At 67.1% G+C, this 113,458-nt stretch carries 107 protein-coding genes (1 of these 107 running past the window's edge); 67 read left to right on the forward strand and 40 right to left on the reverse strand.

Annotated elements, in window-relative coordinates; translation table 11 throughout:
• The first annotated feature begins 14 nt into the window (after nt 1-14).
• On the forward strand, nt 15-1,094 hold the full coding sequence (locus BWR19_05000) for an alcohol dehydrogenase (GenBank protein ID APX92345.1): 1,080 nt from the start codon (nt 15-17) through the stop codon (nt 1,092-1,094).
• A 150-nt stretch (nt 1,095-1,244) separates the two neighbouring features.
• On the opposite strand, the gene BWR19_05005 is transcribed toward BWR19_05000, so the two are convergent.
• Nucleotides 1,245-2,735 carry a methylmalonate-semialdehyde dehydrogenase (CoA acylating) gene (locus BWR19_05005; protein APX92346.1) on the reverse strand — a complete coding sequence of 497 codons (1,491 nt, stop codon included), beginning with the start codon at nt 2,733-2,735 and terminating at the stop codon, nt 1,245-1,247.
• 36 nt (nt 2,736-2,771) lie between these two features.
• The gene (locus tag BWR19_05010) at nt 2,772-4,115 is read right to left on the reverse strand and encodes an aspartate aminotransferase family protein (protein APX92347.1); all 1,344 of its coding nucleotides are present in this window, start codon (nt 4,113-4,115) and stop codon (nt 2,772-2,774) included.
• 156 nt (nt 4,116-4,271) lie between these two features.
• Here BWR19_05010 and BWR19_05015 point away from each other — a divergent pair, with 156 nt between their 5' ends.
• The 4 genes from BWR19_05015 (at nt 4,272) to BWR19_05030 (ending at nt 7,547) form a co-directional block, all read left to right on the forward strand.
• Nucleotides 4,272-5,192, forward strand: a complete 921-nt coding sequence (locus BWR19_05015) for a LysR family transcriptional regulator (protein APX92348.1) — start codon at nt 4,272-4,274, stop codon at nt 5,190-5,192.
• A gap of 100 nt (nt 5,193-5,292) precedes the next feature.
• Nucleotides 5,293-6,048: a structural protein MipA gene (locus BWR19_05020; protein ID APX92349.1), complete on the forward strand. Its 756-nt coding sequence runs from the start codon at nt 5,293-5,295 to the stop codon at nt 6,046-6,048.
• 23 nt (nt 6,049-6,071) lie between these two features.
• Complete coding sequence (locus BWR19_05025) at nt 6,072-7,049, forward strand: hypothetical protein (protein ID APX92350.1); 978 nt, start codon at nt 6,072-6,074, stop codon at nt 7,047-7,049.
• 57 nt (nt 7,050-7,106) lie between these two features.
• On the forward strand, nt 7,107-7,547 hold the full coding sequence (locus BWR19_05030) for a hypothetical protein (GenBank protein ID APX92351.1): 441 nt from the start codon (nt 7,107-7,109) through the stop codon (nt 7,545-7,547).
• 9 nt (nt 7,548-7,556) lie between these two features.
• Here the strand turns inward: BWR19_05030 and BWR19_05035 are convergent, their stop codons facing one another.
• The 3 genes from BWR19_05035 to BWR19_05045 are packed head-to-tail and all read right to left on the reverse strand — an operon-like array spanning nt 7,557 to nt 9,212.
• Nucleotides 7,557-8,210 carry a 2OG-Fe(II) oxygenase gene (locus BWR19_05035; GenBank protein APX92352.1) on the reverse strand — a complete coding sequence of 218 codons (654 nt, stop codon included), beginning with the start codon at nt 8,208-8,210 and terminating at the stop codon, nt 7,557-7,559.
• A gap of 7 nt (nt 8,211-8,217) precedes the next feature.
• Nucleotides 8,218-8,550: a hypothetical protein gene (locus tag BWR19_05040; protein APX92353.1), complete on the reverse strand. Its 333-nt coding sequence runs from the start codon at nt 8,548-8,550 to the stop codon at nt 8,218-8,220.
• Nucleotides 8,551-8,558: 8 nt separating this feature from the next.
• Nucleotides 8,559-9,212, reverse strand: a complete 654-nt coding sequence (locus tag BWR19_05045) for a CoA pyrophosphatase (protein ID APX92354.1) — start codon at nt 9,210-9,212, stop codon at nt 8,559-8,561.
• 86 nt (nt 9,213-9,298) lie between these two features.
• Here BWR19_05045 and BWR19_05050 point away from each other — a divergent pair, with 86 nt between their 5' ends.
• Nucleotides 9,299-9,856, forward strand: a complete 558-nt coding sequence (locus BWR19_05050) for an NUDIX hydrolase (protein ID APX92355.1) — start codon at nt 9,299-9,301, stop codon at nt 9,854-9,856.
• Between the two features lie 13 nt (nt 9,857-9,869).
• Here the strand turns inward: BWR19_05050 and BWR19_05055 are convergent, their stop codons facing one another.
• From BWR19_05055 to BWR19_05080, 6 genes are all read right to left on the reverse strand, one after another.
• Nucleotides 9,870-10,766, reverse strand: a complete 897-nt coding sequence (locus BWR19_05055) for an agmatinase (protein ID APX94905.1) — start codon at nt 10,764-10,766, stop codon at nt 9,870-9,872.
• 149 nt (nt 10,767-10,915) lie between these two features.
• Nucleotides 10,916-11,635, reverse strand: coding sequence for an aminomethyltransferase (locus BWR19_05060; GenBank protein APX92356.1), 720 nt, complete (start codon nt 11,633-11,635; stop codon nt 10,916-10,918).
• Nucleotides 11,636-11,677: 42 nt separating this feature from the next.
• Nucleotides 11,678-12,508, reverse strand: coding sequence for an ATP-binding protein (locus BWR19_05065; protein ID APX92357.1), 831 nt, complete (start codon nt 12,506-12,508; stop codon nt 11,678-11,680).
• Nucleotides 12,495-13,193 (reverse strand): hypothetical protein, encoded by a 699-nt coding sequence (locus BWR19_05070; GenBank protein ID APX92358.1) that lies wholly within the window; start codon nt 13,191-13,193, stop codon nt 12,495-12,497. Before BWR19_05070 ends, BWR19_05065 begins: the two co-directional genes overlap by 14 nt.
• A 23-nt stretch (nt 13,194-13,216) precedes the next feature.
• Nucleotides 13,217-13,873 carry an amino acid ABC transporter permease gene (locus BWR19_05075; protein ID APX92359.1) on the reverse strand — a complete coding sequence of 219 codons (657 nt, stop codon included), beginning with the start codon at nt 13,871-13,873 and terminating at the stop codon, nt 13,217-13,219.
• Nucleotides 13,874-13,940: 67 nt separating this feature from the next.
• On the reverse strand, nt 13,941-14,771 hold the full coding sequence (locus BWR19_05080) for an ABC transporter substrate-binding protein (protein ID APX92360.1): 831 nt from the start codon (nt 14,769-14,771) through the stop codon (nt 13,941-13,943).
• 160 nt (nt 14,772-14,931) lie between these two features.
• Between BWR19_05080 and BWR19_05085 the strand changes: the two genes are divergently transcribed.
• Nucleotides 14,932-15,864 carry a LysR family transcriptional regulator gene (locus BWR19_05085; protein ID APX92361.1) on the forward strand — a complete coding sequence of 311 codons (933 nt, stop codon included), beginning with the start codon at nt 14,932-14,934 and terminating at the stop codon, nt 15,862-15,864.
• Between the two features lies 1 nt (nt 15,865).
• On the opposite strand, the gene BWR19_05090 is transcribed toward BWR19_05085, so the two are convergent.
• Entirely contained in the window at nt 15,866-16,621 is a 756-nt protein-coding gene (locus BWR19_05090) for an NAD(P)-dependent oxidoreductase (GenBank protein APX92362.1), read from the reverse strand.
• A 120-nt stretch (nt 16,622-16,741) separates the two neighbouring features.
• Here BWR19_05090 and BWR19_05095 point away from each other — a divergent pair, with 120 nt between their 5' ends.
• The 14 genes from BWR19_05095 to BWR19_05160 all read left to right on the forward strand — a co-directional run bounded on the left by BWR19_05095 (nt 16,742) and on the right by BWR19_05160 (nt 32,097).
• Nucleotides 16,742-17,692 carry a DNA-binding transcriptional regulator gene (locus BWR19_05095; protein ID APX94906.1) on the forward strand — a complete coding sequence of 317 codons (951 nt, stop codon included), beginning with the start codon at nt 16,742-16,744 and terminating at the stop codon, nt 17,690-17,692.
• A 162-nt stretch (nt 17,693-17,854) separates the two neighbouring features.
• A complete protein-coding gene (locus BWR19_05100) occupies nt 17,855-19,165 on the forward strand; it encodes a sugar ABC transporter substrate-binding protein (protein APX92363.1) in 1,311 nt (436 codons plus the stop codon).
• A gap of 67 nt (nt 19,166-19,232) precedes the next feature.
• The gene (locus BWR19_05105; GenBank protein APX92364.1) at nt 19,233-20,120 is read left to right on the forward strand and encodes a sugar ABC transporter permease; all 888 of its coding nucleotides are present in this window, start codon (nt 19,233-19,235) and stop codon (nt 20,118-20,120) included.
• Nucleotides 20,121-20,134: 14 nt separating this feature from the next.
• Nucleotides 20,135-20,953: a sugar ABC transporter permease gene (locus BWR19_05110; GenBank protein ID APX92365.1), complete on the forward strand. Its 819-nt coding sequence runs from the start codon at nt 20,135-20,137 to the stop codon at nt 20,951-20,953.
• 13 nt (nt 20,954-20,966) lie between these two features.
• Nucleotides 20,967-22,130 (forward strand): ABC transporter, encoded by a 1,164-nt coding sequence (locus tag BWR19_05115; protein ID APX92366.1) that lies wholly within the window; start codon nt 20,967-20,969, stop codon nt 22,128-22,130.
• Nucleotides 22,127-22,831 carry a haloacid dehalogenase gene (locus BWR19_05120; protein APX92367.1) on the forward strand — a complete coding sequence of 235 codons (705 nt, stop codon included), beginning with the start codon at nt 22,127-22,129 and terminating at the stop codon, nt 22,829-22,831. The genes BWR19_05115 and BWR19_05120 overlap by 4 nt, the downstream gene beginning before the upstream one ends.
• A complete protein-coding gene (locus BWR19_05125; protein APX92368.1) occupies nt 22,831-23,619 on the forward strand; it encodes a sorbitol dehydrogenase in 789 nt (262 codons plus the stop codon). Before BWR19_05120 ends, BWR19_05125 begins: the two co-directional genes overlap by 1 nt.
• A gap of 3 nt (nt 23,620-23,622) precedes the next feature.
• On the forward strand, nt 23,623-24,576 hold the full coding sequence (locus tag BWR19_05130) for a carbohydrate kinase (protein ID APX92369.1): 954 nt from the start codon (nt 23,623-23,625) through the stop codon (nt 24,574-24,576).
• On the forward strand, nt 24,519-25,883 hold the full coding sequence (locus BWR19_05135; GenBank protein ID APX92370.1) for a D-tagatose-bisphosphate aldolase, class II, non-catalytic subunit: 1,365 nt from the start codon (nt 24,519-24,521) through the stop codon (nt 25,881-25,883). The genes BWR19_05130 and BWR19_05135 overlap by 58 nt, the downstream gene beginning before the upstream one ends.
• A 45-nt stretch (nt 25,884-25,928) precedes the next feature.
• Nucleotides 25,929-26,549: a nucleoside/nucleotide kinase family protein gene (locus tag BWR19_05140; GenBank protein ID APX92371.1), complete on the forward strand. Its 621-nt coding sequence runs from the start codon at nt 25,929-25,931 to the stop codon at nt 26,547-26,549.
• A gap of 45 nt (nt 26,550-26,594) precedes the next feature.
• Complete coding sequence (locus tag BWR19_05145) at nt 26,595-28,082, forward strand: mannitol dehydrogenase (GenBank protein APX92372.1); 1,488 nt, start codon at nt 26,595-26,597, stop codon at nt 28,080-28,082.
• Nucleotides 28,082-29,572 carry a xylulokinase gene (locus BWR19_05150; protein APX92373.1) on the forward strand — a complete coding sequence of 497 codons (1,491 nt, stop codon included), beginning with the start codon at nt 28,082-28,084 and terminating at the stop codon, nt 29,570-29,572. Before BWR19_05145 ends, BWR19_05150 begins: the two co-directional genes overlap by 1 nt.
• 43 nt (nt 29,573-29,615) lie before the next feature.
• Entirely contained in the window at nt 29,616-30,581 is a 966-nt protein-coding gene (locus BWR19_05155) for a transaldolase (GenBank protein APX92374.1), read from the forward strand.
• Between the two features lie 13 nt (nt 30,582-30,594).
• A complete protein-coding gene (locus BWR19_05160; GenBank protein APX92375.1) occupies nt 30,595-32,097 on the forward strand; it encodes a mannitol dehydrogenase in 1,503 nt (500 codons plus the stop codon).
• Here the strand turns inward: BWR19_05160 and BWR19_05165 are convergent.
• On the reverse strand, nt 32,067-32,378 hold the full coding sequence (locus tag BWR19_05165; GenBank protein ID APX92376.1) for an NGG1p interacting factor NIF3: 312 nt from the start codon (nt 32,376-32,378) through the stop codon (nt 32,067-32,069). The two genes, BWR19_05160 and BWR19_05165, sit on opposite strands and share 31 nt — an antisense overlap.
• A 116-nt stretch (nt 32,379-32,494) precedes the next feature.
• On the opposite strand from BWR19_05165, the gene BWR19_05170 reads away from it, so the two are divergent.
• Nucleotides 32,495-33,340 (forward strand): aminoglycoside phosphotransferase, encoded by an 846-nt coding sequence (locus BWR19_05170; GenBank protein ID APX92377.1) that lies wholly within the window; start codon nt 32,495-32,497, stop codon nt 33,338-33,340.
• 4 nt (nt 33,341-33,344) lie between these two features.
• Here the strand turns inward: BWR19_05170 and BWR19_05175 are convergent, their stop codons facing one another.
• Genes BWR19_05175 through BWR19_05190 form a run of 4 tightly spaced genes read right to left on the reverse strand, consistent with a single transcriptional unit; the run spans nt 33,345 to nt 37,034 of the window.
• Nucleotides 33,345-33,785 (reverse strand): cyanase, encoded by a 441-nt coding sequence (locus BWR19_05175; GenBank protein ID APX92378.1) that lies wholly within the window; start codon nt 33,783-33,785, stop codon nt 33,345-33,347.
• Nucleotides 33,778-34,740, reverse strand: a complete 963-nt coding sequence (locus BWR19_05180; protein APX92379.1) for a nitrate/sulfonate/bicarbonate ABC transporter ATP-binding protein — start codon at nt 34,738-34,740, stop codon at nt 33,778-33,780. Before BWR19_05180 ends, BWR19_05175 begins: the two co-directional genes overlap by 8 nt.
• Before the next feature lie 16 nt (nt 34,741-34,756).
• Entirely contained in the window at nt 34,757-35,614 is an 858-nt protein-coding gene (locus BWR19_05185) for a nitrate ABC transporter, permease protein (protein ID APX92380.1), read from the reverse strand.
• 4 nt (nt 35,615-35,618) lie between these two features.
• Entirely contained in the window at nt 35,619-37,034 is a 1,416-nt protein-coding gene (locus BWR19_05190; protein APX92381.1) for a nitrate ABC transporter substrate-binding protein, read from the reverse strand.
• Between the two features lie 291 nt (nt 37,035-37,325).
• On the opposite strand from BWR19_05190, the gene BWR19_05195 reads away from it, so the two are divergent.
• Complete coding sequence (locus BWR19_05195; protein APX92382.1) at nt 37,326-39,224, forward strand: Fis family transcriptional regulator; 1,899 nt, start codon at nt 37,326-37,328, stop codon at nt 39,222-39,224.
• Here BWR19_05195 and BWR19_05200 read toward each other — a convergent pair.
• The gene (locus BWR19_05200; GenBank protein ID APX92383.1) at nt 39,221-40,147 is read right to left on the reverse strand and encodes an alpha/beta hydrolase; all 927 of its coding nucleotides are present in this window, start codon (nt 40,145-40,147) and stop codon (nt 39,221-39,223) included. The genes BWR19_05195 and BWR19_05200 overlap by 4 nt on opposite strands.
• 352 nt (nt 40,148-40,499) lie before the next feature.
• On the opposite strand from BWR19_05200, the gene BWR19_05205 reads away from it, so the two are divergent.
• From BWR19_05205 to BWR19_05215, 3 genes are read left to right on the forward strand one after another with little or no spacing between them, the layout of a single operon-like run.
• Nucleotides 40,500-41,741, forward strand: coding sequence for an efflux transporter periplasmic adaptor subunit (locus tag BWR19_05205; GenBank protein APX92384.1), 1,242 nt, complete (start codon nt 40,500-40,502; stop codon nt 41,739-41,741).
• Nucleotides 41,741-44,887 carry an RND transporter gene (locus tag BWR19_05210; GenBank protein APX92385.1) on the forward strand — a complete coding sequence of 1,049 codons (3,147 nt, stop codon included), beginning with the start codon at nt 41,741-41,743 and terminating at the stop codon, nt 44,885-44,887. Before BWR19_05205 ends, BWR19_05210 begins: the two co-directional genes overlap by 1 nt.
• Nucleotides 44,880-46,337: an RND transporter gene (locus tag BWR19_05215; GenBank protein APX92386.1), complete on the forward strand. Its 1,458-nt coding sequence runs from the start codon at nt 44,880-44,882 to the stop codon at nt 46,335-46,337. The genes BWR19_05210 and BWR19_05215 overlap by 8 nt, the downstream gene beginning before the upstream one ends.
• Before the next feature lie 78 nt (nt 46,338-46,415).
• On the opposite strand, the gene BWR19_05220 is transcribed toward BWR19_05215, so the two are convergent.
• Nucleotides 46,416-47,027 carry a TetR family transcriptional regulator gene (locus tag BWR19_05220; protein APX92387.1) on the reverse strand — a complete coding sequence of 204 codons (612 nt, stop codon included), beginning with the start codon at nt 47,025-47,027 and terminating at the stop codon, nt 46,416-46,418.
• A gap of 166 nt (nt 47,028-47,193) precedes the next feature.
• On the opposite strand from BWR19_05220, the gene BWR19_05225 reads away from it, so the two are divergent.
• A complete protein-coding gene (locus BWR19_05225; protein APX92388.1) occupies nt 47,194-48,225 on the forward strand; it encodes a succinylglutamate desuccinylase in 1,032 nt (343 codons plus the stop codon).
• A gap of 12 nt (nt 48,226-48,237) precedes the next feature.
• Here the strand turns inward: BWR19_05225 and BWR19_05230 are convergent, their stop codons facing one another.
• Nucleotides 48,238-49,230, reverse strand: a complete 993-nt coding sequence (locus tag BWR19_05230) for a tRNA dihydrouridine(20/20a) synthase DusA (protein ID APX92389.1) — start codon at nt 49,228-49,230, stop codon at nt 48,238-48,240.
• A 437-nt stretch (nt 49,231-49,667) separates the two neighbouring features.
• On the opposite strand from BWR19_05230, the gene BWR19_05235 reads away from it, so the two are divergent.
• On the forward strand, nt 49,668-50,255 hold the full coding sequence (locus BWR19_05235; GenBank protein APX92390.1) for a hypothetical protein: 588 nt from the start codon (nt 49,668-49,670) through the stop codon (nt 50,253-50,255).
• 24 nt (nt 50,256-50,279) lie between these two features.
• Here the strand turns inward: BWR19_05235 and BWR19_05240 are convergent, their stop codons facing one another.
• The 9 genes from BWR19_05240 to BWR19_05280 form a co-directional block, all read right to left on the reverse strand.
• On the reverse strand, nt 50,280-50,876 hold the full coding sequence (locus BWR19_05240; protein APX92391.1) for a hypothetical protein: 597 nt from the start codon (nt 50,874-50,876) through the stop codon (nt 50,280-50,282).
• A 67-nt stretch (nt 50,877-50,943) separates the two neighbouring features.
• On the reverse strand, nt 50,944-52,698 hold the full coding sequence (locus BWR19_05245; GenBank protein APX92392.1) for a GGDEF domain-containing response regulator: 1,755 nt from the start codon (nt 52,696-52,698) through the stop codon (nt 50,944-50,946).
• A 7-nt stretch (nt 52,699-52,705) separates the two neighbouring features.
• Complete coding sequence (locus BWR19_05250) at nt 52,706-55,309, reverse strand: hypothetical protein (GenBank protein APX92393.1); 2,604 nt, start codon at nt 55,307-55,309, stop codon at nt 52,706-52,708.
• 178 nt (nt 55,310-55,487) lie between these two features.
• The gene (locus BWR19_05255) at nt 55,488-56,447 is read right to left on the reverse strand and encodes a carbohydrate kinase (protein APX92394.1); all 960 of its coding nucleotides are present in this window, start codon (nt 56,445-56,447) and stop codon (nt 55,488-55,490) included.
• The gene (locus BWR19_05260; protein APX92395.1) at nt 56,444-58,111 is read right to left on the reverse strand and encodes a glucose-6-phosphate isomerase; all 1,668 of its coding nucleotides are present in this window, start codon (nt 58,109-58,111) and stop codon (nt 56,444-56,446) included. Before BWR19_05260 ends, BWR19_05255 begins: the two co-directional genes overlap by 4 nt.
• A 115-nt stretch (nt 58,112-58,226) precedes the next feature.
• Nucleotides 58,227-59,108, reverse strand: a complete 882-nt coding sequence (locus BWR19_05265; GenBank protein ID APX92396.1) for an aldo/keto reductase — start codon at nt 59,106-59,108, stop codon at nt 58,227-58,229.
• A complete protein-coding gene (locus tag BWR19_05270; GenBank protein APX92397.1) occupies nt 59,105-60,019 on the reverse strand; it encodes a D-hexose-6-phosphate mutarotase in 915 nt (304 codons plus the stop codon). Before BWR19_05270 ends, BWR19_05265 begins: the two co-directional genes overlap by 4 nt.
• 18 nt (nt 60,020-60,037) lie before the next feature.
• Nucleotides 60,038-61,003, reverse strand: coding sequence for a glucokinase (locus BWR19_05275; GenBank protein APX94907.1), 966 nt, complete (start codon nt 61,001-61,003; stop codon nt 60,038-60,040).
• A gap of 21 nt (nt 61,004-61,024) precedes the next feature.
• Nucleotides 61,025-62,917: a phosphogluconate dehydratase gene (locus BWR19_05280; GenBank protein ID APX92398.1), complete on the reverse strand. Its 1,893-nt coding sequence runs from the start codon at nt 62,915-62,917 to the stop codon at nt 61,025-61,027.
• A 178-nt stretch (nt 62,918-63,095) separates the two neighbouring features.
• Between BWR19_05280 and BWR19_05285 the strand changes: the two genes are divergently transcribed.
• From BWR19_05285 to BWR19_05355, 15 genes are all read left to right on the forward strand, one after another.
• Complete coding sequence (locus BWR19_05285) at nt 63,096-64,097, forward strand: type I glyceraldehyde-3-phosphate dehydrogenase (protein ID APX92399.1); 1,002 nt, start codon at nt 63,096-63,098, stop codon at nt 64,095-64,097.
• A 182-nt stretch (nt 64,098-64,279) separates the two neighbouring features.
• Complete coding sequence (locus BWR19_05290) at nt 64,280-65,446, forward strand: GNAT family N-acetyltransferase (GenBank protein ID APX92400.1); 1,167 nt, start codon at nt 64,280-64,282, stop codon at nt 65,444-65,446.
• Nucleotides 65,447-65,521: 75 nt separating this feature from the next.
• Nucleotides 65,522-65,869: a cell division protein FtsB gene (locus BWR19_05295; GenBank protein ID APX92401.1), complete on the forward strand. Its 348-nt coding sequence runs from the start codon at nt 65,522-65,524 to the stop codon at nt 65,867-65,869.
• Nucleotides 65,866-66,576 carry a 2-C-methyl-D-erythritol 4-phosphate cytidylyltransferase gene (locus BWR19_05300; GenBank protein APX92402.1) on the forward strand — a complete coding sequence of 237 codons (711 nt, stop codon included), beginning with the start codon at nt 65,866-65,868 and terminating at the stop codon, nt 66,574-66,576. The genes BWR19_05295 and BWR19_05300 overlap by 4 nt, the downstream gene beginning before the upstream one ends.
• A gap of 2 nt (nt 66,577-66,578) precedes the next feature.
• Complete coding sequence (locus tag BWR19_05305) at nt 66,579-67,064, forward strand: 2-C-methyl-D-erythritol 2,4-cyclodiphosphate synthase (protein APX94908.1); 486 nt, start codon at nt 66,579-66,581, stop codon at nt 67,062-67,064.
• On the forward strand, nt 67,057-68,103 hold the full coding sequence (locus BWR19_05310; protein APX92403.1) for a tRNA pseudouridine(13) synthase TruD: 1,047 nt from the start codon (nt 67,057-67,059) through the stop codon (nt 68,101-68,103). The genes BWR19_05305 and BWR19_05310 overlap by 8 nt, the downstream gene beginning before the upstream one ends.
• Nucleotides 68,104-68,135: 32 nt before the next feature.
• The gene (locus BWR19_05315) at nt 68,136-68,882 is read left to right on the forward strand and encodes a 5'/3'-nucleotidase SurE (GenBank protein ID APX92404.1); all 747 of its coding nucleotides are present in this window, start codon (nt 68,136-68,138) and stop codon (nt 68,880-68,882) included.
• Nucleotides 68,869-69,549 carry a protein-L-isoaspartate O-methyltransferase gene (locus tag BWR19_05320; protein ID APX92405.1) on the forward strand — a complete coding sequence of 227 codons (681 nt, stop codon included), beginning with the start codon at nt 68,869-68,871 and terminating at the stop codon, nt 69,547-69,549. Before BWR19_05315 ends, BWR19_05320 begins: the two co-directional genes overlap by 14 nt.
• Nucleotides 69,546-70,502, forward strand: a complete 957-nt coding sequence (locus tag BWR19_05325) for a DUF368 domain-containing protein (protein ID APX92406.1) — start codon at nt 69,546-69,548, stop codon at nt 70,500-70,502. Before BWR19_05320 ends, BWR19_05325 begins: the two co-directional genes overlap by 4 nt.
• Entirely contained in the window at nt 70,495-71,682 is a 1,188-nt protein-coding gene (locus tag BWR19_05330) for a peptidase M23 (GenBank protein APX92407.1), read from the forward strand. The genes BWR19_05325 and BWR19_05330 overlap by 8 nt, the downstream gene beginning before the upstream one ends.
• A gap of 103 nt (nt 71,683-71,785) precedes the next feature.
• Nucleotides 71,786-72,766 carry an RNA polymerase sigma factor RpoS gene (locus tag BWR19_05335; GenBank protein APX92408.1) on the forward strand — a complete coding sequence of 327 codons (981 nt, stop codon included), beginning with the start codon at nt 71,786-71,788 and terminating at the stop codon, nt 72,764-72,766.
• Nucleotides 72,767-72,919: 153 nt separating this feature from the next.
• Nucleotides 72,920-74,395 (forward strand): type I secretion protein TolC, encoded by a 1,476-nt coding sequence (locus tag BWR19_05340; protein APX92409.1) that lies wholly within the window; start codon nt 72,920-72,922, stop codon nt 74,393-74,395.
• Between the two features lie 137 nt (nt 74,396-74,532).
• Nucleotides 74,533-75,633 (forward strand): alanine racemase, encoded by a 1,101-nt coding sequence (locus tag BWR19_05345; protein APX92410.1) that lies wholly within the window; start codon nt 74,533-74,535, stop codon nt 75,631-75,633.
• A 19-nt stretch (nt 75,634-75,652) separates the two neighbouring features.
• Nucleotides 75,653-76,567, forward strand: coding sequence for a lipid A biosynthesis acyltransferase (locus BWR19_05350; protein ID APX94909.1), 915 nt, complete (start codon nt 75,653-75,655; stop codon nt 76,565-76,567).
• A 155-nt stretch (nt 76,568-76,722) separates the two neighbouring features.
• Nucleotides 76,723-76,878, forward strand: coding sequence for a DUF1328 domain-containing protein (locus BWR19_05355; protein APX92411.1), 156 nt, complete (start codon nt 76,723-76,725; stop codon nt 76,876-76,878).
• An 88-nt stretch (nt 76,879-76,966) separates the two neighbouring features.
• Here the strand turns inward: BWR19_05355 and BWR19_05360 are convergent, their stop codons facing one another.
• From BWR19_05360 to BWR19_05375, 4 genes are all read right to left on the reverse strand, one after another.
• Entirely contained in the window at nt 76,967-78,628 is a 1,662-nt protein-coding gene (locus tag BWR19_05360; GenBank protein ID APX92412.1) for an energy-dependent translational throttle protein EttA, read from the reverse strand.
• 108 nt (nt 78,629-78,736) lie between these two features.
• Nucleotides 78,737-78,955, reverse strand: a complete 219-nt coding sequence (locus tag BWR19_05365) for a hypothetical protein (GenBank protein APX92413.1) — start codon at nt 78,953-78,955, stop codon at nt 78,737-78,739.
• A gap of 188 nt (nt 78,956-79,143) precedes the next feature.
• Complete coding sequence (locus BWR19_05370) at nt 79,144-79,575, reverse strand: hypothetical protein (GenBank protein ID APX92414.1); 432 nt, start codon at nt 79,573-79,575, stop codon at nt 79,144-79,146.
• A gap of 105 nt (nt 79,576-79,680) precedes the next feature.
• Complete coding sequence (locus BWR19_05375) at nt 79,681-80,997, reverse strand: MFS transporter (GenBank protein ID APX92415.1); 1,317 nt, start codon at nt 80,995-80,997, stop codon at nt 79,681-79,683.
• 56 nt (nt 80,998-81,053) lie between these two features.
• Here BWR19_05375 and BWR19_05380 point away from each other — a divergent pair, with 56 nt between their 5' ends.
• A complete protein-coding gene (locus tag BWR19_05380) occupies nt 81,054-81,323 on the forward strand; it encodes a selenoprotein W-like protein (protein APX92416.1) in 270 nt (89 codons plus the stop codon).
• Between the two features lie 23 nt (nt 81,324-81,346).
• Nucleotides 81,347-82,246 carry an EamA family transporter gene (locus BWR19_05385; GenBank protein ID APX92417.1) on the forward strand — a complete coding sequence of 300 codons (900 nt, stop codon included), beginning with the start codon at nt 81,347-81,349 and terminating at the stop codon, nt 82,244-82,246.
• Nucleotides 82,247-82,250: 4 nt separating this feature from the next.
• Here BWR19_05385 and BWR19_05390 read toward each other — a convergent pair whose 3' ends face one another.
• Nucleotides 82,251-82,937, reverse strand: coding sequence for an arylesterase (locus BWR19_05390; protein ID APX92418.1), 687 nt, complete (start codon nt 82,935-82,937; stop codon nt 82,251-82,253).
• On the opposite strand from BWR19_05390, the gene BWR19_05395 reads away from it, so the two are divergent.
• From BWR19_05395 to BWR19_05410, 4 genes are all read left to right on the forward strand, one after another.
• Complete coding sequence (locus tag BWR19_05395; GenBank protein ID APX92419.1) at nt 82,936-83,652, forward strand: ABC transporter ATP-binding protein; 717 nt, start codon at nt 82,936-82,938, stop codon at nt 83,650-83,652. The two genes, BWR19_05390 and BWR19_05395, sit on opposite strands and share 2 nt — an antisense overlap.
• Before the next feature lie 47 nt (nt 83,653-83,699).
• Nucleotides 83,700-86,219, forward strand: a complete 2,520-nt coding sequence (locus BWR19_05400) for an ABC transporter permease (protein APX94910.1) — start codon at nt 83,700-83,702, stop codon at nt 86,217-86,219.
• 150 nt (nt 86,220-86,369) lie between these two features.
• Nucleotides 86,370-87,638, forward strand: coding sequence for a serine hydroxymethyltransferase (gene glyA, locus BWR19_05405; GenBank protein APX92420.1), 1,269 nt, complete (start codon nt 86,370-86,372; stop codon nt 87,636-87,638).
• A 159-nt stretch (nt 87,639-87,797) separates the two neighbouring features.
• Nucleotides 87,798-89,807, forward strand: coding sequence for an adenylate/guanylate cyclase domain-containing protein (locus BWR19_05410; protein ID APX92421.1), 2,010 nt, complete (start codon nt 87,798-87,800; stop codon nt 89,805-89,807).
• Here the strand turns inward: BWR19_05410 and BWR19_05415 are convergent.
• From BWR19_05415 to BWR19_05430, 4 genes are all read right to left on the reverse strand, one after another.
• Nucleotides 89,773-91,233 (reverse strand): hypothetical protein, encoded by a 1,461-nt coding sequence (locus BWR19_05415; GenBank protein ID APX92422.1) that lies wholly within the window; start codon nt 91,231-91,233, stop codon nt 89,773-89,775. The genes BWR19_05410 and BWR19_05415 overlap by 35 nt on opposite strands.
• A 37-nt stretch (nt 91,234-91,270) precedes the next feature.
• Entirely contained in the window at nt 91,271-92,647 is a 1,377-nt protein-coding gene (locus BWR19_05420) for a hypothetical protein (GenBank protein APX92423.1), read from the reverse strand.
• 63 nt (nt 92,648-92,710) lie between these two features.
• Nucleotides 92,711-93,472, reverse strand: a complete 762-nt coding sequence (locus tag BWR19_05425) for a hypothetical protein (protein ID APX92424.1) — start codon at nt 93,470-93,472, stop codon at nt 92,711-92,713.
• Nucleotides 93,473-93,530: 58 nt separating this feature from the next.
• Complete coding sequence (locus BWR19_05430) at nt 93,531-94,163, reverse strand: hypothetical protein (protein APX92425.1); 633 nt, start codon at nt 94,161-94,163, stop codon at nt 93,531-93,533.
• 326 nt (nt 94,164-94,489) lie between these two features.
• Between BWR19_05430 and BWR19_05435 the strand changes: the two genes are divergently transcribed.
• The 8 genes from BWR19_05435 to BWR19_05470 all read left to right on the forward strand — a co-directional run bounded on the left by BWR19_05435 (nt 94,490) and on the right by BWR19_05470 (nt 101,214).
• A complete protein-coding gene (locus tag BWR19_05435) occupies nt 94,490-95,377 on the forward strand; it encodes a mannosyl-3-phosphoglycerate phosphatase (GenBank protein ID APX92426.1) in 888 nt (295 codons plus the stop codon).
• Nucleotides 95,370-96,590 (forward strand): glycosyl transferase, encoded by a 1,221-nt coding sequence (locus BWR19_05440; protein APX92427.1) that lies wholly within the window; start codon nt 95,370-95,372, stop codon nt 96,588-96,590. Before BWR19_05435 ends, BWR19_05440 begins: the two co-directional genes overlap by 8 nt.
• 211 nt (nt 96,591-96,801) lie before the next feature.
• Nucleotides 96,802-97,245, forward strand: coding sequence for a hypothetical protein (locus tag BWR19_05445; protein APX92428.1), 444 nt, complete (start codon nt 96,802-96,804; stop codon nt 97,243-97,245).
• 33 nt (nt 97,246-97,278) lie between these two features.
• Nucleotides 97,279-97,470: a hypothetical protein gene (locus tag BWR19_05450; protein ID APX94911.1), complete on the forward strand. Its 192-nt coding sequence runs from the start codon at nt 97,279-97,281 to the stop codon at nt 97,468-97,470.
• 181 nt (nt 97,471-97,651) lie between these two features.
• On the forward strand, nt 97,652-98,533 hold the full coding sequence (locus BWR19_05455; protein ID APX92429.1) for an MBL fold metallo-hydrolase: 882 nt from the start codon (nt 97,652-97,654) through the stop codon (nt 98,531-98,533).
• Nucleotides 98,534-98,543: 10 nt separating this feature from the next.
• A complete protein-coding gene (locus BWR19_05460) occupies nt 98,544-100,295 on the forward strand; it encodes a sodium-independent anion transporter (GenBank protein APX92430.1) in 1,752 nt (583 codons plus the stop codon).
• A gap of 41 nt (nt 100,296-100,336) precedes the next feature.
• Complete coding sequence (locus BWR19_05465) at nt 100,337-100,798, forward strand: hypothetical protein (protein APX92431.1); 462 nt, start codon at nt 100,337-100,339, stop codon at nt 100,796-100,798.
• Nucleotides 100,795-101,214, forward strand: a complete 420-nt coding sequence (locus BWR19_05470; protein APX92432.1) for a hypothetical protein — start codon at nt 100,795-100,797, stop codon at nt 101,212-101,214. The genes BWR19_05465 and BWR19_05470 overlap by 4 nt, the downstream gene beginning before the upstream one ends.
• Nucleotides 101,215-101,227: 13 nt before the next feature.
• Here BWR19_05470 and BWR19_05475 read toward each other — a convergent pair whose 3' ends face one another.
• Nucleotides 101,228-101,983 carry a thiol:disulfide interchange protein DsbG gene (locus tag BWR19_05475; protein APX92433.1) on the reverse strand — a complete coding sequence of 252 codons (756 nt, stop codon included), beginning with the start codon at nt 101,981-101,983 and terminating at the stop codon, nt 101,228-101,230.
• Between the two features lie 112 nt (nt 101,984-102,095).
• Between BWR19_05475 and BWR19_05480 the strand changes: the two genes are divergently transcribed.
• Entirely contained in the window at nt 102,096-104,285 is a 2,190-nt protein-coding gene (locus BWR19_05480) for an ATPase P (GenBank protein ID APX92434.1), read from the forward strand.
• Here the strand turns inward: BWR19_05480 and BWR19_05485 are convergent.
• Nucleotides 104,275-106,038: an alpha-amylase gene (locus BWR19_05485; GenBank protein ID APX94912.1), complete on the reverse strand. Its 1,764-nt coding sequence runs from the start codon at nt 106,036-106,038 to the stop codon at nt 104,275-104,277. The genes BWR19_05480 and BWR19_05485 overlap by 11 nt on opposite strands.
• A 135-nt stretch (nt 106,039-106,173) precedes the next feature.
• On the opposite strand from BWR19_05485, the gene BWR19_05490 reads away from it, so the two are divergent.
• The 9 genes from BWR19_05490 to BWR19_05530 all read left to right on the forward strand — a co-directional run.
• Nucleotides 106,174-106,653, forward strand: coding sequence for a transcriptional regulator NrdR (locus tag BWR19_05490; GenBank protein APX92435.1), 480 nt, complete (start codon nt 106,174-106,176; stop codon nt 106,651-106,653).
• A gap of 18 nt (nt 106,654-106,671) precedes the next feature.
• The gene (locus tag BWR19_05495; GenBank protein APX92436.1) at nt 106,672-107,805 is read left to right on the forward strand and encodes a riboflavin biosynthesis protein RibD; all 1,134 of its coding nucleotides are present in this window, start codon (nt 106,672-106,674) and stop codon (nt 107,803-107,805) included.
• A 443-nt stretch (nt 107,806-108,248) separates the two neighbouring features.
• Nucleotides 108,249-109,400: a 3,4-dihydroxy-2-butanone-4-phosphate synthase gene (locus BWR19_05500; GenBank protein ID APX92437.1), complete on the forward strand. Its 1,152-nt coding sequence runs from the start codon at nt 108,249-108,251 to the stop codon at nt 109,398-109,400.
• Nucleotides 109,401-109,451: 51 nt separating this feature from the next.
• The gene (locus BWR19_05505; protein ID APX92438.1) at nt 109,452-109,934 is read left to right on the forward strand and encodes a 6,7-dimethyl-8-ribityllumazine synthase; all 483 of its coding nucleotides are present in this window, start codon (nt 109,452-109,454) and stop codon (nt 109,932-109,934) included.
• Nucleotides 109,931-110,428, forward strand: a complete 498-nt coding sequence (locus tag BWR19_05510; GenBank protein ID APX92439.1) for a N utilization substance protein B — start codon at nt 109,931-109,933, stop codon at nt 110,426-110,428. The genes BWR19_05505 and BWR19_05510 overlap by 4 nt, the downstream gene beginning before the upstream one ends.
• Before the next feature lie 13 nt (nt 110,429-110,441).
• Nucleotides 110,442-111,389, forward strand: coding sequence for a thiamine-phosphate kinase (locus tag BWR19_05515; protein APX92440.1), 948 nt, complete (start codon nt 110,442-110,444; stop codon nt 111,387-111,389).
• Nucleotides 111,386-111,859, forward strand: coding sequence for a phosphatidylglycerophosphatase A (locus BWR19_05520; GenBank protein APX92441.1), 474 nt, complete (start codon nt 111,386-111,388; stop codon nt 111,857-111,859). Before BWR19_05515 ends, BWR19_05520 begins: the two co-directional genes overlap by 4 nt.
• A 45-nt stretch (nt 111,860-111,904) precedes the next feature.
• Nucleotides 111,905-113,149, forward strand: a complete 1,245-nt coding sequence (locus BWR19_05525; GenBank protein ID APX92442.1) for a hypothetical protein — start codon at nt 111,905-111,907, stop codon at nt 113,147-113,149.
• 108 nt (nt 113,150-113,257) lie between these two features.
• Nucleotides 113,258-113,458, forward strand: partial view of an endopeptidase La gene (locus BWR19_05530; protein ID APX92443.1) — the 5' end (the start) only. Its footprint extends 2,226 nt past the window's final position; 201 of the gene's 2,427 nt are visible here — the first part of the coding sequence; the start codon lies at nt 113,258-113,260; its stop codon lies beyond the right edge, outside the window.

Here is a 113,458-nt window from a genome sequence, read left to right on the forward strand (position 1 = left end):
AGAGGAGTTGCCCCATGCCCGCCATGATGAAAGCCGCCATTTTCGTCGAGCCCGGCCGCATCGAGATCGGCGACAAGCCAGTCCCCGAGATTGGCCCCAACGACGCCCTGATGCGCGTGACGACCACCACCATCTGCGGCACCGATGTGCATATCCTCAAGGGTGAGTATCCGGTGGAGCGAGGCCTGACCATCGGCCACGAGCCGGTGGGGGTGATCGAGAAGCTTGGCACCAACGTCAAGGGCTACCGCGAAGGCCAGCGGGTGATCGCCGGCGCGATCTGCCCGAGTTTTACCTCCTACGCCTGCCAGGACGACTGCTGCGCCCAGGATGGCGGCCACCACGGCCACGGCTACAAGCCGATGGGCGGTTGGCGCTTCGGCAATACCATCGACGGCGCCCAGGCCGAGTACCTTCTGGTACCCGACGCCCAGGCCAACCTCTCGCCGGTGCCCGACGGCCTGAGCGACGAGCAGGTGCTGATGTGCCCGGACATCATGTCCACCGGCTTAGCTGGCGCCGAGGCGGCGGGTATCAAGATTGGCGACACGGTGGCGGTGTTCGCCCAGGGCCCGATCGGCCTGTGTGCCACCGCCGGCGCGCGGCTGCGCGGCGCGGGCTTGATCATCGCCGTGGACGGGGTCGACGAGCGCCTGGCGATGGCCAAGCAGATGGGGGCCGACGTGACCCTGGATTTCCGTAAGGTCGACGTGGTCGAGGAGATACTCAAACTGACCGGCGGGCGCGGCGTGGATGCCGCCATCGAGGCGCTCGGCCTGCAGCAGACCTTCGAGTCCTCGCTGCGCGTGCTCAAGCCCGGCGGGACCCTGTCGAGCCTCGGCGTCTACTCCGAGGACCTGACCATCCCGCTGGGGGCCTTCTGCGCCGGCCTCGGCGACCACAAGATCGTCACCTCGCTGTGCCCCGGCGGCAAGGAGCGCATGCGCCGGCTGATGGGTATCATCGCCGCCGGCCGTCTCGACCTCGGCCCCATGGTCACCCACCGCTACGCCCTGGAGGATATCGTCGAGGCCTACGAGCTGTTCTCCCATCAGCGCGACGGGGTGCTCAAGGTGGCGATCCAGGCGGGCTGATACATGCCAGTGTAGCGCGGTCGGCCGAGGGCGGCCGCGGGAGCTTGGAGGGCTTGCTGTAACACTGCTTTTAGCGGCGCCAAAACGCCAACCGCCGAACCGTGCATGCGGTTCGGCGGCTGTCAGCTGGTCTTGGTGAGCGTTTCTTGCTCAGGACGGGAAGGAGAACTGCGCGCCTTCGCGCACCCCCGCCGACGGCCAGCGCTGGGTGACGGTCTTGCGCTTGGTATAGAAGCGCACGGCGTCAGGCCCATAGGCGGCTAGATCGCCGAACAGCGAGCGCTTCCAGCCGCCGAAGCTGTGGTAGGAAACCGGTACCGGCAGCGGCACATTGATGCCGACCATGCCGACCTGGATATTGTCGCTGAAGTAGCGCGCCGCTTCGCCGTCGCGGGTGTAGATGCAGGTGCCGTTGCCGTACTCGTGATCGTCGATCAGCTGCATGGCCTCCTGCATGGTGTCGACGCGTACCACCAGCAGCACCGGCCCGAAGATCTCCTCCAGGTAGCAGGTCATCTCGGGGGTCACCCGGTCGATCAGGGTGCCGCCGACGTAGAAGCCGTTCTCGTGTCCGGGGACCTCGACGCCGCGGCCGTCCACCACGATCTCGGCACCCTGCTCCTGGGCGCCGGCAATGTAGCCGCACACCTTTTCCATGTGCGCCTTGGTGATCACCGGGCCGAAGTCGTTGTCGCCGTCATGGAAGGGGCCGACCTTGAGCGTCTGCAACTGGGCCTGCATCTTGCTGATCAGCGCGTCGGCTGCCGCATCGCCCACCGCTACGGCCACCGACAGCGCCATGCAGCGTTCGCCGGAGGAGCCGAAGGCGGCCCCGGTCAGCGAGCTGACCACGTTGTCCATGTCGGCATCCGGCATCACGATGGCGTGGTTCTTGGCCCCGCCGAGGGCCTGGCAGCGCTTGCCGTTGGCGCTGGCGCGGCGGTAGATGTACTCGGCGATGGGCGTCGAGCCGACGAAGCTGACGGCCTTGACCCGGGCATCGTCGAGCAGCGTGTCGACGGCTTCCTTGTCGCCGTTGACGACGTTGAGCACGCCGGCGGGCAGGCCCGCCTCGAGTGCCAGCTCGGCGATGTAGAGGGTCGAGGTGGGATCGCGCTCGGAGGGCTTGAGCACGAAGGTGTTGCCGGTGGCGATGGCCATCGGGTACATCCACAGCGGCACCATGGCCGGGAAGTTGAACGGGGTGATGCCGGCGACCACGCCCAGCGGCTGGAACTCGCTCCAGGAGTCGATGCCGGGGCCGACATTCTTGCTGTACTCGCCCTTGAGCAGCTCAGGCACCCCACAGGCGTACTCGACGTTCTCGATGCCGCGCTGCAGCTCGCCCTTGGCATCGTGGACGATCTTGCCGTGTTCCTGGCCGATCAGTCGGCAGATCTCGTCGGCGTGCTCTTCGAGCAGCTGCTTGAAGCGGTACATGACCCGTGCACGCTTGGCGGGCGGGGTGTCGCGCCAGGCGGGGTAGGCGGCCTCGGCGGCGGCGATGGCCTCCTCGACGGTGGCCTTGCTCGCCAGGCTGACCTGGCTACCCACTTCGCCGGTGGAAGGGTTGAAGACATCCTGGGTACGGTGGCCGTCGGCGACGCGTACTCCGTTGATCAAGTGGCCAAGCGTGGTCATGACAATACCTCTAGCAAAACGTGTAATTTGGTGTGTTCAATCGAGTTCGCCGATGGCGTCACCCAGCACATTCATGAGGCGGTCGATCTCCTCACGCTCGACGATGAACGGCAGGCCGAGCTGGATGGTGTCGCCGCCGTAGCGCACGTAAACCCCTTTCTCCCAGCACTTCATGGCGATTTCGAAGGGGCGCCGCGTCGGCTCGCCGGGATAGGGCTCGATCTGCAGGGCGCCGGCCAGGCCGTAGTTGCGTATGTCGCTGATATACCGCGTGCCCTTGAGCTCGTGCAGGGCCGACTCGAAAATCGGGCTCATCTCGCGCACACGATCGATCAGGCGGTCGTTCTCGAGCACGTCCAGTGCCGCTAGCGCCGCGGCACAGGCCACCGGGTGGCCGGAGTAGGTGTAGCCGTGGGGCAGTTCGAGCATGTAGTCGGGCCCGCCCTGATCCATGAAGGTCTGGTAGATCTCGCCCTGGACAATCACCGCGCCCATGGGCACTGCGCCGTTGGTCATCTGCTTGGCGGTATTCATGATATCCGGTACCACGCCAAACGCATCGGCGCCGGTCATGGCGCCCATGCGGCCAAAGCCGGTGATGACCTCATCGAAGATTAGCAGGATGTCGTGGGCATCGCAGATCTCGCGCAGGCGCTGCAGGTAGCCAACCGGCGGCGGAATCACCCCGGCCGAACCGGCCATCGGTTCGACGATCACCGCTGCTATGTTGGAGGCATCGTGCAGCGCGATCAACTCCAGCAGCTCTTCGGCGCGTTCGGCGCCGCGCTCCGGCATGCCGCGCGTGAAGGCATTTTCCGCGAGCAGAGTGTGGGGCAGGTGGTCGGCGTCGACCCCCTGACCGAACAGGGCACGGTTGGCACCGATGCCGCCCAGGCTGATGCCGCCGAAGTTGACGCCGTGGTAGCCCTTCATGCGGCCGATCAGCTTGGTCTTGGTGGGCTTGCCCTTCTTGCGCCAGTAGGCGCGGGCGATCTTCAGCGCGGTGTCGGCGCTCTCGGAGCCGGAGCCGGTGAAGAATACGTGGTCGAGGCCTTGCGGGGTCATCTCACGCAGGCGGTGGGCCAGTTCGAAGGCCTTGGGGTGGCCGAACTGGAAGGCCGGCGAGTAGTCGAGCTCGCCCAGTTGGCGGCTCACCGCCTCGGTGATTTCCGGGCGGCAGTGGCCGGCGCCGCAGGTCCACAGGCCGGAGAGGCCGTCGAAAATCTGGCGACCTTCGGCGTCGGTGAAGTAGCTGCCTTTAGCGCCGACGATGATGCGCGGGTCACGCTTGAACTGGCGGTTGCCGGTGTAGGGCATCCAGTAGGCATCCAGCTGCGCTGCGCTTAGCCCGGCGTTGGGCGATAACTCTCGCTCTGACATGACGCTACCCTCTATTTTGGCCGATATTGTTGGCATCTTGCCTGGTAGCCTAGTCCCGACCGGTGATAACTTAAATCTATAAATTTTTAAGCTCATGCAAGCATATGGTTAACTTTTACCGCGTCGGCCGTGGCCGTCGACCAGGAGGCTGAATCGATGTCGCGACGCAAAGCGGCCCTGAGTGGTCAAGTGAGCGATGCCGATCTGCGCCTGCTGCGGATCTACCGCAAGGTGGTGGAGTGCGGCGGATTCTCTGCCGCTGAAGTAGAGCTGAATATCAGCCGCGCGGCGATCAGCATGGCCATGAACGACCTCGAGACCCGGCTCGGGCTGCGGCTCTGCCAGCGCGGGCGCAGCGGCTTCTCGCTGACCGACGAGGGGGCGGAAGTCTATGAGGCCGCCCAGCGGCTGCTGGCCGCGGTGGAGGGCTTTCGTACCCGGGTCAACGGCCTGCATGCCTGGCTCAAGGGCGAGCTCAATATCGGCATCACCGATAACCTGGTGACCATGCCCGAGATGCATATCACCCATGCCCTGAGTGCCCTCAAGGAGCGCGGACCTGAGGTGCATATCCATATTCGCATGATGCCGCCCAGCGAGATCGAGCTGGCGGTGCTGGATGGCCGTCTACACACCGGGGTGATTCCGGCGCTCAAGACCCTGGCAGGGCTCAACTATCTCTCCCTCTATGAAGAGCACTCTCAGCTCTACTGTGCGGCCGACCATCCGCTGTTCACGGCTGATGCGCTATCCGCAGGGCGGCTGGCCGAGCATGACGCTGTGGTACCCGCCTATGCCCAGACGCCGGAGGTCAAGGCGCTGCATGAGCCCCTCAAGGCCGCCGCCTCGGCGACCGATCGCGAGGGCATCGCCTTTCTGATCCTCTCCGGGCGCTATATCGGCTACCTGCCTACCCACTATGCCGAGCGTTGGGTACGCGACGGCCGCATGCGCGCCCTGGACCCCGACCGTTGGCACTACCTGACCCGCTACTGCGCCATCACCCGCAAGGGCGCGCCGCCCAACCTGGTGATGGAGGGCTATCTCGAGGAGCTGCAGCGGCTGATCATGGGGTAGCCTCCAGAAGGAATCCTCTCTCTTGGCTTGCACCGCTGCTGTACAGCTACATACAATCAAAAATGTTTGTGTGCCTGTAAGAATAACCTTAGGAAACGACATGGCGATGCGTGGATGGTGGCTGGGACTGGTGGCGGGGCTGGTGGCGACGTCAGCGATGGCAGAGAACCCTTGGCAGGGCAGCGTCGGGGCGGGGGTGTTGGTCACGCCGGAGTATCTGGGCAGCGATGATTTCCGCACGCGGGGTTGGCCATCGCTGGAACTGCGCTACGCCGATGCGTTCTATTTCAATCCCCGCGAGGGACTCGGCTGGAACGCGATTCGCGAGGGCAACTGGGTCGTATCGCCCTACCTCGGCTATACCTTCGGCCGCGACAATCGCGGCGCCTTGGCGGCATTCGAGGAGGTCGACGGTGGCGCTACCCTGGGTCTGCGCGTCAGCTACGACCAGGGGCCATGGCGCTATAGCCTGTCCGGGGAGTCGCCGGTCAGTGGTGATGTCAACGGCAGTGAGTGGCAGGCCCGAGCCAGTTGGCGAGCGCCCCTCAGCGAGCGCACCTTCGTCACCTTGGGCCCAAGCGTGAGCTACTCCAGCGCCAGCTGGACGCGGGCGATGTTCGGTGTCTCCGCCGAGGACAGTGCACGTTCGGGGGTGGCAGCTTATGAACCGGATAGTGGCTACCTGCGCTATGGGCTTAGCGGTACCCTCAGCCACGCGCTGACCCCGGCCTGGTCGCTCACCGCGCTGGCCGGCGTTACCTATCTGACCGGCGATGCCGCCGACAGCCCCATCGTCGACGACGTAGGCGATGCGCTGCAGCCGGTAGCCGGGGTTTTCCTCAGCTACCGTTTCTAACTCGCATGCTCAAGGATCGAGACATGACCTATCGCAGCGTCTGCTGCTGGCTGGCAGTGGCGGCCCTGGCGGCGCTGCCCGGGATGGCCGCCGCCGACGGCACCTTTACCCTCAAAGTAGAAAACGACTTCCTGGCGAGCAGCGATGATGGCCACTTCACCAGCGGCGTCGAACTCAACTGGACCTTCGTCCCCGAGCCCGAGCACTGGAGCCAGCGGGTGGCCGCGCGCCTGCCCGATACGCTGATCGGCCAGGCCGACAGGGTGGCCTACCGGCTGATCCACCAGATCTATACGCCCGACGACATCGAGCAGCGCGGTCTGATCGAGGACGACCGACCCTATGCCGGGCTGGTGTTCGGCGGGGTATCGTTCTACGAGGACGTAGCGCGCGGAGGCTGGCGACAGGCCACCGACCTGCATCTCGACGGGGGCATGGTGGGGCGCTCGTCTCAGGCCGAGCGCATTCAGCGAGAGGCGCACCGCTTCTCACGCAGCGATCGTCCGCGGGGCTGGAACAACCAGCTTGCCGACGAGCCGATCGTCAACGCCACGCTGCGCCGCCAGTGGTGGCACGAGTCGCCGCTGGCAGGCAAGACCCTGGCCCACGGCCCCAGCGCGGGGCTGGCAATGGGCAACCTCTATACCTACGCCAGTGGCGGCTACGCGGTACGCTTCGGCGATGATGCCGTGGGCATCCCCACGGTCACGCCCAATCCGGGCGGTCGCCAGGCCTTCACCCAGCGCTCGGGCTTGCGCTGGTACCTTTTTGCCAGCGTCGAGGGCTACTACATGGCCCAAAACCTGACTCTCGACGGCAACACCATCAAGAGCAGTCACTCGGTGGAGCGCCGAGAATGGGTCGGCGATCTGGTGGGCGGCGCGGCGCTGGCCTGGGACGCCTGGCAGTTGAGCTACACCGCGGTGCGGCGTAGCCATGAGTTCGAAGGCCAGACCAGCCACGACGTGTTCGGCGCCGTGACCCTGTCACGGGATTTTTGATCGCCTGCCTCGCTGGGCTATGATGGCCGACCTTTTTGTTTTGCCATGGAGCCTTTGATGAGCTTTTACGTCTACCTGTCCGGCGAGATCCACACCGACTGGCGCGATGAGATCCAGCGCGGTGCCGAAGCGTTGGGCCTCGACGTGGTATTCACCTCGGCGGTGACCGACCACGCCGCCAGCGATGCCGCCGGCGACCACCTCGGCGAAGAGAGCCGCCAGTTCTGGCGCGACCACAAGTCCTCCAAGGTCAACCTGATTCGTACCAAGACCCTGATCGAACAGAGCGACCTGGTGGTGGTGCGTTTCGGTGACCAGTACAAGCAATGGAACGCGGCCTTCGATGCCGGCTACTGCGCGGCGCTGGGCAAGCCCTACGTGACTCTGCACGGCGAGGACATCGTGCATCCGCTCAAGGAGGTCGACGCCCAGGCGATGGCATGGGCCACCAGCACCGACCAGGTGGTCGAGATCCTGCGCTACGTGCTCAAGGCCTGAGGCCAATACCTACCTTGCCGGGTCGATCCGCCCGCCCAGTGAGGCGTTGCGTCGGAACCAGCCGGCGATGCTGGCCCGCGGCAAGCGGGTCGGCAGCACCTCGTGGGGCACCGTCTCGGAGAGAAAGCAGGCGAAGGTGCCGGCTTCAGGGCGCACTCGAGCGACCTCTCGCTGCGAGTCCTGACTGGCGTAGATCGCCATCTCGCCGCCACCGTCGGTGGGCCACTCGGGGTTGAGGTAGAGCACCGTGGAGACCACGCGGTTGGCGCGGCCCTGGAAGCTGTCGACATGGGTCTTGTAGAAACTGCCCGGCGGGTAGTGGGCGAAGTGCGCCTCGAACTCGAACAGCCCCAGATAGAGTGCCTGATTGAGGCTCTGCTGCAGCTCGGCCATGGCCGCGAGGTAGCGGCGCTGGGCCAGGCTCTGGCGGTCGAGCCAGTGGATGGCGTCGCCGCGCACGTCGCGGCGCAGGTGGTGCTCGCTGCCGCGGCCGATACCGGCGGCAGCCAGGGCGTCGAGTTCGGCAAGCTGACTGACCTCGGCGAACAGCGCCTGGCACAGCTCGGCGTCGATGAACTCCTCGCCCACGAACCAGCCCTGGGCGACCAGGGCATCGACCAGCGCTGCCAGCCGCTGCGGGTCGAAGGCGGGCGAGGCGCTCATGGCGTCTTCACTCCGGGAAACCGTGGGCGCGGGCGCGGGCCAGCATCACGCCCTTCTTGTTGCCATAGGCCTTGAGCTGGGCCTGAGTGACATGCACGCAGTAGGCCTGTCCCTGGCGGGTAGCCATGCCGGCAAACTCCTCGCGGGCGGCCTGGTAGGCCTGCTCGGCCTGCTCCCGAGTGACGACCAGGTCGTCGTCGCCGGGATTGCCGTCAATCACTTCCTGAAGGTTCTGCAGATAGAGGGCGCAGCGCATCAGTTGAAAGCCCTTGGCCTTGGTACGCATGAAGAACCACACCAGCAGGGCGGCAATGGCGAGACTAATGAGAACGACTTGCATGATACGGCTCAATCTTGTCGGGAGTGGGTGTTGGGTACGGTTTGTCGTGGTCCGCGGCGCGGCGGGCGATGGCGAAGCGGGCCGCCCTCGGGGGCGCGATCGAGGCTCACCGGGCAGCCGAACCCCTCGCTGAGCAGCTCCACCAGCATCATTGCCGAGAGCCCCCAGATCACCTGGCCCTGGGCCTGATAGCTGGGCACGTAGTAGGGACGGCCATCGACGGTGATCACGTCGGTGTGGCTGCGGCAGTCGTCGAGAAACAGCGCCAGCGGCACCTCGAAGATCGCGTCGAGCTCGCTGGGGTCCGGGGTCAGCGGCAGATCCGGCGGGATCAGCCCCACGTAGGGGGTGACCTTGAGGCCGTGCAGCGAGACCACCTCGCTGAGCTGGCCAAGCAGCTCGACTCGCGAAGGAGGCAGGGCGATCTCCTCCTCGGACTCGCGCAGCGCGGTCTCCAGCAGGTCGCGGTCGTGGGCCTCGCGCTTGCCGCCGGGAAACGCCACCTGGCCGCGATGGGTGTTGAGGTGGTCGGCGCGGCGGGTGAACAGCAGCGTCGGCTCTTGCCGGGTCACGATCGGGATCAGCACCGCGGCCTCGGGCATGGCGAGTGTCAGGCGTTGAGGGCGGTGTGCTTGCAGGCGCTCGCGCAGTTTCTCTAACATGGGGTATCCGCTGGGTTTCATGTGTTGTACCCAGCTCCCGCACAGGCGTCAAGACGCGCTCCGCCCCTGCGCCATGAAGGAGAGCCATGAACTTCTGCAGCCACTGCGGCGAGACCGTCCGCTTCGCGATTCCCGACGGCGACGACCGACCGCGCTACCTGTGCGACGCCTGCGGCACCATCCATTACCAGAATCCGCGCATCGTCGCCGGTACCCTGCCGGTGATCGGCAGCAAGGTGCTGCTATGCCGCCGCGCGATTTCGCCGCGCAAGGGCTTCTGGACGCTGCCGGCGGGTTACATGGAGAACGCCGAGACCACCGTCGAGGCGGCCGCCCGCGAGACCCGCGAGGAGGCCTGCGCCGAGGTGGCCATCCATGGCCTCTATACGCTGATCAACCTGCCGCATATCAACCAGGTCTACATGATGTTCCGCGCTGACCTCGAGGGCGGCTTCGACGCCGGCCCGGAGAGCCTCGAGGTGGCGCTGTTCGAGGAGCACGAGATCCCCTGGGACGAGCTGGCCTTCCCGACCATCGAGCGCACCCTGCGCCACTTCTATAGTGACCGCCGCGACGGCGTCTATCCGCTGCATATCAGCGACGTCACTGCCGAGGATCGCGAGCGCTACTTCGGTTCGGCCTGACAGGCCGACACGCTCAGGCCGTTGCCCGCTGTTCGGCGAGCAGGCACAGCAGCTCATACATCAGGGTGGCGCCGAGCAGAGCAGTATTGCCGGTGGGATCGAACGGCGGCGCTACCTCCACCACGTCGGCACCGATCAGTGGCAGGCCGCGAAAGCCGCGCACCAGCTGCAGCGCCTGCAGGCTGGTCAGCCCGCCGACCTCCGGCGTGCCGGTGCCCGGGGCGAAGTCCGGGTCGACGCTGTCGATATCGAACGACAGATACACCGGGCCATCACCCACCACCCGCCGGGCCTCGGCGACCACCGCCTCGATGCCCAGCGCGTCGACCTCCTCCATGAACATCACCCGCATCCCCGTGGCATCCGAGTAGTCCCAGCCCTGGGCGGTGTTCTGGGCGCCGCGGATGCCGATCTGCACGGTGCGGGTGGGATCGATCAGGCCTGCCTCGCAGGCCAGCCGGAAGGGGCCGCCGTGGTGGAATTTCGAGCCCTGGAACTCGTCCCAGGTGTCGGTGTGGGCATCGATATGGATCAGCCCCACCGGCGCGTCGCCGGCCAGGCCGCGCAGGATCGGGTAGGTCACCGAGTGGTCGCCGCCGGCGCTGAGCGGGAGCACCCCGGCCTGGTGGATGGCGCGGTAGTGGGCGGCGATATCATCGGAGACCCGCTCGAGGTCGTAGATCGATGAGAAGCGCACGTCACCGATGTCGGCGATGCGCGCCTGGTCGAAAGGGTCCTGGCGGGTCACGTGGTGGATGCTGCGCATCAGGCTCGACTGGTTGCGCATCTCGCGCGGACCCAGGCGGGCGCCGGGACGGTTGCTGACGCCACCGTCGAAAGGAATGCCGACCAGGGCGATATCCAGATCATCGAGGCGCTCGGCCAGCGGCGCGCGCAGAAAGGTGGCGATCTCGCGGTAGCGCGGCTCGAGGTGCGGGGCGTAGCTCTCACCGGTGGCGGCGTTGCGGCGGGTGGCGTCGGTCGGGCTTGTCATGCGGGCTCCTTGCTGGAGAGGGTCAGGCGCAGAGGCGCGCCAGGCTGGCGCCCAGCGGCGTCTCCTCACGCGTGGACGTCGAAGTGCACCTCGACGGGGACACAGTCCTCGCCGTTGATCGGAATGATGTCCTGGGGGCAGGACGACATGACGACGATGCAGTCCATCTCGGCGCGCAGCTCGACGTAGTCGCCGGGCTTGGAGACCGGTGGACACCAGTCGACCTTCATCTGCGCGTTGACCGGGATGTTCATCCACAGGTTGAGCGGCTGCGGCACCTCCGGGGCATCGATGCCGATCGCCTTGAGCGCCAGGCGCAGGTTGTCGGCGCAGTTGTCATGATAGCCCTCGACGCCGAGTGTCATGTAGCGAAACAGGTCGCAGGCCGCCATCAGGGTGTCGTGGATGCCCGGTGAGGTGTCGGCGGTGAGGGTCATGATCGGACGGCGGCGGTTGCTCATCAGCGGGTCGCCGACCTGGGGGATCAGCCCGCTGAGCCAGGCGCGGCCGTGCTCCCAGGACATGAATTCGTTGAGATTGTCGCTGCTGAAGGCCCAGGTATCGCAGACCTGAGTGCCGTGGGTATTGATGATGCGGATGGTCTGGCCCTTCTTTAGGCGTACCGCGCGGCCGCCGCGCGCGGCGACCTCGTAGCGTTCGCCGAGCACCGGGGTGCCGTCGGCGGAGATCGGCGTCTCGAGGGTATGATTGTGGCCGCAGGGTTCGCTGTTGCGGCGCGGCAGCTGCTCGATGCGGGCGTGGTCGAAGGTTGGCTTGCTGCTCATGGTGTTCTCCTTGTGGTGATGGGTCAGCTCTGAGCTGGGATGTCAGTCGATATGGCGCTCGCGCCAGGTGTTGAGGAACTGCTTGAGGCGCTCGCTTTGGGGGGTGCGGAACAGCGTCTCCGGGGGGCCACTCTCGACGATCCGGCCCTGGTCCATGAACACCACGCGGTCGGCGACCTTGGCGGCGAAGCCCATCTCGTGGGTGACGATGGCCATGGTCATGCCGTCGTGGGCGAGCTGCTTCATGACGTCGAGGACCTCGCCGACCAGTTCGGGGTCGAGGGCCGAGGTGGGCTCGTCGAAGAACATCACCCGCGGCTGCATGGCCAGCGCCCGGGCGATGGCCACGCGCTGCTTCTGGCCGCCGGAGAGGCTTTCGGGGAAGTGGCCGGCGCGCTCGGCCAGGCCGACCCGCTCGAGCATCGCCATGCCCTCGGTCTCGGCCTCGCGGCGCGACAGGCCGTTGACCAGACGCAGCGCCTCGGTGACGTTCTCCAGCGCCGTGCGGTGCGGCCATAGATGGAAGTGCTGGAAGACCATGCCCACCGGCGCGCGCACCGCGTCGACGCGCGACTCCCGGGCGCGCACGCGCATGCCGCCACGCTCCTCGTAGCCGAGCAGCTGACCGTCGATATGCACGCTGCCGTGGTCGTAGGGCTCGAGGAACGCCAGACAGCGTAGCAGGGTCGACTTGCCGGAGCCGGAGGGGCCAATCACGCAGACCACCTCCGACGGCGCGAGGCGGAAGTCGATATCGCTCAGCACTTCGAGCTCGCCGAAGGACTTGCCGATACCGCGCGCCTCGACGATCGCCTCGCCGCGGGTCCGGCGCGGGGCGGCGGTAGGCATGGTGGTGGTGTCAGCCGTGGGCATGGGCGGTGTCTCCTGGTTGGGCGATGTGGCGCGGCTGGCGGTCGGCCAGACGCTTCTCCAGGGCATAGCCGCCGCGGGCGATCAATTCGATGATCATCCAGTAGAGCAGGGCGACGGCCAGGTAGGGCTCGATCACGTTGAAGGTCTGGTTGACGATGGTGGTGGCATTTTTGGTCAGGTCGTCCACCGAGATGATCGAGATCAGCGCCGACTCCTTGACCAGGATGATCAACTGGTTGGTGCCCGGCGGCACGATCAGGCGCAGCATCTGCGGGATCTGGATGCGGGTCAGTGCGTGCCAGGGCGAGATGCCGAGCATGCGTGCTGCCTCGAGCTGGCCCTTGGGGATCGACTTGAAGCCGCCGCGGTAGATTTCGGCGAAGTAGCCGGCGCCGTAGAGGCCGATACCGGTGACGCCGGCGATCTCGGCATCGAGGCGTAGGCCGATGCTGGGGCCGCCGTAGTAGAGCAGAAACAGCAGCACCAGCAGCGGCGTGCCGCGGCATATCTCCACGTAGCAGGCTACCGGGTAGCCGAACAGGCGCGGGCTCGAGAGTCTCAGCGCGGCCAGCACCAGGCCCAGCGAGAGCGCCATCAGGCAGCCCAGGAAACAGATCCAGACGGTGTTCCACAGGCCTTGCAGGATCAGTTCGCGGGTCTCCCACAGCAGGGCAAGATCGAACATGACGATAGCTCCTCGGGGTGTGCCTATTCGGTGGCCAGGCCGCCGGCCATGCGGCGTTCCAGATGGGCGCTGATTTGCGCTAGCAGCAGATTGACCGCCAGGTAGAGGAAGGCCGCGGCGAGATAGGTCTCGAGGGGTTGAAAGGTGCGCGAGGCGATCTGCTCACTGACGCGCATCAGCTCTGTGACGGCGATCACCGAGATCAGCGACGAGTTCTTGAGAATGGTGATGATCTCGTTGGTCAGCGGCGGCAGGGTGAGGCGGAACACCTGCGGCATGACGATGCGCCGCCGCGTCTGCCAGGCCGAGATGCCGGCCATGCGCGCGGCCTCGACCTGTCCGGCGTGGATATGCGCGATACCGCTGCGAAATATCTCTGCCTGGAAGGCGGTGGTGTTCAGCGTCAGGGTCAGGATGGCGGCGGTGATCGGCGCCACTTCGATACCCACTTCCGGCAGCAGGTAGTAGACCAGCAGCAGCTGCAGCAGGATCGGCGTGCCGCGCCAGAAGCTACGGTACAGGCCGCAGGGCCAGCGTAACCAGCGGTGGCGGCTGGTCAGGCCGAAGGCCAGCAGCACGCCGCATACCAACCCCAGGGCGATGGCCGAGAGCGACACCACCAGGGTGGTGGTCAGGCCCTTGATCAGTACCGGGTAGTGAGTGAGCAGGATCTCGAACATGGAGCACCTTATCGGTCAAACCCGACAGACTCCCGGGAGCGGCCCACGGCCGCTCCTCGGGTCGCGATTACTCAGCGGCGGGCAGTTCCAGAGGGACGTCCATGGGCGCACCAAACCATTTTTCCTGCAGCTCGTTCAGGGTGCCGTCTTCATTGAGACGCCGGATCTGCTCATCCATGAAGGCGTTGAGCGAGGCGCTCTCATCGTCGCGACGCCCTGCCCAAGTGAAGTAGACCGGCTCACCGAAGGTGCCGACTACCTCGAACACGTCGGGGCGGGTGCGCTCGGCCTCGAGCAGGTTGGGCAGGCTGTTGATCACCACGTCGACGCGACCGGTGCCTAGGTCGGCGTAGGCCTCGTCGACGCCGGTGTAGGTGCGAATGTCGGCGAGCGGCGTGCCGGCCTCCTCGAGCTCGGCGGCCAGCGCCTCCAGCGCTTCGAGCTGAGCCGAACCGGCCTGGGCGGCGGCAACCTTGCCGCCGATATCCTCCGGTGAGCCGATCTCGTCTTCGCCGGCGCGCTTGAGGATCGCCATGGTAGCGTCGGCGATGGGCGCGCTGAGGTGGTAGCGCTGCATGCGCTCGGGGGTGGCGGTGACCGAGGTGATCACGTAGTCGAAGCGCTCACGCTCGAGCCCAGGCAGGATCCCCTGCCACGGCAGGTCCATGCGAATCAGTTCCACGCCCTCAAGCTCAGGCATGATGTATTCCATGAGGTCTGCTGAGTAGCCGACGATCTCGCCATCTTCAATGAACTCATGGGGGGCGTAACGTGCTTCGGTGCCTACCGTGAAGACGCCGTCAGATTTGATGCTTTCCAGCAGGTCAGCGTTAGCGCTGCCCGCCATCAAGCCGGTGCTCAACAGTAGGCCTGCGGTGATGGATGCTGTGCGATTCATGAAGTGACCCTCTTGTTGTTGATGGTCGTCGGCGCTGCCGGGGCAGCGAGTCGGGGAGTACGACTTGAGTTAAGCAGAGGATTCACAGCAGGAAAATTGCTATCTTTCGATGTATGAACCCATATTTTTGATGTATTGCGCACTAAGGTAGGGCATGCCGATGAAGGTATCCGCGTCGGATCTCAAGAGCCTCTCGGTGTTTCTGGCGGTGGCCGAGCATCGCGGTTTTGCCGGTGCCCAAACCGCGCTGCACATGAGCCAGTCGGCGGTGAGCTTTCATATCCGCGCGCTGGAGGAGCGGGTCGGCTTCACGGTCTGCCGCCGCGGTCGGCAGGGCTTCGAGCTGACCGAGCGAGGCGCGGTCGTGCATGAGCGAGCCAAGGCGCTGCTCGCCTCGGTGGACGACTTCGACAGCGAGATGAGCGAGCTGCGCAGCTCGGTCTACGGCACGCTGCGCCTGGGAGTGGTGGACAACACGATCATGGACGAGGATCTCGATCTGCAGGGGGTGATCGGCGAGTTCCTGCGCAAGAATCCCCGTGCCAGATTGAACATCACCGTGGGCAGCCCCGACCGCTTGATCGGCGAGATCGCCAACGGCGAAGTGCAGCTGGGTATCCTGCCGGAGACCGCGCAGATGGAAGGGCTCCAGCATCGCCAGGTCTACACCGAGCGGCACGGCGTCTACTGCGCGCGCAGCCATCCTCTATTCAAACGTCAGGCCGAGCAGCTGACGGTAGCGGAGATCGTCAAGCACCCCTTCGTGGTGCGCCCCTACGCCAACCTCCAGGAGCTGCACAGCTTTCCCGAGGCGACGGTAGGCGCCCACGCCTCCAATATGGAGGCCCAGGCGTTGCTGATCCTCAGCGGTCACTTCATCGGTAATCTGCCCCACTACTACGCCGAGCACTGGGTGGCCCGCGGCGAGCTCATGGCGCTGCTACCCGGCGAGATCGAGATCGCCTCGCCGTTCTGCGTGGTGACCCGCGCCGGGAGGCGGCCGTCGCTGATCGTGCGCAACTTCATCCAGGAGCTGGTCTCGCGGCTGTGGCAGCAGTCCCACCTGGCCGACGAGGCCCCTGGCGAGACCTGAGTCACTGCCGCTCGATGCTGAACGGCGACCAGCTCTGGCTGGTGGGCATGATCTCGAGGCGGTTGATATTGATGTGCTCGGGCAGAGTGGCGACGTAGAACACCTGGGCGGCGATATCCTCGGCCTGCAGCGGGTTGGCGCCGTCGTAGAGCGCCTTGGAGGCCTCTTGATCCCCCTTGGAGCGGACCAGCATGAACTCGGTCTCGGCCAGGCCCGGGGCGACGTCGGTGACGCGCACGCCGCTGCCCTTGAGGTCGCAGCGCAGGTTGTAGCTGAACTGCTGCACGAAGGCCTTGGTGGCGCCGTAGACATGGCTGCCCGGGTAGGGGTAGCTGCCGGCCACCGAGCCGATGTTGACGATGCTGGCGCCCTTGCCGGTGGCGATCAGCAGCGGCAGCGCGGCGTGGGTGACGTTGACCAGGCCGGTGATGTTGGTGTCGATCATGGTGTGCCAGTCGTTGAGATCGACGCGCTGGGCCGGTTCCAGGGCCAGCGCCAGGCCGGCATTGTTGACCAGGCAGGTGATCTCGCGCCACCGGGCATCGAGGCCGTCGATGGCGGCTTTTACCGCCTCGGCGTCGCGCACGTCGAGGGTCAGGGTAAGGATATCGACCTTGGCGCCAAGCTCGCTTTCGAGCTCTTCGAGCCGCTCGCTGCGCCGGCCGGTGAGGATCAGCGACCAGCCGGCCTCGGCGAAGCGATAGGCGGTGGCGCGGCCGAAACCGGAGGTGGCGCCGGTGATCAGGGCGATAGGCATGCAGGGCTCCTCATGAGGTGGTGCGCCACAGGGTGTCTGGCACTTTTGGCGCGTTGTGGATATCGATCAGCTTTGTATGATGACAACAACTCCCCCAATGGCCTAGAGGGTAATCGTTCCGTGGACAAGTTCGAGGTAAAGCTGGATCAGGCGGCGCGCGCCGCCTGGATGTCCTACGTCGGCGGCATCACCCAGGACGAGATCGCCAGCCAGCTGGGCGTGTCACGCCCGGGAGTGCAGCGGCTGCTGGCGCTGGCGCGCCAGGAGGGGCTGATCAAGGTGCACATCGACCACCCCATCGCCGCCTGCATGACCCTGGCCAGTGCCATCCGCGAGCGCTTCGGGCTCGACTACTGCGACGTGGTGCCGGCCGAGGCCAGCGCCCCGGAGGGGGCGGCCTACTACCTGGCGGTGGCCGGCGCCGAGCGGGTGGCACGGCTGGTCGAGCGCGGCGAGCCGCTGACCCTGTCGCTGGGCACCGGCCGCTCGGTGCGCGCCACCGTGGAAGCGCTGAGCCGCATCGAGCGCCCCCAGCACCGCTTCGTGTCGCTGGTTGGTAACGTCGCCCGCGACGGCTCCTCCAACCGCTACGACGGGGTGATGGTGCTGGCCGACAAGACCGGTGGCCAGCGTTTCCTGCTGCCCTCGCCGGTGGTGGCAAGCACGGTGGAGGAGAAGGCCTCGCTGCAGCAGCAGCCGCTGTTCCAGGCCATCACCCAGGTCGCCCTGGAGGCCGAGGCGGCGTTCATCGGGGTAGGGCGCATCGACCGTCAGGCCACGCTGTTCCAGGATCACTTCATCTCCGAGGCCGAACTCGACGAACTGCTCGGCATGCAGGCGGTGGGTGAGCTGCTGGGCTGGCCGATGACCGCCGACGGCGAGGTGGTGGAGTGTTCGATCACCCGCCGCGTCACCAGCCTGCCGCTGGAGATGTTTCGCGACCAGCCGATCGTCGCGCTGGCCGGTGGTCGCGAGAAGGCGCCGGCGATTCTCGCCGCGCTGCGCGGCGGCTGGATCAGGGGGCTGGTCACCGATCAACTGGCGGCACGGCATATCGTCGAACAGCTGTGATGCGCCACAGCATGACCAGACCCGCATAAATGCACCCAAAGTATAAGCCTGACGGCTTTGCTTTTTTTGGAAGCGTGAACGATCATTTGATCGATCAATGATCAATTTGATCAAAATGATTTGAGCAGAACAACAATGCCAAGCGTTACCAAGGAGCACTCCATGAAACTCTCCCACGCCTTGCCATTGGCGACCCTGGCGGTAGCGGTTTCCGCCGCGGCCCACGCCCAGGAAATCACCGTCGCCACGGTCAACAACAATGACATGGTGATCATGCAGAGCCTGACCGACGAGTTCGAGCAGGCCCATCCCGGCATCACCCTCAACTGGGTGGTGCTCGAGGAGAACGTGCTGCGTCAGCGTCTGACCACCGACATCGCTACCGGCGGCGGCCAGTTCGACGTGATGACGATTGGCACCTACGAGGCACCGATCTGGGCCGAACGTGGCTGGCTGGTGCCGCTCGATGACCTGCCCGATGAGTATCAGGTCGACGATCTGCTGCGCCCGGTGCGCGACGGCTTGAGCCACGACGGCACCCTGCATGCGCTGCCGTTCTACGGCGAGAGCTCGATGCTCTACTACCGCACCGACCTGTTCGAAGAGCATGGCATCGAGATGCCCGAACAGCCGAGCTGGGACGAGGTCTACGAGTGGGCAGGGCAGATCCACGATCCCGACAATCGCCTCTACGGTATCTGCCTGCGCGGCAAGCCAGGCTGGGGCGAGAACATGGCCTTCGTGTCGACGCTGGTGAATACCTTTGGCGGGCGCTGGTTCGACGAGGACTGGAACCCCGAGCTCAACTCCCCCGAGTGGCAGGCAGCGATCAGCTTTTACGTCGACCTGATGAACAACTACGGCCCGCCGGGGGCCAGCTCCAACGGCTTCAACGAAAACCAGGCGCTGTTCTCCAGCGGCCGCTGCGGCATGTGGATCGACGCCACCTCGGCGGCGGGACGTATCTATGATCCGCGCGAGTCTGACGTCGCCGAGGTGCTGGGCTTCTCCCAGGCGCCGGTGGCCGAAACGCCCAAGGGTTCGCACTGGCTGTGGTCCTGGGCGCTGGCGATTCCGGCTTCTTCGGAAGAACAGGATGCCGCCAAGCAGTTCGTGACCTGGGCCACCTCTCAGGAGTACATCGAGCTGGTTGGCGAGACCGAAGGCTGGACCAGTGTGCCGCCAGGCACCCGTGCCTCGACCTATGAGGACGAGCGCTATATCGAGGCGGCGCCGTTTGCCAGCTTCGTGCTCGAGGCGATGCAGAACGCCGACCCCACCGATTCGACCCTCAAGCCGTCACCCTACACCGGGGTGCAGTTCGTCGGCATTCCCGAGTTCCAGGCCATCGGTACCCAGGTCGGCCAGTCGATCGCCGCGGCACTCACCGGTCAGATGCCGGTCGAGCAGGCCCTGGAGTCGGCACAGCGCAGCGCCGAGCGTGCCATGCGTCAGGCAGGCTACTACGACTGATCGTCTGTCCTGAGTCGGCCGGGGCTCCCCGGCCGACCTTCGTCTCTCAATCCCGAGTGGTAACACCATGCGTACTCGAGCTTCCGGGCGAACCGTAGGCGGCCTGCGTAGCCTGTCGCTGCAGGCGCCCGCCGTCACCCTGCTGCTGATCTGGATGCTGATACCACTGGGCATGACCCTATGGTTCTCCTTCCAGCGCTACAACCTGATGATGCCGGGCATGGAGCAGTTCGCCGGCCTGGAAAACTATGAATATCTGCTCAGCGACCCGGCCCTGTGGCGGGCGATGGGCAACACCCTGGTGCTGGTCGGCTCGGTGCTGGCGATCTCGGTGATCGGCGGCACCCTGCTGGCGGTGCTCTACCAACAGGAGTTCTTCGGCCGCGGCGTGGCTCGCGTGCTGGCGATCTCGCCCTTCTTCATCATGCCCACGGTCAGCGCGCTGATCTGGCAGAACATGATGATGCACCCGGTCAATGGCGTGCTGGCCTGGTTCCTGGGGCTGTTCGGGCTGCCGGCGATCGACTGGTTCTCCTCCTTCCCGCTGTTGTCGATCATCATCATCGTCGCCTGGCAGTGGCTGCCGTTCGCGCTGCTGATCCTGCTCACCGCGATGCAGTCGCTGGACGACGACCAGGTCGAGGCGGCACGCATGGACGGCGCCGGCCCGCTGGCAGTGTTCTTCTTCATCACGCTGCCGCACCTCAAACGCGCCATCAGCGTGGTGATCATGATCCAGATGATCTTCCTGCTGACCATCTTCGCCGAGATCTACGTCACCACCTCGGGTGGACCGGGGCTTGCCACCACCAACCTGGCGTACCTGATCTATATCCGCGCGCTGCTGGAATTCGACGTGGGGGGTGCCTCCGCCGGCGGGGTCATCGCCATCATCCTGGCCAATATCGTGGCGATCTTCCTGATCCGCATGGTCGCGAAGAACCTCGAAGACTAGCCGAAGGAGCCCTCATGAATACCTCACGTCTACAGCGTTTTGTCCTGGCCGTGCTGGCCTGGAGCATCACCTTCGTGATCTTCTTCCCGATCCTGTGGATGATCCTCACCGGCTTCAAGACCGAGGCCCAGGCGATCGCCGACCCGACGCTGTTCTTCACGCCGACGCTGGACAGCTACGCCGCCGTGCAGGGCCGCGCCGATTATTTCCACTTCGCCTATAACAGCGTCTACGTCGCCTTCGGCTCGACCCTGCTGGCGCTGATCATCGGCATCCCGGCGGCCTACTCAATGGCCTTCCTGCCCACCAAGCGCACCAAGGGCACCATGCTATGGATGCTCTCCACCAAGATGCTGCCGCCGGTGGGCGTGCTGGTGCCGATCTACCTGATCTTCCGCGACCTGGGCATGCTCGACACGCGTATCGGCCTGACCGTCATCTATACCCTGATGAACCTGCCGATCGTGATCTGGATGCTCTACACCTTCTTCAAGGACCTGCCCAAGGACATCCTCGAGGCGGGGCGCATGGACGGTGCCAGTACCACTCAGGAAATGCTCTACCTGCTGATCCCGCTGACCCTGCCGGGGATTGCCTCCACCGGCCTGCTGTCGGTGATCCTGAGCTGGAACGAGGCCTTCTGGAGCCTCAACCTCACCAGTTCGCGAGCGGCTCCCCTGACCGCCTATATCGCTTCCTTCTCCAGTCCCGAAGGCCTGTTTTGGGCCAAGCTGTCGGCGGCCTCGACCATGGCGGTCGCGCCGATCCTGATCTTCGGCTGGCTCACCCAGAAACAGATGGTACGCGGCCTGACCTTCGGCGCCGTCAAGTAACAGGACCCTGACTATGGCTACCTTACAGATCAAGCAAGTCGTCAAGCGCTTCGACGACACCGAGGTGCTCAAGGGCATCGACCTGGAGGTCAACGACCGTGAATTCGTGGTCTTCGTTGGCCCCTCGGGCTGCGGCAAGTCGACCCTGCTGCGGATCATCGCCGGACTCGAGAGTGCCACCTCCGGCGATCTGCTCATCGACGGCGAGCGCATCAACGAGGTCGGGCCCGCCGACCGCGGCCTGGCGATGGTGTTCCAGAGCTATGCGCTCTACCCGCACATGACCGTCGAGGACAACATGGGCTTCAGCCTGCGTCTGGCCGGGGTAGGCAAGCAGGCGCGGCGCGACAAGGTGCTCGAAGCGGCGCGCATCCTGCAGCTCGAGCCGCTGCTCGACCGCAAGCCGAAGGCGCTCTCCGGCGGCCAGCGCCAGCGGGTGGCGATCGGCCGCGCCATCGTACGCAACCCAAGCATCTTCCTGTTCGACGAGCCGCTCTCCAACCTCGACGCGGCGCTGCGGGTACAGATGCGTATCGAGCTGGCACGGCTGCATGAAGAGCTCGACGCCACCATGATCTACGTCACCCACGACCAGATCGAAGCCATGACCATGGCCGACAAGATCGTGGTGCTGCAGGGCGGCGTGGTGGAGCAGGTCGGTTCGCCGATGGAGCTCTATCACCATCCCTGCAACCGCTTCGTGGCGGGGTTCATCGGCTCGCCGAAGATGAATTTCCTGCCGGTCACGGCTCAGGCGGTGTCTGCCAGCGGGGTGCGCGTGGCGCTGCCCGGGGGCGGCACCAGCGAGGTGGCGGTGAACGGCGAGGGGGCCCAGGCAGGCGATGCACTGGAGCTGGGCATTCGCCCCGAGCATCTGCTGCTCGACGACCAGGGGCCGCTGTCAGGGCAGATCAAGGTCATCGAGCGGCTGGGCGGCCAGACCTCGCTCTACGTCGAGATGGACGACGGCATCATCACCATCACCGCCGACGGCGACGTCACCTATCGTGTCAACCAGCGGGTGAACTTCGGTTTCGAACCCTCGCGGGCACACCTGTTCGACGCCCAGGGCCTGGCCCTGGCGAGCCTGGCGCGTCACCCGCTCTCGGGGCTGGTGCGCCAGGACAGCCGCGAACGGTCTGAGAATAATCGCGAGCGCCCCGAGGGTAGCCCATGAGGCCGACGCCGACCCTGATCTTCGACTGTGACGGCGTGCTGGTCGACAGCGAGGCGATCGCCGAGGCGACACTGATTGAGCTGCTCGGCGAGTGGCTGCCCGACCTGCACGCCGAGAGCGAGCTGCGCCAGGCGCTGGGCATGACCACCGCCAATATCCTGCGCCATCTTGAGGCACACAGCCGCCATCGGTTGCCTGCCGATGCCACCCAGCGGGTCGATAGCACCATCGAGGCGCGCCTGGCCGAGGAGCTGCAGGCCATGCCCGGCGTCGCGGCGGCCATCGGCGCCATCCCGCTGCCCAAGGCGGTGGTCTCCAACAGCCGCCGCCAGCGGGTAGTGGCGTCGCTTGCCTGTACTGGGCTGGATGCCTTGCTCGCCGAGGCGCCGATCTTCACGGCCGATGAGGTCGAGCATCCCAAGCCCGATCCCGCTCTCTACCGGCTGGCCGCTATGCGGCTGGGCGTGGCGGCCGATGAGTGCCTGGTAATCGAGGACAGCGTCGCCGGTGTTACTGCGGCCCATGCCGCCGGCATGACCGTGGTGGGCTTCACCGGCGCCAGTCATATCGAAGCGGGGCAGGCGGCGCGGCTGGAGGCCGCCGGCGCCTGGCGGGTGATCGACCATATGCAGCATCTAGCCGAGCTGGTGAGCGACTGGCGGAGTGCCGGGCTGAGCCTGCCTTCAAGGAGAAGCAAGTGATGAAACTCAATGACAAGGTGGCCGTGATCACCGGCGGTGCCCGCGGCATCGGCCTGGCCATCGCCCAGGGCTACCTGGCCCAGGGCGCCAAGCTGGTCATCGCCGATATCGACCAGCGCGCCATCGATGCGGCACTGACGACCCTCGATGCCGATGGCCAGAGCGCGGGACGTCTGATGGGCGTGCGCCTCGACGTCTGCGATATACAGGCCATCGAGGCCATGGTGGCACAGGTCAGCGAGCGCTTCGGCGGCATCGATATCCTGGTCAACAATGCCGCGCTGTTCGACATGCAGCCGGTACTCGAGGTGACCGAAGCCAGCTACGACAAGCAGTTCAACGTCAACGTCAAGGGCCTGTTCTTCACCCTTCAGGCAGTGGCCAGGGCGATGGTCGCCCGCGGCCAGGGTGGGGCGATCATCAATATGTCGTCCCAGGCCGGGCGCCGCGGCGAGGCATTGGTGAGCACGTATTGTGCCACCAAGGCGGCGGTGATCAGCCTCACCCAGTCCTGTGCGCTGGATCTGATCAAGCACGGCATTCGCGTCAACGGCATCGCCCCCGGGGTGGTCGACACGCCAATGTGGGCGGAGGTCGATGCGCTGTTCGCCCGCTATGAAGGGCGCCCGCTGGGCGAGAAGAAGCGCCTGGTCGGCGAGGCGGTGCCCTATGGCCGCATGGGGCGCCCCGAGGACTACGTCGGTCCGGCGCTGTTCCTGGCCTGCGACGACAGCGAGTACGTGGTAGCGCAGACCTTGAACGTCGACGGCGGCAACTGGATGAGCTGAGCCATGTTCGATATCACCACCAGCGGCGAGCTGCTCGCCGAGTTCATGGCCGAGGCCCGCGACCAGCGTTTCGACGCCACCGGCCGCTTCCATGGCCCCTTTGCCAGCGGCGCCCCGGCGATCTTCGCCTCCCAGGCGGCACGCATGGGCGCGAGGGTCGCCTATGCCGGACGCGTGGGTGACGACGGCTTCGGCGACCTGATCGTCGCCCGCCTGCGCGAGGACGGCATCGATGTTGGCGCCGTGCAGCGCGATCTCGAGCGTCCCACCGGCAGCGCCTTCGTCAGCTACCAGGCCGACGGCAGCCGCCGCTTCATCTTCAACCTGGCGCACAGCGCCGCCGGCCAGCAGACCCTCGACGACGATCAGCTGGAGCGACTGGCGGCATGCCGCTACTGCCACGTGATGGGCTCGTCGCTGTCGTCGCCGGCGGCCATCGCCATCGTGCGACGGCTGGTGGCGCGGGTCAGGGCCAACGGCGGGCAGATCAGCTTTGACCCCAATGTGCGCGATGAGCTGATCGAGCGTCCCGGCGTACGCGAGGCGCTGCTCGAGCTCGTCGCCGGCTGCGATATCTTCCTGCCCAGCGATGCCGACCTCGAATGGCTGGCCGCTGCCGGCGAGGACGCCGAACGAACCGCACAGCGGCTGCTGAGCGAGCAGCGCATGTCGCTGCTGGTGCTCAAGCGTGCTGCCGAGGGCTGTGTCGCCTACCGCGACGGCGAGCGCCTCGAAGTGCCCGGCCTTAGCGTCGAGGAGGTCGACCCCACCGGCGCCGGTGACTGCTTCGGCGGGGCGCTGATCGCCGCCCTGGCCGCCGGCTGCGAGCTTCACCAGGCACTGCGGCTGGCTAATGCCGCCGGCGCCCATGCAGTGACCGTGCTGGGGCCGATGGAGGGCTGCAGCGATCTTGCCACCCTGGAGCAGCGGCTCGCCGCTGCAGGAGAGACGCAGTGAGTCATCCTCTCGACGAGATCGTGGCCGCCAACCGGCGCGGCGAGATGTGCGGCATTCCCTCGGTGTGCTCGGCCCACCCGCTGGTGCTCGAGGCCGCCATCGAGCGAGCCCAGGCCGATGCCACGCCGCTGCTGGTCGAGGCGACCTGCAACCAGGTCAATCAGCAGGGCGGCTACACCGGCATGACGCCGGCCGACTTGCGCGACCGGGTGCTGGCCCTGGCGGCACGGCGAGGCTTGCCCGAGGCGCAGCTGATCCTCGGCGGCGACCATCTGGGGCCGTCGCCGTGGCAGGCCGAGTCCGCCGAGGCGGCCATGGCCAAGGCCGAAGCGATGGTGGCCGCCTACGCCGCGGCCGGTTTCACCAAGCTGCATCTCGACGCCAGCATGCCCTGCGCCGATGACCCGCCGGCGCTCGACGATGCCACGGTGGCGGCCCGGGCCGCGCGCCTGGCGCGTGCCGCCGAACAGGCAGCCGGAGAGCGGCGTGACCGGCTGCGCTATGTGATCGGTACCGAAGTGCCGGTGCCCGGCGGTGCCCAGGAACACCTCGACAGCCTTGCCGTGACCGGCACCGACGAGCTGCAGCGGACCCTCGAGACCCATCGCCAGGTGTTTGCCGCCCATGGGCTGAGCGAGGCCTGGCAGCGCGTGCGAGGGGTAGTGGTGCAGCCCGGGGTGGAGTTCGGCCATACCGAGGTGATCGACTTCGTGCCGGCCGCCGCCGCTGAGCTGAGCGCCGCCATCCACGCCTGGCCCAACCTGGTGTTCGAGGCCCACTCCACCGATTACCAGACGCCGCGCGCCTACCGCGAGCTGGTGAAGGGCCACTTCGCGATTCTAAAGGTGGGGCCGGCGCTGACCTTCGCCCTGCGCGAGGCGCTGTTCGCCCTCGACCATATTGCCCTGGAAGCGCCGGCGGTGGCGTGGAAGACGCCGCTGCGCGAAACCCTGGAGGTGGCCATGCGCGTCGAGCCGCGCTACTGGCAGGCCTACTACGAGGGGAGTGCCGACGAGCAGCGCTTCGCCCGTCGCTACAGCCTCAGCGACCGCAGCCGCTACTACTGGGCGCAGCCCGAGGTGGCCGCTGCGGTCGAGGCGCTGTTCGACGCGCTCGACGCGGCAGCGATACCGCCGACGCTGATCAGCCAGTACCTGCCGCAGCAGTATCAGGCGATCCGCCGCGCTGAGCTGACCGCCGATGCCCGCGCGCTGGTGCGCCACCATATCGACCGCACCTTGGGGGCCTACGCCGAGGCCTGCGTGCCCCCCGATCTGCGCATCGATGGCGGTTACACGGCGAACTAGGCGCGCCATCATGGGCCTTCGTTGATTTGCAAAGGAGAGCTCCACGTGAGCCAAGAACTGCATGCCATTGCCCAGCGCATCATCGCCGCCGCGGCGGATGCCGAGCGCTTCGTGGTCGCCCTTGCCGGCCCGCCGGGGGCCGGTAAGTCGACGCTGTCGGAGCAGCTGTGGCAGGCCATCGATGCCGAGCTGTCCGGCCAGGTGGTGGTGGTGCCGATGGATGGCTACCACTTCGACAACGCGGTGCTGGGCGCCGAGCAGGTCCCGTTCAAGGGCGCGCCACACACCTTCGACATCGCTGGCCTGCATGCCGACCTGCTGCGCATTCGCCGCGCCGACGCAGCGGTCGCGGTGCCGGTCTTCGACCGCCCACTGGACCTGGCCCGGGCCGGTGGGCGCATCGTCGCGCTGGAACACCGCATCATCCTGGTCGAGGGCAACTACCTTCTCCTCGACCAGGCGCCGTGGTGCGATCTGGCGCCGCTGTTCGACCTCAGCGTGATGCTAGAGGTCGACGACGACGAGCTCGAGCGACGTCTGGTGGAGCGCTGGCGGGGCATGGGCCAGGGCCCGCAGGCCGCACTCGACAAGGCGCGCAACAAGGACATGCTGAATGCCCGGCTGGTCAAGCGGCACTCGCGAACCCCCGACCTGGTCTGGCGCTGACGCCGGGCCCTGGCGGGCCGAATACTCTTGCACTGGAGACACGCCATGACACCCCTCGACTCCACCACGCTGCCCAGCCTGCCCGCCGAGGTGGCCCGCCCGTGCTACGCTCGCGGTGCCGTCACGGCGGGGATCGTGCATATCGGCGTGGGGGGCTTTCACCGCGCCCACCAGGCGATGTACCTGGATAGCTTGATGAACCAGGGCGAGGCCCTTGACTGGGGCATCGTCGGAGTCGGTGTAATGCCCGGCGATAAGCGCATGCAGCAGGCGCTGGCGGCCCAGGATCATCTCTATACCCTGGTGGTCAAGCATCCTGATGGCCGCTACGAGCCGCGGGTCATCGGCAGCATGATCGACTACTTGTTTGCGCCGGACGACCCCGAGGCGGTGATTGAGCGCATGGCCGACCCGGCGATCCGCATCGTCTCGTTGACCGTCACCGAGGGCGGCTACAACTTCCACCCGGTGAGCGGTGAGTTCGACCTCGACAACCCCCAGGTGCGTGCCGACCTCGCCGCGCCGAGCCGGCCGAGCACGACCTTCGGCCTGGTGGTGGAAGCGCTGGTGCGGCGTCGTGCCCGGGGCATCGCCCCGTTCACGGTGATGTCCTGCGACAATATCCAGGCCAACGGCGATGTCGCCAAGCGCATGTTCAGCGCCTATGCCGGGACTCGGGACGCTGAACTGGGCGAGTGGCTGGCCGCCGAGGTGGCGTTTCCCAACTCGATGGTCGACCGCATCACCCCGGTGACCGCTCAGGCCGACATCGACGAACTGGCCGCGCGCTTCGCCGTCAGCGACGCCTGGCCGGTGGTCTGCGAGCCTTTCACCCAGTGGGTACTGGAGGATCACTTCGGCGCCGGGCGGCCGGCCTTCGAGCGGGCCGGGGTGCAGGTGGTCGAGGACGTCGAGCCCTACGAGCTGATGAAGCTGCGGCTGCTCAACGCCAGTCACCAGGCGCTGTGCTATTTCGGCTGCCTGGCCGGCTACCGCTACGCCCACGAGGTGTGCCAGGACCCGCTGTTCGTCGAGTTCTTGCTCACCTATATGCGTGAGGAGGGCAGTCCCACCCTGGCCCCGGTGCCCGGGGTCGACCTCGAGCAGTATCGCCTGACGCTGATCGAGCGCTTCGCCAATCCGCAGATCAAGGACACCCTGGCGCGGCTGTGCGCAGAGAGCTCCGACCGCATCCCCAAGTGGCTGGTGCCGGTGATCCGCGAGCAGCTGGCCCGCGGCGGCGAAATCCGCCTCAGCGCGGCGGTGGTGGCGAGCTGGGCACGCTACGCCGAGGGCATAGACGAACAGGGCCGGCCCATCGAGGTGGTGGATCGTCTCAAGCAGCCACTGATGGCCTTGGCACAGCGTAACCGCGAGCAGCCGACCGCCTTTATCGAGAATCCCGAGCTGTTCGGTGACCTCGCTGAGCAGCCACGCTTCCGGGAAGCCTATCTTGCCAGTCTGGCATCGCTGCATGAACGCGGTGCACGCGCTACCCTCGAGGCACTGGTTCAGTGGATAGGGACGGCATGATGTATATCGGGGTGGATTGCGGCACTCAGAGCACCAAGGTGGTGGTGGTCGACGTCGAGCGAGGCACGATCCTCGCCGAGGCCAGCCGGCCGCATTCGCTGATCGAGGGCGACCACGGCCGCCGCGAGCAGGATCCCGGTGAGTGGGTGTCGGCGCTGCGCGGCGCCCTGGGCGAGGCGCTGTGCCAGGCGGCCATCGACCCGCTGGCGGTGCGTGCCATCGGCGTCTCCGGCCAGCAGCACGGGCTGGTGGCGCTGGACGACCAGGGCGAGCCGGTCTATCCGGCCAAGCTGTGGTGCGATACCGAGACCGCCGCACACAATGCCGCCCTGGTCGAACAACTGGGCGGCGAGGCTGGCTGCCTCGACAAGCTCGGCCTGGTGCTGCAGACCGGCTATACCGCATCCAAGCTGGCCTGGCTGCGCGAGCGTGAGCCGGCGGCGTACCGACGCATCGAGAGCCTGCTGCTGCCCCACGACTATCTCAACTTCTGGCTCACCGGCGAGCGGGTCACCGAGGCCGGCGACGCCTCGGGTACCGGCTACTTCGACACCCGGGCGCGCGGTTGGCGCGAGGATGTGTTCGCCGCCATTGCCCCCGAACTCGACCACGCGCGGGTGCTGCCGCGCATCATCGAGGCCAGCGAGCCGGCCGGCACGCTGCGCCCGGCGCTGGCGCGCGAGCTCGGCCTGTCGCCGGAGGTGCTGGTATCGAGCGGCGGCGGCGACAACATGCTCGGTGCCATCGGCACCGGCAATATCACCCCGGGGCTGGTGACCATGAGCCTGGGCACCTCGGGTACGCTGTGTGCCTACTCACCGGCGCCGGTGATCGCCGACAGTGCCATGGTCGCCAACTTCTGCTCGAGCACCGGTGGCTGGCTGCCATTGATCTGCACCATGAACGTGACCTCGGCCACCACCCGGGTGCGCGAGCTGTTCGGCCTCGATCTTGCCACCTTCGGCGAGCGCATAGCCAGCGCCCCGGTGGGTGCCGAGGGCGTGACCGTGCTGCCGTTCTTCAACGGCGAACGGGTGCCGATGCTGCCGGAAGCCACGGCGAGCTTCCTCGGCTTGAGCGGTGCCAACGTCACCCAGGCCAACCTGTGCCGTGCGGTGATGGAGGGGGCGACCTTCGGCCTGCGCTATGGCCTCGACCTGTTCGGCTCGCTGGCCGAGGGGGCCAGCCAGATCCGCCTGATCGGCGGCGGCGCCAAGAGCCCGGTATGGCGGCAGATGGTCGCCGACGTTACCGCCACACCGGTGATCTGCCCCGAGGTCACCGATGCCGCGGCGCTGGGTGCCGCTCTGCAGGCGGCATGGTGCCACCAGCATGCCCACGGGGTGACGCTGGAGGCGCTGTGCGCGCGGCTGGTGCATCTCGACGCCGGTTCGCTGGCCGAGCCCGAACCGGGCGCGGTGGCGGCCTATCGCGAGGTTTATGCGCGCTACCACCGGGCGCTGGCAGAGCGCCACGCCCTGGCGCCTTGAGCCGCCGTCACTTTCGTTACTTTTTTACTAGGAGCGCTATCACATGACGTCCACGAGCCAACTCGACCAGCTCAAACGCCACTCGTTAGTGGTCGCCGACACCGGCGATCTCGAGGCGATCCGCCGCTACCAGCCCCACGATGCCACTACCAATCCCTCGCTGCTGCTCAAGGCCTGCGCGCTGCCCGGCTACCAGGAACTGATCGATGCCGAACTGGCGGCGGTCAAGGCAGAGGCGGTCGCCCACGATATACGCCTGGCGCATGCCGTGGATCGCCTGGCGGTGGCGATCGGCAGCGAGATCAGCGGGCTGGTGCCGGGCCGCGTCTCCACCGAGGTGGCGGCGCGGCTGTCGTTCGACGAAGAGGCCAGCGTGCGCAAGGCCCACGAGCTGATCGAGCTGTATGAGCGCCGCGGCGTGGGTCGCGACCGCATCTTGATCAAGCTGGCCTCGACCTGGGAGGGCATTCGCGCCGCCGAGCGGCTGGAGCGTGAGGGCATACAGTGCAACCTGACCCTGCTGTTCAGCGATGCTCAAGCCCAGGCCTGCTTCGACGCCGGGGTATTCCTGGTCTCGCCCTTCGTGGGGCGGGTCACCGATTGGTACAAGAAGGAAACCGGCCGCGACTATGCACCCGAGGAGGATCCCGGGGTGCAGTTCGTACGCGGCGTTTGTGAGCGGGCCAATCGCGGCGGCTATGAGACGGTGGTAATGGGCGCGAGCTTCCGCACTACCGGCCAGGTGCTGGCGCTGGCCGGCTGCCCGCGGCTTACCATCTCGCCGGCGCTGCTCGAGGACCTGGCGGCAAGCGACGGCGAGGTGGCGCCCAAGGTGTCGATGCAGCCCGCCGCCAATGCGGCGCCCAGTCGCAAACTGGATGAGGTTGCGTTCCGTTGGGGCCATAACCAGGACGCCATGGCCAACGACAAGCTGGCCGAAGGGATTCGCCGCTTCGACGAGGATCAGCGTACGCTGGAGGAGAAGCTCGCCCAGCGGCTGGGAGGGTGACCGGGAGACGCCGATGGGGGTATCGCTTTGCCAGAATGCGCTCGCTTGTCTTCATCACCGGGTGACGGTGCCGGCCTATGATCGCCGTAGGCTGGCACCGGGCATACTCCATATTGGGCTCGGCAATTTTCACCGCTCGCACATGGCGATGTACTTGGAGCGGCTGTTCGAGCGTGGGGAGGCCCTGGACTGGGGAATCGTCGGATCCGGGGTCATGCCGGCGGATGTCACGATGCGGCGGCGTCTGCAGCAGCAGGATTGGCTGTCTACCATCGTCGACCTCGAGCCGGGAGCGATCTCGGCTCGGGTCGTCGGCGCCATGGTCGACTTCGTGCCCGTCGACGCCAGGGCCATTACCCAGGCGCTATCTGATCAGCGCATCCGTATCGTCTCACTGACCATCACCGAGGGCGGTTACTTTCTCGAACCGGCGACGGGCCGCTTCGATGCCGACCATCCGCGAATCCTGGCCGACGCCGCCGCCCCGGCTCACCCGACGACCGTCTTTGGCATGATCGTACGGGCGCTGGCCGAGCGTCGGGCCAAGGGCTATCCGCCCTTCACTGTGCTCTGCTGTGACAATCTCCCCGGCAATGGCGATGTGACCCGTCGCGCGGTGGTGGGCATGGCGCAGCTCATCGACCCCGAGCTGGCTGGATGGATCAGCCGCGAGGTGGCGTTCCCCAACTCGATGGTCGACTGCATCACGCCGCGCACGACCCAGCGGGAGCGGGCCCTGGTAAGGCGTCGCTTCGGCATCGAGGATGCCGCCCCGGTAGTGTGTGAGCCCGTCCGGCAGTGGATCGTCGAGGAGCGCTTCAGCGCCGGTCGCCCGCCACTGGAGCGGGTTGGGGTGCAATTCGTCGATGACGTTTCTCACTACGAGACGATGAAGCTGAGGATTCTCAACGCAGGGCATGCCAGCATCGCCTACGTCGCCGCGCTGCTGGGGCATCGCCATGTGCATGACGCCGTGGCAGATGCGGATATCCGCCGCTGGCTCCTGGCCCTGCAGCACAGGGAGATCATTCCCGCCTTGAAGGTGGTCGACGCTGTGGCATACCCGAGGTATCTGGAGAGCGTGATGACGCGCTTCGGCAATGCCGAGATCTGTGACACCGTTACCAGGCTATGCGCCAACGGCTCGACGCGGCAGCCGAAGTTCATCCTGCCGGCCATTCGCGATGCACTGAATCTGGGATTGCCCATCGACGGGCTGGCGCTGGAACTGGCGCTGTGGTGCCACTACTGCCGGGTGGCCGGCGAGGCGTCGCAGGTTCCGATGATCTCGGACCCGCTGGCGCTGCGGCTTAAAGCAGAGGCGCGTAAGGCAGTGCGCGATCCTCAGGCCTTTCTGACGATCCGTGAGGTGTTTCACGAGTTGGCCGACACGCCCAGGCTATCGGCCGCTTTCGCCGGCTGGCTCGCGCTGATCGAGACACAGGGCGTGCGTGGGGCGATCAGAACTTACGCTGGCCAGGGCGCTCAGAGCTCCTCCAGCCGCCACACGTCGTAGGCCGGCTCCTCGTAGGGGTGGGCTAGCTTGAGGGCGGCCACGGCGGCCTGAATCACGCCGTCCGCGCAGACCAGCTCGACCTTGAGCTCCTCGACGTGCTCCAGCTCGCCGACCGCGCCGATATGCGGGTCGGCGCCGTCCAGCGGCCTGAACTGGCCGCGGCCGCGGGTCTCGAAGCAGCACGCCTCGTAGTCGCCGATGCGCCCGGCGCCGGTCTCGAACACCGCCTCCTTGACCGTCTCGGCGGCGTCCAGCGGGACGAAGAATGCCAGTTTGTACATGCTCTCGCTCCTCTCGGATGTCTTGCGCCCCTTGTGCCATAGCCGTGGGCGCTTTGCCAGTCGGGGGGGCGGTCATGGCAGGATGGGGCCAGGCGACACCATCAGGGGAGGGCATCATGGAGGCATCGCTGGAGGAACTGCTGGCGTCGCTGGCGCTGACGCCGCGGGGCAAGCTTCAGGCCATGTCGGGGGGCGACATCGCTGCGGTCTACCGGCTCGACACCGAGCAGGGCGCGGTGGTGGTCAAGCGCGATGACGCGGCGCGTCTGGCCGGCGAGGCCGATGGCCTCGAGGCGCTGCGCGCCGCCAACAGCGGCCTGGTGGTCCCCGAGGTGCTGGGTCAGGCGGGCGAGTGGTTGGTAATGGAGGCGCTGCACGCCGCTCGGGGCGGCGCCGGCGATGCCAGGGCGCTGGGCCAGGGGCTGCGGGCACTGCATGCGCACAGCGCAGCCGAGCACGGCTGGCCGCGCGACAACGCCTGCGGGCTGACCCCTCAGCCCAACGCGCCGTTGAGCGACGGGCGGGCGTTTCAGCGCCAGCGGCGCCTGCTGCCGCTGGCCGCCGCCTGCCATGAGCGCGGCCTGCTGGGCGCCGGCCTGCGTCGGCGCATCGAGACCCAGGCCGAAGGCTTGGAGTGCTGGCTGCCGGATGCCCCGGCCAGCCTGCTGCACGGCGACCTGTGGAGCGGCAACGTGCTGTATACCCCGCGCGGGCCGGCGCTGATCGATCCGGCGGTATATCGCCACTACCCGGAGGTCGACCTGGCCATGCTGACGCTGTTCGGCGCTCCCGGGGAGGCCTTCTTCGAGGCCTACTGGAACGGCGACGCCCCGGCCGACTGGCCGAGGCGTGAGGCGCTGTTCCAGCTCTATCCGCTGCTCAACCACCTGCTGCTGTTCGGCGCTGGCTATCGCGGCGCGGTTGAGCGGGCGGTGGCGCGGGTCGAGACCTATCAGGACTAGCTGTTTACCAAGACCTATAGGGCAGGAACTTGCCGTTGAGCGTCAGCAGTACCCGGTCGCCCTTGGGATCCTCGACCTTGTCGACCTCCATGGTGAAGTCGATGGCGCTCATGATGCCGTCGCCGAACTTCTCCTGGACCACGTCCTTGAGGGTTTCGCCGTAGACGCCTACGACTTCATAGAGGCGATAGACGAAGGGATCCTGGGGGATCGCCTCGTCCCAGGCCTTGGTGGGAAAGGCCTTGAGCGCGTCGGCCGCCTCGCTGTCGACGCCGAGCACGTCGCAGAGCTTGTGGGCGACCTCGTGGCTGGCACTGTTCATGCCGTAGCAGGCCGAGGCGACCCATACCGGTGACATGCCGACGGCGCTGCCGATCGCGTCCCAGCTGAGCTGTTTGCGCGCCTTGGCGGCGAGCAGGGTGTGGCGCATTTCGAGCTTATCCATGATGCGTCTCCTTGGGAGTGAAGCTGACCAGGGTGTCGTGGGTGGTGTCGGCATCCGCGGCACGGCCGTCGGAAGCCGAGGGGCTGTCGGCCGCGGTCGAGGCGCGCTCGACCGGGTTGACCGATTCGGGGTAGTGCAATCCGCGCCGGTCGAGATCGGCGGTGCGCAGCTCGCCGGAGCGGTTCACCAGGAAATCCACCAGGTAGTTGCGGATGGTGTAGAAGTGCGGATGCTTGACGATCTCGCCGCGCTGGCGCGGCCGCGGCAGGTCGATCTCGACGGCCTCGGCGATACGCGCCTCGGGGCCGTTGGTCATCAGGAAGATGCGATCGGCGAGCAGGATCGCCTCGTCGACGTCGTGGGTGATCATGAACACCGTCTGCTGATCCTGGCTCCAGATCTTGATCAGCTCGTCCTGGATCACCCCGCGGGTCAGGGCGTCCAGCGCCCCGAACGGCTCGTCGAGCAGCAGCAGCTTGGGCTTGGTGGCGAAGGCGCGGGCGATACTCACCCGCTGGCGCATGCCGCCGGAGAGCTGCGCCGGCTTGCGGTTCACCACGTCCTTGAGGCCGACCATCTCGAGATAGGCGAGGCTATGCTCGGTGACCTTGGCATCGCTCCACTCCTTCCAGCGGGCGCGCACGCCGAAGCGCACGTTCTCCAGCGCCGACAGCCACGGCAGCAGGCTGTAGTTCTGGAACACCACGCCGCGCTCGAGGCCCGGGCCGTCGATCTCCTTGCCCTCCATGACCAGGGCGCCGTCGCTGAACTGATCGAGGCCGGCCAGGGCGTTCATGATCGTCGACTTGCCGCAGCCGGAGTGGCCGATGATGCAGACGAACTCGCCTTTCTCGAGCTGGAAGCTGACGTTCTCGAACACCGTCAGGTCGTCGCCGTCCCGGGCGCCGGGAAAGCGCTTGGCGGCTTGTTGGACTTCTACGAAGGCGTGACTCATGTCTCTCTCCTCAAGGTTATTCCTGGTAGGCGACCAGCTTGGCGACGGCCCCGAGGGCCAGGTCGAGCAGCATGCCCACCACGCCGATCAGCAGGATCGAGAAGATCACGCTGGTCAGGTCGAGGTTGTTCCACTCGTTCCACACGTAGTAGCCAATGCCGGTGCCCCCGACGAGCATCTCGGCGGCGACGATCACCAGCCAGGCGATACCGATGGAGATGCGCATGCCGGTGAGAATGGTCGGTGCCGCGGCCGGCAGGATCACCTGGAAGGCGGTCTTGAGCGGCGACAGCTCATGGGTGCGCGCGACGTTGACCCAGTCCTGCCTGACCCCGGCCACACCGAAGGCGGTATTCAGCAGCATCGGCCAGATCGAGCAGATGAAGATCACGAAGATCGCCGAGGCCTGGGCGTCGCGGATGATGAACAGCGCCAGCGGCATCCAGGCCAGCGGCGAGATGGGGCGCAGCACCTGGATAAAGGGGTTGAGCGCCTTGTAGGCCAGCGGCGACATGCCGATCAGAAAGCCGATGGGGATCGCGATCAGCGCCGCGGCGAAGTAGCCGGTCAGCACCCGGAACAGCGAATAGCCGAGCTGGATGCCGATACCCTTGTCGTTGGGGCCGGCATCGTAGAACGGATCCGACAGCTGCTCCCAGGCGCGCACCACGATCGCCGAGGGCGGCGGCACGCTGGCGGTTTCGTCGGCGCCGGCCATCAGCTGCTCGTACTCGCTGAGTTCGCCGCCGCCGCCCAGAATCGGCGCGCGGTTGAGGCCCTCCCACAGGCCGACGAACAGCGCCAGCAGCAGTACGGCAAGGATGCCGGCGCGGACGTTGAGGCTGAAGTTCCACTCGGTGGTCGTGCGGTCCATGAGATTAGCTCCTGCGAATGTCGAAGCTGTCGAGATAGGCTTCGGGGTCGGTGTAGTCGAAGGTCTTGCCCATGATCTGGTAGTTGCGCGAGGTCTCTTCGGGAGCGTCGTAGCCCAGCTCGCGCATCACCTCGCCGGCCTCGCTGGCCAGGAACACATCGCGGGCCACCTGCTGGTAGTCGACGTCGCCGTCGATATAGCCCCAGCGTTTCATCTGGGTCAGGATCCACACCGCCATGGAGTGCCAGGGGAAGGGGTCGAAATCGATGCGGTCGGGGACGTCGCGTACCTCGCCCAGGCCGTCGGCGAAACGCCCGGTCAGGACCTGCTCGATGACGTTGACCGGCTGGTTGAGGTAGTTGGTGGGGGCAATGGCCTCGGCGATCTCGGAGCGGTTGGCAGGGTCCGAGGAGTACTGGGTGGCGTCGATGATCGCCCGCAGCAGCGCGCCGTAGGTATTGGGGTTTTCGCGGGCGAAGGTGGCGCTGGTGGCGAAGGCGCAGCACGGATGACCGTCCCAGATCTCCTGGGTCAGCAGGTGGATGAAGCCGATGCGCTCGTAGACCGCCCGCTGGTTGAAGGGGTCCGGTGACAGGAAGCCGTCGATGTTGCCGGCGCGCAGGTTGGCGACCATCTCGGGCGGCGGGATGACGCGGATCTGGATGTCCTGGTCGGGGTCGAGGCCGTGTTCGGCGACGTAGTAGCGCAGCAGGAAGTTGTGCATCGAGTACTCGAAGGGCACGCCGAAGGTGAAGCCCTTCCACTGCTGCGGGTCGCGCTTGTCCTGGTGGTCGAGGTGCAGCACGATCGCCTGGCCGTTGATGTTCTCGATGGCCGGGGTAATGAAGGAGCGGCGACTGGAGCCGGCGCCGAGGCTCATCGCCAGCGGCATCGGTGACAGCATGTGCGCGGCATCGAAGGTATCGTTGAGCGAGTTGTCGCGGATCAGCGCCCAGCCGGCGGTCTTGATCACGTTGACGTCGAGGCCATAGCGCTCATAGAAGCCCATTGGGTGGGCCATGATGATCGGCGTGGCGCAGGTGATGGGAATGAAGCCGACGTCCAGTTCGGTCTTCTCCAGCGGGCCGAGATCTTCCTTGACCGCCGCCTTGATGGCATCCATGGGGAACAGGCTGGCCAGCGCGGCGGCCACGGTACCGCCGCCGACCAGTTTCATGAACTGGCGGCGATGCATGTCGCTATGGCCGAACATGCCGCGCACCAGCGCGCTCTCGACCACGCGATCCATCATCTCCTCGCTGTTGGCCGGCAGCGCCGCGTCACGCTTGGCGCCATCGGCGGCGAGGCGTGCCGCGGCGTCGTGGCGGCAGTCGTGGCAGTCGCAGTGGCGGCCATGAATCAGCGACTGGCGATGGTCGAAGGGGTTGCCCAGACTGTTGTGGTCGTTGTGATCGCTCATGTTGTTATTCACCTCACGGAAGCAGTGGGACGTCGGGGTGCGCCGCGGTGGTGCAGTAGCGGGAGTCACGGCGACGCTGGGATAATCAATGCCAGCCCCGTGCCAGTTGCCGTCAGGAGGCGGATAGTCTTTTTTATTCAAGGGGTTGGCGGTTCTGCATGGCGGCCGTGAGGGGGCGGTCGGCAGTCACGAAATCTCGTGAGCTACGATATTTCGTTGGTTTTTATACGAAATGTCGTGACTGGCGCGGGTTTTGTATGACCTAGGGCATGTGCCATTGAGGAGCCCGCCATGCCCCCTGTACCGCCCCTGCATCAGCGCGTCTTCCTGCAGTCGCCCCAGGCCATGCTGGTGATCGATCCAGTGACCGATCACCTGCTGGAGGCCAATCCTGCCGCCAGCCGCCTGCTGGGCGGTGACGCCGAGGCGCTGGCAAGCCGTCCAGTCAGCCATTTCCTGGGGGCCTCGCTGCCGCTGTGGGTGAGCTTTACCGACGAGGTGCTGACCCGCTCGCCGGGCTGGTCGGATGACCTGGTGGTGCTCGACCTGGCGCGTCAGCCGCACCACGTCGAGGTGTTCGGCCAGCGCCTCGACGACGGCCAGACGCTGCTGCTGACCCTGACCGACCGCGACCAGGCCGAGCAGCGCCGCGCCAAGGCCGACCTGCGCCGCCAGCACCGCCGCGGCCACGTCGGCTGGGAGCGGGTCGAACAGGTCTTCGAGCGTATCGAGCGCCAGAATCAGCTGATCCTGGGCGCCGCCGGGGAGGGCATCTACGGCCTCGACGCCGAGGGCAAGACCACCTTCGTCAATCCTGCCGCCGAGCGCATCCTGGGCTGGAGCAGCGACGACATGGTCGGCCACGATGCCCACCTGATGTTTCACCACACCCACGCCGACGGTAGCCACTTTCCGGTGCAGCAGTGTCCTATCCACGCCTCGTTCAGCGATGGCCAGGTGCACCGCGTCGACGACGAGGTGTTCTGGCACAAGAACGGTGAGGCGATCCCGGTGGAATACACCAGCACGCCGATCTTCGAGATGGGGCGGCTGGTGGGGGCGGTGGTGCTGTTCCGCGATATTCGCGAGCGCAAGCGCGCCGAGCAGCAACTGCGCGACGCGCTGGCCGAAGTCGAGTCGCTCAAGCAGCGTCTCGAGCTCGAGAACCAGTACCTGCAGGAGGAGATCAAGGCCGAGCTCAACCACCGCGAGATCGTCGGCGAGAGCCCCGCGGTGGCGCAGCTGATTCGCCAGATCGCGCTGGTCGCGCCCACCGATGCCAACGTCCTGATCAGCGGCGAGTCGGGCACCGGCAAGGAGCTGATCGCCCGCGCCATTCACGTCGGCAGCGAGCGCAGCGACCGGCCGCTGATTCGCGTCAACTGCGCGGCGATTCCCCACGACCTGTTCGAGAGCGAGTTCTTCGGCCATGTGAAGGGCGCCTTCACCGGCGCCGTCAGCGACCGGCCGGGGCGCTTCGAGCTGGCCGATGGCGGCACCCTGTTCCTCGACGAGGTGGGCGAAATCCCGCTGGCGCTGCAGAGCAAGCTGCTGCGGGTGCTGCAGGACCAGCAGTTCGAGCGGATTGGCGGCAATCGCACCCGCGAGGTGGATGTGCGGGTGATCGCCGCCACCAACCGCGATCTGGGCGAGATGATCGAGGCCGGCGAGTTTCGCGAGGACCTCTATTTCCGCCTCAATGTCTTCCCGATCGAATCGGTGCCGTTGCGCAGCCGCATTGAGGACGTGCCGCTGCTGGCCCGGCATTTCCTGCAGCGCGCCTGCCAGAAGTTCAACAAGCCGGGGGTGAGGATCCCGCCGGCCCAGCTGCAGATCCTGCAGCGCTACCCCTGGCCGGGTAACATTCGTGAACTGGAGAACGTCATCGAACGCCAGGTGATCGTTACCCAGGATCGCCGCCTGATGTTCGACGACCTGCTGCTGGGAGAGCCGCCGAGTCCTCACCGTGAGCCAAGCGAGCCGGCGACTAGCGAGGCTGACGCCAGCGCGCCGCTGCCCGAGCAGGAGTTCTGCCGCCGCCAGCGCGACAACGCCATCGCCGCCCTGCAGCGCTGTGGTGGCAAGGTATCCGGCCGCGATGGCGCCGCCGAGCTGCTGGGGCTCAGACCCACCACGCTATTCTCTCGGTTGCGCAAGTGGGGGGTGGAGCCGCGGGACTTTCGCCGTTAGTCGATACCCTTCAGCCGGCTTGTCCGTTTCAACCCGGCGGCCAGGCGCTGCCACCAGGAGCGCCGGGGGAGCGGCAGCGGTTGCCGGTGTGGGCGGGTGAGAAACTCGGCGATGGGCGCGACCTGGCTATCGCGGTCGAGCATCGGTGCGTGTCCGCAGCCGTGTACTTCCAGGGTAACCAGGGCGGGTTGAGCGTTGGCCATCTTCACCAGGCTCTCGGCATCCAGCAATGGCGAGTCGGCACCGCGTATCACCATCAGCGGGCACTGGATGGCTCGCCAGTCTGCCCAGGTGTCCCGGGGTGTGTCGTGGATGAATTGCTCACCGATTCGCGGATCGTAGTGGTAGGTCCAGCTGCCGTCGGGCAGGCGTCGGGCGCTGCCCAGTGCCAGCCGGCGCCAGGCATCGTCGCCCTCGATGCCGAAGCCGACATAGTGGCTGCGCAGCTCCCTCTCTAACTGATTGAAGGTGGCGAAGTGGTGCGGCCTGCCGAAATAGAGCGCCAGTTGCGCCAGGCCGTCGGTATTTAATTCGGGACCCACGTCGTTGAGCACCAGCCGTTCGATGCGATGTGCGCTCTCGGCGTCGGCTGCCAGCAGCATACCCAGCAGTCCCCCCATGGAGGTGCCGACCCAAGGCACTTTCTCCAGTTCGAAGTGATCTAGCACGGCCAGTGCCACTGACTGGTAGCGGCGATAGAGATAGTCCTGGGCGGGAATGGGCGACCAGCTCGAAAACCCGCGGCCCGGGGTGTCTGGGGCCAGGATCCGCCACTCAGGGCCAAGAGAGCGGGCAAAGCCTTCGAAATCGCCGCCGTGGCGTGCCAGGCCATGCCAGGCGACCACGGTTCTCGGTGCGTTGGGGTGCCAGATGCGAACTGCTATTTCCAAGCTTCCCAGCGGAACCAGCTCCAGGGCATCCATCTCAGCCTCCGTCATAGCAGCTGTGCTGCTCTGCAGCATAGCCTGTTGTACCTGCCTTGGCTCTATTGGCGGGAAGCAATGTAACCCTGGCTAAGGCTAGTACATATATGGCGGTGGCCATCATTCATCGCAAGCTAATTGACCTTATCCTCAGAAACCGGTGCATCGGCAGTGCTGGACCGATGCTTGACCTCAATCTTAGTTTAGGTATTAGGCTGGCTCCCCGTTCGTTGCCTACGCCTTCCGTTTAGGCACAAGACTTCCATACATACATGAATGTAACTATAATGCGCACCTTTCCCGGTGACTCGAGGATGGAGTCACTTATACGTTTCACACCTGGAGGCACCTCATGCGATTGGCACCCCGAGCGGGCGTGACCCCGATTCGAACCCTGCTGTTGGCAGGGCTGATCAGCGTGGGCCTGGCGGCCTGTGGTCAGAACGGCGAGGATGAGGAAGGCCCCCCGGGCGGCGAGGCGGACGGACAGCCGCCGACCACGGTGTCGGTGATCAACGTCGAGCCGCGTGACGTCGAGGTGGTGCAGGAGTACGCCGGTCGCGCCCGTGGCTCACGAGAGGTCGAGGTGCGCGCTCGGGTCGAGGGCATCCTTCAGGAGCGACTCTACACCGAGGGGCAGGTGGTCGAGGAAGGCGAGGCGCTGTTTCGCATCGACCGCGAGCCCTACGAGATCGCGCTGCGCCGCGCCGAGGCCGAGCGCGCCAATGCCCAGGCCGACCTCAACCAGGCGCGCCGCGAGTGGCAGCGGATCTCCTCGCTGTTCGACCAGAACGCGGTCAGCGAGCGCGAACGCGATACCGCGCTGTCGGGACGCGAACTGGCCGAGGCGCGCTATGCGCTGGCCGATGCCGGCGTCGCCGACGCCCAGCTCAATCTCGATTACACCGAGGTCACCGCGCCGCTGGCCGGGGTCACCGGGCTCGAGAGTTTCCCGGAAGGTAGCCTGATCGATCGCGGCCAGCTGCTGACCAGCGTGACCCAGCAGGACCCGATCCACGTGCGCTTCTCGCTGCCCGAGAACGATGCCGCCCTGCAGCGCACCGCGCGCCGGGCGATGGCCGCCAGCGGCGACGAGTCGCCGCGCCAGGCGGCACTGATCCTGCCTGACGGCAGCGACTACGACCAGGCCGGCCAGGTCGACTTCACCGATAGCACCATCGACCCGCGCACCGGCAGCGTGTCGGCGCGGGCGGTATTCCCCAACGCCGACGGCGAGGTGGTGCCGGGTCAGTTCGTGCGCGTGCGGGTGGTGGTGCAGACCCTCGAGGATGCCTTCCTGATTCCGCCCCAGGCGGTGGGGCAGGGCAGCGAAGGCCCGCAGGTGTTCGTGGTCGATGACGACGACAAGGCCGAGGCGCGCAGCGTCCAGCTGGGGCCGGTACAAGAGGGTCAGCAGATCGTCATTGGCGGCCTCGAGCGCGGCGACCGGGTGGTGGTCAACGGCCAGGTGGCGCTGCAGGACGGCATGGACGTCTCGGCGTCGGAGGTCGAGGACGACGAGGAGGCCGCCGAAGAAGCCGAGCAGTCGGCATTCGACGCCGAACAGCAAGTCCCCGATGACGAGGAGGCGTGATGCTCAGGTTCTTCATTGACCGGCCGATCTTCGCCTCGGTCATCTCCATCGTCGTCGTGCTGGCGGGGCTTGCCGCGCTGCGCGCACTGCCGGTGGAGCAGTACCCCGACGTGGTGCCGCCGCAGATCGTGGTGCAGGCCAACTATCCCGGCGCCAGCGCCGAGGTGCTGTCCGAGGCGGTGGCCGCACCGCTCGAGCAGGAGATCAACGGCGTCGACGACATGATCTACATGGAGTCGAGTGCCACCGATGCCGGCAGCCTGCAGATCACCGTCTCGTTCGAGATGGGTACCGACCCGGATCAGGCGGCGATCAACGTCAACAACCGCGTGCAGGCCGGCCTGGCGCGGGTGCCGCAGCAGGTCCGCGACCAGGGCGTGCGGGTCGAGGCGCGCTCCACCAACATCCTGATGGTGCCGGTGATGTACTCGCCGGACGGCAGCCAGGACCCGCTGTTCATCTCCAACTATGCGCTGCTCAACGTGCTCGACGAGCTGGTGCGGATACCCGGCGTCGGCGACGCCTCGCTGTTCGGCGCCCAGGACTACTCGATGCGGGTGTGGCTGTCGCCGGACAAGCTGTCGCAGTTCGATCTGACGCCGTCCGACGTGGCCGCGGCGATCCGCGAGCAGAACGCCCAGTTCGCCGCCGGCCAGCTGGGCGCCGAGCCCTCGGTGGACGACCAGGCGTTCACCTTCACGGTGACCACCCGCGGCCAGCTCTCCGATCCGGAGGAGTTCGAGAACATCATCCTGCGCGCCGACGAGGATGGCGGCAGCCTGCGCCTGGGCGACGTGGCACGCGCCGAACTAGGCGCCCAGAACTACGCCTTCTCGGCCACCTACAACGGCCAGAACGCGGTGCCCATGGGCATCTACCTGCAGCCCGGGGCCAACGCCCTGGAAACCGCCGACGCGGTGCGCGATGCGCTGGACGACATCGCCACGCGCTTCCCGGAAGGGGTCGAGTACACCATCCCCTACGACACCACCGAGTTCGTCGAGATCTCGATCAAGGAGGTGTTCATCACCCTGCTGATCGCGGTGGCGCTGGTGGTGCTGGTGACCTTCCTGTTCCTGCAACATCTGCGCGCCACGCTGATCCCGGTGGCGGCCATTCCGGTGTCGCTGATCGGCACCTTCGCCGGCATGCTGGCGCTGGGGTTCTCGGTCAACCTGCTGACGTTGTTCGGGCTGGTGCTGGCGATCGGCATCGTGGTCGACAATGCCATCATCGTGCTCGAGAACGTCGACCGGCTGATGCGCGAGAAGGGCATGGAGGCCCGCGAAGCCTCGATCAAGACCATGCACCAGGTAGCCGGGGCGGTGCTCTCCTCGACCCTGGTGCTGGTCGCGGTATTCGCCCCGGTGACCTTCCTCGGTGGCCTGACCGGCGAGCTCTACCGCCAGTTCGCGGTGACCATCGCCATCTCGGTGGTGGTCTCCGGGGTGGTGGCCCTGACCCTGACGCCGGCGATGTGCGCACTGCTGCTGGACGGTCAGAAGCACAAGGTGGCCAAGCCCTTCGAGCTGTTCAATCGCGGCTTCGACAAGCTCACCAACGGTTTCGCCTGGCTGGTCAACAAGCTGCTGCGCCATGCGCTGATCGGCTGCGTACTGTTCATCGGCGTGCTGGCAGTGACGGTCTTCTCGATGAGCCGCATGGCGCCCGGCCTGGTGCCCCAGGAGGACCAGGGCGTGGCGCTGGTGGTCTATCAGCTGCCGGCGGTGTCGGCACTGTCGCGCACCGAGAGCGTGCGCGACCAGGTCTCGGCGATGCTCACCGACATGGACGAGGTCGACCAGTTCACCAGCTTCGCCGGCTTCGACATCATCGCCGGCTCGCTGCGCAGCAACGCCGGGGTCGGCTTCGCCAACCTCGCCGACTGGAGCGAGCGCACCGGGGAGGGGCAGGATGCCGCCTCGCTGGCGGGCCGCATCATGGGCATGGGCGCGGGCATTCCCGAGGCCAACGTGCTGGCCTTCACGCCGCCGCCGATCCAGGGCCTGTCGCTGACCGGCGGGGTCGAGGGCTATCTCGAGGTGCGCGGCGACAGCACGCCTGACGAGATCGCCGAACTGGCTCAGCGCCTGGCTGCGGCGGCCAACGAGCGCCCCGAGCTGGTCAATGCGCGCACCACGCTGGATACCAGCATCCCGCGCTACAGCGCCGAGGTCGATCGCGAGAAGGCGCGCGCCATGGGCGTGCCGATCAACCAGATCTTCGAGACCATGCAGAGCACCTTCGGCTCGCTGTACGTCAACGACTTCACCCTGGCCGGGCGCAACTGGCAGGTGAACCTGCAGTCGGAGGCCGAGTTCCGCGGCCAGCCCGAGGATCTCAACCGTGTCTTCGTGCGCTCCGAGAGCAGTGAGATGCTGCCGCTGTCGACCCTGGTGACGCTGGAGCGCACCCCGGGGCCGGACATCATCAACCGCTTCAACGTCAACAGCGCCGCCAAGTTCCTGGCCGATGCCGCCCCCGGCTATACCACCGGCCAGGCCAAGGAGGCGATGGACGCGGTAGCCGCCGAGGTGCTGACCGACGGTAACAGTTCGCTGGGCTGGACCGGCGAGGCCTATCAGCTCGACGCCGCGGCGGGTGCCGGCGGCCTGGCCTTCGGCCTGGGCCTGGTGATGGTGTTCCTGATCCTGGCCGCCCAGTACGAGCGTTGGACCCTGCCGCTGGCGGTCGCCTCGGCGGTACCGTTCGGGGTGCTGGGGGCGTCGCTGGCCGCCACGCTGCGTGGCTTCCCCAACGACATCTATTTCCAGGTCGGCCTGCTGGTACTGATCGGGCTGGCGGCCAAGAACGCCATCCTGATCGTCGAGTTCGCGGCCCAGAACCGGCGCGCCGGGATGTCCTCCTTCGATGCCGCCATGGCCGCTGCCCAGCAGCGTTTCCGCGCCATCATCATGACCGCGCTGACCTTCATCATCGGCACGCTGCCGCTGGTATTCGCCAGCGGAGCGGGTGCGGCCAGTCGCCAGGAGATCGGCACGGTGGTGGTCGGCGGGATGATCTTCGCCAGTACCCTGGCGCTGCTGTTCGTGCCACTCTTCTATAAATTGATGGATGACTTGGGCTCGCGTGGTCGTGAGCGTCGTGCCCGTCGTCTCGAGCAGGGAGAGCAGAAGCATGCATAAGCCCAAGGTTGCCGGCGCCTCGCGTCTGGCCGCGCCGCTCATCCTGGCGGCGCTGCTGGCCGGCTGCGCCGTGGGGCCCGACTACCGGGCCCCGGACATCGCCCTGCCCGACGAGTGGCCGGAGCACGTGCTGCTGGCCGAGGAGGAGCGTAGCGAGTGGCGCCACTGGTGGCGCCAGTTCGAGGATCCGCGCCTCGACGCGCTGGTCGAGCGCGCCACCGCCGAGAACCTGGATGTCCGCCTGCAGCTGGCGCGGATCCAGGAGGCGCGGGCCCAGCTGGGCCTGGCACGCGCCGAGCAGCTGCCCTCGGTGGGCGCCCAGGCCGAGGCCTCACGCGACCGCACCCCGGCCACCGCCTCGCCGTTCGGCGTCGAGTCCACCGACAACACCTTCTCGGTGGCCGGCCAGTTGAGCTACGAGATCGATCTTTGGGGGCGTCTGGCGCGGGAGCGCGAGGCCTCTGAGGCGCTGCTCGAGGAGAGCGTGTTCGCCCACGATGCGGTGCGTCTCAACGTGATCACCGACGTGGTGGCGACCTACTTCGACCTCAAGAGCGCCGAGCAGCAGCGGCGCATCACCGAGAGTACTCTGGAGTCGCGGGAGGAGACCTTCCGCCTCGAGCAGATCCGCTTCGATTCCGGCGAGACCGACGAGCTGGCGCTGCGCCAGGCGCAGTCGGAGCTCGAAACCACCCGCGCCCAGCTGCCGGCCCAGGTGCAGCGCGTGCGCTCGCTGGAGGGCGCGCTGGCCGCGCTGGTGGGGCTGTCGCCGGCAGAGCTGTTCGATGAGCTCGATTTCGGCGACACGCGGCTCGATGACATCGCGCTGCCTACCGGCGTGCCGACCATGCTGCCATCGACGCTGCTCCAGCGGCGCCCGGACATCCGCTCTGCTGAGGCCGGCCTGGTCGCCGCCAATGCGGGGATCGGTATCGCCGAGGCCAGCCGCCTGCCGAGCCTCAACCTCAGCGGACTGATCGGCACCGCGGCCGGCGACGCCGGTGACCTGTTCACCTCGGCGGCTCAGGCCTGGGGGCTGGGCGCTACGGTGATGGGGCCGATCGTCGATTTCGGCCGCTCGCGCTCGCGCATCGACACCGCCGAGGCGCTGTCCGAGCAGGCCGAGGTGCAGTATCGGGCCACCGTGAACCTGGCCTTCAACGAGGTGCGCGATGCGCTGGTCAGCTACGAGACCAGCGGCGAGCGGGTCGAGGCGACCCGCCAGCAGGTCGAGGCGATCCGCCGTACCCAGGAGCTGGCAGAGGTGCGCTATCGCGAGGGCTTCGTCGGCTTTATCGAGGTGCTGGATGCCCAGCGCGCGCTGCTCTCCGCCGAGCTGGCGCTGGCCGAGGCGGTGCGCGACCGGCTGACCGCCACCGCGACGCTGTTCAAGGCGCTGGGCGGCGGATGGGAGAGTGACCTGCCCGGCGAGCAGCCCACCGACGTCTGACCTCTTGCGCAGTGCCAAAATGCAGCGGGCCGCCCCAAGGGGCGGCCCACTAGTTGTTGGCAGGTTGGGAGTGCAGCGTCAGCGGCGCATCATATGCAGCAGGCTGCCCAGCAGCTCCTCGCCGCGCTCGCGGATCGAGTAGCGCTCGGGGCCGCGCAGCCAGTCGTGGAAGAGTCCGCCGAGGGTCGCCTGGAGCATGCGGGCGGCGGTCTCGGGGGAGAGGTCGTCGCGCAGCTGGCCGAGCTCATGGGCGCGCCGCAGCTGTTGGCATATCTCGACGTGACACTCCTCGGCCAGGCGGTCCTGCATCTCCAGCGGATTGATGTCGCTGAAGAATTCGCAGCGATGCAGCAGGATGGCGTGGACCCGGTGGCTGCTGGGCTGCTCGAGCCTGATGAAGCCGTTGTCAAAGGCCACGCGCAGCGCTTCCAGCGGGTCGTCGAGCAGGTGCGGGTGGTGCAGGGTATCGACCAGCTCCTCGAATGGCATGCGCACGCGCTCGATCAGCGCCATGAACAGGTCGGCCTTGTTCTTGAAGTGCCAGTAGAGGGCGCCGCGGGTCATCCCGGCGTGGCGGGCGATCTGCTCCAGCGAGGTGCGCGCCACGCCGTTGTCGAAGAACACCTCCTCGGCGGCGTCCAGCAGGGCTTCACGGGTGGCTTCTGCCTCGGCTTTGGTTCGTCTGGCCATGGGGTGGCGTTCTCGCAGCGGTTACGGTCATGGCCGCATTGTACCGTAATGCGAGCATACTTACATTCGTGACTGTATAGTTATCGAGTCTTGATCGCCCGGCTCGCCAAGTACGACGCGGCGCGGTATAACAGGCCGCATCGTTTCTCCGCACAAGGACATGCGCATGGCTCGCGCCCCCTTCGAACTCGCCGGCACCCGCATCGCGCCCGGCGCCCGGCTCCAGATCGATGTGCCGGTGGCCAGGCTCTACACCCATGCCCCGCTGCATATCCCCGTCGAGGTAGTCCACGGGCGCCAGGCCGGACCGGTGCTGCTGGTATGCGGCGGCATTCACGGCGATGAGATCAACGGCGTCGAGATCGTGCGCCGCCTGCTGCGCTCCAAGCAGCTCCAGGGGCTGCGCGGCACCCTGATCGCCGCGCCGATCGTCAATGTCTTCGGCTTCGTCCAGCACAGCCGCTACCTGCCCGACCGGCGCGACCTCAATCGCTGCTTTCCGGGCAGCGAGTCGGGCTCGCTGGGCGGCCGCGTGGCGGCGCTGTTCCGCGAGCAGATCGTCGACCACGCCAGCCACATCATTGACCTGCACACCGGGGCGATTCACCGCACCAACCTGCCGCAGATCCGCGCCCAGTTGAAGACCCATCCCGAGACCGAGACCATGGCAGAGGCATTCGGCGCACCGGTGATCCTCAACGCCGAGCTGCGCGAGGGCAGCCTGCGCCACTATGCCCAGAATCGCGGCGTACCGGTACTCACCTACGAAGCCGGCGAGGCGCTGCGCTTCGACGAGTGGGCCATCGGCCCCGGGGTGCGCGGCGTGCTGCGCGTAATGCGGCGCATCGGCATGCTCACCGGCGAGCACCGCCGGCGCACGCCTCCGTCCGCTGAAGTCGCCAACGGCTCGAGCTGGGCGCGGGCGCCCATCGACGGCATCCTGCGGCCGCGGGTGCGGCTCGGTGCACGCGTCGCCAGGGGCGAGGTGCTGGGCCTGGTAGCCGACCCCTTCGGCAACGCCGAGGGCGAGGTGGTGGCGGTGGCCGACGGCATCGTGATCGGCATGAGCAATCTGCCGCTGGCCAACGAGGGTGAGGCGCTGTTCCACATCGCGCGCTTCGACGCCATCGAGGAAGCCGAGAGCGCGGTGGAGTCGTTCCAGTCGGACTACGACCCGCAGCCGGATCCCGCCAAGTGAGAGGAGCGCCGATCAGGCGCTGAGCGGGGCTCGTTCGGGCACCAGGCTCAGGGCGTCATCGAACACTCGCAGGCAGGCGCCGTCGAGGTGTCCATGTTCGGAGAGGTGGCGGCGAAAGCGGCGCCCCCCCGGCTGCCCCTGGAATAGCCCGAGCAGGTGGCGGGTGATGTGGTTGAGCTTGGCGCCTTCCTCCAGCCGCCGAGCGATATAGGGGCGGAAGGCCCGCGCCGCGGCGTGGCGGCTGGTGGCCGGCCCGGGCTCGCCGTAGAGCGCCGCGTCCACGCCGGCCAGCAGCCAGGGATTCTGGTACGCCTCGCGGCCGACCATCACGCTGTCGACCCGCGCCAGGTGCTCGCGGCACTCATCCAGCGTCTTGATGCCGCCGTTGATGCCGATATGCAGCGCGGGGTGCTGCTGCTTGAGGCGCTGCACCCGCGGGTAGTTGAGCGGCGGCACGTCGCGGTTCTCCTTGGGCGAGAGCCCCTGCAGCCACGCCTTGCGCGCGTGGACGATGAACACCTCGCAGCCGGCATCCGCTACCGTGTCAATGAAGCGCGCCAGATCGGCGTCCTCGTCCTGGTCGTCGATGCCGATCCGGCACTTGACGGTGACCGGGATCGACACCGCCGCCTGCATCGCCTTGATCGCCGCCGCCACCTTGTGCGGATGCCCCATCAGGCAGGCGCCGATCAGGTTGTTCTGCACCCGATCGCTGGGGCAGCCGACGTTGAGATTGACCTCGTCGTAGCCCCACGCCTCGGCCATCGCCGCGCACTCCGCCAGCTCAATCGGGTCGCTACCGCCGAGCTGCAGTGCCAGCGGATGTTCTACCTCGTCATAGCCGAGAAAGCGCTCCCGCGGGCTGCCGTGGATCAGCGCCCCAGTGGTGACCATCTCGGTATATAGCAGCGCACGGCGCGTCAGCGTGCGCGCGAAAGCGCGGTAGTCGCGGGTCGTCCAGTCCATCATCGGCGCAACAGAGAAGGTTCGGTCGAGCTTGGGCATCGGTATTCAGCACGTGGCAAACGAATACATCAGTTTACCATTTGGCTTGTGTTGTCTGACAGAAGGGCAGTAGCCCGAGAGGGGGAAAGGGCTATAAACCGGCGCGTGGGAAAAATCTCATGTACAGAGCTTGATTATTGTACATGTGTCGTATAGATTTAATTGCGTGACACATGGGTCACACCTTGTGGCGCGAGCGGCTCACTCTCCCCGTCTGGGGCCGCTCCTGCCACGATGCAGCTCCCGTCTGCATCTCTCGACAGAGTAAGTCCGTTGCTAGCCCCCTCCCCGGGGGCTTTTTTTTGGCGGGTTGAAAGATGACGGGCTGAACCTGGCCTCTGCCCAGCTATCCAATTCAGCGATATCTGAGCTGGGCGATGTGCCCCGCGGTCGACAGGTGGTAGGGTTTGGACAGGATGTACAGTGGGAGGTAACGCATGACGCTGCAGCGGGCTGTTCAGGTAACGGGATTGGTACTGATGGTGCTCGCACTGCTGGGATGTGGCAGTGATGGTGATCATGACATCGGCGAGTCCGAGGTAGAGGAGCAGGCGACTGCGGAGGAGACCACTGCGGTCGAGGAGACCGAGGCGGCCCCCGCGGCAGCCGTAATGGAGGAGGAAGTGCTGATCGAGACCGATGCGCGTCTGGATAATCGCCGCCAGATGCAGGTCAGCGGCACGACCAATCTCCCCGAGGGAACGCAGCTTCAGGTGGTGGTGGAGCGTGAATCCAGTCGGGTGCGCTGGCGCAACAGTGCCAATGTCGATGGTGAGGGCGGCTTTGAGGCGGGTCCATTTGGCCCCGGTAGCGGTTTACCCGACGGCATGTACCTGATTGAAGTCAATATGCCGCCGGCCAACGTACAGCCTGCAGCGGTGCGCGAGTTCATCGGTGAGCGCGGCGAACATCTCGAGGGGGAATTGGTTCGGGAGGCCAATCACGGCCTGGGCAATGAGGTGCGCTATCGTTCACAGGTGGAGCTGGGCGATCAGCGCAGCATTCGCTATATCGACGGCAGCTAGCCGCCGGGCAGTGCGTTGTCCCGATCAGGCGGCGCCTAGCCGCCAGCGGGCTTGAATCTTGCCGTAAAGGCGCAGGCTGGCATCCGCGGTGGCAGCCTCGTCGAGGGGCTCGCCGTCGCGCAGCAGCAGTAGCTCGCCGGTCGAGCCTTGCTGGAGCTGGCGTATCAACAGCTGTTGCTGATGCTCGATCAGGTAGAGACCCGGTCGCTGAAAGGTCGCCAGCGGTGTAATGGCGGCCAAATCGCCTGGGGCCAGGAACTCGATCTGTTCGCCCTCGCCGGGTGTTACCAGAAAACATTCCGTGCCCAGGTGCGCATCACCGAGCAGTTGCGTCGGCAGGGTGACGTGCTGGCGTGGGTAAGGCTGCCAGGGCGCCGGCGGCGTCGTGGTCAGGGTAAAGACCTGGGCCGTCTCGGGGGAGCGCTCGCTGAGCAGTTCGTCCAGCGGGCAGCCGAAGGCGTTGGCCAGCGCGACCAGGCGCTCATGACCAATCTGCTTGATGGCGCCCGACTCCCAGTAGGAAATAGTGACATCGGACACGCCGACCAGTCTCGCCAGCGCGGCCTTGTTGAGGCCGGCCTCGAGTCGTAGTTGCTTGATTCTGGGCCCGAGAGCTTGCATACCAGTATCCGTCGCTGATTGGCCAATGATGCTCGGCCAAGCGCTTGCTGCGGGCAATGCGGGCTAGTCAACGTTGCAGTAACGCTTGGTTGTCTTGTTGACCACAATACCAGTCAGCGAATTCCTCTGCGGGAAGCGGACCAGCGAAATAATACCCCTGGGCGCCCTCGCAGCCCATCCTGGCCAGCATGGTGGCTTGTTCGACGGTCTCGACGCCCTCCGCCACCACGTCGCAGCCGAAGCCGTGGGCCATGGCGATCACGCTGGTCACCAGGTTGCGGTCCTCGGCGCTGTTCATCAGGTCGTGGATGAAGGCCCGATCGATCTTGAGCGTGGCGACGGGCAGCGTCTTGAGATAGGCCAGCGATGAATAGCCGGTGCCGAAGTCGTCGATGGCGACCTTGATGCCGGCCTTGGCCAGCCGGGTGAGCAAGCGCCTAGCCAGTCCGACGTCGAGCATCAGGCCGGACTCGGTGACTTCGAGGCTCAGCCGCCGCGTGGGGAGCTCGAGTTGCTCGAAGCGGTTCAGCAGGCGCTCGGCGAAGTCACGCCGGCCAAGCTGGCGCGCGGCGATATTGACGGCAATCTCTATGTCACCGTCGGCGCAGGGCAACTGCTGCCAGGCCACCGCCTGGCGCATCGCCTCGTCGATCACCCAGTCGCCGATGGCGAGGATGTCGCCGCTGGCTTCGGCCAGTGGGATGAACTCGGCAGGAGAGATCGGTCCCAGCTCGGGGTGATGCCAGCGCAGCAGCGCCTCGGCGCCCAGCGGCCGGCCGCTGGCCAGGTCGATCTTGGGCTGATAGAGGAGCTGCAGTTCGCCACGCTGCGCCGCACCTTTGAGCGCCTGCTGCAGTCGCAGGCGCTGTAGCTGGGAGCTCTCCAGTGCTGGGCTGTGGCTGCGGATACGCGGTCCTGGTGGGTTGGGCAGGGCCAGCGCGGCCATCTGCACCAGGCGCTCGGGATCGGTGATGTGCTCGCTGGAATAGCTGATGCCGATACGCGCCTCCACCCTCAGCAGCAGCTCGTCGAGAGCGAGGTCGGCATCGAGCAGCGCCAGCAGGCGCCTGGCCAGGCCATTCAGCGCCGCTTCCGAGGACGGCGCCCGGTCGATCACCAGCAGTTCGCTACCACCCCACAGGCCGATGTGCTGGTGACTGGCGAGCAGTGCCTCCAGGCGTCGTCCCACCTGGCGCAAGAAGGCCTCGGAGGTGGCATAGCCGTGCAGGCGAATGATGTCGTCGAGCCCCTCGAGGCCGATGAACAGCAGCCCCACCGAGTGGCGGGCAATGGCGCTGTCGCGCAGTACCTGCAGCAGGCCGCGACGGTTGGGCAACTGGGTGATGGGGTCGGTGCGCGACTGCTGCTCGAGTGCCTGGGTGCGCTTGGCGACCAGTCGCTCGAGGACTTCGGCCTGCTTGTCGCGGACCTCGAAGCGATGCTGCACGGAGAGGATGTTGCGTATGCGCTGCAGCACCTCGTCATGCTGGAAGGGCTTGGTCAGGAAGTCGCGTACCCCGAGGCCCAGGGCGCGGTAGCGGGTCTCGTGGTCGACCTGAGCGGTCAGCACGATCACCGCGGGAGCATGCTCGCCGTAGGCCTGTTGCAGCTGCTCGATGACCGTGTGGCCGTTGAGGTAAGGCATGCGAATATCGAGCAGGATCAGGTCGGGCTTGCAGGCCTCGCAGCTGGCCAGCACCTGGCGCGGGTCGGTGAGCCCCTCGAGGTTGTCGAAGCCGTGGTCGTCGAGCAGGTCGAGCAGCATCTCGACGTTGATGGGGTTGTCGTCGACGACCAGCAGGCGCTTGTTCTCTACGTTCATGAATCGGCTATTCCTGACGGTTCTCGGCAGCGCTGCCATTGAGCTGCCGGGCGATCTCGTCGCTGAGCTGAGCGAGGTCGAGTGGCTTGGTCAAGTAGGCGGCAAACCCGGCACGCAGGGCGCGGCGAATATCCGAGGCCAGGGCGTTGGCCGAGACCGCCACCACCGGAATATCACGGGTGGCGGCATGTTGCTGCAGAAGACAATACGCCTCCAGCCCGCTCATTCCCGGCAGGTCGATGTCCATCAGGATCAACGCCGGTGGCTGACCGCGGGTCATCTCGAGGCCGATTTCGGCCGAAGGCGCGGTCACCAGCTCCAGATCCGGTCGCTCGTGAAAGACATCGGCCATCAGGCGCTGATTGGCCGGATTGTCTTCGATATATAGCACCCGCCGCCGTGCGCCGAGCGGGGGCTCTAGATCGGCCTCTGCATCGGGCGAGGCAGCGCTGGGTGTGGCGCCACTGACGGGCAGCTCGAACCAGAAGCGGCTGCCCTCACCGAGCTCACTCTCGACGCCTATGCTGCCCGCCATGCGCTCGACCAGTTCCTTGGTCAGGGCCAGGCCGATGCCGGTGCCTTCGATGGCCGAGTCTTCGGCATCCAGGCGGTTGAACGGTTCGAACAGCTCGTTTTGGCGCTCGCTGGCGACCCCCATTCCGGTATCGCTGACCACGACGCGCATGCGCTCGCCGCGCGGCTCGGTATGAACATGCACCTGGCCGCCAGGGTGGTTGTACTTGATAGCGTTGGAGATCAGGTTGAGCAGCACCTGCTTGACCCGGGTGTAGTCGGCATAGACGGCCGAGGCGTCGTTTGACGGTATGGGGGCGAGGATGATGCCGGCGGCGCCGGCCGAGGCGTCGAGGGTGTCGGTGGCGTCCCGGATGACGTCGTCGAGCAGAATCTCTTCGAGTGACAGGTGCAGGTGGCCGGCCTCGACCTTGGCCAGGTCGAGGACCTCGTTGATCAGGCTGAGCAGATGGTTGCCGCTCTTCTGGATCTGCTGGACCTGGCGCAGCTGGCGCTCGCCGAGCGGCGACTTGCGGCCGTTGGCGAGCAGCTGGGCGAAGCCGATGATGGCATTCAGCGGGGTGCGCAGTTCATGGCTCATCGACGACAGGAAATCGCTCTTGGCGCGGTTGGCGCGTTCGGCCTGGTCGCGCGCCTCGGAGAGTTCGCGGGTGTGGCGATAGAGGTTGATCAGCAGCGAGCAGGTAGCGGTGAAGGGCTGCAGCCGCTCCAGTATCTGCTGGTCGTAGTCGCTGCGACCGTTGGAGATGGCGTACATGCCGATCACCTTGTCTCCCTCGAGAATGGGTACCCCGAGATAGTTGTAAAGCGGCGGGTGCCCGGGGGGGAAGCCGCCGCGATGCGGATGCTGCGGCAGGTCGTTGGTGAGTACGGTCTCGCCGTAGGCAAACACCCGGCCCAGCAGGCTGTCGGGATTGGTCAGCAGCATGTCGCCGGTGCGCAGTTTCTCCATCAGCAGCCGTGACTCATCGCTCCACGACAGGTCGGTGATGGCGTGGATCTTGAGTGCCGGCGCCTCGCGTTTGGGCAGCACCTCGCCGATCAGCGCATAGTCGCTGTCGGTCAGCTCGCGCAGCGCCTCCATCAGGAATGTCCACAGACGGTCGCCGGAGATCAGCGCCTGATAGTCGGTGATCCCCTGGTGCAGCACCTTGAGCAGCGCGGCCTGGCGGTGGGACTCGGTGATATCGTGGGCGACGCTGACCACCCCGATTGGCTGCCCTTGATCGTCCTGCAGCGGCGACTTGGTGATCTTGAAGCGGCGGCCGCTGATGGGCGGCAGAACGATCCGCTGGGTGGCGTTCTCGGCCAGCACCCTGTCATCGGCGCTGCGCAGCTTGTCCACCACCTCTCGGGGCAGGTAGTCGGCAATATCGAAATCGGCGCGCTGCTCCGGCGTCAGCGATTCCACCAGCGCGCGGTACTCGTCGACGGTGATGCCCAGCAGCTGGTAGCAGGCCAGGTTGGCGATCAGGTAGCGGCCGTGGCTGTCGCGGGCATAGATGGGATCGCGGCTGCCCTGCAGAATCGAGCTCAGCAAGCCCGAGAGCTTCTCGCTGCGACGCTGCTCGTCGCTCTCCTGCTGGCGCAGGCGGTGAAGTCGCAGCAGTTCCTCGGCCTGGGTGGCGAGGCGTGCCATGCGGCGCTGCTGGGCCAAGTCGAGACCGCGCGGCCGGGTGTCGATCAGGCACAGGGTGCCGACCACATGGCCGTCGATGGGGCGCAGCGGGAAGCCGGCATAGAAGCGAATGAAGGGGGGGCCGGTGACCAGAGGGTTATCGGCGAAATCGGGGTGCGCGAGGGTATCTTCGATAATCAGCGGTGCATTGGCCGCTACCGCATGGCCGCAGAACGAGATGTCGCGGGGCGTTTCACGGCTGCCAAGCCCGCTGCACGACTTGAACCACTGGCGGTGCTCGTCGACCAGCGATATCAGGGCGATGGGCACATTGAACAGGTCGCGGGCCAGGTCGGTGAGGCTGTCGAAGCCCTCGTCTGCTGGCGTGTCGAGCAGTGCAAGGTCGTGCAGGGCCGCCAGCCGCAGCGCTTCGTCTTTGGGATGTTCGGGCGGGCGCATGGGCTCTCCTGTCGACTCTCCCGGCCGGCCGCTGGGATTCGGCCAACCGGGACGCCGAGGTGTGCGGCGTCCATAGGAGATATCGACAGTTTACGGCAATTCTTTATCCCGCTGGCAACCCGCAGCCGCTCGCGCCAGGCTCAGCCCTTGACCGCGCCGGCGGTCATGCCGGAGACGCTTACCCGCGCAGCGCCTCGAGATCGGCGCGGGTCGGCAGCGCGGCATAGGCGCCGGGACGCGTCACCGCATGGGCGCCGCAGCGGCACGCTACCTCCAGATAGCCGGTAAGGCGCGCGGCGTCGTGCCACCAGTCGTCGCCCGCTGTCTCGGCGAGCATCGCCAGCAGGCCGCCGATGAAGGCGTCGCCGCCGGCGGTGGTATCCACTGCCCGAACGCTGGGCGGCGTTACCTCGAGGTGCTGGCCGGCGCCGAATGCCTCGACCTTGCCAGGACCATCGGTGATCACCGCCAGCCTGACCCCGCGGGCCAGGCGCTCATTGATCCAAGCGTCGGCGGGGTGGTCGGCACGCAGGTAGTCGAGCTCGTCGCGTGACAGCTTGATCAACTGGGCGCAGTCGAGCAGCTGGGTGACCAGGCTGATGTCGGCACTGCCTGCATCCCACAGATTGTGACGCAAATTGGCATCGACGCTGACCAGCGAACCGGACTTGGCCGCCATCTCGGCCATGGCCAGGGTAGTGTCGGCGATCTCGGGTTCGGTGAGGCTGTTGGTGCAGACATGCACGATGGCCGGCTCGGCGAAGACCCCCGCCGGCAGGTGCTCGAGGCGGTAGAGCAGGTCGGCGGCGGGCGGGCGGTAGAAGTCGAAGGTTCGCTCCCCCGCGGCATCGCGAGAGACGAAGGCCAGCGCCGTGCGCGCCTCGCGGGTGCGCACCACGCCGCGGGTATCGACGCCGTGGGCGGCGAGTTCACTGGCCAGGAAGTCGCCGAAGTAGTCGTCGCCGAGCATGCCCAGGAAGCGGCTGGGCACGCCGAGCCGCGCGCAGGCGACCGCGACGTTGGCCGGGGCGCCGCCGGCGTAGGGGGTGAAGGTCTCGGCGGTGCCGTCCCCGGCGTCGCCGAGGCGGCTGGAGAGCATGTCGACGAGCGCTTCGCCGAAGGCGATGACCGGCATCATGAGGAGGTCTCCTGCTTGCCACCCTTGCCTTTGGCCTTGGGTTTGGCCTTGTCGTTGGCGGCGTGAAGAGGGAAGTGGCCGCGCACCAGCTGCAGCAGGCCCTGGGTCGAGGCGTCGAAGTCGCTGGCGTTGGTGTCGATGCGTTCGCTGATCTCGCCGGCGATGCGCTTGCCGAGCTGCACGCCCCACTGATCGAAGGAGTTGATGTTCCAGATCACCCCCTGGACGAACACCTTGTGCTCGTAGAGCGCGATCAGCGCACCGAGATTCTTGGGCGTCAGCTCATCCAGCAGCAGCGTGCTCGATGGGCGGTTGCCGGGGCAGCTGTAGGGGTCGTGCTGGCCGTGCTCCTGGTTGTCGCCCTGGCTGCCCTCCATGAAGGCATTGGCCTGGGCCAGCATGTTGGTCAACAGCGCGAAGTGGTGGTCCTCGAAGCCGGGCTCGGGCTTGAGCGACGCGATGAAGTCGATGGGCACGTAGCGGGTGCCCTGGTGGAGCAGCTGGAAGAAGGCGTGCTGGCCGTTGGAGCCGGTCTGGCCCCAGACGATCGGCCCGGTCTTGTAGTTGACCGGATGGCCGAAGATGTCCACCGACTTGCCGTTGGACTCCATGTCGAGCTGCTGCAGGAACGACGGCAACTGATGCAGGGCCTGGTCATAGGGCACCACGGCCTGGGTCTCGGCGCCGACGAAGTTGATGTACCAGATGCCGATCAGCGCCATCAGCACCGGCATGTTCTCGGCAAACGGCGCCTCGATGAAGTGGCGGTCCATCTCATGGGCGCCCTCGAGCAGCTCCATGAAACCCTCGAAGCCGATCGACAGCGCGATGGGCAGGCCGATGGAGGACCACATCGAGTAGCGCCCGCCGACCCAGGCCCAGAACTCGAAGACGTTCTCCTCGCGGATGCCGAACGCCATGGCCGCGCGGCGGTTGGTGGAGGCGGCGATGAAGTGGGCGCCGACGTCGGCGTCTTCGCCGGCATTGTCGAGGAACCAGCGGCGTGCGCTCTTGGCGTTGAGCAGCGTCTCCTGGGTGGAGAAGGTCTTGGTCGAGACGATGAACAGGGTGGTGGCCGGGTCGAGGCGGCTGAGCACCTTCTGGATATGCGTGCCGTCGACGTTGGAAACGAAGTGGAAGCTGAGCTCCGGGTGGCGATACTTGAGCAGCGCCCGACAGGCCATGTTGGGGCCGAGATCCGAACCGCCGATGCCGATATTGACCACGTCCTTGATGCGCTTGCCGCTATAGCCCTTCCACTCGCCGCTGCGCACCTCCTCGGAGAAGCGCTTGATCTGCTCGCGGGTGCGCTGGATCTCGGGCATCACGTCCTGGCCGTCGACGAACACCGGGCTGTCGCCGAGGTGGCGCAGCGCGGTGTGCAGCACCGGGCGGTCTTCGGTGACGTTGATGATATCGCCGGAGAACATCTGCGCGCGGCGCTGGACCAGCGCCGAGTGGTCGGCCAGTTCGAGCAGCTTGGCGAGGACCTGGTCGGAGACCTGGTGCTTGGAGTAGTCGAGAAACAGGCCGCCGACCCGCAGGCTCATCTTCTCGAAGCGCTGCGGGTCGGCGCGGAAATAGTCGCGGATGCGCTCGTCGCGGGTTTGCTGGTGCAGCCGCTCGAGGGCCTGCCACGTCACACTGCGGGTCAGTTGGAACATGCGTGTCTCCTGTTATTGTAGGTGGCCTCGATGCGCCATCGGCAGCCTGGCCATATTGAGTCAAGTGAATCGTGTCATCTTCGGCGTGGCACTGGGCGCTCTTGCTGCGAGTCGCCTAGGCGACTCGCTCGCTGCGCGCCTCCTCGAGCAGGGCGTACCAGGTGCTGCGCTCCAGGGTGAGCCTGGCGCCGGCCCTGAGCTCCTCGATGCGTTCGCCGCGCAGGGTGCCGATCACCGGCACCGGTGAGCCGGGCAGGGCGCGCAGCCAGGCCAGGGCCAGGCCGGCGGCGCTGGTCTCGAACTGCGGCGAGAGCCGCGACAGGCACTCGCCGAGCACGTCCTCGAACACCACGCCGCCGCCCAGCGGCGACCAGGCGAGGGGGCGAAGCCCGTCGCGGGTCAGGGCGTCGAACAGGCCGTCGAACAGCGGCTCTGGGTGGGCCAGCGACAGCTGCAGCTGATGGCAGGTCAGGCGATGGCGCATGGCGCCCTGCAGGCGGCGCCACTGCTCGGGCAGGAAGTTGGAGACGCCCACTGCGCCGAGCTTGCCGGCATCGATGGCATCATCCAGCGCGCCGGCGGTCGCCTCGACGTCCATCAGCGGGTCGGGCCGATGCAGCAGGAAGTGGTCGAGGCGCGCCACCCCCAGGCGTGCCAGTGCGGCATCGATGGCGGCATTGAGGTAGGCCGGCGAGCTGTCGTAGTGCTTGACGCCGTAGCTGGAGGGATCGCGGCCGGGGGTGACGATGCCGGCCTTGGTGACCACCTTGACCCGCGCCGCCAGGCTCGGGCGAGCGCGCAGCGCGTCGCCGAACAGCGTCTCGGCGCGGCGGTCGCCGTAGATGTCGGCATGGTCGAACCAGTCCAGGCCCTGGTCGAGGCGCGCCTCGATCCAGTCGGCCAGCCGCTCGGGGGCATGCAGCTCCTCGCGCTCGTGCAGGCGCATCATGCCGAGCAGGAAGGGGGCGTCGATGCGGGGGGCGTCGCTGGCGTTCATGACTGCGTCTCCAGGCTCAGGGTGGTGCCCAGCAGGTGCTGGGCGCCGGGCACCAGCCATACCGGGTCGAGGCGCGTGCAGGCGGCCTCGATGCACAGGAAGTGGCGGCCGGCATCAATGGGGGTGTCATCGGGCAGGGCGGTGCCGGGATGCCAGACCACCGTGGAGTCGCTGCCCTGCTTGGCGATATTCAGGCGGCGGCGGCCGTCGTCGAGCAGCACCTCGCGGTTGGAGTGATAGATGCGGTCCAGCGGCCCGCGCACGCCAAGCTCGCCCTGCTGTTCGCACTCGGCAAAGCCGGCCAGCTTGTCCAGATAGCGGGCGCCGGCCAGCCCCTCGATGCGGCACTGGCGAACCTCGTCGACGCCGAGATAGCTGTGCAGGGCGGCGCTGAACTTGATCGGCGTCTCGCCAAGATGCTCGGTGATCAACTCGACGTGCAGGCGCTGGGCGTTGGCCTGGATCACCGCCCGCGGCACCAGCTGGCTGTGCAGCCGGGTGGCCGGGGACAGGTGCAGCTCGACGCCGCCGTCGTGCTCGTCGACGGCCTCCAGCGTCCAGTCGGCCTTGCGTGCCGGGCCGTGCATCGGCCCCGAGCGGTCCGGCGACTCGTCGGCGGTGTGCTCATCGGCAAACCACGGCCAGCACAGCGGAATCCCGCCGCGAATCGCCCCGGGCAGCGTCTGGGGCGTGGGCGTTACCCATAGCCAGCCGTCATCGTCGGCGCGGCCAGAGTCTTCGGCTGTCGCGGCGTCGGGCGACGGTTGAAAATGTAACACCTGAGCGCCCTGCAGCGAGACGGCAAGCTGGCCCCAGGACTCATTGGCCAGCCACACCTCGCGACCGGCCCACTCGGTGCGGCGCTGGCCGCGGGTAGCGTCGAGCAGCGTGCGCAGCGACTCGGGAATCATTCGACCTCCTCTGTCGAGTTACTCGACTTCTTGATTGTGCAGGGCTTCGGCGGCGCCCAGCAAGCCGGTCCACGGTGCGGTGACGACCCGCACCGGAATCTCGGCATTGTAGGGACTCATGCGGCCTTTGTCGGCAAAGGCCTCGGCGAAGCGGCTGCGCGGCAGCCAGTCGAGCAGGCGTGGAATGATCCCGCCGCACAGATAGACGCCGCCGCGCGCGCCCAGGGTCAGGGCGGCATCGCCGCACACGTCGCCGAGGATCTTGAGGAAGCGCTTGACGGTATCCGCGGCCACGGGGTCGCCCTGGTCGGCCGCCGCGGTCACCTCGGCGGCAGTGCCGTAGCGCGGCGTGGCGCCCTTCAGCGAGCAGTGCGCGGCGTAGAGGTCGGCCAGCCCCTGGCCGCTGAGGATGCGCTCCACCGACACGCGGCCGTAGCGATTGCGGAAATAGCGCAGCAGGTTCTGCTCGCGCTCGTCGCTGGGGGCGAAGGTCACGTGACCGCCCTCGCCGGGCAGCGGAATCCAGGCCTGGCGTCCGGGCACCAGCCCGGCCACGCCAAGCCCGGTGCCGGGGCCGATCACCAGTCGCGTGGCCCTGGCATCGGCGTGGCCCGGGGTGACGCTGACCAGCTCATCGTCGCCGACATGAGGCACGCCGAGGGCCTGGGCGGTGAAGTCGTTGAGCGTCTTGAACAGCGACAGGTACAGCGCTGCCTGCACCTCTTGCTTGGCGAAGTCCCAGTGGTTGTTGGTCATGCGGATGCGCTCGCCGTGCACCGGGCAGGCGAACGCCAGGCACGCCTCGCGGGGCGCCAGCTCGCCCGAGTGCTCGACCCGTGCCAGGTAGTCGCGCACCGCTTCCACCAGCCCCGCATAGTCGGCGCAGGGCAGGCTGAGAATATGCTGGGGCTCGACGGCGCCGGGGGTGACCAGGGCGAAGCGGGCGTTGGTGCCGCCGATATCGCCGATCAGCGCGGGTCGGATCGAGGCCGGTCGCGGCATGGCTCAGGCATCCTCTTCGTGAATCTGATCGACCTGACGCGCCAGGTCGTCGGCCTCGAAGCCGCCGAACACCCCGGCGCCTTCTTCTGCGCGCATCGCCAGGTGGCGGAAGCCACCGAACAGCTCGCGGCCGAGGCCCACGTGATAGTGATCGAGATCGCCGATGCGGCGTTCGCGGTTGGCCCACTCGCCGGCGGCGAGCTTGACCTCGAGGGTGCCGGCATCGGCATCCAGGCGCACGATGTCGCCGTCGCGCAGCTTGGCCAGCGGGCCGCCATCGAGGGCCTCGGGGCTCATGTGAATGGCCGCCGGCACCTTGCCCGAGGCACCCGACATGCGCCCGTCGGTGACCAGTGCCACTTTATAGCCGCGGTCCTGCAGCACGCCCAGGTAGGGGGTCAGCTTGTGCAGTTCGGGCATGCCGTTGGCCTTGGGGCCCTGGAAACGCACCACGGCGATCACGTCGCGGTCGAGTTCGCCGGCCTCGAAGGCGCCCTTGAGGTCGTTCTGATCCTCGAAGATCTTGATCGGCGCCTCGACCAGACGATGCTCGGGCTTGACCGCGGAGATCTTGATCACGCCGCGGCCCAGGTTGCCGTCGAGCACGGTGAGCCCGCCGGTGGCGGCGAACGGCTTGGCCACCGAGGCCAGCACCTCGCTGTCGAGGCTCTGCTCCGGGCCTTCGCGCCAGGTCAGCTTGCCGTTCTCGAGGAACGGCTCCTTGGTGTAGGCGCTGAGGTCGGTGCCGAACACCGTGGGGATGTCGTGATGAATCAGGCCGGCGCCGAGCAGCTCGCGGAACAGCAGGCTCATACCGCCAGCGGCCTGGAAGTGATTGATATCGGCCTGGCCGTTGGGATAGACCTGCATCAGACTCGGCGTGACGGCGGAGAGCTCGGTGAAGTCGTTCCAGTCGATGGTGATGCCTGCCGCGGCGGCCATCGCCACCAGGTGCAGGGTGTGGTTGGTCGAGCCGCCGGAGGCCAGCAGGCCGACGATGGCGTTGACGATGGCACGTTCGTCGATCTGCTTGTAGAACGGCCGATACTCGCCGCCGGGTTCGCTGTTGCGGATCGCCTGTTCGGTGGCGAAGCGGGTCAGCGCCTCGCGCATCTCGGTGCCGGGATTGACGAAGGAGGTGCCCGGCAGGTGCAGACCCATCATTTCCATCATCAGCTGGTTTGAGTTGGCGGTGCCATAGAAGGTACAGGTGCCGGGGCTATGGTAGGACTCCGACTCGGCCTCGAGCAGCTCCTCGCGGCCCACCTTGCCCTCGGCGAACAGCTGGCGCACACGCGCCTTCTCCTTGTTGGGCAGGCCGCTGGGCATGGGACCTGCAGGCACGAACATCGCCGGCAGGTGGCCGAAGCGCGCCGCGCCGATGAACAGGCCCGGCACGATCTTGTCACATACCCCGAGGTAGAGCGCGGCGTCGAACATGTTGTGGGACAGCCCCACGGCGGTGGCCATGGCGATCACGTCGCGGGAGAACAGCGACAGTTCCATGCCCGGCTGGCCCTGGGTCACGCCGTCGCACATCGCCGGTACGCCGCCGGCAAACTGGGCGGTGGAGCCCATGGCCCTCGCCGCGGCCTTGATGGTCTCGGGGAAGGCTTCGAGCGGCTGGTGGGCCGAGAGCATATCGTTGTAGGACGAGATGATGCCCAGGTTGGCGCTGTTCATCAGCTTGAGCTGATCCTTGTCCTGGGCGCCGCAGGCGGCGAAGCCGTGAGCCAGGTTACCGCACGACAGTTCACCGCGATGCACGCCACGCCGATGCTGGTCGGCCATGCGCTGTTCGTAGAGGGCACGACGCTCCGCCGAGCGCTCGCGGATTCGGGTGGTGACACGCTGGACCGTGGCATTGAGAGACGGCGCTGTGGTGGCCATGGGCAACCTCGTTAGACGGTGGGTGGTGGCAATGTTGGTAAATTTAGCAAAAAAATGCCTTGAATGTCGTCATCCTTTGGGCCAAATTAGCTTTCAGACGTAGGATAGTTCCAGGAAGACGTTTTTACACTCAAACAGACAGCGGATAACAGCTGCTACCGACAGAACGCACGAGGATGCCGCCATGACGTTACGTATCGCCATCAACGGATTCGGCCGTATCGGCCGCAACGTGGTTCGCGCGCTTTACGAAAACGGCTTTCGCCAGCAGGTCCAGGTGGTTGCCATCAACGACCTGGGCGACCCGTCGCTCAACGCTCATCTGCTCAAGCATGACACCGTTCACGGTCATTTTCCTTTCGCCGTCGAGCATGATGAAGAGAGCCTGAGCATCGACGGGGATCGCATCCAGATTCTCTCCGAGCGGGACCCGGCGCAGCTGCCGTGGCAGCGCCTCGAGGTCGACCTGGTCATGGAGTGCACCGGGCTGTTCACCAAGCGCGATGCCGCCGCCAAACACCTCGCGGCCGGTGCCGGTCGAGTACTGATCTCGGCGCCGAGCCCGGATGCCGACGCTACCGTGGTGTTCGGTGTCAACGAGGACGTGCTGACCGCCGAGCACAAGGTGGTCTCCAACGCTTCCTGCACCACCAACTGCCTGGCGCCGGTGGCCAAGGCGCTCAACGATGCGGTGGGTATCGAGAACGGCCTGATGACCACGGTGCACGCCTACACCAACGACCAGAACCTGTCGGATGTTTACCACAGCGACCCCTACCGGGCGCGCAGTGCCACCCATTCGATGATCCCCACCAAGACCGGTGCCGCCGCCGCGGTGGGCCTGGTGCTGCCGGAGCTGGCCGGCAAGTTCGACGGCCTGGCGGTGCGCGTGCCGGTGATCAACGTCTCGCTGGTCGACCTGGTGTTCAACGCCGGGCGCGATACCAGCAAGGAAGAGATCAACGCCATCGTCGCCAAGGCGGCGGAGGGATCGAAGGTGCTGGCGGTCAACGCCCAGCCGCTGGTCTCCATCGACTTCAATCACGACGCCCACTCTTCGACCTTCGACGCCAACCACACCCGCGTCAATGGCCGGCTGGTCAAGGTGATGGCCTGGTACGACAACGAATGGGGCTTCTCCAACCGTATGCTGGACACCGCGCTGGCCATGGCCGCGGCGCGCTGATCCACCCCGCGTAGCGATATCATGCCGGCGCGGCCGTATCGCGCACTCACGGCTCCGCTCGCGCGGTTGCGACGGCATGATGTCCTACTTCTGCTCGCCACAGGGGCACCTTCGGGTGCCCCTGTGGCGTTTGTGCGGCGGCGGAGTATGCTGGGCGAGAACGCCATCAACGCGAGACACGCATGACCCATCTCGAACCTCCCCCCGCCGCAGCGACGCTGCAGGTGCGCGAAGTGGCGGCGATGAGCGCCGTGCCGCAGGCGGATTGGAATGCGTTAGTCGACGATGATCACCCGTTCCTGCGCCATGAGTTTCTCGCTGCGCTGGAAGCCAGCGGTGCGGTGACAGAGGGCAGCGGCTGGGTGCCGCGCCATCTGACGCTGTGGCAGGGCGACGCACTGGTGGGGGCGCTGCCACACTACGACAAGTACCACTCCCGCGGTGAGTACGTCTTCGACTGGGCCTGGGCGGACGCCTGGGAGCGGGCCGGCGGCGCCTACTACCCCAAGGGGCTGTCGGCGATTCCCTTCACCCCGGCGCCGGGGCCGCGTATGGCGCTGGCTGACGGAATCGAGCCGTTGTCTGCGGCGCGCGCCTTCGCCGTGGCACTCGAAGCCCAGCCGCGCTCCAGCTGGCACCTGCTGTTCGCCGAGTTCACCCAGGTCGAGGCCTGGCAGGCCGCCTGGCCGTCGCTGCTGACGCGCCACGGTGTGCAGTTCCAATGGCAGGATCGCGGCTTCGGCGATTTCGACGGCTTCCTCGCCGCCATGACCACCAAGCGGCGCAAGGCGATCCGCCGCGAGCGCCGGCTGGTCGCCGAGCAGGGGATAACCCTGCGGCGACTGGTCGGGCGAGAGATCGACGCCGCGGCGCTGGCGCACTTCTACCGCTGCTACTGCATCACCTACCTCGAGCGCGGCCAGCAGCCCTATCTCTCCCACGCGTTCTTCGAGCGGCTGCGCGAGACCATGCCCGAGGCGCTGGTGCTGATCCAGGCTCGGGTCGCAGGCAAGCCGGTGGCCGCTGCGCTCTGCCTGCAGGGGTCGCGTACCCTCTATGGCCGCTACTGGGGCAGCGAGGTGGTGGCCGACTGCCTGCACTTCGAGGCCTGTTACTACCAGGGCATCGAGCACTGTCTGGAGCATGGCTTGACCTGCTTCGATCCCGGCACCCAGGGCGAGCACAAGTTGAGTCGCGGCTTCGCGCCGGTGGCGCTGCGCTCGCTGCACCATATCGCCGACCCGCGACTGCGCGATGCGGTGGCCCGCTTCTGCGACGACGAGCGGCGTCACGTCGAGGCCTACCGACTTCAGGCTGCGCAGTCGCTGCCGTTCAAGATGCCCAACTGAGCAGCGCTTGCGGGTCGCGGTAGCGGCGGCGTTGGTGGCATAATGCCGGCCACTATTTCGTGACAGGATGTCTCCATGCTCAAGTGGCTCGCCATCGTGCTGGTCGGCCTGATTGCGCTGCTGCAGTACCAGCTGTGGTTCGGCGACGGCGGCGTGGCGGAGCTTGCCGATATTCGCGCGCGCGCCGACGCGCTGGAGGCGCAGAACGTGCCGCTGCGCGCGCGCAATGCGCGGCTCGCCGCCGAGGTCATCGACCTGCAGACCGGCCTCGATGCCATCGAGGAGCGCGGGCGCAGCGATATCGGCATGGTCCGCGCCGACGAGCAGTTCTACTGGGTGCCGGGTGTCGTGGCCGAGAGCGCCATCGTTGAGCAGCGTGCCCTGCAGTCGGCCACCCAGGCCGGCGAAGAGGCCGTGCCATGAGCCGGCTGTGGCTGATCGTACCGGCCGCTGGGGTAGGGCGGCGCATGGCCGCCGACTGCCCCAAGCAGTATCTGCCGCTGGCCGGCAGCACCGTGCTGGCCCAGACTCTGGCGCGGCTGCATGCCGCCTTCCCCACGGCCACGCTGTGCCTGTGCCTGGCCCGCGACGATGTCTACTTCGATGCCGCCATGGTGCCGTTCGCCGACTGGCGCCGCATCGGCGGCGGCGCCGAGCGGGCCGACTCAGTAGCCGCGGCGCTCGCCGCGATCGCCGCCGAGGCGCTCGATGACGACCCGGTGCTGGTACACGACGCCGCGCGGCCCTGTGTGAGCGTCGACGACTTGGCTCGCCTGCAGGCGGCGCTGATCGATGAGCCCCACGGCGCGCTGCTGGCCGTGCCGGTGGCCGATACCATGAAGCGCGCCGCGGCGGATGGCCGGGTCGCGCGTACCGAGCCCCGCGACGCGCTGTGGCACGCGCTGACGCCCCAGGGCGCGCGCTACGGTCTGCTCTGCGATGCCCTCGCGGCGGCCCGAGCGCGCGGCGTGGCGCCGACCGACGAGGCCTCGGCGCTGGAGGCCATGGGGCTCGCGCCACGGCTGGTGGCGGGGCGCCGCGACAATCTCAAGATCACCCATCCCGACGACCTGGCGCTGGCCGAGCAGATCCTCGCCGCCCAGGCGGCGCAGCACAAGGCACTGACATGACCCTGCGTATCGGCCACGGCTTCGACGTTCACCGCTTCGGCGAGGGCGACTCCCTGATCATCGGCGGGGTGCGGATCCCCTTCGACCACGGCTTCGTCGCCCACTCCGACGGCGACGTGCTGCTGCACGCGATCAGCGACGCGCTGCTCGGCGCCTGCGCGCTGGGCGACATCGGCCGTCACTTTCCCGACACCGACCCGGCCTTCGCCGGCGCCGACAGCCGCGAACTGCTGCGCCAGGTGATGGGCATGGTGCATGAGGCCGGCTATCGGGTCGGCAATCTCGACGCCACGCTGATGGCCCAGGCGCCCAAGATGGCCCCGCATGTCGCCGCCATGGCCGCCAATATCGCCGCCGACCTCGGCGTCGCGCCAGGCGCGGTCAACGTCAAGGCCACCACCACCGAGCGACTCGGCTTCACCGGCCGGGGCGAGGGCATTGCCGCCGAGGCGGTGGTGGTGTTGATGGCGGCTGGCGACCATGAGTGAGTCCTGGCCGCCGGCCTGGCCGCGAGTGCTCGACGCCGAGTTCGGCGCGCCTGTGCCCGGCGAGTATCGTGCAGCGCCGGAAGATTTCGTGGTCGAGGAGTGCCTCGATTTCACCCCCGAAGGCCAGGGTGAGCACCTCTGGCTGTGGGTCGAGAAGCGAGACCTCAGTACACTGGAGGTGGCGCGTCGGCTGGCGCGGGCCTGCGAGGTCACGCAGCGCGACATCGGCTATGCCGGGATGAAGGATCGCGTGGCGGTGACCCGCCAGTGGCTGTCGGTGCACCTGCCTGGGCGAGAGGCGCCCGCCGACCTCGCCGAGCGCCTGGCCGACACTCCGCTGGTGCTGCTCGAGCAGCAGCGCCACCCGCGCAAGCTCAAGCGCGGAGTGCACCGTGCCAACCGCTTCACCTTGCGCCTGAGCGGCGCGGTGGTCGACGACCCGCGGCTCGAGGCGCGCTGGCGGCGGCTGATCGACGCCGGCGTGCCCAACTATTTTGGCCCCCAGCGCTTCGGCCCGGCGGGCCGCAACCTGTCCAAGGCGCGGGCGATCCTGGCCAAGGGCTGGCGCAAGCGCGACGACCGTGAGGGCATGCTGCTCTCCACCGCACGCAGCTATCTGTTCAACCAGCTGCTGGCGCGGCGTATCGCCGCCGGTGACTGGGCCACGCCGGTGGACGGCGAGCTGCTGGTGCTCGACGGCAGCGCCAGCCAGTTTGCCAGCGCCAGGGTAGACGCCGAGCTGCTCGAGCGCGCCGCGCGTCTCGACGTGCATCCCAGCGGGGCGCTGTGGGGCACCGGTGATGCGGCGACCAGCGCCGCGGCACTGGCACATGAGCAGGCGGTGATCGCCGCCGAGCCGGCGCTGGCCGAGGGGCTGGTGCGTGCCGGGGTGCGCATGGCGCGGCGGCCGCTGCGCGTGCGGCTCGGCGAACCCAGCCTCGAGCGCCATGCAGGCGCGCTGACGCTGCGTTTTGCGCTGCCGCGGGGCGCCTTCGCCACCGCGGCACTACGCGAGCTGATCGAGCATCCGAGCCTATGACATTCGACCCTTATCGCCAGCGGGAGACCTGAATGCGCAAACTGTTACTGTCCAACGACGACGGCGTGCATGCGCCCGGCCTTCACGCTCTGTATCAGGCGCTCAGCCCGCACGCCAGGCTGCGGGTGGTGGCGCCGGATCGCGACAAGAGCGGCGCCAGCAACTCGCTGACCCTGACCCGGCCGCTGGCGCTCAGCGCCATGGACAACGGTTTCTACAGCGTCGACGGCACCCCCGCCGACTGTGTCTATCTGGGCGTCAACGGGGTCTGGGACGACAAGCCGGACCTGGTGGTGTCGGGCATCAATCACAGCGGCAATCTGGGCGACGATGTGCTCTACTCGGGCACCGTGGCGGCGGCCATGGAGGGGCGCAACCTGGGCATGACGGCAATTGCCATGTCGCTGGTCGGCACCCGCTACTTCGAGACCGCCGGGCGTGTCGCGGCGAGCCTGATCGGCGGCGCCGAGCAGCTCTCGCTGCCGCCGCGTAGCCTGCTCAACGTCAATGTGCCGGACCTGCCGTGGGAGGAGATCCGTGGCTTCAAGGTGACCCGGCTGGGCTTTCGCGGCCCCGCCGCGCGGCCGATGAAGGTCGAGGATCCCCGCGGCCGTGTGCGTTACTGGATTGCGGCGGTGGGCGAGAATGCCGATGATGGTCCGGATACCGACTTTGCCGCCGTCGAGGCGGGCTATGTGTCGATTACGCCGCTGCAGACCGATCTGACCCGACATGCGGCACGTGAAGACGTTCAAGGCTGGCTGGATGCACTCACCTGATTTGAGCCGCGACAGACTACGCGGGGTCGGCATGACCTCGCAGCGCACCCGCGACCGCCTGGTGGCACGCCTGGCGGCGGCGGGCATCGACGATCTCGAGGTGCTCGAGGTGATCGGCCGCGAGCCGCGCCACCTGTTTCTCGACGAGGCGCTGGCGCATCGCGCCTACGAGGACACCGCGCTGCCCATCGGCCACGGCCAGACCCTCTCGCAGCCGTGGATGGTGGCGCGCATGACCGAGCTGGTGGTAGCCGAGGCGCCGCAGCGTGTGCTGGAGATCGGCACCGGCTCCGGCTACCAGACGCTGATCCTGTCGCGACTGGTGCCGCTGCTGTGGTCGGTGGAGCGTATCCATGCCCTGCATCAGCGCGCCGGCCAGCGCCTGCGCTGGCTGCGCGCCAACAACGTACGCCTGCGCCTCGCCGACGGTGGCCACGGCTGGCCCGAGGCGGCGCCCTATGACGCCATCCTGCTGACCGCCTGTGCCAGCGAGCTGCCCGAGGCGCTGCTGGCGCAGTTGGCCGATGGCGGCGTCCTGATTGCCCCGCTGGAAGCGCCCGACGGTCGCCAATGGCTGACCCGGGTGCGTCGCCGCGGGGCACGATTCGATTACCAGCGGCTCGAAGGAGTACGTTTTGTGCCGCTGCTGGAAGGAGTCATTCGTTGAAGCGTTATACGTCCGTGTTTCTCAAGGGTGCCGGGATGGGCGCAGCCGATGCGGTGCCCGGCGTCTCCGGGGGCACCATCGCCTTTGTCACCGGCATCTACGAGGAGCTGATCCATTCGATCAAGCAGTTTGGCCCCAGCGCCTTCGTTGCCTGGCGGCGAGGCGGCCTGGTCCAGCTCGCCATCCATCTCAACCTGAGATTTGTGATACCGCTGGTGCTGGGCATTGCCGCCAGCCTGATCAGTGTTGCGCATCTAGTGGTGTGGCTGATGGAGGCGCAGCCGGTGCTGCTGGATGCCTTCTTCTTCGGCCTGGTGGCCGCGTCGGCCTGGGTGGTGAGCCGCAGCCTGCCGGACTGGCGGCTGTGGCATATCCTGCCGCTGGTGGGGGGACTGCTGCTGGCCAGGGCCCTGCCGGCACTGATGCCGCTCATCCAACTGCTCGGTGCCGACTACCTGATGCTGGTGGTGGGCGGCGCGATCGCCATCAGCGCGATGCTGCTGCCCGGGGTGTCGGGCAGCTTCCTGCTGCTGACCATGGGCCTGTATGGCCCGGTCATGGCCGGCATTCGTGGCTTCGATCTGACCCTGATCCTGCAGTTCGGCGCCGGCTGCGCGCTGGGGCTGTTCTTCTTTTCGCGACTGTTGTCGTGGTTGCTGCGCGCCTACCACACCGCCACCCTGCAGCTGCTGATCGGCTTCATTGTCGGCTCGCTGCCGCTGCTGTGGCCATGGCGTGAACTGGTCAGCTACCGCTTGGGCGCAGGCGATCAGATGATTCCGCTGGACTACCGCTACTTGCTGCCCGGCGACTACGCCGTGCTCGTCGGGGGTTCGGCACAATTGATTCCCGCGCTGGCCTTGATGCTGGCGGGGCTGTTATTGGTGTTGGCGATCAGCCGTGGGAACCAGGCCCCGGCGCGCCGGCATGAGGAGGAAGGTTCCGATGCGTAAGGCTTTACTCGTATCCGCCGTGGCGCTGGCCATGACCGGCTGTGCGGCACAGCAGGGCGGCGATACCCAGCGCGTGCAGGTGCGCGATTTGACCATGAGCCGCGAGCAGTCGCCGGCCAGCCAGTACACCGTGGAAGCCGGTGATACCCTCTACGGCATTGCCTGGCGCCACGACATGGACTTTCGTGAGCTGGCCCAGCTCAACGATATCGGCCCTCCCTATCGGCTACAGCCGGGGCAGCAGCTGCGCCTGGCCGAAGGCGCCCAGGTCGAGAGCCGCGACGGCGAGCGCCAGCGCGGCGTGCAGGTCAGCGGGGCCGTGGACGTCGACCAGCAGGACGGCGACCTGAGCTGGCTGGCGCCGGATGAGGCGACCATCGAGCGCAACCGCCGCCTCACGGCGCAGCCGCTGGAGGATTCCGGCACCAGCGCCGAAGCCCTGGAGGGCGCGGCAATGGCCGGCACCGTTGAGGCCCCCAGCGATGCGCCGGGGCCGCTATTCGACTACTCGAGCCCCGGCGCCGACGGCCGCTTGAGCGAGCGCGATCAAGCCGAACGCGAGGCCCTGGCGCGCGAGCAGGCTGAGCGTGAGCAAGCCGAGCGCGATGCCGCACCGACTGAGGTGGCCGTGGCGGCCAGCGAGGAGGCGGGCACCGACCCCGAGCCCGATCCCCAACCCCAGGTCAGTGACACACAGCCGTCATCGACCAGCGGCGATACTCAGGATAGCGACGCCGGCACCGCGGTGGCGGGGCAGGCCGAGAGGCCTTCCAGCGAGCGCAGCCAGCGCAGCTACACGCCGGTGGCCGAGGTCGACTGGCAGTGGCCGGCGGACGGTGAATTGATCGGTCGTTTCGGCGAGGGCGGCAGCATTACCGCCGGCATTGATATCGGCGGACAAAAGGGGCAACCTGTCAAGGCAGCAGGTCCCGGCATCGTGGTGTATGCGGGTAGTGGCGTACGCGGCTACGGCAACCTGATCCTCCTCAAGCACAATGATGAGTATCTCAGCGCCTATGCCCATAACGACACGCTCAGCGTGGCCGAGAACGACGTGGTCGAAGCCGGTGAAACCATCGCCACCATGGGCGACACCGATGCCGACAGCGTCAAGTTGCACTTCGAGGTGCGCCGCAACGGCCAGCCTCAGGACCCCCTGGATTATTTGCCATCGCGCTGATGTCGATGGCCCGCGGTACAACAACAACAGACAGCGGCGGCTCACGTTCGTGATGCCCGATGAGTCGCCGGCATGACCGGGCAGTGCACAACGGGGTAGTGATATGAGCATGATCGAACAGGACCTTCAGGACGTCGACAACGCCGAGGTAGAGATCGTCGACGACGTCATTGACGACGAGGAAGTCACCAGTGCCAAGGAAGAGCAGGAGTTCGAAAAGGCCCTCAATCGTGAGGAAAACACCTATCACCACAGCCTCGATGCGACCCAGATCTACCTCAACGAGATCGGTTTCTCGCCGCTGCTGACCCCCGAAGAAGAGGTGCATTACGGCCGCCTGGCCCAGGCCGGCGACCCTGCCGGTCGGGCGCGCATGATCGAGTCCAACCTGCGCCTGGTGGTCAAGATCGCCCGGCGCTACCTCAACCGTGGCCTGTCGCTGCTCGACCTGATCGAGGAGGGCAACCTGGGCCTGATCCGCGCGGTAGAGAAGTTCGATCCCGAGCGCGGCTTCCGCTTCTCGACCTACGCTACCTGGTGGATTCGCCAGACCATCGAACGGGCGCTGATGAACCAGACGCGCACCATTCGCCTGCCGATCCACGTGGTCAAGGAACTCAACATCTACCTGCGTGCCGCGCGCGAGCTGACCCAGAAGCTCGATCACGAGGCGACCGCCGAGGAGATCGCAGACTTCCTCGACAAGCCGGTGGCCACGGTCAAGAAGATGCTGGGGCTTAACGAGCGGGTCTCCTCGGTGGACTATCCGATGGGCGGCGAGAGCGACAAGCCACTGATCGAGACGCTGACCGACGACAACGACCTGGGGCCCGAGTCGTCGCTGGTCGACGTCGACGTCAAGCAGCACGTCGACGAGTGGCTGGCCGAACTCACCGAGAAGCAGATGGAAGTGGTGGTGCGCCGCTTCGGCCTGCGCGGCCATGAGGCGGCGACCCTCGAAGAGGTCGGTGAGGAGATCGGCCTGACCCGCGAGCGCGTGCGCCAGATCCAGGTCGAGGCACTCAAGAAGCTGCGGCGCATGCTCGAGAAGCAGGGGTTGTCGCTGGACGCCATCTTCGAGTGACGGTGACCGAAAACGATGCTCTCAGCGCGGGTGGCCAAGGCCGCCCGCGTTGCATGTTATTTGCACCTCGCCAGGCGATGATTGCCGAGAGACGCCTTGCACACCCGTCATGCGCCGCTGGCTGGCGACACGGGGCATACCGCTAAGGACCGAATGAGAACCGCCATGACATCCAATCGCACTTCCCCGTTTCCTGCCCGGCGCTGGCTGGTGCTGTTGATCGGTCTGGCCGCAGCGCCGGCCCAGGCCACCGACCTGCTCAGCGTGGCTCGCGATGCACTGCTCAATGATGCCGGGCTGGCCTCGGCGCGGGCCGAGCTGGAGCGGGTTGGCGCCGGCCGCGACGTCGAGCGCGGCGGTCTGCTGCCGCAGCTCAGCGCCGGCTCGAGCCTGACACACAACCGCACCTATTCATCCCAGGGGCGCGGTGGTCAGGTGGGGGACCCTGGCGGTGTCGGCGATGGATTGGTGGTCGACGACGAGCAGGACTTCAACTCGCTGAGCATCAGCCTGGATGCCAGCCAGGCGCTATATGATGCCAGCCGATTCGCTCAGCTTGAGCGCGCCGAGCGGCTCACCGGCCAGCAGGCGCTGTCGCTCGAGGTCGCCGAGCAGCAGCTGCTGTTCGATGTGGCCAGCGCCTACTTCGAGATCCTGCGCGCTGCCGATATCCTCGAGGCGCGACGCTCTCAGGAGACCGCCATCAGTCGCCAGCTGGAGCAGGCCGAGGAGCGCTTCGAGGTCGGCCTGACGGCGATCACCGACGTGTTCGAGGCGCAGGCCTCGTTCGACCTGGCGCGGGCCCAGCGGATCGCCGCCGAGAATGCCCTGCAGATCAGTTTCGAGGCCCTAGAGCGCCTCACCGACCAGCGCTATGCGAGCATCGACGGCCTCTCCGACGAGCTGCCGGTGGAGCCGCCGTCACCGGCCGAGCGCAATGCCTGGGTCGAGATGGCGCTCCTCAACAGCCCCATGCTGATGATGGCCGAAGCGGGTATCGAGGTGGCGCGTAGCGACCTCGACATCGCCCGCGCCGGGCGTCTGCCGACCCTCGAGGCGTTCGCCAACTACCAGTATTCGGACACCGACCGCAGCGGCGTGTCGGGTTACAACTCCGACAGCCAGCTGGGGCTGCGCGCCAGCGTGCCGCTCTATACCGGCGGCACCACCAGCGCCCAGATCCGCCAGAACACCTTTGGCCTGGAGGTCAGCCAGTACGATTTCGAGGCCCAGCGCCGCGACACCGTGCAGCAGGTGCGTTCGCTGTATACCCAGGTCAGCAACGATGTGGAGACCGTCGAGGCGCGGCGTCAGGCGATCGCCTCCAATCAGAGTGCGCTGGATGCGACACGCTCCGGCTACGAGGTCGGCACGCGCAATATCGTCGATGTGCTCAACGCCGAGCAGAACCTGTTCAACGCCATCGCCGACTACGCCGAGGCGCGCTATGACTACGTGCTGGGACTGCTCGAGCTGCGCCAGCAGTCCGGCACCCTCGACGGCGAGGCGATCCAGGGGGTGAACCAATGGCTCGATGCCAGTCAGGGGATCTCCCTGGATCTGCCCGACGAGGCGGGTGACGATCACCCGGCGATGAATATCGGCACGCGCCCCGCGCCGCCCGCCTGATGGGGCGTTGTTCTTTTTATTGCTTTAAAAGCAGTCCAAGGCGCCATATTTTCTCCAAAATATGGCGTTTTATTTCGTGTAATTGCCATGGGAATGCCAAATAATCATGGCGTTCATTTCATGCGTGGGAGCCCCTGATGGCCCGTCCGTTGATCGCCGATATCGACCTCGACGCGCTGCGTCACAACTACTGCCTGGCGCGGGATCTGGCCCCGCACAGTCGGGCCGTCGCCGTGCTCAAGGCCGATGCTTATGGCCATGGCCTGGTATCCTGTGCCAAGGCGCTGGTGGAGCTGGCGCCGGCGCTGGCGGTGGCCTGCATCGAGGAGGCCGAGACGCTGCGTGCAGCGGGGATCGAGACGCCGATCATGCTGCTCGAGGGCTTCTTCGAGGCCGCCGAACTGGAGCGCATCGAGGCCCTCGGGCTGTGGACGGCGGTGCACAGCGCCTGGCAGGTCGATGCGCTGCTCGCCTATCGCCCGGCGCGGCCGTTGCCGGTGTGGGTCAAGGTCGATTCGGGGATGCATCGGCTGGGCTTTCCTCCCGCGCAGCTGGCCGCTCAGTGGGCGCGGCTCGCGGCGGCCGATGATCGGGTCTGCGACCTGCATTTGATGAGCCATTTCGCTACCGCCGACAGCCTCGATCCGGGCTATTTTCGGCACCAGCTTGGCCTCTTGAAGACCCTCGCCGCACAGCTCGATGCTCCCACCTGCCTGGCCAACTCCCCGGCCACGCTGGCCTGGCCCGAGGCCCACGGGGCCTGGAACCGTCCCGGCGTGATGCTCTACGGCAGCGACCCGCTCGAGGCGGCCAGCGATGCCAGCCGCCGTCTGGCCCCGGTGATGACGCTGCGCTCCGAGATCATTGCCCTGCGCGAGCTGGAGGCGGGCGAGCCGGTGGGTTACGGCGGTCGCTGGCGGTCGCCGCGACGCTCGCGGATCGCCGTGGTGGCCTGCGGCTACGGGGATGGCTACGACCGCCACGCCGAGGACGGTACCCCCGTGCTGGTCAATGGCCAGCGCTGCGCCCTCGCTGGCAAGGTGTCGATGGATATGCTGACGGTGGATGTGACCGACGTTGCCGACGCCGATATCGGCAGCGAGGTGGTGCTGTGGGGCCGGGCCCGCAACGGCGCGCTATTGTCGGTGGACGAGGTGGCGCGCCACTGTGCCACGATCAGCTATACCCTGCTCACCGGGGTGCTGCCGAGGGTCCCGAGACGGTATCATGGCGGCTGATTTCAGCTGCGAGACCACCATGTCCAAGGATGCTCCCTCGTCGTTCCTCCACCCACGCTACTGGGGTGCCGCACTCGCCATCGGTCTGATGCGCGTTGGTGCCTGGCTGCCGTGGCGGCTCAAGCTGGCCGTCGGGCGCACTATCGGCTGGCTCGCCTGGCGTCTGGCCAAGCGCCGGCGGCGTATCACCGAGACCAATATCGCGCTGTGCTTTCCCGAGCTCGACGCCGACGCCCAGCGCCGGCTGGTGCGCGACACCTTCCTGGCCAACGGCATCGGCATTCTCGAGACTGCCACCGGCTGGTGCCGTGACCCGGAGCACCTGCGCCATCGCGTGACCTTCAAGGGGCAGGAGCACATGGCCAAAGTACAGGCGGAGGGCAAGGGGGCGCTGATCATCGGCGTGCACTTCTCCACCCTGGACCTTGGGGGAGCGCTACACTCGCTGTTCTTTCCCGCCGACGTGGTCTATCGCCCCCACAATAACGCGCTGTTCGAACGCTTCATGACCCGCGCCCGCAAGCGCATCTTTGGCACCGCCATCGATCGCCATGACCTGCGTGGGGTGGTACGACGGATCAAGGCCGGCCATCACGTCTGGTACTCGCCGGATCAGGACTTCGGCCGCGACGTCAGTGTGTTCGCGCCGTTCTTCGGCGTCGAGGCCGCCTCGATCAAGCTCACCGCCAAGATCGCCCGCATGACCGGCGCGCCGGTAATGCCGCTGATGTTCCACCGCAACCCGGACAATCGCACCTACACCCTCGAGTACCTGCCGCCGCTGGAGAACTTCCCCAGCGGCGATGAGGTTGCCGACGCGGCGCGCATCAACGCCTTTATCGAGGCGGCGATACGCAAGCACCCCGAGCAGTACCTGTGGCTGCATCGGCGCTTCAAGACCCGCCCGGAGGGCGAGCCGTCGCTGTATTCGTAACCGAGTGTCAGGCGCCGGCTTACCCAAGCTGACTTGACGCGTCGGTCAATACGTACAAGGCTAGTAGTCGATGGCCGACAGGACGATGTCGGTCGATGAGCGTACCGGGTCGCCATTCGGATCCGGAGGATCGATAACCGAGGAAAGGAGTTCCCATGCTTGGCAACGCCATGCTGTTTCTGATCATTGCCGTGATCGCCGCCGTACTCGGCTTCAGCGGCATCGCCGGGGTTGCATCGACCATTGCACAGATTCTTTTCGTACTATTTCTGGTGCTATTCGTGGTCTCGCTGATTCGCGGTAGGCGCTGACCCTCGAGGCATGCCCGGCTCGCCCAGAGGGCGATAACCACAAGGCCCCGCCATTCGGCGGGGCCTTGTGTGTTTCAGCAGGACACGATCAGGCGTCGATGCGCTTGTACTTCATGCGCTTGGGCGTGTCGTTGCCCACTCGCTGGCGGTGATCCTCTTCGTACTCCTGGTAGTTGCCCTCGAAGAACACCACCTCGGAGTCACCCTCGAAGGCCAGGATGTGGGTGGCCACCCGGTCGAGGAACCAGCGGTCGTGGGAGATGATCATGGCGCAGCCGGGGAAGGCCAGCAGCGCCTCTTCGAGCGCCCGCAGGGTCTCGATATCGAGGTCGTTGGAAGGCTCATCGAGCAGCAGCACGTTGGCCCCCTGCTTGAGGGTCTGTGCCAGCTGCAGGCGCCCTCGCTCGCCGCCGGAGAGCTCGCTGAGTCGTTTCTGCTGGTCGTTGCCCTTGAAGTTGAAGCGTCCCACGTAGGCGCGCGACGAGACCTCATAGCCGTTGATGTTGAGGATGTCCTGGCCGCCGGACACCGCTTCCCACACCGTCTGCTTGTCGTCCAGGGCGTCGCGCAGCTGCTCGACGTAGGCGATGTCCACGGTGTCACCGAGGACCACCTCGCCGCTATCGGGCTGCTCCTTGCCGGTGATCAGCTTGAACAGGGTCGACTTGCCGGCGCCGTTGCCGCCGACGATGCCGACGATGGCGCCCTTGGGCACGCTGAACGACAGGTCCTGGTAGAGCAGCTTGTCGTCGAAGCGCTTGCTGACGCCGTGAAACTCGATGACCTTGTCACCCAGACGCGGGCCGGGCGGAATGTAGATCTCATTGGTCTCGTTACGCTTCTGGAAGTCGCCGGACTGCATCTCCTCGAAGCGGTTGAGGCGCGCCTTGCTCTTGGCCTGGCGCCCCTTGGCGTTGGAGCGCACCCACTCCAACTCCTGCTTGATCGCCTTCTGGCGCGAGGCTTCCTGCTTGGCCTCCTGCTCGAGGCGCTTCTCCTTGGATTCCAGCCACTGCGAGTAGTTGCCCTCGAAGGGGATGCCCTGGCCGCGGTCCAGCTCGAGAATCCAGCCGGCCACGTTGTCGAGGAAGTAGCGGTCGTGGGTGATCGCTACCACGGTGCCGCTGTAGTCGTGCAGGAACCGCTCCAGCCAGGCCACCGACTCGGCGTCGAGGTGGTTGGTGGGCTCGTCGAGCAGCAGCATGTCGGGACTCGACAGCAGCAGGCGGCACAGCGCTACCCGGCGGCGTTCGCCACCCGAGAGGTTGCCGACCTGGGCCTCCCAGGGCGGCAGGCGCAGCGCCTCGGCGGCGACCTCGAGCTTGCGGTCCAGGTTATGGGCGTCGGAGGCCTCGATGATGTTCTCCAGGCGCGCCTGCTCGCTGGCCAGGGCATCGAAATCGGCGTCCGGCTCGGCATAGGCCGCATAGACGGCGTCGAGCTTCTGCTGGGCGTCCTTGATCTCACCCAGCGCCTCCTCGACGGTCTCGCGCACGTTCTTGGCATCGTCGAGCTGCGGCTCCTGGGGCAGGTAGCCGACATTGATGCCGGGCATCGGGCGCGCCTCGCCCTCGTACTCGGTATCGACGCCCGCCATGATCCGCAGCAGGGTCGACTTGCCCGCGCCGTTGAGGCCCAGCACGCCGATCTTGGCGCCCGGGAAGAAGGACAGCGAAATGTCCTTGAGAATATGCTTCTTGGGGGGCACGACCTTGCCCACCCGGTTCATGGTGTAGACGTATTGCGCCATGGGATTCCATCTAAGTTGCGGGGTTTCAGTGGCCACGATGATAGTGGCCGGGGCGGCGAATGGCCAGTTTACCCAGTGGCGCCGCCCATGATGATGCCTCGCTTGGCGCTACTCTTCTTCGTCGTCGAGCCGCCAGTCGTCCTCGATGGCACGCTTGAGGCGTCGCTCCTCGAGCAGGCTCTCGACCTGGCGGCGGGCGCGTAGCGTATCGGCACGCGATGCGTTGCGAGTGCGGCCCTCCTGCTCCGGCGGATAGCGCTCGTCGTTGACGGCGTCGAAGAAGTCCTGATCGTCGCTGAGGGTGTTGGTGAGATGATCTCGGCGCATGCGATGCCTCCCATGACCGGTCGAAAGATCGATAGGGCTATCTCGACGATGCTGTCGGGAGATAGCGCTCGACGGCAGTGCGTAGCTGCCACCAGGATGACCTGACATCCTGATGGCCTTATAGCCTCGACGGCTGGGCAGGGCAAGGGGGGAAGAGCGGTTTTTTTCGTGGCCCGGGCAGGTGGACCTCAGCGGCCCTGTTCGGCGCGCAGACGCTCGACCTCGAGCTGGGCCTCGACGCGCTCGGTGACGTCCTTCTGAACGCCGATATAGTAGGTCAACTGGTCGGCATCATCGTAGACCGGCGTGATCGACAGCTCGTTCCAGAACAGCGTGCCGTCCTTGCGATAGTTACGCAGCACCTCGCGACATGGGCGACCGTCGGCCAGTGCCTGGCGGATGTTATCCAGCCCCGGCTGGTCGCGGTCGTCGTTCTGCAGGAAGCGGCAGTCGCGGTACAGGATCTCGTCGGCACTGTAGCCGGTCAGGCGCTCGAAGCCCTGGTTGACATAGATCAGGATGTTTTCATCACCCTCCTGTTCGGCGACCACGATGCCGTCTTCCGAGGCATCGACGATGCGTTCCAGCAGGGCTGGGCTGATCATGGGCGGTCTCTTCATGCGCGCGCGTTCCTGTCGTACCCGAATTCGTTAACCTTCATCTGGCTACATAATGGCCAGACGCGGCTGGCATTTCAACGTGTTGGCGTTTTATGGCCCAGGAACTCACTGCTCGACCTCGGGCAAGCGTTGGGCGCAAATGGCGGCGCCCAGTGCGGTGACGGCGAGTATCGCCAGCAGGGCGGTGGTCCCCAGCCACTGCGCCAGGGCGCCGATGATGCCCCCCACGGCGAGCATCAGCGCACCGGTGAGGGTGTTCGACAGCGCCACGTAGAGCGCTCGTTTGTCTTGCCCGACCATATCGACCAGGTAGGTCTTGCGTCCCAGGCGCACGCCGGCGTGCACCACCACCAGCAGCCCGTAGCCCAGCGCATAGGGCCACACCGTTTCGCTCCAGGCGGCGGGCAGCCAGGCGATGCTGGCCACCAGCAGGCAACACAGCGTGGTCCCCAGGCCGGCGTCGCGCATCACCCGGCGGCTCGACGCATCGGCGCGCTTGCCCCATAGCGGGCTTGCCAGCATCCCGGCAAGCCCCGAAATCACGATCAAAACACCCAGCCCACCCAGCGCCGCGCCGCTCTGCTGCTGGCCGAGCAGGGCGATATAGGGCAGTGCCAGGGCGCTGGCGAGCAGCAGGGCACGGGCCAGATTGAAGTGCAGGAAGTCGCGGTCGTCGCGCATCAGGCGCAGCCCCAGCTTGATGCTCTCCCAGGCGTTCTCGCCGCCCTCCACGGCACCCGGAACTTCGCTAATGCGCGCAGCACACAGCGCGTTCAACGCCCAGCCCAATGCCGCCACGCCGAGCAGCACCGCCAGTGCCAGCTCCCCGGGGCGCTCATCGAACAGCATCAGCACGCCGCCGGCCAGCAGGGTCGCGGCGCCGGCCACGCTGCCGCTCCAGCCCATCAGGGTGCCGCGGCGCTGCTTGCTGATGGTCTTGCCGAGCACGTCCTTGGTGGCTATCGATGACAGCCCCCGCGCCAGCGACAGTGCCACCAGCACCAGCAGTACCAGCGCGCCGCCCAGTCCACCGCTACCGAACAATGCCAGCAGGGCCAGCAGCAGTGCGGCGACCGCCTGCAGCGCGCCGCCCAGGGCCCAGGCCCACTTGCGCTGTGGCTTGAGGCGGATGAAACCGGCCACGAACAGCTGCGGCAGCAGCGAGCCGGACTCGCGTATCGGTACCAGCAGCCCCACCATCCACAGCGGGGCACCGATCACGCCTAGCAGCCACGGCAGCACCAGCCTGGCGCTGGCCAGTTCGTCGGCCAGCTTGTTGCCCAGGGCCGCCAGCAGGTGCAGGAAGAAATTTCGCGGCTGCTCATCGCAGGCCTCCTCGGGGATGTCCTTGCACATGCGGCTGTCGTCGTCGCCGGTCAGCCATTCGTAGAGACGACGCTGGCTGATGTCGGGTGCGGCCATGCGGGCTCCTTGGCTGCTATCATCGAGAGCTTCATTGTTGCGACAGGACGGCCGCGATGTCACGCATCCGTATCCACTACTGCACTCAATGCCAATGGCTGCTGCGCAGCGCCTGGCTGGCACAGGAGCTGCTCTCCACCTTCGGCGAAGCCCTCGACGAGGTGGCGCTGGTGCCCAGCCACGGCGGTCATTTCGAGATCTTCTACGACGACCAATCGATCTGGGAGCGCAAGCGCGACGACGGTTTTCCCGACAGCAAGGCGCTGAAGCGGCTGGTACGCGACCGCCTCGATCCCCAGCGTGATCTGGGCCATATCGACCGCTGAACCGCCGCGGCCAAGGAGAGGGAATGACACAGGAACGTCAGGCAATGCTGTGCGGACTGGGGGCCGTGGCGCTATGGTCGACGGTCGCCACCGCGTTCAAGGTGGCGCTAGGATATATGTCGCCGCTGGAGCTGCTGTGGCTCGCAGCGCTGGTGTCCTGGGTGCTGATGGGCCTGCTGGTTGCGCGCAAGGGGTTGATCGGTCATGCGCTGCGCCACGGCTGGCGCACCGCGCTCTGGGCCGGGCTGATGAACCCGCTGGCCTATTATCTGGTGCTGTTTGCCGCCTACGACCGCCTGCCAGGGCAGGAAGCCATGGCGCTCAACTACACCTGGGCGCTGGCCATGGCGCTGCTGGCGGTCCCCATCCTCGGCCAGCGATTGACCCGCATCGACATGGCGGCCGGGTTGATTGCCTACGCCGGGGTATGGGTGATCGCCACGCGGGGCGCGGTCCTCAACGTGGCCTTCGCCGATCTGCTCGGGGTGGCCCTGGCGCTGGCGTCGACGCTGCTATGGGCGCTCTACTGGCTGTTCAATGCTCGCGACCGGCGGCCGCCGCTGGTCGCCCAGTGGCAGAACTTCAGCGTTGGTCTGCCGGTGCTGACCCTGCTGCTGCTGACCCTCGGGCCTGGGCTGCAGTGGCACGGTTGGGCGGGCCTGTCGGCGGGGGTTTACGTCGGGCTGTTCGAGATGGGCGTGGCATTCGTGCTGTGGCAGTTTGCCGTACAGCGCATCTCGCGCACGGCCAGGGTCGCCAACCTGATCTTCCTGTCGCCGCCGGTCTCGCTGCTGCTGCTGTTTCTGGTCGTTGGCGAGCCGATCATGCCCTCGACTCTGGTCGGCCTGGTGCTGATTCTTGGCGGGCTTGGCCTGCAGCAGTGGCAGAAAACGCCGGCCCCCGCCGAAGCCGGCGTTAGCTGATGCGTCACTGCACGTCGGGCTGATGCTGCTCCAGCCAGTGTTCCAGCGCCGGCCAGACGTTGTCGAGAATCACCGGTTGGGCACTGGCGGTGGGGTGGATGCCGTCGGACTGCATCAGGCCCTCTTCCAGCGCCACGCCCTCTAGCAGGAAGGGCACCAGGGGGACGTCGTACTCCTCGGCGAGACTAAGGTAGACACCGGTGAAAGCATCGCGGTAGGCCTGGCCGTAGTTGGGCGGAATATCGATCCCCAGCAGCAGCACCTCGGCATCGGCAGACTGGCTGGCCTCGATCATGCCGGCCAGGTTCTGCTGCATCTGCCGCGGGGGCAGCCCGCGCAAACCGTCATTGCCGCCCAGTTCCAGCAGCACCAACTGCGGTTCGTGCTGTCCCAACAGGTCGGGCAGGCGCTCGGCACCGCCGGCGGTGGTCTCGCCGCTGATGCTGGCGTTGACGACGCGTACCTCGCCGTCGAGTCGTTCGTTGAGCAGGTGCACCCAGCCTTCTTCCTGCTCGATGCCGTACGCCGCGCTGAGGCTGTCGCCCAGCACCAGCAGGGTGGGGGGCGTGTCGGCATGCGCCGTCGGCCATGCGATGATGGCGGTAATACTCAGCGCCCCCGCGAGCAGCGTGCGGCCGATAACGTGTTTCAGATCACCAGCAAACCCCAGCACAGGGAAACCGCTTGTCATGTCAGACTCCTTGAAGACGGATGCTACTGCGATTCTACACGCCCGAGGCTTGGGCAAGCAGGTCACCAGCGGCGACAAGCCGCTGACCATTCTGAGCGATCTCGACCTGGATGTGTTCCCCGGAGAAAGCCTGGCGATTCTCGGTGCCAGCGGTGCCGGCAAGTCGACCCTGCTGGGGCTGCTGGCTGGCCTCGATCAGCCAACTCGCGGCGAGCTGAGCATGTTTGGTGAGCCGCTGGCGCGTCTCGACGAGGACGGTCGTGCGCAGCTGCGCGCCGGACGCGTGGGGTTCGTGTTCCAGAACTTTCAGCTGCTGCCGACCCTGACCGCGCTGGAAAACGTGCTGCTGCCGCTGGAGCTGGCGCCGCTGACTGACAGCGAGCAGCGCGGCCGCGACTGGCTGACCCGGGTCGGTCTGGGCGAGCGTCTCGGCCACCTGCCCAAGCAGCTGTCCGGCGGTGAGCAGCAGCGCGTGGCCATCGCTCGGGCCTTCGTTGCCGACCCGCAGCTGGTATTCGCCGACGAGCCCACCGGCAACCTCGACCCGGGCACCGGCAAGCGCATCATCGATCTGCTGTTCGCGCTCAACCGCGAGGCCGGCACTACCCTGGTGCTGGTCACCCACGACCACGCCCTGGCACGCCGCTGCGACCGCTGCCTGCGCCTCGACGACGGGCGGCTCGAGCCGCTGGTGCTGGACGAGGTCGAGGCATGAGTAGCGTCGCCGAACGTTCTACTTTGGATACGCCCCAGCCCGGCAACATGAGCGCGTTGCGCTGGTCGCTGCGCGGCATGCGGCGTGACCTGCGTGCCGCCGACGTGCGCGCACTGTTCGTGGCGCTGGCGCTGGCGGTGGCGGCGTCGACCATGATTGGTTTCTTCCTCGACCGCCTCGAGCGTGGCCTGGAGCGTCAGGCCGGTCAACTGCTGGGTGGCGACCTGGCACTGGAGCAGGGGCGGCCCTTCGATGACGCCCTGCGCCAGCTGCTGGAAGAGAACGACCTGACGGTCAGCGAGCAGATCGGCATGGTCTCCATGGTCAGCGTCGACGATGCCTTCCAGCCCGCCAGCCTCAAGGTGGTCGATGATCGCTACCCGCTGTATGGCGAGGTGCATCTCGACGCCGGCGAGGGTGTCGAGCAGGTGGCGCATGGGCCGTCTCCCGGTGAAGCCTGGCTGGCGCCACGGCTGGCACAGCTGCTGGACGTGGCGCCGGGCGACAGCGTGCGCGTTGGCGACGTCGAGCTGCAGGTGAGCGGACTGGTCGAGCGCGAGCCCGACCAGTCCGGGGGCTTTGCCAACTTCAACCCACGCCTGATGATGCATCAGGCGGACGCCGAGGCCAGCGGCCTGGTGCAGCCCGGCTCGCGGATCGAGTTCTCGCTGCTCGCGCGCGGCTCACCGGCGGCGATCGACGCGGTGACGCCGCAGCTGCGCGAATTGACCGCCGAGGGCGTGGAGATTCGCGATGTGCGTCGCGACCGCCCCCAGCTCGGCAATGCGCTGGCCCGCGCCGAGCAGTACCTGAGCCTGGCCGGGCTGGCCGCGGTGCTGTTGGCCGGGGTGGCAGTGGCCATGGCCACGCGCCGCTACGTCGAACGCCACCTGGATACCGCCGCGCTGCTGCGCTGCTTCGGCGCCACCCAGCGCCAGCTGACGCGGCTATTCGCCCTGCAGCTGCTGTGGCTGGCGCTGGCGGCATCGGCGGTCGGTGCCTTGCTGGGGCTGGCCGGCCAGGCCGGGCTGCTGTGGTTGCTGACGGCTTTTCTGCCCATCGAGCTGCCGCCGCCGGGGCCGCTGCCGCTGCTGCTAGGCGTGTTGACCGCGCTGGCGGTGCTGGCCGGTTTCGCCGGCCCCACGCTGCTGCGCCTCAAGCGCGTCAGCGCGCTCAAGGTGCTGCGCCGCGAGCTCGACCCGCTTCCGGCCTCGGCGTGGCTGGTGGTGGCGGTGGCCAGCCTGGTGTTCGGTGGCCTGCTGTGGCTCTACTCCGGTGATCCGCAGCTCGCCTTCGGCCTGCTGGCCGGTGGCCTGGTGATGCTGGTGGTGCTGTGGGGGCTGGGAGCGCTGCTGCTGGGTGGCGTGCTGCGGCTGGCCACGCGCCTGCCCCAGGGGGGCGTCAAACGCCAGGCGCTGCGCCTCGGTGCCCAGCAGCTGGCGCGGCGGCGCAGCGCCAGCCTCGGCCAGCTGCTGGCCTTCTCGGTGACCTTCGCCGCCATGGCGATGATCGCCCTGGTGCGCGGCGATCTGCTGAGCACCTGGCAGGATCAACTGCCCGAGGACACCCCCAACTACTTCGCCATCAATATCCAGCCCGGCGAGCGTGACGCCTTCATCGACACCCTCGACGATGCCGTCGATGAGCGCACTACCCTCTACCCGATGGTGCGCGGGCGGATTTCGGCGATCAACGACCAGACGCCGCGCGACGCGGTGCCCGCCGACGCCCGCGGCGACGGCTCGCTGCGTCGCGAGCTCAACCTCACCTGGCGCGAGACGCTGCCCGACGGCAACCGGCTGGTCGCCGGCGAATGGTTCGACGCCGGCCCCGGTGTGGGCGAAGGGCGGGTGCCGATCTCGGTGGAGGACGGCCTCGCCGAGCGGCTCGGCCTCGCGCTTGGCGACACCATGACCTTCAGCATCGGTGGCGACGAGATCGTCGGCGAGCTCACCAGCCTGCGTAATCTCGACTGGGACAGCTTCCGGCCCAACTTCTTCGTGATCTTCCCGCCCGAGGTGCTGGAGCGCTACGGCCATAGCTACATCACCGCCTTCCATCTCGACCGCGAGCGCGACGACATCAGCCGCGCCCTGGTGCGCGAGTTCCCCGGGGTGTCGTTGCTCAACGTCGAGGCGATCCTCGGTCAGGTGCGTGAGCTGCTGACCCAGGTGACCCGCGCGGTGGAGTTCGTGCTCGGCTTCGTGCTGCTGGCCGGTATCAGCGTGCTATATGCCGCCCTCACCGCCAGTCGCCCGACGCGGGCACACGAAAGCGGTCTGCTGCGGGTGTTCGGCGCCGGCGACCGCCTGATCTCGCGGGTCCAGGGGGCCGAGTTCGCCATCCTAGGCTTTGCCAGCGGCCTGATGGGGGCGCTGCTCGCCGAGCTCGCCGCAGCCGGGGTCTATCTCGCCTGGTTCGACCTGGCGCCGAGGATCCACTGGGGCCTGTGGCTGACCCTGCCGCTGGGCGGTGCGCTGCTGATCGGCGTGATCGGCCACACGCTGTCGCGCAACGTGCGTCGCCAGACGCCGATGCAGAGTCTGGGGCTGCTCGGAGAAGCATGACCGCTGGCGCGGGTTTAGCCTGGCTAAAGCGAAGGTGAGAAATACTCGGGCGCCCATGACCCCCTTTCATGTGAAAGGGGGCATGGGCTGGGGTATCATGGTGCCCTTCGATTTCTCCTATCGTTCGCCCCCGATTGAGGACCCACGACGATGTTCAGCCGTGATATGACCATTGCCGGTTTCGATGACGCCCTGCTCGATGCGATGCAAAAAGAAGTCGCACGTCAGGAAGCGCACATCGAGCTGATCGCCTCCGAGAACTACGCCAGCCCCCGGGTGATGGAAGCTCAGGGCAGCCAGCTGACCAACAAGTATGCGGAAGGCTATCCCGGCAAGCGCTACTATGGCGGCTGTGAGTACGTCGACATCGTCGAGCAGCTGGCGATTGACTATGCCAAGCAGCTGTTCGGGGCCAGCTACGCCAATGTCCAGCCGCACTCCGGTTCCCAGGCCAACGGCGCGGTCTTCCAAGCGCTGGTCAAGCCCGGCGACACCATCCTCGGCATGAGCCTCGACGCCGGCGGCCACCTGACCCACGGCGCCAAGCCCAACTTCTCCGGCAAGCACTATAACGCCGTGCAGTACGGCCTCGGTGAAGACGGCCTGATCGACTATGCCGAGGTGGCCAAGCTTGCCCGCGAACACCAGCCGAAGATGATCATCGCCGGCTTCTCCGCCTACTCGCAGATCATCGACTGGGCCAAGTTCCGCGAGATCGCCGACGAGGTGGGCGCCTATCTGCTGGTCGACATGGCCCACGTCGCCGGCCTGGTCGCCGCCGGCGTCTACCCCACGCCGCTGCCCCATGCCCACGTGGTCACCACCACCACCCACAAGACCCTGCGCGGCCCGCGCGGCGGCCTGATCCTCTCCAGCGAGGGCAACGCCGAGATCGAGAAGAAGCTGCAGTCAGCGGTCTTCCCGGGTGGCCAGGGCGGCCCGCTGGAGCACGTCATCGCCGCCAAGGCGATCTGCTTCAAGGAGGCCATGGAGCCGGGCTTCAAGACCTACCAGCAGCAGGTGGTCAAGAACGCCCAGGCGATGGCCGGCGTATTCATCGAGCGCGGCTTCGACGTGGTCTCCGGCGGTACCGAGGATCACCTCTTCCTGCTGTCGCTGGTCAAGCAGGGCCTGACCGGCAAGGACGCCGACGCCGCCCTGGGCCGTGCGCATATCACCGTCAACAAGAACGCCGTGCCCGGCGACCCGCAGAGCCCGTTCGTGACCTCGGGCCTGCGCATCGGCACCCCGGCGGTGACCACCCGCGGCTTTGGCGAGGCCGAGTGCAGCGACCTGGCCGGCTGGATCTGCGACATCCTCGACGTGATGGCAAAGGGCGAGAGCACCGATGGCATCGAGGCCGAGGTCAAGGCCAAGGTAGAAGCCGTCTGCGCGCGCCTGCCGGTGTATCGCGACTGACCGACGTTGCTGAGTACCGACAGCATCGAGAAGCGCTCCGCTCTGGCGGGGCGCTTTTGGTTTGTCGACCCCCGCGGTAGGCTGAGGTGAAGGCAACTATCTTCCAATGCACATCGGGATCCAGGGGGCAGTGTGGCAGGTAAGCGCAGGCAGGGAGCCATGGATCGCCGTTGGCAGCGCCTGGGCGGTGTAGCGCTCGTCGCGCTGGTGGTGGCCGCGGCGCTGGAGGTGTTGCCGGTAGCGTTGCTCGAACGCGTCGAGTGGCAGGCCTACGACCAGCGGGTGCGCCTCGATCCGATCGGCACCCGCGACGCCAACCTGAAGATCATCGATATCGACGAGCGCAGCCTCCAGGCGCTGGGCCAGTGGCCGTGGCCCAGAGCTCTACTGGCGGAACTGGTCGAGGCGCTGTTCGACGAGCATGACGCGGCGCTGCTGGGCATCGACGTGGTCTTCGCCGAGCCTGAAGCCTCGCTGTGGGAGGCCTCCTGGGAGCAACTACGCGAGCAGTACCCGGCGCTTGAGGCCGCACCACCACCCGAGGATGGTGATCAGCAATTAGCCGCGGCCATCCAAGGCTACCCGGTGGTGCTCGGCCACTATTTCCAGGCGGATATGCCGGCCACTGCGCTGGCGTCAACCGGGATGTTGCCCGGGCCGGCGAGGCTCACCAACGGCCATCACCTAACGCTTCCAGAGCCGAGCCGCTACACCGGCAACGTGGCGGTCTTGCAGGAGGCGGCCCTGAGCGGTGGTTTCTTCGATAATCCGCGCGTCGACGAGGATGGCGTCTATCGCCGCATGCCGATGCTGCAGCGCTGGCAGGGTGAGGTGTATCCGGCGCTGCCGCTGGCGATGCTGCTGAGCCTGCTGGGCGATCCAGACGTGGTGCCGGTCGTCGCCGAGGGCGCTGGTCAGGCACAGCTCGAAGCCCTCGACGTGGGCGGTTTCGAGATTCCTGTGGATGGTCAGGGTGCGGCGCTCGTGCCCTGGTACGGTCGGCGCGGCCACTTCGACTACGTGTCTGCCGTCGACGTGCTCGAGGGTGAAGTCGAACCTGGCGAGCTGGCCGGGGCGAGCCTGATCCTCGGCGCGTCGGCGCCAGGACTGATGGACCTGCGTGCCACGCCGATGGGCCCAGTATTTCCAGGCCCGGAGATTCACCTCAACCTGCTCGCTGGCATGCTGCATCAGTCGTTTCGGGCCGAGCCGCCCTGGGTGGCGGGTGCCGAGCTGGTTACGCTGGTGGGTATGGGAGCGCTGATGGTGGTGCTCTATCCGCTGCTCGGTGCGCCCTGGCTGATGGCGCTTAGCCTGGGTCTGGTCGCCCTGACGCTGGCCGGCAACTGGTGGGCATGGCAGCAGGGGCTGGTCCTGCCGATAGCCTCGCTGCTGGTGTTGATGGTCCTGCAACTCGTCTGGCACCTGAGCGGCAACCTGCTGCGCAGTCATCGGCACAAGCAGTGGGTGGCGGCGCGCTTTGGTCAGTATGTACCGCCAGCGCTGGTCGACGACATGGTGCACAGCGACGAGGACTTTGGACTCGCAGGCGAGGTGCGCGAGCTGACCGTGCTGTTCTCGGACATGCGTGACTTCACGGCGTTTTCCGAGTCGCTGCCGCCGCGCGAACTGACCGCGGTGATGAACCGCCTGCTGACGCCGCTGACCGCCGCCATTCATCGTCACGGTGGCACCATCGACAAGTACATGGGCGATGCGGTGATGGCCTTCTGGGGCGCGCCGCTGCATGATCCTGACCACGCCGACAACGCCCTGCACGGGGCCTGGGCGATGCGCGAGGCGCTGGAGGAGGTCAACCGCGAGCTGCGCGCCGAGGGCAAGCCGCCGCTGTCGATGGGTATCGGCCTCAACAGCGGCGAAATGAGCGTCGGCAACATGGGCTCGCGCTTTCGCATGGCGTATACGGTGATGGGCGACAACGTCAATCTTGGCTCGCGCCTCGAAGGGCTGACCAAGGAGTACGGCGTCGATCTGATCGTCAGCGAGTCGGTGGTGGCCAGGGCGCCCAAATGGGCGTTTCGGCGGCTGGACCGGGTCCGGGTCAAGGGCCGCGAGCAGCCGCTATGCATCTACGAGCCGCTGGGCCCTGTCGCCTCCCCAGAGGACGAACAACTCAGTTATCACGCTCGAAGACACCGCCGCCGCTGAAGATGGCGTCGTCGTTCCAGGCCTCGATAATGGCCATGATGGCCTCGGCGTCTTCGCCCGCATAGCGACCGGTGAGACTGGCGCCGTCGAAGAGGCTGTCCCCGAAAATCTCCAGCTGCACACCCTCGAGGCTAAAGTCCTCGGGTAAGTCGGCGCTGCCTCGCAGCTCTCCCATGTCCTCTGCGAAGCTCAGAAATAGTTCGAGCTCCCTAAATTGACTCATCCATATCTCGCCCTCTTCGATAGGGATGGGGTCTTGCTCGCCGGCGAGATCGACCAGGGCCGTGCCGTCCTGCCAGTCGAAGATGAAGACTCCCTCTGGCAACTGTTGCAGTGCTTCTAGGGCGCTGTCCGGAAGGGTATCGCTGATCGCCATGTCCGGGGCGGCGCTGATAAAGGCCAGTGATTCTGCCAGCGATTCATCGTCGTCGGGTAGGCTGGTGCCGGCCGCCCAGTAGCCCCAGGTGATCTCACCTTCGTCCAGCGCGTAGCTGCCCAGCCCCTCGGGGACGACATTCTGCTCGTAAAGCTCACCGAATTGCCCGGCGCCATCGCTGGCGCTCAGCAGGACCTCGCTATCGCGCGGATCGTAGTCGATCCAGTCGGGTTCGGGCTCGGGCCCAGGCTCGGGTTCGGTTTGCACGGCATCGAGCTGTCGATAAAGGTCAGCGCTCTGCGTTCTCTGCTCATCGAGCCAGCCGACGGTCGTCGTATCCAGCCAGGAACCACTCTCTCCTCGATCAGCTCCTGTGGCGCCGCTTGGTGCAACTTGGCCGAGCTGGTCGAACAGGGCGCCGGCATCGGGCCGCAGCTGGGGCGGCTGCTGCGGGTCGGCGGCGAAGAACACATCGCCGGGGTGGGCAAGCCGGGTGCCGCCTTCGGTGATGATCGCCACCAGTCCACGCTCGACGCGAAGATAGGTGCCGGGCTCGGCGTCGGGCAGCGGCGCATAGCCCTGCTCGGGAACATGCAGGGCGGCGAGACTGGTGCCACGGATGCCCAGGGTCGCGACCGGGGTGTCATGGTTGACGTTCTCCGGCGCCAGTTCGGCAATGCTGCCGGTGATGGCTCGCATGGCGCCGCGAACCAGCTCGGTACGCTGCTCGGCGCCCTGCGGTGCTGCGTCATCTGCCGTATAGCGTTCGAGGGTGAAGTGACTATCCGGCTTGATGGCCTGGGTGCCGCCGTCTTCATAGCGAATCTGCACGCTGCCGGCGGGGCCGGTCTCGATGCTGTCGCCGGGATAGACGGCGTCACCGCGGCTGGCGACTCGCTCGTCGCTGCCGCGGGTGATCTGCGCCTCGCCGTGAACGAACATCAGCTGGCCGGCGGGGCTGTCGGACAGGGCCGGCATACTGACCAGGCCGATGAATAGCGCGCTGCCCAGGCGAGGGGCGGTTAGGCGATGACGAGGTAGGTTATACATGAAATGTCACCTTGATGAAGATCGGCTGGCCGCGGAGTCAGAACAGGTAGCTGAGGCCCAGGCGTGCCTGAACGCGGTGGCTGTCGAAGAAATCGATGCTCGAGTAACGCCGCTCATAGTCTGCGGCAGCGTGCAGCAGCCAGTCGCGATCCAGTTGGATGTACCAGGCGACGCTGGCCTCCCAGCTGCGGTCGCGGCGCTCATCTGGCGTGAAATCGTTGTAGATGGCGAAGCCCTCGTCCCGGTAGTGGCGCCAGCGGTGGTCGAGGTCGAGGCGCCACTGCTGGCGATGGCCAACGGGGATCTCGATGCCGACGCCGAGCAGATAGTGGTCGAGATCGCCGCCTTCACGTTGGTGGCCGGTGCCGTGCGAGCTGGCCCACTCACGTTCGGTGAGCCCGCGCAGGCGCAGCGCCCAACCCTCCCGGGGCACGCGCAGGTCTACGCCGACGCCGGCAGTCCGGTGGTCGTTCAGGGAGCGCTGGTCGAAACGGTTGTCGTATCCGTGGCCGTGCCAGCGTAGCCGACTGTCCTGGCCAATGGGGTGCTGGTATTCGCCGACTACGCCCCAGCGGCGCATCAGCCGGGAAAAATCGGTGTCCTGCCAGGCCCTCAGGGCATCGAGGGAGAGCGATACCTGACGCTCGGCGTCGAGATCATACTGCCACCCCAGGCGGCCCTGCAGCACCGAGAGGTTATAGGCCTGAGCCTCTTCGCGCTGATAGTAGCGACTCTGAACGCCGGCCTCGAACAGCAGTCGCTGGTCGTCGTCGAGGGGAAGGTGCCCTCGATATTGGCCGGCGAGGCGCTGGAAGTGGCTGGCCTGGCGTGACAGTTCGATGCTGTCGGCCTCTTCGACAAGGGGGCGAAGGGCCTCGGGAATCAGCTGGTTGGGGTCGATCAGAAAGCGGCTCGGGAAGCGCTGGGCGTTGCTGTCGTAGCCGGTTTCGAGCATCAGCCGAGCCTGGTGTCGGGGCGGCGAGTCGCGCTGGCGCTGCTCGTCGATGGCCTGCTCGTAGCGCTGCATGGCCTGGCGGGCCCGAGCGGGTGGATCGAGCGTCTCGAGGAGCTCCAGTTCGCTCGCGGCGGCGTCGACCTGGCCGAGACGCAGGTAGGCAGCGACCCGCTCCATGCGTGCGGCAGCATGCCGCGGTTCGGCGAGCACCACGCGCTCGAGGGCCAGCAACGCCTCGCTAGGATGGCCGGCACGCAGCGCGGCCACGCCCAGCCAGTAGTCGAACTCGGGCGTGCCGGCGTGCTGGTGGTCGAGGGAGCGAAGCTGCCGGTAGGCCGCCTCGGGAGCATCGGCTTCGAGTTGCTGGCGGGCATCTGCCAGCGGCCCATCGAGGGCTAGTGTTCCTTGCGAGATGAGTGCCAGCAGGAGGGTAGTGAACGCCAGGCGCAGCGAGCGCATGGGCTGACGGCTTGAGCAAGCGGGGTATGGCATGGCAAACGGCTTCGTTGTTCTGGTGTGAATTCACAGACACTGCCAGTGGTAGCCGCGCAGTGCCGATTCGAGCTCCGCCATGACCTCTCGACGGTAAATTGGCTTTAGATGGCTGATCCAGAGCTGTGCAGGGCGCTGGCTCAGCGCGGCCAACAGCTGTGAAACCAGCTCCGGCGTCATATGACCGGCTTGCTTTGCCAGTGCCCGATGGCGGTCGGGAAAAGCACACTCCTGCATCAGTATGTCGATGGCGCCGCAGGCCTCGAAACTCTCGACCAGGGAGGGGTCGAGGGTGGTATCGCCGCTGAAAACGAACCGCATGTCGGCTGACTCGACCCGAAACCCGCATGCCGCTACCCGGTGGGAGACCGGGAAGGCAGTGACCGCCAGTGGTTCGCCGTCATCGAACCTCACAGCCTGTCCAGGTGCTAGCGGCACGAAGTGCATCACCGGACGCTGCACGCTAGGCAGGGCGCCGAAGTCCGGCCATAGCTGCTGATTGAACAGGTGCCGCTGCAGCGTTTTGATGACCTCTGGCAGCGCATAGACGCTCAAGGTGCTGTCGCTGTTGCTCAGTCGTTCGAACAGGGCATCGACCAGCAGCGGCAAACCGGCGACGTGGTCCAGGTGCGCATGGCTGATGAACACGCGCTCGATGGCAAAGATGTCGTCGACGGACAGGCGGGTCAGTCCGGTACCAGCATCCAGCAGGGTAGCGTGGCCCAGGCGAATCGCCGTGGTGTCACATGCCGCCCCGAGCCCGCCGCTGGCGCCAAGTACATTTATTTTCATTATTTAGCATTCCATTACATCAACATGTCTGAACGGTGCATGCAAGCCCTGTGGGTGCTCAGCGAGTAAGCTTTCTGGCCATATCGGCACCGATCACCCCTTGCATGGCATCCTTTAGCCGCGGGTCGCGCTGGTAAAGCGCTTCGAGGTCGCGGCGTCGCCAGCTCAGATAGTCGACGGCGCCTCTGGTTACCACCGTGGCGCTGGCTGGCTTGCCGGTGATGAAACTCATCTCACCGGCGAAGTCACCCGGGCGCAGCGTGGCGCGATGCTGGCCGTTGGCATGCACTTCTGCCTCACCGTCGAGCAGCAGGATCAGCCGGTCAAGCGGTTGATCCTGCTCGATCAGCGTGGCATCGGCGGGGCAGTGCTCTCGCTGTGTCGGGCGGAGTACCTTGAGCATTTCTCTGGGCGTGAGCATGCGAAAGGTGTGGCGGTGTAGCCAGCGTTGATCGTCATCGAGTACCACCGGTCGCCGCGCCAGCAGTAGCACGGTGAGATTGAAAGCATTGATGGCAATAAAGGCGATTTGCCAGCCAATTGCCGAGTAGAGTGGGGTATCGAGAAAATAGAAGTAGGGCAGCGTACTCAGTGCAGCGAGGATGGTGATGGCGCGCAGGTAAGCCATGTCGCGCACCAGGTAGGCGAGGCAGAACAGCAAGTTGGCAAAGAAAAATAGCCCTGTGGTCATGGTAGAACCGTCCTCTGGCAGCAGATCTGGCAGTGGCACGCCTGACCCAAGCTGGACATGCTACCCATGGCGACTGCTGTCGGGGCAAGTTTTCAACGCTTTGAGAAGCGCACGCCTGAACGTCAGAGCGATTGTTTATTGCACCAAAATGGTGTTTTTTCATGGCCTGGAATGGTGCATGGCAGTGGCTGGGCGTGCCTTTTCAGCCTCACGGGCGCTCGCCGCGCCAGCGCCCCCGGGGGATCGCAGCGAACTGGCACGCCACGTGCTAGTGTCACCAATAACGCGCAACTGCGCGCACCCCCTTGCCCGCTAGCAGGTGCCGTATGAATCACGCCCAAGTGTCGCCGCCGCGCCTGGTCTTCACCGATCTCGACGGCTCGCTGCTCGATCACGACAGCTACGACTGGTCGCCGGCCAAGGCGTGGCTGTCGCGCCTTGCCGCGGCGGGCATTGCGGTGATCCCGGTGACCAGCAAGACCCGCGCCGAGCTGCTTTCGCTGCGCCTCGAGCTGGGCCTGGCCAAGAGCCCGTTCATCGCCGAGAACGGCGCGGTGATCGGGCTGCCACCCTCCTGGCAGCACGCGCGGCTGGATCGCGATCCCGCCGACCCCCATGGCCTGGTGATCAAGACCCCGGGGCTGGATATCGGCTTTATCCGCACCCGGTTGGACGTGATTCGCAAGCGCCTGGGGGTGCGCTTCGTGGGGATGAGCGATATGTCGCTTGAAAAGATCGTGGCCTACACCGGCCTGCCCGAACCTGCTGCCCGCCAGGCGCGGGTGCGCGAGGGCAGCGAGCCGCTGATCTGGGAGGACGACGACGCGGCCCTGGAACGCTTTCGCCGGGCGCTGGCCGACGATGGCCTGCGTCTGACGCGCGGCGGACGTTTCTGGCATGTGATGGGCGAGGTGCACAAGGGCGCCTCGGTGGCCTGGCTGATCGAGCGTTTCGCGGCGCTGCGCGGCAGCCAACCGCTTACCTTGGGCCTGGGCGACGGGCCCAATGACGTGCCCATGCTCGACGCCGTTGATCGGGCCGTGCTGATTCCCGGCCACCATGGCCAGCGCGTCGAGGTCGACAACCCGATGCTTTACTGCGCCACGCTGGATGGGCCGCGGGGGTGGGTAGAAGGGCTCGAACACTGGTGGGGCGACGAGATTCCCGAGGCCGTCCGTGACGGCGTGAACGGCAAGGAGCGCGAGCATGAGTGATTTCTATCAGAACGGTATCATCACCAACTTCCACAACCTGACCCAGCGGCCGGTAGAAGCACTGGAGGCCGACCTGGTGCGCTTTTCGATGCGCCGGCCGATGGGCCTGATCCTGCCCTCGCTCTACTCCGAACTGGAGGGCCCGGCGCTGTCGCATATCGTCGACGAACTGGCCAAGGTGCCGTACCTCTCCGAGATCGTCATCGGCCTGGATCGCGCCGACCGTGAGCAATTTCTGCACGCACGTGAGTTCTTCTCGCGGCTGCCGCAGCATCATCGCATCCTGTGGAACGACGGCCCGCGGCTCAAGGCTCTCGACGAAGAGCTCGCCGCCGAGAATATCTCGCCCCAGGAGCCGGGCAAGGGGCGCAACGTGTGGTTCTGCGCCGGCTATATCCAGGCCTCGCGGCGCGCCGAGGCGGTGGCGCTGCACGACTGCGATATCGTTACCTACGACCGCAGCCTGCTGGCGCGGCTGATCTACCCGGTGGCCCACCCCCAGTTCAACTACGAGTTCTGCAAGGGCTACTACTCGCGCATCGCCGACGGCAAGCTCAACGGCCGCGTGGCGCGGCTGATGGTCACGCCGCTGATCCGCGCGCTGAAGAAGATCTACGGCCCGCTGCCGTATCTCGACTATCTGGACAGCTACCGCTATCCGCTCTCCGGCGAGTTCTCGATGCGCGCCGACGTGCTCGACGGTATCCGCATCCCCAGCGACTGGGGCCTGGAGATCGGCGTACTCTCCGAGGTGCACCGCAACTACTCCACCAAGCGGCTGTGCCAGGTGGATATCGCCGATATCTACGACCACAAGCATCAGCCGGTCTCCCAGGACGACCCCTCCGGCGGGCTCAACCGCATGAGCCTGGATATCGCCAAGGCGCTGTATCGCAAGCTCGCCACCCTCGGCGTGCAGATCAACGCCGAGAGCTTCCGCACCATCAAGGCCACCTACTACCGCATCGCCCTCGACCTGATCGAGGCCTACGACAACGACGCCATGATGAATGGCTTGAAGCTCGATCGACACAGCGAGGAGCAGGCGGTGGAGCTGTTTGCCAGCAATATCATGGAGGCCGGTGCGGCGTTTCTCGACAACCCCCGCGACAAGCCCTTCATCCCCAGCTGGAACCGCGTCCAGGCGGCGATCCCCGACCTGCTCGAGCGCATGCACGCCGCGGTGGAGCTCGACAACCAGGGCAAGGTGTAGGCGAAGGCCCGGCGTCAGCCTGTGTCCATCTCCCGCCCGACCCGCGTCGCCTTGACGCCCCTACGCCCGTTTCCTGACGCCGCCGCTTGATCCAGATCAAGCGGCGGCGTTTTACCTCATGTCTTGACGCCTCCTCTTCGCTAAGCTGACGATTCAATTTAAAGTTATTAGGTTAGAGGAAAAGGTTATGAAAGTGAGTAAAACAGTATGTATGGCCTCGGCCCTTGCGGCGAGCGCACTCTGCTTGCCATCGCTGGCCATGGCCGAGGAGCATGCCAGCGGCGATGACGCCTATGCCGAACGCGCCCTGGTGATCCTGACCAGCGACTCTCTGCAGACTCAGGGAATGGCGATGATCCTGGCCAATGCCATGCGCGAGCAGGGCACCACCCCACACATTCTGCTGTGTGATGCCGCCGGCGAGCTGGCCATCGACGGTTACCAGAGCGAGACCGAGCTAGGGCCGCGCGGCATCAAGCCCGAGGGCCTGATGCAGATGATGATGGGCGAGGGCGCCGAGGTGGATGTCTGCGCCATCTACCTGCCCAACAGCGATTACGGCGAGGAGGACCTGCGCGACGGGGTAGGGGTGGCCACCCCGGGCGCCATGGCCGAGATGATGCGCGACCCGGCTATTCCGGTCTTCAGCTTCTAATCCGATCGGCGCTTGAGGAGAGTCAACATGAACATGAAAAGCAACGTGGGCGGTGCCGACAAGTGGGCTCGTATCGGCGTGGGAGCCGTGCTGATCCTGATGGCCCTGACCGGCACCATCGGCGCCTGGGGCTGGGTCGGCGTGCTGCCGCTGGCCACTGGGCTGTTCAACGTCTGCCCGGCCTACAGCCTGCTCGGCATCAATACCTGCAAGGTCGACAAGTAAGGCCGCATGACTTTTCCCCGCCATGTCGCCAGGCGCCCGTGCCCCTCTCAGGTCACGGGCGCCTGGCTATCGGCTGCATGAAGCACCTTTCTTTTATTAAAAAACGATCTAACGTTATAACTATTATTGCGCTATACTAGCGTCATATTTGACAGCCCGACTGCGATGGAGGCCGCTTCCCATGTCCAGTACCAACGCGCCCCGGCCACTCGTGACCCACTTCTTCGACGAGCCCACCAACACCTTCAGCTATGTGGTGCAGGATCCCGCGAGCCGTGCCTGCGCGATCCTCGACTCGGTGCTCGACTTCGATTACGCCGCCGGGCGCACCGACGTGCGCTCCGCCGACGCGATCATCGCCTTCGTGCGTGACAACAGCCTGACGGTGGAGTGGATCCTCGAGACCCACGTGCATGCCGACCACCTCTCCGCTGCTCCCTACCTGCATGAGAAGCTCGGCGGCAAGACCGGCATCGGTGCCAGGATCACCGTGGTGCAGGACGTGTTCGGCAAGGCGTTCAATGCCGGCAGCGAGTTTGCCCGCGACGGCAGCCAGTTCGACCGCCTGTTCGAGGAGGGTGATACCTTCGCCATCGGCCAACTGGAAGGGCGGGTGCTGCATACACCGGGCCACACACCGGCCTGCCTGACCTATGTGATCGGCGACGCCGCCTTCGTCGGCGATACCCTGTTCATGCCCGACTACGGCACCGCCCGCTGCGACTTTCCCGGCGGCGATGCGCGCACCCTGTATCGCTCCATCCATAAGGTACTGGCCTTGCCGGACGCTACGCGGTTGTTCCTGTGCCACGACTACAAGGCACCGGATCGCGAGGAGTACCAGCACCAAACCAGCGTCGCCGAGCAGCGCGCGAATAACGTGCACGTCCACGAGGGCATCAGCGAGGAGGCATTCGTCAAGATGCGCACCGCGCGCGACGCCACCCTCGGCATGCCCAAGCTGATCATCCCGTCGGTGCAGGTCAATATGCGCGCCGGGGAGATGCCGCCGGCCGAGGACAACGGCCAGGTCTACCTCAAGGTGCCGATCAACGCGTTCTGAGGCCTCCCCCGTGAACCCCAAGCGCTACCTGCCGATCCTGCAGTGGCTGCCCGTTTATGGCCGCGCGACGCTGGCCAGTGACCTGCTGGCGGCGCTGATCGTCACCATCATGCTGATCCCGCAGTCGCTGGCTTACGCCATGCTGGCCGGGCTGCCACCGGAGGTGGGGCTCTATGCCAGCATCGCGCCGTTGCTGGCCTATGCGCTGTTTGGTACCAGCCGCACCCTGGCGGTGGGGCCGGTGGCGGTGGTCTCGCTGATGACCGCGGCGGCGGTGAGCCAGGTCGCTCCCCAGGGGGCGCCGGAGTATCTCGGTGCGGCGCTGGTGCTGGCGCTGATGTCGGGGGTGATCCTGACCCTGATGGGGGTGGCGCGGTTGGGCTTTTTGGCCAACTTCCTCAGCCATCCGGTGATCTCGGGCTTTATCACCGCCACCGGACTGATGATCGCCGCTGGACAGCTGCATCATCTGCTCGGGGTGGACGGCGGCGGCCAGCATCTGCTGGAGGTGCTGATCGGCCTGGCCGGTCACCTGGGGGCGATGCACCTGCCGACCCTACTGATCGGCGCCGCGGTGTTGATGTTTCTCTGCGCGGCGCGGCGCTGGCTCAAGCCGGCCCTGGTGGCGCTCGGGATGGCGGCGCGGCCGGCGGAGATGCTGACCAAGGCGGCACCGATTGTGGCCGTGGCGCTGACCTCCCTGGTCACCTGGGGATGGGGGCTCGACCAGCGCGGCGTGGCGGTGGTCGGCGCCGTGCCGGCGGGCCTGCCGCCGCTGACGCTGCCGGGCTTCGACAGCGGCCTGTGGAGCCAGCTATGGGTGGCCGCGCTGCTGATCAGCATCGTCGGCTTCGTCGAGTCGGTGTCGGTGGGCCAGACCCTGGCTGCCAAGCGCCGCCAGCGCATCGACCCCGACCAGGAGCTGGTGGGGCTGGGCAGCGCCAATATCGCGGCATCGTTCACGGGAGGCATGCCGGTCACCGGCGGCTTCGCACGCTCGGTGGTCAACTTCGACGCCGGCGCCGAGACCCCGGCAGCCGGCGCCTTCACCGCGCTGGGCATTGCCATGGCGGCGCTGCTGCTGACCCCGCTGATCGCCTATCTGCCCATCGCCACCCTGGCGGCCACCATTATCGTGGCGGTGCTGACACTGGTCGATGTGCCGGCCATCAAGCGCACCTGGGACTACTCGCGCAGCGATGCTACGGCGATGCTGGCAACCATCGTCGTGACCCTGGGCCACGGCATCGAGAGCGGCATCCTGGCCGGGGTGGGGCTGTCGCTGGTGCTGCATCTCTACCGTACCAGCCGACCCCACAGCGCCGTGGTCGGTCGCATGCCGGGCACCGAGCACTTTCGCAACGTGCAGCGCCATCAGGTAGAGACCGACGAGCGACTGGCCATCCTGCGCGTCGACGAGAGCCTCTACTTCGCCAACGCGCGCTATCTGGAGGACACCGTGATGGCCCTCGCCGTGCGGCAGCCCGAGCTCGAGCACCTGGTGCTGGCCTGCCAGGCGGTCAACGGGATCGATGCCTCGGCGCTGGAGAGTCTCGAAGCGATCAATGCCCGGCTGCAGGATGCCGGCGTGAGCCTGCACCTGGCCGAAGTCAAGGGGCCAGTGATGGATCGCCTCAAGCACACCGCCTTCTGCCGCGAGCTGAGCGGCGAGGTCTTTCTCAGCACCTTCGATGCCTGGCGGGCGCTGCACGGCGACGCGGTCTCGGTGTCGCGGCAGCCGGCGGCCAACGAGACGTCATAGCTCACCGAGCGCTGACGCAACAACCTTTACAGGAGATGACAATGGATCCGATAGCGAGCCTGCAGGGGCTGGGGGGAGGCGTGTTGATCGGCCTCTCGGCGGTGTGGTTGATGGCCGCAATGGGGCGCATCGCGGGTATCAGCGGCATCCTGTCGAGCCTGATCTGGGCGCGACCCAGGGGCGACAGTATCTGGCGGCTGACCTTCCTGCTCGGCCTGATCAGTGGCCCGCTGCTGGTGATGGCGCTGGGCGGCGGCCTGGGCAACGTGGCCGACGGCCCAGGCGATGTCATCGGCGCTCCCGCCGGTGGCGTGGCGCTGATGCTGCTGGCGGGGCTGCTGGTGGGTGTCGGCACCGGGCTCGGCAGCGGCTGCACCAGCGGGCATGGCGTCTGCGGCCTGGCGCGGCTATCGCCGCGCTCGCTGGTGGCGACCCTGACTTTCCTGGCGGCGGCGATCGTGACCGTCTATGTCGTCCGTCATGTGATCGGAGGTGGGGCATGAAGGCGCTCGATGGCAAGGCCCTGGCGGGCTACGTCGCCGGGCTGCTGTTCGGTCTGGGCCTGGCGATATCCGGGATGACCGATCCCGCGCGGGTGCTGGGCTTCCTCGACCTCTTCGGCGCCTGGGATCCGACCCTGATGTTCGTGCTGGGTGGCGCCGTGGCGACCACCTTCATCGGCTATCGGCTGGTGTGGGCGCGGGGGCGACCGCTGCTCGAGTCGGCGTTCCAACTGCCCACCCGCCGCGACCTGGATGCCCGGCTGCTCGGCGGGGCGGCGCTGTTCGGCATCGGCTGGGGGCTCTCCGGCTACTGCCCGGGGCCGGCGGTGGCCTCCATCGCCGGGCTGTCGTGGCCGCTGGCCGCCATGCTGGCGGCCATGGTAGCCGGCTGGTACCTGGCGCGGCGTATCGGGTAAGGCGCTTGTCGTCTCAGGGACGCGGCGCGCCGAAAATCGCCGCCAGCTCGTCCTCTTCCGGCAGGCCGTGGGCCATCTGCAGGCCGCGTTCGCCCTGGTAGACCATGCTCGGGGTGGCCATCAGGCCGAAGCTCTCCATCAGCTGGTGATTGTCGAACAGCGCCTCCTCCAGGTCGCGGGGCAGGCTCTCCAGGCGCGGAGTCTCTTCGCCGCGGAGATGAGCGAGCAGCGCCGCGCTGGGGTCGTCAGCGGCCAGCATGGAAATGGCCGTGCGCGGGCTGTCGCGATCCATCAGCCCGACCATCACGTGGCGCAGCTGCACCTCGCCTGCCTCGACCCAGGGGCGCGCCTCGTGGAACAGCCGCTGGCAGTAGGGGCAGTAGGGGTCGGTGAAAACATAGACGATGCGCTCTCCGTCGCCCTCGGCGATCCAGGCGCTCTGTTCGAGCATCGCCAGGCTTTCGCTGTCCTCCTCGCCGCGAATCACCTCGTCGAGCATCGGCCGGCTCAGGTCGTTGCCGTCGGCGTCCTGCAGGGTGCCGACGATCACATGCTCGCCGTCGGGCAGCAGGTAGGCGGCCAGCTCGTGGCCCTGATAGCTGCCGGCGTAGCCGGTCATGCCGCCCAGCGCCTCGAACTCGCCGTGGATGGTCATGCCCTGCGCTTGCAGAGCGGCGATGGGCGCCGGCCAGTCGTTGGCCAGCGCGGCGCTGGGCAGCAGGCCGGCGACAAGCAGGGCGGCAGGCAGGCGGTAACGGTGCAGGGACATGGGATATCCTCGTGGGGCAGTGCGCTCAGACTGCCACGCCCGGGACATTCTGCCCAGCGCCCCAGGCGCGGTAAGCTGACGCATCGTCTCCGACCCGCTGCCAAGGACGGTCATGCCCGATTCCATCCATTCGACACCCAATGCCACCACCGCGCTCTACTCGCTGCACGGGATGTGGTGCACCAGCTGTGCCCAGGCGGTGGAGAGCGTGCTGGCGCGCCGTGCCGACGTGCAGCGCGCCAGCGTCAACTACGCCACCGCCACGGTACACCTCAGCGGCGACCCCGAGGCGATCGCTCTCGAGGTGCTGGCACCGCGGGTGCGCCGCCTGGGCTATCGGCTGGTGCCCCTCGAGGCGGCCCAGGACGCCGAGAGCCGCCTCGAGGCCGAGAGCCGGCGCCTGACCCTGCGCCTGGCGGTGGGCGCCAGCTTCGGCATGTGGACCATGCTCGCCTCGCTGCTGATCTACGCCGGGGCACTGCCCGGGCCGCGCCTGGAGTTCGTGCTGGCGCTGGTCTCGGGGGCCTTCGCTGTGCCGGTGGTGGGCTACGCCGGCTGGCCCTTCTATCGCGCCGGCTGGCGCACCCTGCGCGCCGGCCGCCCGGGCATGGATGCGCTGATCAGCCTGGGGGTGCTGGGCGCCGTGCTGGTCTCGCTGTGGCTGCTGTGGCGCGGCTCGGCGGAGGTCTATTTCGATACCGCGGTGATGCTGATCCTGCTGCTGCTGGTGGGGCGGCTGGTGGAGACGCTGTGCCGCTACCGCGGCCTGCGGGCGCTGTCGCGGCTCTATCCGCAGGTGGATGAGGTCGAGGTGCTCGACGCCGGCAGGCCGCGGCTGAGCGCGCTGGCCGACGTCGTCCCCGGCGCGCGGCTGCGCGTCGCGCCCGGCGCGCTGGTGCCGCTGGACGGTGCACTTGAGAGCGCGCGTGCCTGGCTCGACCTTTCGCCGCTCAACGGCGAGGCGCGCCCGGTCAGCCGCCAGCGCGGCGCGGCGCTGCAGGCCGGCAGCCGCAATCTAGGCGAGGCGATCACCCTGGTGGTCACCGCCCGCGCCGGCGAGGGCTACCTGGACCGCCTGCATCGCCAGATGCTCGAGCTGCATGCGCGCAAGGGCGAGCTGCAGCGCCTGGCCGACCGCTTCGCCGCCTGGCTGAGCCCGCTGGCGGTGGTGCTGGCACTGGCGACGCTGATGGCGCTGCTGCTGGGCGGCGTGGCAGTAGAAGAGGCCGTGGTGCGGGCGCTCTCGGTGCTGGTGGTGGCCTGCCCCTGCGCGGTGGGGCTGGCGATTCCGCTGGCCAATCTGGCCGCCGGCAGCCAGGCGCTGGGCCGCGGGGTGGTGTTCCGCGACCTGGCCGCCTTCGAGTCGCTGGGACAGGTGCGCAGTGCTGCCTTCGACAAGACCGGCACCCTGACGCGCGGCGAGGCCGAACTCAGTGAGTGCCGTCCGGCGCCGGGGGTCTCCGAGGACACGCTGCTGGCGCTGGCCGCCCAGGCCGAGTGGGGCAGCGAGCATCCGCTGGGGATGGCGCTGCGCCGCGCCGCCGACCGGCGCGGCCTGGCGATGGGCGAGACACCCAGCGAGAGCGACGAGGTGGCCGGCGGCGGACGGCATGTACGGCTGGCCGATGGCGCCGAGCTCATGGTCGGCGCCCCGGCGTGGCTGGCCGGCGAGCTGGGCATCGCGCGCCCCGCCGATAGCGACGACGAGTCGCGCGCCGGCAGTCGGGTGGCGGTGGCCCGCGACGGGGAGTGGCTCGGCGAGCTGATCTTGCAGGACTGCCCTGACCCCGGCGCGCTGGCGCCGCTGGCCGAGCTGCGGCGTGCCGGCATGACGCTGGCGCTGGTCAGCGGCGACCGCGCTGCCGAGGTGGCGGCGGTCGGCGAGGCGGCCGGATTCGTCGGACGTGAGTGCTTCGCCGGTCAGTCGCCGGAGGCCAAGGCGCGGTTGGTGGCGCGCCTGCCGCGGCCTTCGCTGTTCGTCGGCGACGGCGTCAATGACGTACTGGCCCTGGCCACGGCGGACGTCGGCATCGCGCCGCTGGGGGCCAGCCAGCCAGCCCGCGACGGGGCCGCGGTGCAGCTGCTCGAGCCCGGCGTGGCCGGGGTGGTGGACGCCTGGCAGATCGCACGGCGGGCGCGGCGCATCATGCGCCAGAACCTGGCGCTTTCGGCGGGCTACAACCTGGTGGCGCTGGGGCTGGTGGTATGGACGGCGATCCCGCCGCTGGTGGCGGTGCTGGCGATGGCGGCAAGCTCGCTGTCGGTCACCGCCAACGCCGCCCGGCTGGGGCTCAGCGACTGACCAGCCACAGGCTGCGATAGGGCCCCAGCTCGCTGGGTGGCGTGGCGCAGGCGCAGTCCTCGAGCAGGTCGTGCCAGTCATGCTTGGCAAGCGCCGGCAGCGCCAGCGGCTGGCGCTTGTCGGTGACGTTGTAGATTGCCAGCAGGCGCCGGCCGTCGGCCAGCGGCCCGCGCTGGATGGCCAGCAGGCTGGCGGGGGTGTCGAGCACCTGCTGATCGGCGTCGGGGTGAAAGCAGGGCTCGCCGCGGCGAATGTCGAGGCGCCGCTTGAGCGCCAGGAACACCTCGCGGGTCGGCGTGTTGCGGCTATCGAGCAGCTCGTCGAGCGTCTCCCTGTCCCACTGACGGCGATTGATCGAGCGCAGTCGGCCGCTGCGCTCGATGCCCTCGTGGTCGTTGAGGGTGGCGGTCAGGGAGTGCAGGTAGAGGGCGGGGATGCCCTGCAGCGCCAGCATCAGGTGCTGGCTGCACAGGAAACGCTCGATCTGCCACGGGTCGGGGCCGCGGCGGGTCCCCTTGAGCGCCTCGAAGTAGGTGATGTTGATCTCGTAGGGCGAGTCCTCGCCGTCGGCGTTGGCCTTCATGCTGACGAAGCCGCCGAAGCGGTGCATCAGCTCCAGCAGCGCCTCCACCTCGTGGCCGGGCAGCAGTCCCTCCAGGGCGCGTACGCCGATGCCGTCGTGGCTGGCGGTGAAGTTCAGGTAGCTGCAGCCGGCGGGCAGGCTGGGCAGGCCGCGCAGCCAGCTGCCCAGGGTGCTGGCGTCGCCGCTGGTCAGGGTATGCACCAGCAGCGGCGGCAGGGTGAACTGGTAGACCAGATGCGCTTCGTCCGGCGTCTCGCCGCGTTCCGACCCGCCATCTTCTAGGCGCTCGAGGCCAAAGTAGCTGAGGTTCTCGCGGTGCGGCACGTTGGTTTCGGTGACCAGCAGGGTGCCGGGGGCCACATGGTCGAGAATGCCGCGCAGCAGGCGCACGATGGCATGGGTCTGGGGCAGGTGGATGCACGGCGTGCCGACCTCTTTCCACAGGAAGGCGATGGCGTCGAGGCGGATGATCCGCGCGCCCTGCTCGACGTAGAACAGCAGGATGCCGATGAACTCCAGCAGCACATCGGGGTTGGCGAAGTTGAGATCGATCTGATCCTCGGAGAAGGTCGCCCACAGGTAGCGGGTGCCGCGGCGCGTGGCCACCGGCACCAGCAGCGGCGAGTTGCGCGGGCGCACCACCTGGGAGAGGTCGGTGTCGGGATCCATCTCGATGAAGTAGTCGCGCCCCGGCTGGCTGCCGGCCAGGTAGTCGACGAACCACAGCGACTCGCGGGAGACGTGGTTGATCACCAGGTCGACCATCAGGTCGCGGTGACCGGCCAGGCGTTGAATATGCGACCAGTCGCCGAGCGCCGGGTTGACCTCGCGATAGTGGATCACCGAGAAGCCGTCGTCGCTGCTCCAGGGAAAGAACGGCAGCACGTGCACGCCGCTGAAGGTGTCGCCGAGGCGCCGCTCGAGGAAGTCGTCGAGCACCTCCAGCGGCGGGCGATCGCCGTCGACCAGGGTGTCGCCGTAGCTGATCAGCCACTGGTCGCGTTCGCTCCAGAGCGGGCGTCCGGCGCCGGGGCGCTCGCGCAATGCCTCACGATGGTGCGCCAGCAGGGTGGTCAGGCGCCGCAGCACCTCACCGGCGCGGGGGCCATAGACCTCGCCGAGGCGGGCGCTGGCCAGCGCCGCGAAGGCCGCGGCATCGAGGGGCTGCAGTGTGGCGGGGGGCGTCGGCGAGCTCATGGCATCTCTCCTTGATAGGCTTCTATCTCCAGCTTAATGCAGAAGGCGTGCCAAGCGCTTACACTACGGCAACCTATCGAGAACAACACCGACGCCGGAACTGACCCCATGCATTGTCCCTTCTGCGGTACGCACGATACCAAGGTCTCCGACTCGCGGCTGGTCGCCGAGGGTGATCAGGTCCGCCGTCGCCGCCAGTGTGCCGAGTGCGGTGAGCGTTTCACCACCTACGAGACCGCCGAGCTGGTGATGCCGCGGGTGATCAAGGCCGACGGCTCCCGCGAGACCTTCGACGAGCGCAAGCTGCGCGCCGGCATGCTGCGCGCGCTGGAGAAGCGCCCGGTCAGCGCCGAGTCGATCGAGGCCGCGGTGGAGCGCATCCGCCAGCGGCTGCGCGCCCGTGGCGAGCGCGAGGTGGCGGCACTGGACGTCGGTGAAGAGGTGATGCAGGCGCTCAAGCGCCTCGATCAGGTCGCCTATATCCGTTTCGCCTCGGTGTATCGCCGCTTTCAGGACCTCGACGAGTTTCGCGCCGAGATCGACCGCCTGGCCCAGGAACCCTCGTTCTCGCCCAACGACGATACGTGATCTGCACACGGACGACGCATGCCCAAAGCGACTGCCGAAACCTTCATGGCCCGCGCCCTGACCCTGGCGCGGCGCGGCCTCTATACCACCGATCCCAATCCCCGCGTCGGCTGTGTGCTGGTCAAGCAGCGGCGCATCGTCGGCGAGGGCTTTCACGCCCGCGCCGGTGAGCCGCATGCCGAGGTGCACGCGCTGCGCGCCGCCGGCGACGCCGCCCGCGGGGCCACCGCCTACGTCACCCTGGAGCCCTGCTCCCATCACGGCCGCACCGGCCCCTGCGCCGAGGCGCTGGTCGAGGCCGGCGTCAAGCGCGTGGTAGTGGCCATGCAGGACCCCAATCCGCGGGTCGCCGGCCGCGGCCTGGCGATCCTGCGTGAGGCCGGCGTCGAGGTCGAGTGCGGGCTGATGGAGGAGCAGGCGCGGGCGCTCAATCCCGGCTTCATCCTGCGCATGACGCGCCATCGCCCCTTCGTGCGCCTGAAGATGGCCACCAGCCTCGACGGGCGCACGGCGATGCGCTCCGGCGAGTCGCAGTGGATCACCGGGCCGCGGGCGCGCACCGAGGTGCAGCGGCTGAGGGCGCGCTCCAGCGCGGTGATCAGCGGCGTCGAGTCGATCATCTTCGACAATTCGCGCCTCACCGTACGCGCCGCGCAGCTCGACCTCGACGACGCCGAGGCCATCGCCGCACGCCAGCCGCTGCGGGTGATCGTCGACTCGCGGCTGCGCCTGCCCCAGGCGGCGGCCTGCCTGCGCGAGCCGGGCCGCACCCTGGTCGCCACCTGCAGCCACGACGCCGAGCGCCGCGCGCGCCTCGAGGCGGCGGGGGCCGAGGTGCTGGTGCTGGCTTCAGGGATCAACGGGCGCGTCGACCTGGAGGCGCTGCTGGGGTATCTGGCCAATCAGGAGCAGGCCAACGAAGTGCTGGTGGAGACCGGCGCGACCCTGGCCGGGGCGATGCTCGACGCCGAGCTGGTCGACGAGATCCAGTTGTTCATGGCGCCGACCCTGCTGGGCGGCGAGGCGCGGCCGCTGTTCAGCCTGCCGGGGCTCGAGACCATGGCCCAGCAGCGGGCGCTGGATATCCTCGATATTCGCGCGGTGGGCCGCGACTGGCGAATCACCGCGCGCCCGCAGCGCCGCGGCCACTAAGGAGCTTGGCCACGAAGGGACGAAGCCAAAGCGGCGCCGGGGACAGGTCTGAAGAGGGTTCGATTCCATGGAAGGAATCGGTAGCGTACAGGGAAGTATTTATAGCGCCCTCGTACAGACCTGTCGCCGGATATGCCGCGCACTGGATAAATAGGTAGCGCCGGGGACAGGGCTATCGCAGGTAGGCAACACCGCTCGGAACTGATCCGTCGGCAGGCCTACGAGAGGGCGCTGTGAACCCCTCCCTGGGCGCTACCTTGCGCCATCCATGGCGCAAACCCTCTCTTCGGCCTGCCCCCGGCGTCCTCGCTCTGGGGGCTATCTACTGGCGCCCGACGCCGCGCCAAGGTACCCTGAGCGCCGATTCAAAATGGGCGTTGGTGTCCGAACGTTCACCCGCCGCCACCGTGCGGCGCCCATGGGCATAGCGATTTGGAGTTTGCATGGCTAAGGCTTCACAGGATTCCAGCGCCGACCAGGCGACTGGCATGGCCTCGATCGCCGAGCTGATCGACGACATTCGTCAGGGCAAGATGGTGATCCTGATGGACGATGAGGATCGCGAGAACGAGGGCGATGTGATCATGGCCGCCGAGAAGGTCGAGGCCCAGCACATCAACTTCATGGCCCGCCACGCGCGCGGCCTGATCTGCCTGCCGATGACCCGCGAGCGCTGCCAGCGCCTCAAGCTGCCGCTGATGGTCAGCGACAACGGCTCCGGCTTCGGCACCAAGTTCACGCTCTCCATCGAGGCCGCCGAGGGCGTCTCCACCGGCATCTCCGCCGCCGACCGTGCGCGCACCGTGCAGGCTGCCGTGGCCCGCGATGCCAGGGCCGAGGATATCGTCCAGCCCGGGCACATCTTTCCGCTGATGGCCGAGCCGGGCGGCGTGCTGCGCCGTGCCGGGCACACCGAGGCGGCCTGCGACCTGGCGGCCATGGCCGGCCTCGACCCCAGCGGCGTGATCTGCGAAGTCATGAACGATGACGGCAGCATGGCGCGGCGCCCCGAGCTCGAACGCTTCGCCGCCGAGCACGGCCTCAAGATGGGCACCATCGCCGACCTGATCCACTATCGCATTCACAACGAGCAGACCATCGACCACGTCGAGTCGACCCAGGTGCAGACCAGCTTCGGCGCACTCGACCTGCACGTGTTCCGCGACAGCATCCAGGGCGCCCATCACCTGGCGCTGGTCAAGGGCCGGCCGTCACCCGAGGTGCCGACCACGGTGCGCGTCCACCTGGCCGACGTGATGCGCGATCTGCTGTGCCTGCAGAAGGGCGACAACGCCAGTTGGAGCGCCAGCGGCGCCATCGCCGAAGTGGCCCGTGCCGAGGCCGGCGTCTTCGTGCTGCTCGACGACGGCCGCCCGCGCCAGGACTTCCTCGACTACCTCGAGGTGTTCCTCGAGCGCCGCCGTCAGCCGCGTGGCAGCGAGTCCGACGGCGCCGGCAACTACCTGACCATCGGCACCGGCTCGCAGATCCTGCGCCACCTGGGCGTCGGCAAGATGCGCCTGCTCAGCTCGCCGTGGAAGTTCTCGGCGCTGTCGGGCTTCGATCTGGAAGTGGTCGAACGGCTGGACCCCTAGCGTTCGACGGGTTTCAATTTCAGCACTACCGTTTACAGCAGGAATCAGAGCATGCAACCGATCTCCCAAGTCGAAGGCAACTTCACCGACGTCGATGGCCGCTACGTGATCGTGGTCGGGCGCTTCAACCACCACGTGGTGGATAGCCTGGTCGAGGGCGCCGTCGACAGCCTGGTGCGCCACGGCGTGGACGCCGAGCATATCGATATCGTCCATGTGCCGGGGGCCTGGGAGCTGCCGCTGGCGGTCAAGCGCGCGCTCAAGGTCGCCAAGCCGGACGCAGTGATCGCGCTGGGTGCGGTGATTCGCGGCGGCACGCCGCATTTCGAATACGTGGCCGGTAACTGCAATGCGGCGCTGGGCAACCTGCAGCTCGAGTTCGACACCCCGGTGGCCAACGGCGTGCTGACCGTCAACTCCATCGAGCAGGCCATCGAGCGTGCCGGCACCAAGGCCGGCAACAAGGGCGCCGAGGCGGCCATGGCGGCGATGGAGATGGTCTCGCTGCTCAAGCACTTCGGAGGTGATGAATGAAGGAGTCGCGTCGCGCTCCCTCGGCGGCGCAGCAGGCCCGTCATGCGGCTCGCGAGCTGGCCGTGCAGGGGCTCTACCAGTGGCAGATGACCGGCAAGTCGATTACCGCCGTGGAAGCCGAGTTTCGCAGCCAGATCGCCGACGACGACCTCGAGGACCACGAGAACTGGGCCAAGGTCATGGAGATCGCCGACCTGGCGCTGTTCCACGAGCTGCTGCACAACGTGGTGCGCTTCCGCGACGACCTGGATGCCGCCATCACACCGCTGCTCGACCGTCGCCTGGAAGAGCTAGATCCCATCGAGCTCGCCATCCTGCGTTTGGGCACCTATGAGCTCTCGCGGCGCCTCGAGGTGCCCTATCGCGCGGTCATCAACGAAGGCGTCGAGCTGGCCAAGTCGTTCGGTGCCACCGACGGCCACAAGTACGTCAACGGCATTCTCGACAAGCTCGCCGCTCGCCTGCGCTACGCCGAGGTCAGCGCGCGTCGCTGAGTCGTCGATCAAGATGCTTAGCGAATTCGAGCTCATCGCCCGTCATTTCGCGCGCTCGCCCCAGGCTGAGGCCCACGGCGTGCAGCTTGGCGTGGGCGACGATTGTGCGCTGCTGGCGCCGAGTGCCGGCTGCCAGTTGGCGGTCAGCGTCGATACCTCGGTGGCCGGGGTGCATTTCCCCGCTGACGCGCCACCCGCGGCCATCGGCCATCGCGCCCTGGCGGTCGCCCTCAGCGACCTGGCCGCGATGGGCGCCACGCCGCGCTGGTGCCTGATGGCGCTGACGCTGCCCGAGGTCGACCACGCCTGGCTCGGCGAGTTCGCGGCAGGCTTCCACGCGCTGTGTGCCGAGACCGGCGTGTCCCTGGTGGGCGGCGACGTGACCCGCGGCGGCCTGGCGGTGAGCGTGACCGTACACGGCGAGGTGCCGACCGGCGCGGCGTTGACCCGCAGCGCGGCGCGGCCCGGCGATGTGCTGGCGGTGACCGGCACACTCGGCGCGGCGCACGCCGGGCTCAAGGCCTGGCAAGCGGGACAGCGCGATCTGGCGCAGCCCCTGCTGGCGCGCTACCTGCTCCCCCAGCCGCGTCTCGACGCGGGCCTGGCGCTGCGCGGCCTGGCCAGCGCGGCGATCGATCTCTCCGACGGCCTGCTGCCCGATCTCGGCCACCTGTGTCAGGCCTCCGGGGTCGGCGCCGAGCTCGACGCCGCGGCACTGCCGCTGGCCGACGGTCTGGTCGCGGCGCTGGGCGAGGAGGGTGCCCGCCAGGCGGCGCTGGCCGGCGGCGACGACTACGAACTGCTGGTCAGCCTGCCCGCGGCGGCGCTGGACGAGGCCCGGCGGCGACTCGCCGAGATCGGCGTGGCCCTGACCGTCATCGGCCGCTGCAGCGCCACGCCGGGGGTGCGCGGCGTGGCCGCGGTCGATGGCTGGCAGCACTTCCCGGGAGGTGAGGCATGAACCGCGCTCCCGCCAGCGTCTGGCGACGCCCCACCCACTTCCTGGCCTTCGGTCTCGGCAGCGGCACCGTGCCCTGGGCGCCGGGCACCTTCGGTACCCTGGCGGCGATTCCCTTCTACTGGCTGATGTCGGAACTGCCGCTCTCCTGGTACATGCTGATCATCCTCGCCACCTTCATCATCGGCGTATGGCTGTGCGAGGTGACTTCGCGGGATCTCGGCGTCCACGACCACTCCGGCATCGTCTGGGACGAATTCGTCGGCTACTGGATCACCATGGCAGCGGTGCCGTTCTCCTGGGAGGCGGCACTGTGGGGGTTCGTCGTGTTTCGTGTCTTCGATGTCTTCAAGCCGTGGCCGATCCGCTGGGCCGACCGCCGCGTGGCGGGGGGCTTCGGCATCATGATCGATGACGTGCTGGCGGGCATCTATGCTTGGAGTACCATTCACCTCTGGTTGTGGCTCCACTGAGGCGGCGACGCCTCGTTCGAACCATCTTTGTCACTGAGGAATAGCATGCGCAAGGGACGCCTACTGGTTGCCGCCGTGATGGTGCTGGGAGCCGGCTATCTGGCCGCCCAGGCCTATTCGAGTGCAATATTCGAGCGCGAGCTGTCGCGCACCCTGGACGATCTCGAGGCGCGCGGCGACCTGCACGTGCAGCGCGACCAGCTCGATCGTGGCTGGTTCGTGTCCCGCGGCGAGATCCAGCTCACCGCGCTGCTCGACGACTGGCAGCTGTCGCTGCCCTATGTCGCCCAGCATGGCCTGCTGACCACGCGCATCGAGGGTGATCTGCAGCTGCAGCTCGAGGGCGGTGACGACACCCTGTTCGGCGAGCGTCTGCCGGCCAGCCCGCCGCGCTGGCACGGCGAGTACCAGACCCTGTCGCAGACCTTCGAGGGCCGCCTGGACATGGCGCCTTTCCAGGTCTCCGACGAGCAGGGCGAGCTCGACTTCGAAGGCCTGGCGCTGCGTCTCAGCGGCGAGCAGGGTGATCTGTCACTGACCGGCAGCGTGGCGCCGTGGCGCCTCGACGTCGACGGTGAGCGGCTGGAGGTGGGGCCGCTGCAGCTCGACAGCCACTACCGCTACGGCGAGAACGACTTTTTGCAGCGTGACGAGATGCAGCTCGCCTACCTGCGCTTGGCTCAGGCCAACGGTCCCGAGATCGCCCTGCAGGCGCTGGGCTATCGCGGCGAGGTGCGTCTGGGCCGCGACGAGCTGGCCCTGGCGGGGCGCCTGTCGCTGGGCGAGATGATGCTGGCGGGGGAGCCGGCGCTCGCCGGCGAGCTGGCGCTGGGTGTGTCGCGCCTCAACGCCGATGCCGTGCGCACCCTGAGCCGTGAGCTGCGGGAGGCGCTGGCCGCCCGCGATAGCCAGGACCCGCTGACCGACCGCGAGGCCGAGGCGCTGGCGATGCGCCTCGAGCCCTACGTGCTCGCAACCCTGGTCGACTCGCCGCGGCTGACCCTCGAGCCGCTGCAGCTCGCCAGTCCGATGTTCGGTGTCGAAGCGCATGTCGAGGGCGAGCTGGTCTTCGACGGCAGCGATATCGAGCGCCTGTCGCTGGCCGACCTCGAGGTGGTCGCTACCGACAATCCCTGGCTGGCGCGTCTCGATGGCCACTTCGTATGGCGTGACCTGCCGCGCTTCGTGGCGCTACAGCTGGGGCTGCCGCTGGACACCGAGGACCTCGAGATTCGCATCGATGGCGGCTCGCTGACGCTCAACGGCGAGCCGCTGCCGCCGCTCTGGTAGCCGCGCGGCAACCGACATAAGCGGCGGTCACGCTTGAAGTTTGCTTGCCTCGCCCGCATTCCTGTTGGCAACAGGGCAACTGCCCACCGCTGCCAACAGGGATGCACGATGAGCGAACGCGACGATCTGCATGACGTAATCTTCGACACCGCCCCTCGCGATGAGCATGAAGCGGGCGACACCGAGTCGCATCACCACGGCGCCGTGGTGCCGGCCCGTGACACCTTGCCCGAGCGACTCTACCTGCTGCCGATCCACAATCGGCCGTTCTTTCCCGCCCAGGTGCAGCCGCTGGTGATTCACCGCCCG

Source organism: Halomonas sp. 1513 (assembly GCA_001971685.1).
GTDB lineage: Bacteria > Pseudomonadota > Gammaproteobacteria > Pseudomonadales > Halomonadaceae > Franzmannia.

Excerpts from the sequence above, each read along its gene's own strand:
- BWR19_05025 (APX92350.1), top strand. The coding sequence starts at position 6,072 with ATGACCTATCGCAGCGTCTGCTGCTGGCTGGCAGTGGCGGCCCTGGCG.
- BWR19_05090 (APX92362.1), bottom strand. The coding sequence starts at position 16,621 with ATGCCTATCGCCCTGATCACCGGCGCCACCTCCGGTTTCGGCCGCGCC.
- BWR19_05110 (APX92365.1), top strand. The coding sequence starts at position 20,135 with ATGAATACCTCACGTCTACAGCGTTTTGTCCTGGCCGTGCTGGCCTGG.
- BWR19_05330 (APX92407.1), top strand. The coding sequence starts at position 70,495 with ATGCGTAAGGCTTTACTCGTATCCGCCGTGGCGCTGGCCATGACCGGC.
- BWR19_05015 (APX92348.1), top strand. The coding sequence starts at position 4,272 with ATGTCGCGACGCAAAGCGGCCCTGAGTGGTCAAGTGAGCGATGCCGAT.
- BWR19_05165 (APX92376.1), bottom strand. The coding sequence starts at position 32,378 with ATGTACAAACTGGCATTCTTCGTCCCGCTGGACGCCGCCGAGACGGTC.
- BWR19_05290 (APX92400.1), top strand. The coding sequence starts at position 64,280 with ATGACCCATCTCGAACCTCCCCCCGCCGCAGCGACGCTGCAGGTGCGC.
- BWR19_05285 (APX92399.1), top strand. The coding sequence starts at position 63,096 with ATGACGTTACGTATCGCCATCAACGGATTCGGCCGTATCGGCCGCAAC.
- BWR19_05430 (APX92425.1), bottom strand. The coding sequence starts at position 94,163 with ATGACCACAGGGCTATTTTTCTTTGCCAACTTGCTGTTCTGCCTCGCC.
- BWR19_05205 (APX92384.1), top strand. The coding sequence starts at position 40,500 with ATGCGATTGGCACCCCGAGCGGGCGTGACCCCGATTCGAACCCTGCTG.
- BWR19_05185 (APX92380.1), bottom strand. The coding sequence starts at position 35,614 with ATGGACCGCACGACCACCGAGTGGAACTTCAGCCTCAACGTCCGCGCC.
- BWR19_05480 (APX92434.1), top strand. The coding sequence starts at position 102,096 with ATGCCCGATTCCATCCATTCGACACCCAATGCCACCACCGCGCTCTAC.
- BWR19_05350 (APX94909.1), top strand. The coding sequence starts at position 75,653 with ATGTCCAAGGATGCTCCCTCGTCGTTCCTCCACCCACGCTACTGGGGT.
- BWR19_05375 (APX92415.1), bottom strand. The coding sequence starts at position 80,997 with ATGGCCGCACCCGACATCAGCCAGCGTCGTCTCTACGAATGGCTGACC.
- BWR19_05260 (APX92395.1), bottom strand. The coding sequence starts at position 58,111 with ATGTTCCAACTGACCCGCAGTGTGACGTGGCAGGCCCTCGAGCGGCTG.
- BWR19_05400 (APX94910.1), top strand. The coding sequence starts at position 83,700 with ATGAGCGCGTTGCGCTGGTCGCTGCGCGGCATGCGGCGTGACCTGCGT.
- BWR19_05005 (APX92346.1), bottom strand. The coding sequence starts at position 2,735 with ATGACCACGCTTGGCCACTTGATCAACGGAGTACGCGTCGCCGACGGC.
- BWR19_05105 (APX92364.1), top strand. The coding sequence starts at position 19,233 with ATGCGTACTCGAGCTTCCGGGCGAACCGTAGGCGGCCTGCGTAGCCTG.
- BWR19_05220 (APX92387.1), bottom strand. The coding sequence starts at position 47,027 with ATGGCCAGACGAACCAAAGCCGAGGCAGAAGCCACCCGTGAAGCCCTG.
- BWR19_05215 (APX92386.1), top strand. The coding sequence starts at position 44,880 with ATGCATAAGCCCAAGGTTGCCGGCGCCTCGCGTCTGGCCGCGCCGCTC.
- BWR19_05495 (APX92436.1), top strand. The coding sequence starts at position 106,672 with ATGCCCAAAGCGACTGCCGAAACCTTCATGGCCCGCGCCCTGACCCTG.
- BWR19_05200 (APX92383.1), bottom strand. The coding sequence starts at position 40,147 with ATGGATGCCCTGGAGCTGGTTCCGCTGGGAAGCTTGGAAATAGCAGTT.
- BWR19_05030 (APX92351.1), top strand. The coding sequence starts at position 7,107 with ATGAGCTTTTACGTCTACCTGTCCGGCGAGATCCACACCGACTGGCGC.
- BWR19_05345 (APX92410.1), top strand. The coding sequence starts at position 74,533 with ATGGCCCGTCCGTTGATCGCCGATATCGACCTCGACGCGCTGCGTCAC.
- BWR19_05085 (APX92361.1), top strand. The coding sequence starts at position 14,932 with ATGAAGGTATCCGCGTCGGATCTCAAGAGCCTCTCGGTGTTTCTGGCG.
- BWR19_05160 (APX92375.1), top strand. The coding sequence starts at position 30,595 with ATGGGGGTATCGCTTTGCCAGAATGCGCTCGCTTGTCTTCATCACCGG.
- BWR19_05050 (APX92355.1), top strand. The coding sequence starts at position 9,299 with ATGAACTTCTGCAGCCACTGCGGCGAGACCGTCCGCTTCGCGATTCCC.
- BWR19_05175 (APX92378.1), bottom strand. The coding sequence starts at position 33,785 with ATGGATAAGCTCGAAATGCGCCACACCCTGCTCGCCGCCAAGGCGCGC.
- BWR19_05125 (APX92368.1), top strand. The coding sequence starts at position 22,831 with ATGAAACTCAATGACAAGGTGGCCGTGATCACCGGCGGTGCCCGCGGC.
- BWR19_05210 (APX92385.1), top strand. The coding sequence starts at position 41,741 with ATGCTCAGGTTCTTCATTGACCGGCCGATCTTCGCCTCGGTCATCTCC.
- BWR19_05410 (APX92421.1), top strand. The coding sequence starts at position 87,798 with ATGGATCGCCGTTGGCAGCGCCTGGGCGGTGTAGCGCTCGTCGCGCTG.
- BWR19_05315 (APX92404.1), top strand. The coding sequence starts at position 68,136 with ATGCGCAAACTGTTACTGTCCAACGACGACGGCGTGCATGCGCCCGGC.
- BWR19_05040 (APX92353.1), bottom strand. The coding sequence starts at position 8,550 with ATGCAAGTCGTTCTCATTAGTCTCGCCATTGCCGCCCTGCTGGTGTGG.
- BWR19_05515 (APX92440.1), top strand. The coding sequence starts at position 110,442 with ATGCTTAGCGAATTCGAGCTCATCGCCCGTCATTTCGCGCGCTCGCCC.
- BWR19_05320 (APX92405.1), top strand. The coding sequence starts at position 68,869 with ATGCACTCACCTGATTTGAGCCGCGACAGACTACGCGGGGTCGGCATG.
- BWR19_05470 (APX92432.1), top strand. The coding sequence starts at position 100,795 with ATGAAGGCGCTCGATGGCAAGGCCCTGGCGGGCTACGTCGCCGGGCTG.
- BWR19_05045 (APX92354.1), bottom strand. The coding sequence starts at position 9,212 with ATGTTAGAGAAACTGCGCGAGCGCCTGCAAGCACACCGCCCTCAACGC.
- BWR19_05435 (APX92426.1), top strand. The coding sequence starts at position 94,490 with ATGAATCACGCCCAAGTGTCGCCGCCGCGCCTGGTCTTCACCGATCTC.
- BWR19_05360 (APX92412.1), bottom strand. The coding sequence starts at position 78,628 with ATGGCGCAATACGTCTACACCATGAACCGGGTGGGCAAGGTCGTGCCC.
- BWR19_05450 (APX94911.1), top strand. The coding sequence starts at position 97,279 with ATGAAAAGCAACGTGGGCGGTGCCGACAAGTGGGCTCGTATCGGCGTG.
- BWR19_05060 (APX92356.1), bottom strand. The coding sequence starts at position 11,635 with ATGAGCAGCAAGCCAACCTTCGACCACGCCCGCATCGAGCAGCTGCCG.
- BWR19_05230 (APX92389.1), bottom strand. The coding sequence starts at position 49,230 with ATGCCCAAGCTCGACCGAACCTTCTCTGTTGCGCCGATGATGGACTGG.
- BWR19_05420 (APX92423.1), bottom strand. The coding sequence starts at position 92,647 with ATGCGCTCGCTGCGCCTGGCGTTCACTACCCTCCTGCTGGCACTCATC.
- BWR19_05170 (APX92377.1), top strand. The coding sequence starts at position 32,495 with ATGGAGGCATCGCTGGAGGAACTGCTGGCGTCGCTGGCGCTGACGCCG.
- glyA (APX92420.1), top strand. The coding sequence starts at position 86,370 with ATGTTCAGCCGTGATATGACCATTGCCGGTTTCGATGACGCCCTGCTC.
- BWR19_05335 (APX92408.1), top strand. The coding sequence starts at position 71,786 with ATGAGCATGATCGAACAGGACCTTCAGGACGTCGACAACGCCGAGGTA.
- BWR19_05150 (APX92373.1), top strand. The coding sequence starts at position 28,082 with ATGTATATCGGGGTGGATTGCGGCACTCAGAGCACCAAGGTGGTGGTG.
- BWR19_05455 (APX92429.1), top strand. The coding sequence starts at position 97,652 with ATGTCCAGTACCAACGCGCCCCGGCCACTCGTGACCCACTTCTTCGAC.
- BWR19_05340 (APX92409.1), top strand. The coding sequence starts at position 72,920 with ATGAGAACCGCCATGACATCCAATCGCACTTCCCCGTTTCCTGCCCGG.
- BWR19_05510 (APX92439.1), top strand. The coding sequence starts at position 109,931 with ATGAAGGAGTCGCGTCGCGCTCCCTCGGCGGCGCAGCAGGCCCGTCAT.
- BWR19_05440 (APX92427.1), top strand. The coding sequence starts at position 95,370 with ATGAGTGATTTCTATCAGAACGGTATCATCACCAACTTCCACAACCTG.
- BWR19_05075 (APX92359.1), bottom strand. The coding sequence starts at position 13,873 with ATGTTCGAGATCCTGCTCACTCACTACCCGGTACTGATCAAGGGCCTG.
- BWR19_05070 (APX92358.1), bottom strand. The coding sequence starts at position 13,193 with ATGTTCGATCTTGCCCTGCTGTGGGAGACCCGCGAACTGATCCTGCAA.
- BWR19_05265 (APX92396.1), bottom strand. The coding sequence starts at position 59,108 with ATGAACGCCAGCGACGCCCCCCGCATCGACGCCCCCTTCCTGCTCGGC.
- BWR19_05020 (APX92349.1), top strand. The coding sequence starts at position 5,293 with ATGGCGATGCGTGGATGGTGGCTGGGACTGGTGGCGGGGCTGGTGGCG.
- BWR19_05115 (APX92366.1), top strand. The coding sequence starts at position 20,967 with ATGGCTACCTTACAGATCAAGCAAGTCGTCAAGCGCTTCGACGACACC.
- BWR19_05000 (APX92345.1), top strand. The coding sequence starts at position 15 with ATGCCCGCCATGATGAAAGCCGCCATTTTCGTCGAGCCCGGCCGCATC.
- BWR19_05195 (APX92382.1), top strand. The coding sequence starts at position 37,326 with ATGCCCCCTGTACCGCCCCTGCATCAGCGCGTCTTCCTGCAGTCGCCC.
- BWR19_05010 (APX92347.1), bottom strand. The coding sequence starts at position 4,115 with ATGTCAGAGCGAGAGTTATCGCCCAACGCCGGGCTAAGCGCAGCGCAG.
- BWR19_05240 (APX92391.1), bottom strand. The coding sequence starts at position 50,876 with ATGCAAGCTCTCGGGCCCAGAATCAAGCAACTACGACTCGAGGCCGGC.
- BWR19_05370 (APX92414.1), bottom strand. The coding sequence starts at position 79,575 with ATGAAGAGACCGCCCATGATCAGCCCAGCCCTGCTGGAACGCATCGTC.
- BWR19_05225 (APX92388.1), top strand. The coding sequence starts at position 47,194 with ATGGCTCGCGCCCCCTTCGAACTCGCCGGCACCCGCATCGCGCCCGGC.
- BWR19_05520 (APX92441.1), top strand. The coding sequence starts at position 111,386 with ATGAACCGCGCTCCCGCCAGCGTCTGGCGACGCCCCACCCACTTCCTG.
- BWR19_05365 (APX92413.1), bottom strand. The coding sequence starts at position 78,955 with ATGCGCCGAGATCATCTCACCAACACCCTCAGCGACGATCAGGACTTC.
- BWR19_05035 (APX92352.1), bottom strand. The coding sequence starts at position 8,210 with ATGAGCGCCTCGCCCGCCTTCGACCCGCAGCGGCTGGCAGCGCTGGTC.
- BWR19_05100 (APX92363.1), top strand. The coding sequence starts at position 17,855 with ATGAAACTCTCCCACGCCTTGCCATTGGCGACCCTGGCGGTAGCGGTT.
- BWR19_05490 (APX92435.1), top strand. The coding sequence starts at position 106,174 with ATGCATTGTCCCTTCTGCGGTACGCACGATACCAAGGTCTCCGACTCG.
- BWR19_05190 (APX92381.1), bottom strand. The coding sequence starts at position 37,034 with ATGAGCGATCACAACGACCACAACAGTCTGGGCAACCCCTTCGACCAT.
- BWR19_05385 (APX92417.1), top strand. The coding sequence starts at position 81,347 with ATGACACAGGAACGTCAGGCAATGCTGTGCGGACTGGGGGCCGTGGCG.
- BWR19_05310 (APX92403.1), top strand. The coding sequence starts at position 67,057 with ATGAGTGAGTCCTGGCCGCCGGCCTGGCCGCGAGTGCTCGACGCCGAG.
- BWR19_05445 (APX92428.1), top strand. The coding sequence starts at position 96,802 with ATGGCCTCGGCCCTTGCGGCGAGCGCACTCTGCTTGCCATCGCTGGCC.
- BWR19_05475 (APX92433.1), bottom strand. The coding sequence starts at position 101,983 with ATGTCCCTGCACCGTTACCGCCTGCCTGCCGCCCTGCTTGTCGCCGGC.
- BWR19_05130 (APX92369.1), top strand. The coding sequence starts at position 23,623 with ATGTTCGATATCACCACCAGCGGCGAGCTGCTCGCCGAGTTCATGGCC.
- BWR19_05180 (APX92379.1), bottom strand. The coding sequence starts at position 34,740 with ATGAGTCACGCCTTCGTAGAAGTCCAACAAGCCGCCAAGCGCTTTCCC.
- BWR19_05300 (APX92402.1), top strand. The coding sequence starts at position 65,866 with ATGAGCCGGCTGTGGCTGATCGTACCGGCCGCTGGGGTAGGGCGGCGC.
- BWR19_05505 (APX92438.1), top strand. The coding sequence starts at position 109,452 with ATGCAACCGATCTCCCAAGTCGAAGGCAACTTCACCGACGTCGATGGC.
- BWR19_05235 (APX92390.1), top strand. The coding sequence starts at position 49,668 with ATGACGCTGCAGCGGGCTGTTCAGGTAACGGGATTGGTACTGATGGTG.
- BWR19_05465 (APX92431.1), top strand. The coding sequence starts at position 100,337 with ATGGATCCGATAGCGAGCCTGCAGGGGCTGGGGGGAGGCGTGTTGATC.
- BWR19_05250 (APX92393.1), bottom strand. The coding sequence starts at position 55,309 with ATGCGCCCGCCCGAACATCCCAAAGACGAAGCGCTGCGGCTGGCGGCC.
- BWR19_05120 (APX92367.1), top strand. The coding sequence starts at position 22,127 with ATGAGGCCGACGCCGACCCTGATCTTCGACTGTGACGGCGTGCTGGTC.
- BWR19_05390 (APX92418.1), bottom strand. The coding sequence starts at position 82,937 with ATGACAAGCGGTTTCCCTGTGCTGGGGTTTGCTGGTGATCTGAAACAC.
- BWR19_05525 (APX92442.1), top strand. The coding sequence starts at position 111,905 with ATGCGCAAGGGACGCCTACTGGTTGCCGCCGTGATGGTGCTGGGAGCC.
- BWR19_05065 (APX92357.1), bottom strand. The coding sequence starts at position 12,508 with ATGCCCACGGCTGACACCACCACCATGCCTACCGCCGCCCCGCGCCGG.
- BWR19_05425 (APX92424.1), bottom strand. The coding sequence starts at position 93,472 with ATGAAAATAAATGTACTTGGCGCCAGCGGCGGGCTCGGGGCGGCATGT.
- BWR19_05415 (APX92422.1), bottom strand. The coding sequence starts at position 91,233 with ATGTATAACCTACCTCGTCATCGCCTAACCGCCCCTCGCCTGGGCAGC.
- BWR19_05500 (APX92437.1), top strand. The coding sequence starts at position 108,249 with ATGGCTAAGGCTTCACAGGATTCCAGCGCCGACCAGGCGACTGGCATG.
- BWR19_05145 (APX92372.1), top strand. The coding sequence starts at position 26,595 with ATGACACCCCTCGACTCCACCACGCTGCCCAGCCTGCCCGCCGAGGTG.
- BWR19_05270 (APX92397.1), bottom strand. The coding sequence starts at position 60,019 with ATGATTCCCGAGTCGCTGCGCACGCTGCTCGACGCTACCCGCGGCCAG.
- BWR19_05380 (APX92416.1), top strand. The coding sequence starts at position 81,054 with ATGTCACGCATCCGTATCCACTACTGCACTCAATGCCAATGGCTGCTG.
- BWR19_05395 (APX92419.1), top strand. The coding sequence starts at position 82,936 with ATGTCAGACTCCTTGAAGACGGATGCTACTGCGATTCTACACGCCCGA.
- BWR19_05080 (APX92360.1), bottom strand. The coding sequence starts at position 14,771 with ATGAATCGCACAGCATCCATCACCGCAGGCCTACTGTTGAGCACCGGC.
- BWR19_05155 (APX92374.1), top strand. The coding sequence starts at position 29,616 with ATGACGTCCACGAGCCAACTCGACCAGCTCAAACGCCACTCGTTAGTG.
- BWR19_05245 (APX92392.1), bottom strand. The coding sequence starts at position 52,698 with ATGAACGTAGAGAACAAGCGCCTGCTGGTCGTCGACGACAACCCCATC.
- BWR19_05295 (APX92401.1), top strand. The coding sequence starts at position 65,522 with ATGCTCAAGTGGCTCGCCATCGTGCTGGTCGGCCTGATTGCGCTGCTG.
- BWR19_05355 (APX92411.1), top strand. The coding sequence starts at position 76,723 with ATGCTTGGCAACGCCATGCTGTTTCTGATCATTGCCGTGATCGCCGCC.
- BWR19_05255 (APX92394.1), bottom strand. The coding sequence starts at position 56,447 with ATGATGCCGGTCATCGCCTTCGGCGAAGCGCTCGTCGACATGCTCTCC.